113 protein-coding genes, 2 tRNA genes, 12 pseudogenes and 1 riboswitch (2 of these 128 only partly in view) are annotated in these 112,021 nt (G+C 59.4%); of the genes and pseudogenes, 50 read left to right on the forward strand and 77 right to left on the reverse strand.

The genetic code is table 11. The features are described 5' to 3' along the window. Positions 1-30, reverse strand: partial view of a phage regulatory CII family protein gene (locus P6U16_RS08505; RefSeq protein ID WP_277703371.1) — the start only. It extends 432 nt beyond the left edge of the window; the window shows 30 of its 462 coding nt (coding positions 1-30); it begins with the start codon at positions 28-30; its stop codon lies off the left edge, out of view. A gap of 1,009 nt (positions 31-1,039) precedes the next feature. On the opposite strand from P6U16_RS08505, the gene P6U16_RS08510 reads away from it, so the two are divergent. Further along, positions 1,040-1,810, forward strand: a complete 771-nt coding sequence (locus P6U16_RS08510; protein WP_277703372.1) for a S24 family peptidase — start codon at positions 1,040-1,042, stop codon at positions 1,808-1,810. Positions 1,811-1,825: 15 nt separating this feature from the next. Here P6U16_RS08510 and P6U16_RS08515 read toward each other — a convergent pair whose 3' ends face one another. Continuing rightward, on the reverse strand, positions 1,826-2,152 hold the full coding sequence (locus tag P6U16_RS08515) for a hypothetical protein (protein WP_277703373.1): 327 nt from the start codon (positions 2,150-2,152) through the stop codon (positions 1,826-1,828). 184 nt (positions 2,153-2,336) lie between these two features. Here P6U16_RS08515 and P6U16_RS08520 point away from each other — a divergent pair, with 184 nt between their 5' ends. Genes P6U16_RS08520 through dnaN form a run of 8 tightly spaced genes read left to right on the forward strand, consistent with a single transcriptional unit; the run spans position 2,337 to position 6,094 of the window. Then, entirely contained in the window at positions 2,337-2,567 is a 231-nt protein-coding gene (locus P6U16_RS08520; RefSeq protein WP_277703374.1) for a hypothetical protein, read from the forward strand. After that, complete coding sequence (locus P6U16_RS08525; RefSeq protein ID WP_277703375.1) at positions 2,567-2,776, forward strand: hypothetical protein; 210 nt, start codon at positions 2,567-2,569, stop codon at positions 2,774-2,776. The genes P6U16_RS08520 and P6U16_RS08525 overlap by 1 nt, the downstream gene beginning before the upstream one ends. Further along, complete coding sequence (locus P6U16_RS08530) at positions 2,773-3,063, forward strand: hypothetical protein (RefSeq protein ID WP_277703376.1); 291 nt, start codon at positions 2,773-2,775, stop codon at positions 3,061-3,063. The genes P6U16_RS08525 and P6U16_RS08530 overlap by 4 nt, the downstream gene beginning before the upstream one ends. Further along, entirely contained in the window at positions 3,060-3,728 is a 669-nt protein-coding gene (locus P6U16_RS08535; protein ID WP_277703377.1) for a hypothetical protein, read from the forward strand. The genes P6U16_RS08530 and P6U16_RS08535 overlap by 4 nt, the downstream gene beginning before the upstream one ends. A 2-nt stretch (positions 3,729-3,730) precedes the next feature. After that, a complete protein-coding gene (locus tag P6U16_RS08540) occupies positions 3,731-4,093 on the forward strand; it encodes a hypothetical protein (RefSeq protein WP_277703378.1) in 363 nt (120 codons plus the stop codon). After that, the gene (locus P6U16_RS08545; protein ID WP_277703379.1) at positions 4,093-4,614 is read left to right on the forward strand and encodes a single-stranded DNA-binding protein; all 522 of its coding nucleotides are present in this window, start codon (positions 4,093-4,095) and stop codon (positions 4,612-4,614) included. The genes P6U16_RS08540 and P6U16_RS08545 overlap by 1 nt, the downstream gene beginning before the upstream one ends. 3 nt (positions 4,615-4,617) lie before the next feature. After that, entirely contained in the window at positions 4,618-4,977 is a 360-nt protein-coding gene (locus P6U16_RS08550) for a hypothetical protein (RefSeq protein ID WP_277703380.1), read from the forward strand. Beyond that, on the forward strand, positions 4,964-6,094 hold the full coding sequence (gene dnaN / locus P6U16_RS08555; RefSeq protein ID WP_277703381.1) for a DNA polymerase III subunit beta: 1,131 nt from the start codon (positions 4,964-4,966) through the stop codon (positions 6,092-6,094). The genes P6U16_RS08550 and dnaN overlap by 14 nt, the downstream gene beginning before the upstream one ends. Before the next feature lie 236 nt (positions 6,095-6,330). Here dnaN and P6U16_RS08560 read toward each other — a convergent pair whose 3' ends face one another. Further along, on the reverse strand, positions 6,331-6,615 hold the full coding sequence (locus P6U16_RS08560; protein WP_277703382.1) for a hypothetical protein: 285 nt from the start codon (positions 6,613-6,615) through the stop codon (positions 6,331-6,333). 99 nt (positions 6,616-6,714) lie between these two features. Between P6U16_RS08560 and P6U16_RS08565 the strand changes: the two genes are divergently transcribed. Together P6U16_RS08565 and P6U16_RS08570 are read left to right on the forward strand one after the other, a co-directional pair. Next, positions 6,715-6,930, forward strand: coding sequence for a hypothetical protein (locus P6U16_RS08565; protein WP_277703383.1), 216 nt, complete (start codon positions 6,715-6,717; stop codon positions 6,928-6,930). Next, positions 6,920-8,065, forward strand: a complete 1,146-nt coding sequence (locus tag P6U16_RS08570) for a hypothetical protein (protein WP_277703384.1) — start codon at positions 6,920-6,922, stop codon at positions 8,063-8,065. Before P6U16_RS08565 ends, P6U16_RS08570 begins: the two co-directional genes overlap by 11 nt. A gap of 48 nt (positions 8,066-8,113) precedes the next feature. On the opposite strand, the gene P6U16_RS08575 is transcribed toward P6U16_RS08570, so the two are convergent. Beyond that, positions 8,114-8,187 (reverse strand) — tRNA-Gly (locus tag P6U16_RS08575). An 85-nt stretch (positions 8,188-8,272) separates the two neighbouring features. After that, positions 8,273-9,370, reverse strand: a complete 1,098-nt coding sequence (locus tag P6U16_RS08580; RefSeq protein ID WP_277703385.1) for a 2'-deoxycytidine 5'-triphosphate deaminase — start codon at positions 9,368-9,370, stop codon at positions 8,273-8,275. Positions 9,371-9,477: 107 nt separating this feature from the next. Next, a riboswitch (SAM riboswitch) is annotated at positions 9,478-9,556 on the forward strand. 44 nt (positions 9,557-9,600) lie between these two features. Here P6U16_RS08580 and P6U16_RS08585 point away from each other — a divergent pair. Together P6U16_RS08585 and apaG are read left to right on the forward strand one after the other, a co-directional pair. Next, positions 9,601-10,785 (forward strand): O-succinylhomoserine sulfhydrylase, encoded by a 1,185-nt coding sequence (locus tag P6U16_RS08585; protein ID WP_277703793.1) that lies wholly within the window; start codon positions 9,601-9,603, stop codon positions 10,783-10,785. 200 nt (positions 10,786-10,985) lie between these two features. After that, positions 10,986-11,378, forward strand: coding sequence for a Co2+/Mg2+ efflux protein ApaG (gene apaG / locus P6U16_RS08590; RefSeq protein ID WP_277703386.1), 393 nt, complete (start codon positions 10,986-10,988; stop codon positions 11,376-11,378). A 3-nt stretch (positions 11,379-11,381) separates the two neighbouring features. Here apaG and P6U16_RS08595 read toward each other — a convergent pair whose 3' ends face one another. The 3 genes from P6U16_RS08595 to P6U16_RS08605 all read right to left on the reverse strand — a co-directional run bounded on the left by P6U16_RS08595 (position 11,382) and on the right by P6U16_RS08605 (position 14,798). Continuing rightward, positions 11,382-12,371 carry an Hsp33 family molecular chaperone gene (locus tag P6U16_RS08595; protein ID WP_277703387.1) on the reverse strand — a complete coding sequence of 330 codons (990 nt, stop codon included), beginning with the start codon at positions 12,369-12,371 and terminating at the stop codon, positions 11,382-11,384. Between the two features lie 273 nt (positions 12,372-12,644). After that, on the reverse strand, positions 12,645-13,562 hold the full coding sequence (gene argF / locus P6U16_RS08600) for an ornithine carbamoyltransferase (protein WP_277703388.1): 918 nt from the start codon (positions 13,560-13,562) through the stop codon (positions 12,645-12,647). 36 nt (positions 13,563-13,598) lie between these two features. Then, entirely contained in the window at positions 13,599-14,798 is a 1,200-nt protein-coding gene (locus P6U16_RS08605; RefSeq protein WP_277703389.1) for an aspartate aminotransferase family protein, read from the reverse strand. Between the two features lie 430 nt (positions 14,799-15,228). Between P6U16_RS08605 and P6U16_RS08610 the strand changes: the two genes are divergently transcribed. After that, a complete protein-coding gene (locus tag P6U16_RS08610) occupies positions 15,229-15,756 on the forward strand; it encodes a GcrA family cell cycle regulator (RefSeq protein WP_277703390.1) in 528 nt (175 codons plus the stop codon). A 73-nt stretch (positions 15,757-15,829) separates the two neighbouring features. On the opposite strand, the pseudogene phoR reads toward P6U16_RS08610, so the two are convergent. Next, a pseudogene (phoR, locus tag P6U16_RS08615) lies at positions 15,830-17,046 on the reverse strand (phosphate regulon sensor histidine kinase PhoR). A 201-nt stretch (positions 17,047-17,247) separates the two neighbouring features. On the opposite strand from phoR, the gene ppk2 reads away from it, so the two are divergent. Beyond that, entirely contained in the window at positions 17,248-18,129 is an 882-nt protein-coding gene (ppk2, locus tag P6U16_RS08620) for a polyphosphate kinase 2 (protein ID WP_277703391.1), read from the forward strand. A gap of 41 nt (positions 18,130-18,170) precedes the next feature. On the opposite strand, the gene P6U16_RS08625 is transcribed toward ppk2, so the two are convergent. Next, positions 18,171-19,334 (reverse strand): biotin transporter BioY, encoded by a 1,164-nt coding sequence (locus P6U16_RS08625; protein WP_277703392.1) that lies wholly within the window; start codon positions 19,332-19,334, stop codon positions 18,171-18,173. A gap of 310 nt (positions 19,335-19,644) precedes the next feature. Between P6U16_RS08625 and P6U16_RS08630 the strand changes: the two genes are divergently transcribed. Next, on the forward strand, positions 19,645-20,604 hold the full coding sequence (locus P6U16_RS08630; RefSeq protein ID WP_277703393.1) for a nitronate monooxygenase family protein: 960 nt from the start codon (positions 19,645-19,647) through the stop codon (positions 20,602-20,604). A 176-nt stretch (positions 20,605-20,780) separates the two neighbouring features. Beyond that, positions 20,781-20,856 (forward strand) — tRNA-Thr (locus P6U16_RS08635). Positions 20,857-21,312: 456 nt separating this feature from the next. Here the strand turns inward: P6U16_RS08635 and P6U16_RS08640 are convergent. The 7 genes from P6U16_RS08640 to P6U16_RS08670 form a co-directional block, all read right to left on the reverse strand. Further along, entirely contained in the window at positions 21,313-21,750 is a 438-nt protein-coding gene (locus P6U16_RS08640) for a hypothetical protein (RefSeq protein WP_277703394.1), read from the reverse strand. Beyond that, complete coding sequence (locus P6U16_RS08645) at positions 21,689-22,324, reverse strand: Panacea domain-containing protein (protein ID WP_277703395.1); 636 nt, start codon at positions 22,322-22,324, stop codon at positions 21,689-21,691. The genes P6U16_RS08640 and P6U16_RS08645 overlap by 62 nt, the downstream gene beginning before the upstream one ends. Further along, complete coding sequence (locus P6U16_RS08650) at positions 22,296-23,339, reverse strand: type I restriction enzyme HsdR N-terminal domain-containing protein (RefSeq protein ID WP_277703396.1); 1,044 nt, start codon at positions 23,337-23,339, stop codon at positions 22,296-22,298. Before P6U16_RS08650 ends, P6U16_RS08645 begins: the two co-directional genes overlap by 29 nt. 852 nt (positions 23,340-24,191) lie before the next feature. Further along, positions 24,192-24,761, reverse strand: coding sequence for a hypothetical protein (locus P6U16_RS08655; RefSeq protein ID WP_277703397.1), 570 nt, complete (start codon positions 24,759-24,761; stop codon positions 24,192-24,194). 438 nt (positions 24,762-25,199) lie between these two features. Further along, positions 25,200-26,045 (reverse strand): hypothetical protein, encoded by an 846-nt coding sequence (locus P6U16_RS08660; RefSeq protein ID WP_277703398.1) that lies wholly within the window; start codon positions 26,043-26,045, stop codon positions 25,200-25,202. A 51-nt stretch (positions 26,046-26,096) separates the two neighbouring features. Continuing rightward, on the reverse strand, positions 26,097-26,573 hold the full coding sequence (locus tag P6U16_RS08665) for a hypothetical protein (RefSeq protein ID WP_277703399.1): 477 nt from the start codon (positions 26,571-26,573) through the stop codon (positions 26,097-26,099). Positions 26,574-26,647: 74 nt separating this feature from the next. After that, positions 26,648-26,953 carry a hypothetical protein gene (locus tag P6U16_RS08670; RefSeq protein ID WP_277703400.1) on the reverse strand — a complete coding sequence of 102 codons (306 nt, stop codon included), beginning with the start codon at positions 26,951-26,953 and terminating at the stop codon, positions 26,648-26,650. A 649-nt stretch (positions 26,954-27,602) separates the two neighbouring features. On the opposite strand from P6U16_RS08670, the gene P6U16_RS08680 reads away from it, so the two are divergent. Both P6U16_RS08680 and P6U16_RS08685 read left to right on the forward strand, forming a co-directional pair. Beyond that, the gene (locus tag P6U16_RS08680) at positions 27,603-27,785 is read left to right on the forward strand and encodes a hypothetical protein (protein WP_277703402.1); all 183 of its coding nucleotides are present in this window, start codon (positions 27,603-27,605) and stop codon (positions 27,783-27,785) included. After that, entirely contained in the window at positions 27,778-28,101 is a 324-nt protein-coding gene (locus P6U16_RS08685) for a hypothetical protein (RefSeq protein WP_277703403.1), read from the forward strand. The genes P6U16_RS08680 and P6U16_RS08685 overlap by 8 nt, the downstream gene beginning before the upstream one ends. Before the next feature lie 130 nt (positions 28,102-28,231). Here P6U16_RS08685 and P6U16_RS08690 read toward each other — a convergent pair whose 3' ends face one another. Beyond that, complete coding sequence (locus tag P6U16_RS08690) at positions 28,232-28,468, reverse strand: hypothetical protein (protein ID WP_277703404.1); 237 nt, start codon at positions 28,466-28,468, stop codon at positions 28,232-28,234. A 418-nt stretch (positions 28,469-28,886) separates the two neighbouring features. Between P6U16_RS08690 and P6U16_RS08695 the strand changes: the two genes are divergently transcribed. Beyond that, a complete protein-coding gene (locus P6U16_RS08695; RefSeq protein ID WP_277703405.1) occupies positions 28,887-29,072 on the forward strand; it encodes a hypothetical protein in 186 nt (61 codons plus the stop codon). Positions 29,073-29,244: 172 nt separating this feature from the next. Here the strand turns inward: P6U16_RS08695 and P6U16_RS08700 are convergent, their stop codons facing one another. From P6U16_RS08700 to P6U16_RS08710, 3 genes are read right to left on the reverse strand one after another with little or no spacing between them, the layout of a single operon-like run. Beyond that, positions 29,245-30,081, reverse strand: a complete 837-nt coding sequence (locus P6U16_RS08700) for a GDSL-type esterase/lipase family protein (RefSeq protein ID WP_277703406.1) — start codon at positions 30,079-30,081, stop codon at positions 29,245-29,247. Further along, a complete protein-coding gene (locus P6U16_RS08705; RefSeq protein ID WP_277703407.1) occupies positions 30,047-30,250 on the reverse strand; it encodes a hypothetical protein in 204 nt (67 codons plus the stop codon). Before P6U16_RS08705 ends, P6U16_RS08700 begins: the two co-directional genes overlap by 35 nt. Further along, a complete protein-coding gene (locus P6U16_RS08710; RefSeq protein WP_277703408.1) occupies positions 30,247-30,381 on the reverse strand; it encodes a hypothetical protein in 135 nt (44 codons plus the stop codon). Before P6U16_RS08710 ends, P6U16_RS08705 begins: the two co-directional genes overlap by 4 nt. A gap of 221 nt (positions 30,382-30,602) precedes the next feature. Between P6U16_RS08710 and P6U16_RS08715 the strand changes: the two genes are divergently transcribed. Further along, the gene (locus P6U16_RS08715; protein ID WP_277703409.1) at positions 30,603-30,803 is read left to right on the forward strand and encodes a hypothetical protein; all 201 of its coding nucleotides are present in this window, start codon (positions 30,603-30,605) and stop codon (positions 30,801-30,803) included. 1,902 nt (positions 30,804-32,705) lie between these two features. Continuing rightward, positions 32,706-33,641 (forward strand): DUF4238 domain-containing protein, encoded by a 936-nt coding sequence (locus tag P6U16_RS08720; protein ID WP_277703410.1) that lies wholly within the window; start codon positions 32,706-32,708, stop codon positions 33,639-33,641. A gap of 7 nt (positions 33,642-33,648) precedes the next feature. Here the strand turns inward: P6U16_RS08720 and P6U16_RS08725 are convergent, their stop codons facing one another. The 10 genes from P6U16_RS08725 to P6U16_RS08770 all read right to left on the reverse strand — a co-directional run bounded on the left by P6U16_RS08725 (position 33,649) and on the right by P6U16_RS08770 (position 41,929). Beyond that, complete coding sequence (locus P6U16_RS08725; protein WP_277703411.1) at positions 33,649-33,951, reverse strand: hypothetical protein; 303 nt, start codon at positions 33,949-33,951, stop codon at positions 33,649-33,651. After that, positions 33,948-34,388, reverse strand: coding sequence for a DUF5681 domain-containing protein (locus tag P6U16_RS08730; protein ID WP_277703412.1), 441 nt, complete (start codon positions 34,386-34,388; stop codon positions 33,948-33,950). Before P6U16_RS08730 ends, P6U16_RS08725 begins: the two co-directional genes overlap by 4 nt. A 43-nt stretch (positions 34,389-34,431) precedes the next feature. Beyond that, positions 34,432-35,850, reverse strand: a complete 1,419-nt coding sequence (locus P6U16_RS08735) for a cell wall hydrolase (RefSeq protein ID WP_277703413.1) — start codon at positions 35,848-35,850, stop codon at positions 34,432-34,434. A gap of 9 nt (positions 35,851-35,859) precedes the next feature. After that, a complete protein-coding gene (locus P6U16_RS08740) occupies positions 35,860-37,716 on the reverse strand; it encodes a hypothetical protein (RefSeq protein ID WP_277703414.1) in 1,857 nt (618 codons plus the stop codon). 113 nt (positions 37,717-37,829) lie between these two features. Next, positions 37,830-38,888 carry a hypothetical protein gene (locus tag P6U16_RS08745; protein WP_277703415.1) on the reverse strand — a complete coding sequence of 353 codons (1,059 nt, stop codon included), beginning with the start codon at positions 38,886-38,888 and terminating at the stop codon, positions 37,830-37,832. After that, the gene (locus P6U16_RS08750; RefSeq protein WP_277703416.1) at positions 38,888-39,934 is read right to left on the reverse strand and encodes a hypothetical protein; all 1,047 of its coding nucleotides are present in this window, start codon (positions 39,932-39,934) and stop codon (positions 38,888-38,890) included. Before P6U16_RS08750 ends, P6U16_RS08745 begins: the two co-directional genes overlap by 1 nt. Positions 39,935-39,948: 14 nt before the next feature. Beyond that, the gene (locus P6U16_RS08755; protein ID WP_277703417.1) at positions 39,949-40,161 is read right to left on the reverse strand and encodes a hypothetical protein; all 213 of its coding nucleotides are present in this window, start codon (positions 40,159-40,161) and stop codon (positions 39,949-39,951) included. A gap of 84 nt (positions 40,162-40,245) precedes the next feature. After that, positions 40,246-40,536, reverse strand: a complete 291-nt coding sequence (locus tag P6U16_RS08760; protein WP_277703418.1) for a hypothetical protein — start codon at positions 40,534-40,536, stop codon at positions 40,246-40,248. 258 nt (positions 40,537-40,794) lie between these two features. Further along, complete coding sequence (locus P6U16_RS08765) at positions 40,795-41,181, reverse strand: ribonuclease H (RefSeq protein WP_277703419.1); 387 nt, start codon at positions 41,179-41,181, stop codon at positions 40,795-40,797. A gap of 340 nt (positions 41,182-41,521) precedes the next feature. After that, on the reverse strand, positions 41,522-41,929 hold the full coding sequence (locus tag P6U16_RS08770; protein WP_277703420.1) for a hypothetical protein: 408 nt from the start codon (positions 41,927-41,929) through the stop codon (positions 41,522-41,524). A gap of 276 nt (positions 41,930-42,205) precedes the next feature. On the opposite strand from P6U16_RS08770, the gene P6U16_RS28340 reads away from it, so the two are divergent. Next, a complete protein-coding gene (locus P6U16_RS28340; RefSeq protein WP_349017681.1) occupies positions 42,206-42,361 on the forward strand; it encodes a hypothetical protein in 156 nt (51 codons plus the stop codon). An 85-nt stretch (positions 42,362-42,446) separates the two neighbouring features. On the opposite strand, the gene P6U16_RS08780 is transcribed toward P6U16_RS28340, so the two are convergent. The 7 genes and pseudogenes from P6U16_RS08780 to P6U16_RS08810 all read right to left on the reverse strand — a co-directional run bounded on the left by P6U16_RS08780 (position 42,447) and on the right by P6U16_RS08810 (position 51,559). Next, entirely contained in the window at positions 42,447-42,659 is a 213-nt protein-coding gene (locus P6U16_RS08780) for a hypothetical protein (protein WP_277703422.1), read from the reverse strand. A 9-nt stretch (positions 42,660-42,668) separates the two neighbouring features. Beyond that, entirely contained in the window at positions 42,669-42,881 is a 213-nt protein-coding gene (locus P6U16_RS08785; protein WP_277703423.1) for a DNA-binding protein, read from the reverse strand. A 1,063-nt stretch (positions 42,882-43,944) separates the two neighbouring features. Further along, positions 43,945-44,745 (reverse strand): site-specific integrase, encoded by an 801-nt coding sequence (locus P6U16_RS08790; RefSeq protein ID WP_277703424.1) that lies wholly within the window; start codon positions 44,743-44,745, stop codon positions 43,945-43,947. Continuing rightward, entirely contained in the window at positions 44,694-45,230 is a 537-nt protein-coding gene (locus P6U16_RS08795; protein ID WP_277703425.1) for an integrase arm-type DNA-binding domain-containing protein, read from the reverse strand. The genes P6U16_RS08790 and P6U16_RS08795 overlap by 52 nt, the downstream gene beginning before the upstream one ends. A gap of 615 nt (positions 45,231-45,845) precedes the next feature. Then, positions 45,846-46,854, reverse strand: a pseudogene (locus P6U16_RS08800) (mechanosensitive ion channel family protein); the annotation flags it as partial. 1,310 nt (positions 46,855-48,164) lie between these two features. Then, entirely contained in the window at positions 48,165-49,412 is a 1,248-nt protein-coding gene (locus P6U16_RS08805) for an alpha/beta hydrolase (RefSeq protein WP_277703794.1), read from the reverse strand. A 354-nt stretch (positions 49,413-49,766) separates the two neighbouring features. Then, positions 49,767-51,559, reverse strand: a pseudogene (locus P6U16_RS08810) (adenylate cyclase). A gap of 154 nt (positions 51,560-51,713) precedes the next feature. Between P6U16_RS08810 and P6U16_RS08815 the strand changes: the two are divergent. From P6U16_RS08815 to P6U16_RS08840, 6 genes are all read left to right on the forward strand, one after another. After that, positions 51,714-51,977, forward strand: a complete 264-nt coding sequence (locus P6U16_RS08815; RefSeq protein ID WP_277703426.1) for a hypothetical protein — start codon at positions 51,714-51,716, stop codon at positions 51,975-51,977. Positions 51,978-52,137: 160 nt separating this feature from the next. Next, positions 52,138-52,659 carry a transporter suffix domain-containing protein gene (locus P6U16_RS08820; RefSeq protein ID WP_277703427.1) on the forward strand — a complete coding sequence of 174 codons (522 nt, stop codon included), beginning with the start codon at positions 52,138-52,140 and terminating at the stop codon, positions 52,657-52,659. A gap of 12 nt (positions 52,660-52,671) precedes the next feature. After that, positions 52,672-53,781 (forward strand): HlyD family secretion protein, encoded by a 1,110-nt coding sequence (locus tag P6U16_RS08825; RefSeq protein ID WP_277703428.1) that lies wholly within the window; start codon positions 52,672-52,674, stop codon positions 53,779-53,781. Next, complete coding sequence (locus P6U16_RS08830) at positions 53,771-54,790, forward strand: DUF2955 domain-containing protein (protein ID WP_277703429.1); 1,020 nt, start codon at positions 53,771-53,773, stop codon at positions 54,788-54,790. Before P6U16_RS08825 ends, P6U16_RS08830 begins: the two co-directional genes overlap by 11 nt. A 19-nt stretch (positions 54,791-54,809) precedes the next feature. Continuing rightward, complete coding sequence (locus tag P6U16_RS08835; protein ID WP_277703430.1) at positions 54,810-55,307, forward strand: hypothetical protein; 498 nt, start codon at positions 54,810-54,812, stop codon at positions 55,305-55,307. Positions 55,308-55,352: 45 nt separating this feature from the next. Continuing rightward, positions 55,353-55,832 (forward strand): hypothetical protein, encoded by a 480-nt coding sequence (locus tag P6U16_RS08840; RefSeq protein ID WP_277703431.1) that lies wholly within the window; start codon positions 55,353-55,355, stop codon positions 55,830-55,832. 203 nt (positions 55,833-56,035) lie between these two features. Here the strand turns inward: P6U16_RS08840 and P6U16_RS08845 are convergent, their stop codons facing one another. Beyond that, a complete protein-coding gene (locus tag P6U16_RS08845) occupies positions 56,036-56,437 on the reverse strand; it encodes a hypothetical protein (RefSeq protein WP_277703432.1) in 402 nt (133 codons plus the stop codon). A gap of 553 nt (positions 56,438-56,990) precedes the next feature. Further along, entirely contained in the window at positions 56,991-57,644 is a 654-nt protein-coding gene (locus P6U16_RS08850; protein ID WP_277703795.1) for a glutathione S-transferase, read from the reverse strand. A 125-nt stretch (positions 57,645-57,769) separates the two neighbouring features. On the opposite strand from P6U16_RS08850, the gene phaZ reads away from it, so the two are divergent. Together phaZ and P6U16_RS08860 are read left to right on the forward strand one after the other, a co-directional pair. Beyond that, entirely contained in the window at positions 57,770-58,978 is a 1,209-nt protein-coding gene (phaZ, locus tag P6U16_RS08855) for a polyhydroxyalkanoate depolymerase (RefSeq protein ID WP_277703433.1), read from the forward strand. Between the two features lie 134 nt (positions 58,979-59,112). Then, the gene (locus P6U16_RS08860) at positions 59,113-59,274 is read left to right on the forward strand and encodes a hypothetical protein (RefSeq protein ID WP_277703434.1); all 162 of its coding nucleotides are present in this window, start codon (positions 59,113-59,115) and stop codon (positions 59,272-59,274) included. Between the two features lie 210 nt (positions 59,275-59,484). Here P6U16_RS08860 and P6U16_RS08865 read toward each other — a convergent pair whose 3' ends face one another. Next, a complete protein-coding gene (locus P6U16_RS08865) occupies positions 59,485-60,639 on the reverse strand; it encodes an AI-2E family transporter (protein WP_277703435.1) in 1,155 nt (384 codons plus the stop codon). Between the two features lie 161 nt (positions 60,640-60,800). Continuing rightward, positions 60,801-61,964: an MFS transporter gene (locus P6U16_RS08870; RefSeq protein ID WP_277703796.1), complete on the reverse strand. Its 1,164-nt coding sequence runs from the start codon at positions 61,962-61,964 to the stop codon at positions 60,801-60,803. A gap of 494 nt (positions 61,965-62,458) precedes the next feature. On the opposite strand from P6U16_RS08870, the gene P6U16_RS08875 reads away from it, so the two are divergent. Then, the gene (locus tag P6U16_RS08875; protein WP_277703436.1) at positions 62,459-64,099 is read left to right on the forward strand and encodes a long-chain fatty acid--CoA ligase; all 1,641 of its coding nucleotides are present in this window, start codon (positions 62,459-62,461) and stop codon (positions 64,097-64,099) included. 446 nt (positions 64,100-64,545) lie between these two features. Next, entirely contained in the window at positions 64,546-66,174 is a 1,629-nt protein-coding gene (pgi, locus tag P6U16_RS08880; RefSeq protein WP_277703437.1) for a glucose-6-phosphate isomerase, read from the forward strand. 122 nt (positions 66,175-66,296) lie between these two features. Here the strand turns inward: pgi and P6U16_RS08885 are convergent, their stop codons facing one another. The 4 genes and pseudogenes from P6U16_RS08885 to P6U16_RS08900 form a co-directional block, all read right to left on the reverse strand. Further along, entirely contained in the window at positions 66,297-67,118 is an 822-nt protein-coding gene (locus P6U16_RS08885; protein ID WP_277703438.1) for an alpha/beta hydrolase, read from the reverse strand. 10 nt (positions 67,119-67,128) lie between these two features. Then, positions 67,129-68,615: pseudogene (locus P6U16_RS08890) on the reverse strand (NAD-dependent succinate-semialdehyde dehydrogenase). A gap of 15 nt (positions 68,616-68,630) precedes the next feature. Then, positions 68,631-69,860 carry an iron-containing alcohol dehydrogenase gene (locus P6U16_RS08895; RefSeq protein WP_277703439.1) on the reverse strand — a complete coding sequence of 410 codons (1,230 nt, stop codon included), beginning with the start codon at positions 69,858-69,860 and terminating at the stop codon, positions 68,631-68,633. Next, entirely contained in the window at positions 69,857-70,891 is a 1,035-nt protein-coding gene (locus P6U16_RS08900) for an Ldh family oxidoreductase (protein ID WP_277703440.1), read from the reverse strand. The genes P6U16_RS08895 and P6U16_RS08900 overlap by 4 nt, the downstream gene beginning before the upstream one ends. A 96-nt stretch (positions 70,892-70,987) precedes the next feature. Here P6U16_RS08900 and P6U16_RS08905 point away from each other — a divergent pair, with 96 nt between their 5' ends. Both P6U16_RS08905 and P6U16_RS08910 read left to right on the forward strand, forming a co-directional pair. Beyond that, positions 70,988-71,680 carry a GntR family transcriptional regulator gene (locus tag P6U16_RS08905; RefSeq protein WP_277703441.1) on the forward strand — a complete coding sequence of 231 codons (693 nt, stop codon included), beginning with the start codon at positions 70,988-70,990 and terminating at the stop codon, positions 71,678-71,680. Between the two features lie 55 nt (positions 71,681-71,735). Then, positions 71,736-72,329: a DJ-1/PfpI family protein gene (locus P6U16_RS08910; protein WP_277703442.1), complete on the forward strand. Its 594-nt coding sequence runs from the start codon at positions 71,736-71,738 to the stop codon at positions 72,327-72,329. 70 nt (positions 72,330-72,399) lie between these two features. Here P6U16_RS08910 and P6U16_RS08915 read toward each other — a convergent pair whose 3' ends face one another. The 4 genes from P6U16_RS08915 to P6U16_RS08930 are packed head-to-tail and all read right to left on the reverse strand — an operon-like array spanning position 72,400 to position 76,124. Beyond that, positions 72,400-73,587: a Xaa-Pro peptidase family protein gene (locus P6U16_RS08915; protein WP_277703443.1), complete on the reverse strand. Its 1,188-nt coding sequence runs from the start codon at positions 73,585-73,587 to the stop codon at positions 72,400-72,402. 46 nt (positions 73,588-73,633) lie between these two features. Continuing rightward, positions 73,634-74,047 (reverse strand): cupin domain-containing protein, encoded by a 414-nt coding sequence (locus P6U16_RS08920; RefSeq protein WP_277703444.1) that lies wholly within the window; start codon positions 74,045-74,047, stop codon positions 73,634-73,636. Between the two features lie 25 nt (positions 74,048-74,072). Continuing rightward, a complete protein-coding gene (locus P6U16_RS08925) occupies positions 74,073-74,915 on the reverse strand; it encodes a phosphoenolpyruvate hydrolase family protein (protein WP_277703445.1) in 843 nt (280 codons plus the stop codon). A 12-nt stretch (positions 74,916-74,927) separates the two neighbouring features. Beyond that, complete coding sequence (locus tag P6U16_RS08930; protein ID WP_277703446.1) at positions 74,928-76,124, reverse strand: Tm-1-like ATP-binding domain-containing protein; 1,197 nt, start codon at positions 76,122-76,124, stop codon at positions 74,928-74,930. A 100-nt stretch (positions 76,125-76,224) separates the two neighbouring features. On the opposite strand from P6U16_RS08930, the gene P6U16_RS08935 reads away from it, so the two are divergent. The 7 genes and pseudogenes from P6U16_RS08935 (at position 76,225) to P6U16_RS08965 (ending at position 82,948) form a co-directional block, all read left to right on the forward strand. Further along, the gene (locus tag P6U16_RS08935) at positions 76,225-76,866 is read left to right on the forward strand and encodes a TetR/AcrR family transcriptional regulator (protein ID WP_277703447.1); all 642 of its coding nucleotides are present in this window, start codon (positions 76,225-76,227) and stop codon (positions 76,864-76,866) included. 366 nt (positions 76,867-77,232) lie between these two features. Beyond that, positions 77,233-78,542 (forward strand): annotated as a pseudogene (locus P6U16_RS08940) (extracellular solute-binding protein). 159 nt (positions 78,543-78,701) lie between these two features. Then, the gene (locus P6U16_RS08945) at positions 78,702-79,607 is read left to right on the forward strand and encodes a sugar ABC transporter permease (RefSeq protein WP_277703448.1); all 906 of its coding nucleotides are present in this window, start codon (positions 78,702-78,704) and stop codon (positions 79,605-79,607) included. A 1-nt stretch (position 79,608) separates the two neighbouring features. Next, positions 79,609-80,567, forward strand: a pseudogene (locus P6U16_RS08950) (carbohydrate ABC transporter permease). Continuing rightward, positions 80,564-80,767, forward strand: coding sequence for a hypothetical protein (locus tag P6U16_RS08955; RefSeq protein WP_277703449.1), 204 nt, complete (start codon positions 80,564-80,566; stop codon positions 80,765-80,767). The pseudogene P6U16_RS08950 and the gene P6U16_RS08955 overlap by 4 nt, the downstream one beginning before the upstream one ends. Then, positions 80,764-81,873: an ABC transporter ATP-binding protein gene (locus P6U16_RS08960; protein ID WP_277703450.1), complete on the forward strand. Its 1,110-nt coding sequence runs from the start codon at positions 80,764-80,766 to the stop codon at positions 81,871-81,873. The genes P6U16_RS08955 and P6U16_RS08960 overlap by 4 nt, the downstream gene beginning before the upstream one ends. Then, a pseudogene (locus tag P6U16_RS08965) lies at positions 81,873-82,948 on the forward strand (ABC transporter ATP-binding protein). Before P6U16_RS08960 ends, P6U16_RS08965 begins: the two are co-directional and overlap by 1 nt. 82 nt (positions 82,949-83,030) lie before the next feature. On the opposite strand, the gene P6U16_RS08970 reads toward P6U16_RS08965, so the two are convergent. From P6U16_RS08970 to P6U16_RS08990, 5 genes and pseudogenes are all read right to left on the reverse strand, one after another. Then, positions 83,031-83,957 carry an NAD(P)-dependent oxidoreductase gene (locus tag P6U16_RS08970; protein WP_277703451.1) on the reverse strand — a complete coding sequence of 309 codons (927 nt, stop codon included), beginning with the start codon at positions 83,955-83,957 and terminating at the stop codon, positions 83,031-83,033. A 69-nt stretch (positions 83,958-84,026) separates the two neighbouring features. Beyond that, positions 84,027-84,722, reverse strand: coding sequence for a FadR/GntR family transcriptional regulator (locus P6U16_RS08975; protein WP_277703452.1), 696 nt, complete (start codon positions 84,720-84,722; stop codon positions 84,027-84,029). A 2-nt stretch (positions 84,723-84,724) separates the two neighbouring features. After that, entirely contained in the window at positions 84,725-85,894 is a 1,170-nt protein-coding gene (locus P6U16_RS08980; RefSeq protein WP_277703453.1) for a mandelate racemase/muconate lactonizing enzyme family protein, read from the reverse strand. Between the two features lie 55 nt (positions 85,895-85,949). Further along, positions 85,950-86,836: pseudogene (locus P6U16_RS08985) on the reverse strand (sugar phosphate isomerase/epimerase). 64 nt (positions 86,837-86,900) lie between these two features. Continuing rightward, positions 86,901-87,191 carry a hypothetical protein gene (locus P6U16_RS08990; protein ID WP_277703454.1) on the reverse strand — a complete coding sequence of 97 codons (291 nt, stop codon included), beginning with the start codon at positions 87,189-87,191 and terminating at the stop codon, positions 86,901-86,903. Here P6U16_RS08990 and P6U16_RS08995 point away from each other — a divergent pair. Continuing rightward, positions 87,178-88,029 carry a sugar phosphate isomerase/epimerase gene (locus P6U16_RS08995; RefSeq protein WP_277703455.1) on the forward strand — a complete coding sequence of 284 codons (852 nt, stop codon included), beginning with the start codon at positions 87,178-87,180 and terminating at the stop codon, positions 88,027-88,029. The genes P6U16_RS08990 and P6U16_RS08995 overlap by 14 nt on opposite strands. A 121-nt stretch (positions 88,030-88,150) precedes the next feature. Here the strand turns inward: P6U16_RS08995 and P6U16_RS09000 are convergent. The 14 genes and pseudogenes from P6U16_RS09000 to P6U16_RS09065 form a co-directional block, all read right to left on the reverse strand. Next, positions 88,151-89,436, reverse strand: a pseudogene (locus tag P6U16_RS09000) (Zn-dependent hydrolase). Continuing rightward, positions 89,433-90,191 carry a BtpA/SgcQ family protein gene (locus P6U16_RS09005; protein ID WP_349017682.1) on the reverse strand — a complete coding sequence of 253 codons (759 nt, stop codon included), beginning with the start codon at positions 90,189-90,191 and terminating at the stop codon, positions 89,433-89,435. The pseudogene P6U16_RS09000 and the gene P6U16_RS09005 overlap by 4 nt, the downstream one beginning before the upstream one ends. Positions 90,192-90,282: 91 nt before the next feature. Further along, positions 90,283-90,459, reverse strand: a complete 177-nt coding sequence (locus P6U16_RS09010; protein WP_277703456.1) for a hypothetical protein — start codon at positions 90,457-90,459, stop codon at positions 90,283-90,285. Then, positions 90,417-90,725: a PfkB family carbohydrate kinase gene (locus P6U16_RS09015; RefSeq protein ID WP_277703797.1), complete on the reverse strand. Its 309-nt coding sequence runs from the start codon at positions 90,723-90,725 to the stop codon at positions 90,417-90,419. Before P6U16_RS09015 ends, P6U16_RS09010 begins: the two co-directional genes overlap by 43 nt. 116 nt (positions 90,726-90,841) lie before the next feature. Beyond that, a pseudogene (locus tag P6U16_RS09020) lies at positions 90,842-91,195 on the reverse strand (PfkB family carbohydrate kinase); the annotation flags it as partial. 3 nt (positions 91,196-91,198) lie between these two features. Then, entirely contained in the window at positions 91,199-91,969 is a 771-nt protein-coding gene (locus P6U16_RS09025) for a glutamine amidotransferase (protein ID WP_277703457.1), read from the reverse strand. Positions 91,970-91,999: 30 nt separating this feature from the next. Next, entirely contained in the window at positions 92,000-93,088 is a 1,089-nt protein-coding gene (locus P6U16_RS09030; RefSeq protein ID WP_277703458.1) for a phosphotriesterase, read from the reverse strand. A gap of 2 nt (positions 93,089-93,090) precedes the next feature. Further along, complete coding sequence (locus P6U16_RS09035; RefSeq protein WP_277703459.1) at positions 93,091-94,131, reverse strand: ABC transporter permease; 1,041 nt, start codon at positions 94,129-94,131, stop codon at positions 93,091-93,093. Continuing rightward, complete coding sequence (locus P6U16_RS09040; RefSeq protein WP_277703460.1) at positions 94,128-94,925, reverse strand: ATP-binding cassette domain-containing protein; 798 nt, start codon at positions 94,923-94,925, stop codon at positions 94,128-94,130. Before P6U16_RS09040 ends, P6U16_RS09035 begins: the two co-directional genes overlap by 4 nt. A gap of 189 nt (positions 94,926-95,114) precedes the next feature. Next, positions 95,115-96,056 carry a substrate-binding domain-containing protein gene (locus P6U16_RS09045; RefSeq protein ID WP_277703461.1) on the reverse strand — a complete coding sequence of 314 codons (942 nt, stop codon included), beginning with the start codon at positions 96,054-96,056 and terminating at the stop codon, positions 95,115-95,117. A 127-nt stretch (positions 96,057-96,183) separates the two neighbouring features. Beyond that, positions 96,184-96,342: a cupin domain-containing protein gene (locus P6U16_RS09050; protein WP_277703462.1), complete on the reverse strand. Its 159-nt coding sequence runs from the start codon at positions 96,340-96,342 to the stop codon at positions 96,184-96,186. Next, entirely contained in the window at positions 96,318-96,803 is a 486-nt protein-coding gene (locus P6U16_RS09055; RefSeq protein WP_277703463.1) for a helix-turn-helix transcriptional regulator, read from the reverse strand. The genes P6U16_RS09050 and P6U16_RS09055 overlap by 25 nt, the downstream gene beginning before the upstream one ends. Positions 96,804-97,577: 774 nt before the next feature. Continuing rightward, positions 97,578-98,504 (reverse strand): carbohydrate kinase, encoded by a 927-nt coding sequence (locus P6U16_RS09060; RefSeq protein WP_277703464.1) that lies wholly within the window; start codon positions 98,502-98,504, stop codon positions 97,578-97,580. Positions 98,505-98,590: 86 nt separating this feature from the next. Next, positions 98,591-99,289: an orotate phosphoribosyltransferase gene (locus tag P6U16_RS09065; RefSeq protein WP_277703465.1), complete on the reverse strand. Its 699-nt coding sequence runs from the start codon at positions 99,287-99,289 to the stop codon at positions 98,591-98,593. 168 nt (positions 99,290-99,457) lie between these two features. On the opposite strand from P6U16_RS09065, the gene P6U16_RS09070 reads away from it, so the two are divergent. Next, positions 99,458-99,616 (forward strand): DUF3096 domain-containing protein, encoded by a 159-nt coding sequence (locus P6U16_RS09070; RefSeq protein ID WP_277703466.1) that lies wholly within the window; start codon positions 99,458-99,460, stop codon positions 99,614-99,616. Positions 99,617-99,758: 142 nt separating this feature from the next. Here P6U16_RS09070 and P6U16_RS09075 read toward each other — a convergent pair. Beyond that, positions 99,759-100,301: pseudogene (locus P6U16_RS09075) on the reverse strand (glyoxalase superfamily protein); the annotation flags it as partial. A gap of 260 nt (positions 100,302-100,561) precedes the next feature. On the opposite strand from P6U16_RS09075, the gene P6U16_RS09080 reads away from it, so the two are divergent. After that, a complete protein-coding gene (locus tag P6U16_RS09080) occupies positions 100,562-100,963 on the forward strand; it encodes a hypothetical protein (RefSeq protein ID WP_277703467.1) in 402 nt (133 codons plus the stop codon). On the opposite strand, the gene pyrC is transcribed toward P6U16_RS09080, so the two are convergent. The 5 genes and pseudogenes from pyrC to P6U16_RS09105 all read right to left on the reverse strand — a co-directional run bounded on the left by pyrC (position 100,917) and on the right by P6U16_RS09105 (position 105,666). Continuing rightward, positions 100,917-101,969 (reverse strand): dihydroorotase, encoded by a 1,053-nt coding sequence (pyrC, locus tag P6U16_RS09085; RefSeq protein WP_277703468.1) that lies wholly within the window; start codon positions 101,967-101,969, stop codon positions 100,917-100,919. The genes P6U16_RS09080 and pyrC overlap by 47 nt on opposite strands. 111 nt (positions 101,970-102,080) lie before the next feature. After that, positions 102,081-102,708, reverse strand: a pseudogene (locus P6U16_RS09090) (nucleoside triphosphate hydrolase). Further along, positions 102,705-103,478 carry an ATP-binding cassette domain-containing protein gene (locus P6U16_RS09095; RefSeq protein WP_277703469.1) on the reverse strand — a complete coding sequence of 258 codons (774 nt, stop codon included), beginning with the start codon at positions 103,476-103,478 and terminating at the stop codon, positions 102,705-102,707. The pseudogene P6U16_RS09090 and the gene P6U16_RS09095 overlap by 4 nt, the downstream one beginning before the upstream one ends. Next, positions 103,478-104,536: an ABC transporter permease gene (locus P6U16_RS09100; protein WP_277703470.1), complete on the reverse strand. Its 1,059-nt coding sequence runs from the start codon at positions 104,534-104,536 to the stop codon at positions 103,478-103,480. Before P6U16_RS09100 ends, P6U16_RS09095 begins: the two co-directional genes overlap by 1 nt. 104 nt (positions 104,537-104,640) lie before the next feature. Then, entirely contained in the window at positions 104,641-105,666 is a 1,026-nt protein-coding gene (locus tag P6U16_RS09105; protein ID WP_277703471.1) for a sugar ABC transporter substrate-binding protein, read from the reverse strand. A gap of 304 nt (positions 105,667-105,970) precedes the next feature. Here P6U16_RS09105 and P6U16_RS09110 point away from each other — a divergent pair, with 304 nt between their 5' ends. Both P6U16_RS09110 and P6U16_RS09115 read left to right on the forward strand, forming a co-directional pair. Further along, complete coding sequence (locus tag P6U16_RS09110) at positions 105,971-107,203, forward strand: ROK family transcriptional regulator (RefSeq protein ID WP_277703472.1); 1,233 nt, start codon at positions 105,971-105,973, stop codon at positions 107,201-107,203. Next, positions 107,203-107,631, forward strand: coding sequence for an RbsD/FucU domain-containing protein (locus P6U16_RS09115; protein ID WP_277703473.1), 429 nt, complete (start codon positions 107,203-107,205; stop codon positions 107,629-107,631). The genes P6U16_RS09110 and P6U16_RS09115 overlap by 1 nt, the downstream gene beginning before the upstream one ends. A 67-nt stretch (positions 107,632-107,698) precedes the next feature. On the opposite strand, the gene P6U16_RS09120 is transcribed toward P6U16_RS09115, so the two are convergent. Then, complete coding sequence (locus P6U16_RS09120; protein WP_277703474.1) at positions 107,699-108,082, reverse strand: DoxX family protein; 384 nt, start codon at positions 108,080-108,082, stop codon at positions 107,699-107,701. A gap of 304 nt (positions 108,083-108,386) precedes the next feature. Here P6U16_RS09120 and P6U16_RS09125 point away from each other — a divergent pair, with 304 nt between their 5' ends. Then, positions 108,387-109,091, forward strand: coding sequence for a Crp/Fnr family transcriptional regulator (locus P6U16_RS09125; RefSeq protein WP_277703475.1), 705 nt, complete (start codon positions 108,387-108,389; stop codon positions 109,089-109,091). 4 nt (positions 109,092-109,095) lie between these two features. Continuing rightward, complete coding sequence (locus P6U16_RS09130) at positions 109,096-110,952, forward strand: CHASE2 domain-containing protein (RefSeq protein ID WP_277703476.1); 1,857 nt, start codon at positions 109,096-109,098, stop codon at positions 110,950-110,952. A gap of 236 nt (positions 110,953-111,188) precedes the next feature. Here P6U16_RS09130 and P6U16_RS09135 read toward each other — a convergent pair whose 3' ends face one another. Further along, complete coding sequence (locus P6U16_RS09135; protein WP_349017692.1) at positions 111,189-111,779, reverse strand: FecR family protein; 591 nt, start codon at positions 111,777-111,779, stop codon at positions 111,189-111,191. Between the two features lie 211 nt (positions 111,780-111,990). On the opposite strand from P6U16_RS09135, the gene P6U16_RS09140 reads away from it, so the two are divergent. Then, positions 111,991-112,021: the beginning of a tetratricopeptide repeat protein gene (locus tag P6U16_RS09140; protein ID WP_277703478.1), read on the forward strand. It continues 860 nt past the right edge of the window; only the first 31 of its 891 coding nucleotides appear in the window; its start codon is at positions 111,991-111,993; the stop codon falls past the right edge of the window.

Raw genomic sequence — 112,021 nt, forward strand, 5'->3', positions numbered from 1 at the left:
CTTGCCCTGTTTGTCAGAAATTGTGCGCACGTTATCCTCCCCGAAAGTCAAGGAACTTTTTGGATTAAATCTCTCAGTGATCGGCGCGATCCGCACCCGTAAGGTCAGCCCATGAGATCAAGGGGGACCACATGCCAAAATTAAAATCACTCTCGCCGCCTGAAGCTTGCGCAGTTCCCCGCCATGATGATGTATTGCCTCGCCAAAGCAGGGAGAAATCGCGTGGCAGACTGGAAATGGTGGTTCGATTTGGTGTGGCCCGTTGCGATCGGGGTCCCCGGGCTCATAGCCTTTGCATGGGCATGGACAGATCGCCGCAACAAACGACGCGCCGAGATGCCTTTCATTCTGTGCGCGATCAACCTGAGTGGCGAAACCGATGGCTGGCTGCCCTGCGAGTTCTCCCTCATGAACCGATGGGACGAAAGACTTTTGGAAGGACATTGGAGGCGCGCGGCATCAAAGGGACCATGATTACACTCTCTCACAAGCGACCGGATGGATCGAAAGGACCAGACGAGGCGATGGCCTCCGGCAAACTCGATATCGACTGGTTATTCTTGAGCGCATCGGAATCGTCGCACTTAGGCTCATCGGGCTCGACAAGCATGTATGTGCGGCCACCAAAGGAGATTGTGTCGCGTCTGCTACAATCGGGAACCGGCTTTACATCGGCCTCCCGCAAAATTCCCCAGCTCTCAATTGTGATAAAGTGTATTTCCGCGACCAATCGAAAAGTCCGATGCAGCACGACTGCTGTATGGACCACTACTGGCGCCAGGAAGCTGACAACGATGCAGAGACCAAGATCTATGTAAGGGGTCATTCTGCGGCCTCGAGCGTAACCGACAGCACTTCGACGTTTCCCGCGTCAGCCGCCGCTTCCAAGAGTTTGAGAAGTCGCAAAACAGGACCTCTCAATTTTCGACCATTTTCATAGTGAGAGACGCTCGATCTATCGACGAGCAGATACGTCGCCAGCTTGTCCTGACCCCACCCAATGCGCTCTCTCAGCGCTCGAACATCGAAATTCTCACTCATGACAGTCAATATGCATAACGCACATTATTACGTCAAGTCGAAACGCACATCTGTAATGTGCCTTTTGCACCATATGGAATTTGATGATCGACCAGACCCGGCAAAACGGCTTGAAATGGCGCGGATCGCGCGTGGCTTCAAAACGGCAAAGGATGCTGCGCGGTACTTCGGGTGGGCATATGAAACCTACATTCAGCATGAACAAGGGAAGCGAGGCCTATCGCGTACGGCCGACCGGTATGCAAAAGCATTTAGGGTACGCGAAGGTTGGCTGACAACGGGAGAAGGTGACGGACCCGACGGGGCCCCCACAACCGTGCCGATCGTCGGCTATGCAGGCGCAGGCCCAGACGGATCGGTGTTATATGCCACTGGAGACGGAAATTTTGGCGAGGTCCCCGCTCCGATAGATGCATCGAGCAAAACTGAAGCGTTGGTAGTACAGGGAGACTCTATGCGTGGATTGGCAAATGATGGGTGGATAATATTTTACGATGAGAAGGAATTTCCGAAAGAAGATCACATGGGGGAAGTGTGTGTTTGCTTTCTTGAGGACGATCGAGTGCTCATCAAGACTCCCTATGCTGGGTCACAACTAGGGCTGTTCCATTTGGAAAGCATGAACGCTTCTATGATGCTCGACGTACCAGTTCGGTATTTCGCTTTTGTTACCGACATAAAACCGCGCAGGTCAGCGAAAAAGTTCGCGCTAAGAAACCCTGATGCTCCACCTCAAGATGTTGACGGCAATGGCAGGATGTTAAGTTGACAGTTGAGTGCCATGTTACTCTATTGTGAGTTTTCCCCAACTCCACGTAGCAAGTCTTTTGTTTGTTAAATCACTCAACACATTGAATTCAGACAACGCTTTGCCAGGACCTGCAATTGCGCATTCAAAAGCTTTAGCGAACCCAAGTTTGCTATTAAATTGCATTCCCGCAAATACTATCTCATCCACCACGACATTAATCTGACCTCCATCAGAATTCATCGCCTTGATGAAACCTATCGCGAGCGCTTTATCGATATCCGTTTCGCATTTCTCTTTTCCGAACGACTGAGAGCCCCCACACAGCGCGACGATCAACCCAAGTGTTGCAGCAGCCTTCATTTTGCCCTCCAAAAGCAACCCTTTCAATGTGGTGCGTAAGAAAGTTTTAGTCAATCAAGGCAAAATGCGCATCGAAAACGCGAACATTTCCGCTTTTCAGTGAAAATATGCATTACGCACATTACGACTTGACGGAAAAATGTGCGTAATGCATGTTGTGGCTTCTTGTTTCAGGAGCCGCGCCATGATCCGTTACCGAACCTCCCTTACCGCCGTCATCAAAGCTACACCTCCACGCTGCATCCGGCCGCTCGTCGAGCGCATGGCCGATGACATGCGCGAAATGGCCTGCGCCGGCCAGAATGTCAGCATCGAAACGCTGATCGAACGCGGCTGGACCGCGCGCACAATCGAGCGGCTTTCCCCTGACGCCATCAGCATCGCCCGTCGTCAGTCAATCCGGCAGGTAGCGTGATGCAGGACCACTTCACCCCGTTTGGCGCACGCGCGACCCCTCCCGTCATCGTGCTGCCCCGCCGCCCCAGCAGGCTCTATCGCGCCCTGGCTGTGATCAGCCCCCTGCTGTGGGCGGCGGCAATCATCATCGTCCTGCATCTCGCTGTTGCGACAGGCTCGGCTCTGGCCCTGATGGAGCATCAGCTGGCCATGGATGCGCGCGTATGATGGACACGATTGCGAAGATGGAACTGTCGTCGTTGATCCTTGCTCTTGCCGGCCAGTTCTGCGTTGCCGTCCTCATCGCCTTTCTCGCCTACCGCTCGGTCATGAAGCGCAGGATTTTCAACGCCCGTGCCGAACGACGGGCATTGATCGACTATGCAACCGAGCTGCATGCCGGCCGCCTGTTTCGCTTTCTGGCTCTGCAGCAGGAAGATGACCAGGTCACCATCGACGAAGAATTCCCCGACTGGCCCAATTACCGCAACGCCTATCTCTGGGGTGACGCATGACGATCATTCCGCGCCTGACACAGGATCCTGTGCTGACCGTCTGGAATGGCGGGTCGGTGATCGACATGGCCCAGCCCGATGCGGCCGTCGTCTGTTTCCACGAGATCGCCAACACGCTCTCGAAGATTGCCCGCTTCAACGGACGCAACGATGGCCCTGCCTTTTCCGTAGCGCAGCATTGCACCATGGGCGCACAGGCGTTGGAAAACGAACGCCACGGCACGCTGCCCGCCCGCCTCTTCCTGCTGCACGATGCACATGAATGGATCCTCGGCGATCTCATCACGCCTGCGGCCCAGCTTTACGCAAAGCGCGCCGGCTCGCCGCAGCTGCTCGACGTGATCGCCGAATGCAAGGCCGGCTGGGACGAAGCCATCTATGAGGCCGCCGATCTGCCCGGCCCGTCGCGCTGGACCAACCAGCAGCGCCAGCTCGTCAAGGGCATGGATGGCCGCATGCTGGTGGCAGAAGCCGTCGCACTCTTCGGCCCCGGCGCGCGCGCCAAATTTCCGAAGTGGAGCAAGCCGCTCACGACAGGCGAAATCAAGCCCTGGAAGGCCGACCGTGCCGAACGCGAATTCAAGAAACTGGCCTACCGCCTGATCGGCGAGGACCGCATCCTTCACCAGGCATCGGTCTCAGCCGTTGCCAGAGCCCTGAGGTAAACATGAAGCCCGTCGAAATCCCCACGAAGTTTTTGGCCAACATCCGCGGCGGACGCGAGATTGTCACGACCGTCAGCGGAGGCGTTCTGGCCAATGGCGTTGCCAAGAATGGCAGCCCCTTGATCGAAACCTATCCCGCCGGCGCCATGATCTTGTCCGATGAGCATGGCCGTCTGATCGTCGGGCCGATCGATATCGACGCGGCCATCGATCTGGCCGAGCGGATCGCCATGGGCAACGCCCGTGCGCTCACCGAACCGCAGGCAGGCCTTGTGCTGGCAACAGCCCTCCTCGGCGTCTTCGCGTTGCTGCCGGAGCCTCCAGCGGAAGGCAAGGCGACCAAGCTTCCGGAAAGGGCCGCCTGATGTCCGGCTCCGTCAACAAGGTCACATTGATCGGCAACCTTGGCGCCGATCCTGAAATTCGCCGCACTCAGGACGGTCGCCCGATCGCCAATTTGAACATTGCCACGTCCGAGACATGGCGCGACAAGGCGAGCGGCGAGAAGCGTGAAAAGACCGAGTGGCACCGTGTCGTCATTTTCAACGAAGGGCTCTGCAAGGTCGCCGAGCAATATCTCGAGAAGGGCGCCAAGGTCTACATCGAGGGCCAGCTCGCCACCCGCAAATGGCAGGACAAGGATGGCCAGGATCGATATTCGACTGAAGTCGTCCTGCAGGGTTTTAATTCGACGCTGGTCATGCTGAGCCGCAAGGATGGCTCCGGCTACAAGCCCGGCGGCGATGGCCCCGGCGACTATGGCTATGACGGCGACCGCGCGGCGGGTGCTTCGTCCGCACCCGCATCACGATCCTCCGGCTCAACCGGTGGCAGCTTCGCACGCGACATGGATGACGACATCCCATTCGCGCCGGAATGGAGGTGATCCATGGCTGTCTTCACAAAGACCGTCACCATCGATTTCGCCAACCCACGCCAGAAATCCATCCGCGACTGGCTGGAAGCGACCGGCCTGAAAGCCGAAAGCCTGCCTTCGTTCAACATCGATGTTTCGATCAATGCTGACATCAAGGAATTCGACCCTGACGAGATCGCCGATCGCTATGAAGATTTGTTCCCGATCGGCGATGAAGACACGCAGCTGATCGAGCGCGCGTATCGCTACCTGGCGGAAGGCGACGTCCCAGCCGCGATGGAAGAACTGGCCGCCGGGTTTGGCCTTGCCCCCCAGCACGCTCTCGCGCTGGCCAACCTGCTCACCGGAGGCTCCAATAATGTTCAAGGCTGAAAAGTCTGCCCTCGCCTCCGCGGTCGAAACCGTCAAGCCGGCGATCAACAATCGCAACACGATCCCGATCCTCGCCAATGTGTTGATCGAGCGAGACGGCGACGATCTGCTGGTCACCGGTACCAATCTCGACCTGCAGCTGTCGGTCCGTTGCGCCGCGACGATTGGCGGCGACTTCGTCCCCTTCACCCTGCCGCACGCGCTAATGCAGAGCGCGGTCAAGTCCATGCCGGACGGGCCGATCAGCGTCAGCAATGCCACGCCCGGCCCGCGCCTTGATGCCGTTGCCCTGAAATCCGGACGCGCCCGCATCAAGATCCCGATCCTTCCGGCAGGGGATTTTCCGAAACTCAAGGGCGGTTCCATGACCCATTCCATCGGTTGCGGTTCCAAGAGCCTGCGCCAGTGCCTTGAAGGTGTCAGCTTTGCCATTTCGACAGAAGAAACGCGCATCTATCTGAATGGCATCTTCGTCGAGGCGCAGCCCGAGGGGCTGATCTTCGTCGCGACCGACGGTCACCGCATGGCGCGCAGATTGCTGCCGCACACGGACCTGGACGATGACGTCGCCGAACTGCCACACATCATCATCCCGCGCAACACTGTGGGCGCTATTCTGTCCAGCCTGCCGAAGGACGACAATGTCACCCTGAAGCTGTCGGAAGAACGCATGGAGATGGAAAGCGGCGCGATCACCCTGATCTCGAAATTTGTCGAGGGCACCTTCCCTGACTACAAGCGCATCATTCCGGCGAACAACGACACGAAGATCCGGATCAACACCAAAGCCCTGACGTCCGCCATCGAACGCGTTTTGACCGTCAGCACCGATAAGGGCAACGGCGTCTCCTTTGCCTTCCAGGGCGACACGTTGACGCTGACATCGCGGCCGGGCAGCCATGGCGAGGCCGAGGATGCGGTTTCGACCGTCGGCGATGCGGATCTGTCGATCGGCTTCAACGGCAAATATCTGCAAGAGATCATCGGCGCCATCGGCACGGATGAGGTGGAGCTTGCGCTCAACCGCATGGACAGTCCCGCCATCATCCGCAAACCCGGCGAGACGGTCTCCCTGTCGATCCTGATGCCAATGAGAATTGAGTCTCAGCATGAATGACACAGAAACCGCAGAACGCATTCTTGAAGTGCTTCGCCAGCATGACCGATGCCCCACGGAAGCCAGAGACGCCGTTCGCCGCGTCCAAACCACACGCCTCATCCTGCAGGCAATTCAATCACCCCCGCCCGTTGATCATGTGGCAGGAGGTAACGCCGCTCTTACCGCAGCGTCGGAGGGATTGAGCGATGTCTGAACGCAGGAACCCCATCCCTCAGCGAGCGCCTAGTTATCGTCTAGCTCAACCAAGGAGACAAGGCAGCAAGGCAAAGCAGAACGGATGCAGTCCATTGGATATACTGAAGCGCTTTGAGCCAGCGGGTAGATGGTCCGCGAACTGCAAAAACGATACCTCCAGCAAGCATCACCACCGCGAGCGGCAAACCAAAGATCAAGTAAACCAACTCCGGATAAGATTCATTTGGCCGTCCCATTTCATGCCATGCAAGCGGTGTGAACGAAAGAACTGCCATTGCCAACACACAAACCGCACCGAAAAACAGTCCAACATAACGCGACATTACAAAGTTCCAATCGCAGGCGGGGCCAGATTTTCTGCGTGCGTAACAACGCTGGATTATAACGTCAATTCCTCCCCTCGCCCTTACAGAGGGGGCAACATGAGTCGCGTCGCTTTCACCCAGGCAGACATTGCGCGCGTGCTGAAAGCCGCCGGAAAGGCCGGAGCCGTCGTCCAGATGGACATGAAAACGCTCATCGCTACGATCATTCCGGCCGGCGATAAGAAATTGCTTGACGGAGAAGGCAATCCGCTTGGCATCCTGCCATCGGGCAACTTTGCCCCCGATGGAAAGGAAAACTGGGATGAGGACTGACAGACCCGGCTACCAGAGCCGAACAAGAAAGGACGGCACGCCCGTCCACTACTGGAACCCGCAACGGGCCGTGAAAGGCGCATCAAAAAGCCTTTCGCTGATCCGCTTGCCGGATGACGCGAGCGACGCGCATATCGCCGCAGAATGCGAGCGCCTTACACAGGAACTTCGCGCCGAAGTCCGCAAGGCGGGCGCCGAGCCGACATTCGACGGAACGATCAAATCACTGATCACCCGCTATCGTCATGACAAGACCAGCTCCTGGCACAGCGTGAAGCACTCGACGCGCATCCGCGACTATGAGCCAAGCCTGCGCGTCCTCGAAAAGAATGTCGGCGACCGTGACATCAACGCCTTGCGCGGATCAGATTTCAGTCGCTGGTTCAGCCAATGGAAGAAGAAGGGACATCGCAGGGCGAGCGGCGCCATGAAGTTACTGCGCATCGTCCTTTCCTATGGCGCCGGCGAGCGTCTTCGCGGATGCAGGCAAGCACGGGACATTTTGGCCGACATGCGTTTCGAGCTTCCCGCGGGTCGCGACGTCGCGATGACATATGAACAGTGCCTGGCGATCGTTAGGGCCAGCGCGAAGTTGGAATGCCCGTCTATCGGTTTCGTCGAGGCGTTGAAGTTTGAGTCCGCACTGCGGCGCATCGATGTCATAGGCGAATGGGCGCCGGCCGAAGGTGGCGGCGCGTTCCGTTGGCGCGGGCTCACCCGGCAGAACCTATCGAAGGATCTGATCCTCAAGATCAAGACGAGCAAGACCAGCGCGGAGGTCGCACGCGATCTCAATGCAATGCCGCTCGTCGTCGAGGCCTTGAAGGCCTACACGATCCCTGAGGTTGGACCCGTCGTCATCGACGAGGATCACGGAAAGCCATATTGGGAAAACCGCTATGCCGAGAAATACCGCAAGGTGCGGGATGAAGCCGGCGTGCCATCGTATATCTGGTCGATGGATTCTCGTGCTGGCGCTGTCTCAGAGACGGTCGAGGCAACGGGGTCTTTGGAAATGGCCAGCAATCTCGCGACCCATTCAACGACCAAAATGACAAAAAAATACAGCCGTGGCGACGGTCTCGAAACGAGCCGCAGGATCGCAGAAGCACGGACCAAGAACCGTTCGGTGTAACGGCAGTGAAACAGTGAAACGGGATTTCTTGTAGAGTATTGAAGTTGCTGGAGCGGGTGAAGGGAATCGAACCCTCGTATTCAGCTTGGGAAGCTGCTGCTCTACCATTGAGCTACACCCGCGACTGAGCGGACATTTCCATCAAGCGGTCGCCGCTGTCAAGGCTCAGCCTTCGTCGTCATATCGACGCGGAGGCCATAAGCGGCCTTACTCTGCGCGAAAATGCTTCGACAGCTTCAGGCCCTGCGCCTGGTAATTCGATCCGAGGCCAGAACCGTAGAGCCCCTGCGGGTGCTCCATCATGTGCTCGTAGATCAGCCGGCCGACGATCTGGCCGTGTTCGAGGATGAACGGCACCTCGTGGCTGCGCACTTCCAGCACCGCGCGGCTACCGGTGCCGCCAGCCGATGCATGACCGAAGCCCGGATCGAAGAAGCCGGCATAATGCACGCGGAATTCGCCGACCAGCGGATCGAAGGGCGTCATCTCCGCGGCGTAGAGCGGCGGCACGTGTACGGCTTCGCGCGAGACGAGAATGTAGAATTCGTCCGGATCGAGGATCAGGTCGTCATGGCCGCGGCTGTAGAGCGGCTCCCAGAAATCGAAGATGCCGTGTTCGGCCTTCTTGTCGACATCGACGACGGCGGTGTGGTGCTTGCCGCGATAGCCGATCAGGCCGTCGGCGCCGGTGCCCTTGAGATCGATCGACAGCGCAATGCCGGCACCGGACACATTCGGCCGATCGCTGGCGACCAAGACGTCGCTCTCGTGCAGCGCGAGCACTTCGGTCTCGGTGAGAAGCGCCTGGCCGATGCGGAAGCGGATCTGCGACAGGCGCGACCCGCGCCGCACGATGATCGGGAAGGTGCGCGGGCTGATTTCGAGGTAGAGCGGGCCGGAATAGCCTGATGGTATCTTGTCGAATTCCTGGGCATAGTCGGTGATGACGCGGGTGAAGATATCTAGACGGCCGGTCGAGCTTTTCGGATTGGCAGAGGCCGACATGTCGTTCAGCAGGTCGAGGCTTTCCATCAGCGGCACGATGTAGACACAGCCGGTTTCAAGAACCGCCCCGTCGCTGAGGTCGATGACGTGCAGTTTCAGCCGGTCGAGCTTGTCGGCGACGCGATGATTGGGGCCGGGCATGAAGCTGGCGCGCACGCGGAATGCGCGGGAACCGAGACGCAGGTCGAGGCTCGCTGGCTGGATCTGGTCGCCGTCCAGCGGCGCTTCGCTGATCAGACGGCCGGTTTCAAACAGCGCTGCGATCGCGCGATCGGCCAGAATGCCCGTTGCCCTCGTCATGTCCGTCTTCCTTTTTGCCGCAAACGGCAAGCCATAACCCAAATTGTCCCCATGACATATCTTCTCGTTCGGGGAATTGACGCAAGCGTGCTTGCGCAGTATTTGGAGAATTATCCCGTGGTGATTTGGCCGGTCGGCTTGCAGCCACGTTAAACAAATAGCTAAAAAGGCCGGGTCTTTGAACCGGCTTGCTTTTCGCGGCCGGTTTTTTTGTTTTGAAAGTGACGATGATGAGCAAGAATTGGCGCCCGGCAACGCAGCTCGTTCATGGTGGCACGACCCGCTCTGCCCATGGAGAGACCTCCGAAGCAATCTTTCTGACCCAGGGTTTTGTCTATGACAGTTCGGAAGCGGCCGAAGCCCGCTTCAAAGGCGAGACCGAAGGTTTCATCTATGCCCGCTACGGCAGCCCGACCAACGACATGTTTGAAAAGCGCATGTGCATGCTGGAAGGCGCCGAGGATGCGCGCGCCACGGCATCCGGCATGGCGGCCGTCGCCGCGGCGATCCTCTGCCAACTCAGGGCCGGTGACCACATCGTTGCGGCCCGCGCCCTGTTCGGCTCCTGCCGCTGGGTCGTCGAAACGCTGGCGCCGAAATACGGCATCGAGTTCACGCTGATCGACGGTCGCTTCCTTGAAAACTGGGAAAAGGCCGTCAAGCCGAACACCAAGGTGTTTTTCCTCGAAAGCCCGACCAACCCGACGCTGGAAGTTGTCGACATCGAGGGCGTCGCCAGGATCGCCAATGCCGTCGGCGCCAAGGTCATCGTCGACAACGTCTTTGCAACGCCGCTGCTGCAGAAGCCGCTGGAACTGGGCGCCCATATCGTCGTGTACTCGGCAACCAAGCACATCGACGGCCAGGGCCGCTGCCTCGGCGGCGTTATTCTTTCCGACAAGGAATGGATTGCCGAACATCTGCACGACTATTTCCGCCACACCGGCCCAGCGCTCTCGCCTTTCAATGCGTGGACGCTGTTGAAGGGGATCGAAACGCTGCCGCTACGCGTGCGCCAGCAGAGCGAGAATGCGGCGACAATCGCCGATTTCCTCGCTGAGCAGGACAAGGTCGCCAAGGTCATCTATCCCGGCCGCAAGGACCATCCGCAGGCCGATATCATCGCGCGGCAGATGAAGGGCGGCTCGACGCTCGTCTGCTTCGAGATGAAGGGTGGCAAGGAGGCGGCGTTCGCGCTGCAGAACGCGTTGGAGATCATCAAGATCTCCAACAATCTCGGCGACTCGAAGAGCCTGATCACCCATCCGGCGACCACGACCCACAAGAACCTCTCCGACGAGGCCCGCGCCGAGCTCGGCATTTCGCCCGGCACGGTGCGTCTCTCGGCCGGCATCGAGGACAGCCAGGATCTGGTCGATGATTTCGCCCGCGCGCTCAAGGCGGTTACGGCCTGATACAAACCTGAACTGGAAGAAACAGAGCCGCCTGAAACACGTTTTCAGGCGGTTTTCTTTTGTCCGGACGGTTCTTCCCTCGAAGCATAATCCAGCCTGTCGCAGATCGGCACGGAATGTGCCCCGTCGCCGCCGCCGTTATTCTTGACGAAACCATATTGGTGTAGAATAGGTTCTGCGATTTTAAAAAGGTATTGCATATGTATCGCGCGCTGACCCGCGACATTGAGGTGACTGTCGAGCCCTATTATCTGGAGGAGCAATCCGATCCCGACGACAGCCGCTATGTATGGGGCTACAGGATCGTGATCTCCAACCATTCCGATATTTCCGTGCGGCTGGTCACCCGCTACTGGAACATTACCGACGAAACCGGACAGGTGGACGAAGTCAACGGCCCTGGTGTCATCGGTGAACAACCGGTGCTCAATCCAGGCGATACTTACGAATATTCATCAGGCTGCCCGCTCGACACACCATCCGGCGTCATGTTCGGCCACTACGGCATGGAGGCCGAAAGCGGGGAAATGTTCGACGTCAACATCCCCGCCTTCTCGCTCGATGCACCAGGGCTCAGCCGCGTGCTGAACTGAAGCCTATTGCGGGCGCACTTCCGTCGCTTCGAACTTGTAGCTCGTGGAGCAGAACTCGCAATTGACCGTAACGACACCGTCAACCACCGTGTGGTCGATGTCGTCCTGGCTCAGGCTCGCCAGAACATCGCGGATCTTCTCGCGTGAACAGTTGCAACGGTCATAGACTGCCTGCGGAGGATAGACCCGCACGCCGCGCTCGTGAAACAGACGATACAGCAGCCGCTCGGGACCAACCATCGGATCGGTGAGTTCGTCGGCGGCAATCGTTTCCACCATCACCTTCGCCTCGCCCCAGAGATCGTCAGTCTCGACACTCTCGTCCCTGATATCACCGTCGCCGCCGTGCAGGTCCGGCTGGCGCATACGCTCCAGCGTTTCCGGCAGGAACTGCGCAACCACGCCGCCGGCCCGCCAGCGATGGCGCGGCTTGCCGGCATCGTCCCGGTCCAGAAGTTCGGCGACGCTGAGGCGCACCTTGGTCGGAATCTGTTCCGACTGGCGGAAATAGACGCCGGCGATCTCTTCCAGGGTGCCGCCATCAAGCGGCACGATGCCCTGATAGCGCTGCATGTCCGCGCCCTGATCGATGGTGAAGGCGAGGATGCCCTCGCCGAGCAACTGGTGCGGCTCTGCCATGCCATTTTCCTGGGCGATCGCCAGCGCTTCGCTGTTGTAGCGGGCATAGGCGCGCACCCTGTCCGGCGTCGAGAAATCAGCAACGACGAGATCGACCGGGCCATTGCTCTGCGTCTGCACGATCAGCTTGCCTTCGAATTTCAGCGACGTGCCAAGCAGCACGGTCAGAACGACCGTTTCGGCAACGAGGCGGGCAACCGGCAGCGGATAATTATGGCGCTCGAGAATGGCGTCGAGCATCGGGCCAAGCTGCACGGCACGACCGCGCACGTCGAGCCCCTCCACCTGAAAAGGCACGACATGATCATCGCCCGCAAAATCAAACTGGCCAAGGCCCTCTACTGCTTCCACCATCACTCTGCTCCTTGCATCGGACATGCGGAACGCGGCGAGCGTCCAAAGACGCCCGAAGGGCGAAACCCGATGTCCATATTGATCCCTGCGTCGGCCCGTTTGTCCAGATCGGTGGCCGAAAAACAGGCCGATCGCCGACGGTTGGGCAAGCCGCCCTGCCGATGATTGAAATCGCTCGCGCTCTGGATAAAACCCTGTCCGGCTGCGCGATCATCCGCAGTCGCTTAGATCGTGCGCCCACCCTTTAATTTCAATGGCCGGCAGGCAATGGGCTCAAAGCGCGCCGAGGCACCAGGCGAGGACCGATTTCTGTGCGTGCAGACGATTTTCCGCCTCGTCGAAGACGACGGACTGCGGACCATCGATCACCTCGTCGGTGACTTCCTCACCGCGATGCGCCGGCAGGCAGTGCATGAACAGGGCGTCCTTGGCCGCCTTTTCCATCAGGCCCGCATTGACCTGATAGGGCTGGAAGACATTGTGGCCACGCGCCCGGTGCTCCTGGTTCATGGAAATCCAGGTGTCGGTCACGACGCAATGCGCTCCCGCCACCGCCTGATCGGCGTCGTGATAGAGCTTGATCTCGCCGCCATTGTTGCGCGCCCAGTTGAGGATCTTGTCATCCGGCTCGGAACCGAGCGGTACCGCCATGTTCATGCGGTAGCCGAAGCGCGCCGAGCCCTCGATGAAGGAATGCAGCACATTGTTGCCGTCACCGGTCCAGGCGATCGTCTTGTCCTTCACCGGGCCGCTATGCTCCTCGAAGGTCATGATATCGGCCATGATCTGGCAGGGATGGGTCGTGTCCGTCAGCCCGTTGATGACAGGCACGGTCGCATGTTCGGCCAGTTCGAGCAGGCGCGTGTGATCGGTGGTGCGGATCATGATGGCGTCGACATAACGCGACAGCACCTTGGCTGTATCGCCGATCGTCTCGGCGCGACCGAGCTGCATTTCCGTGCCAGACAGGAACAGGGTTTCACCGCCGAGCTGGCGCATACCGACGTCGAATGAGACGCGGGTGCGGGTGGACGGCTTCTCGAAGATCATGGCCAGCATCTTGCCGGCCAGCGGCTTTTCAGCCGTGCCAGCCTTGGTCGCCGTCTTGCGCGTCTTGGCGTCGTCGATGATTGCGCGCAGATCTCCCGCGGTCATCGCGGAGAGATCGAGAAAGTGTCTTGTACCGGCCATGTTCTATTCCTGTTGTGCCTGCTTGACGCTCTACGCTCAGGCCGACGCCTTGTGTTTTACGGACGTCAGCTGTTCTGCAGCACGCTCGATGCGAGCAAGCCCCTCGCGTGCTTCTGCCGCAGTGGTGATCAGCGGCGGAAGAAGGCGGATGACGTTTTCACCGGCGGGAACCGCCAGAAGTTTTTCCGCACGGATCGCCTTCAGAAGATCCGCCGACGGAACCTTTGCCTTGATGCCCAGCATCAGACCCTCGCCGCGCACCTCTTCGATGACATCGGGGAACCGGTCCTGCAGCGAGGCAAGGCCTTGGCGGAAGACCAGTGAGACATCGCTTACGTGTTCGAGGAAGCCCTCTTCGAGAACCACGTCGAGCACCGCATTGCCGACTGCCATTGCAAGCGGATTGCCGCCATAGGTCGAGCCGTGAGTGCCCGCGACCATGCCGGCCGCAGCCTCTGCCGTGGCAAGGCAAGCGCCGAGCGGAAAACCACCGCCGATCCCCTTGGCGACAGCCATGATATCTGGCGCGATGCCCGTCGCTTCATAGGCAAAGAGTTTTCCCGTCCGGCCGATACCGCACTGGACCTCGTCAAAGATCAAAAGCAGGCCGTACTCGTCGCACAGCGCGCGCAGTTCCTGCAGGAATTCCTTGGACGCCACGCGGATGCCGCCCTCGCCCTGGATCGGCTCGATCAGGATCGCTGCCGTTTCTTCGCTGATCGCTTCCTTCAGCGCGGCGATATCGGCGAAAGGCACCTGGTAGAAACCGGGCGCCTTCGGGCCAAAACCCTCGAGATACTTCGCCTGGCCGCCGGCGGCGATGGTTGCCAGCGTGCGGCCGTGGAAGGCACCCTCGAAGGTGATGATGTGGAATTTTTCCGGCTGCCCCTTGGCAAAGTGATAGCGCCGCGCCGTCTTGATGGCGCATTCCAGCGCCTCGGCGCCAGAGTTCGTAAAAAACACCTTGTCGGCAAATGTCGCTTCGGTCATCCGGGCGGCAAGCTTTTCCTGGCCGGGAACCTCATAGAGGTTGGAAAGATGCCAGACCTTGTCGGCTTGATCTTTTAAGGCCGAAACAAGATGCGGATGGGCATGGCCCAGCGAATTGACCGCGACACCAGCTGCAAAATCCAGATAGCGCGTGCCGTCTTCGGCAATCAGCCAGACACCTTCGCCGCGTTCGAAGCGAAGCGGTGCGCGCGCGTAGGTATCAAAAAGCGGCGTGGCTTCGGCCATGGCGAAAGTCTCCTAGATCAAGGCGGCATAGACACCGCATGACGGTATTTTTCGGCCGATCTCCGGCCCCTGAAAATCAAAAATGCCGCCTTGCGGCGGCGGAGGCACTATCTTCATTCCGCACTGCAATGTCAACAAAAGCCCTGCGTTTGCGGTAATTCGCACAGCATACAGGCGTTTGTATTTTTTGTGCGGCGGGCTTGCAAAAATGCCACGCCATCGAAGCAAGTTGGGGAAAACCCAGAAATCGATTCGCCTCGATTCGAGGGACTCTTGTCACGGAGTCACCCGTTCACTAGGTTAATAATCAATTACTAGACGCATGCGGCGGACCTAGTCACCAAAAGTGTTATCGCGTTGCAGTTCCGGATTGCTCCGGGGCGCGGTGAGGGATTCCATCATCATCAACGCCGGGAACGGAGACAATATCATGAACTGGACTGACGAGCGGGTGGAGAAACTCAAGAAGCTGTGGTCCGAGGGGTTGAGCGCGAGCCAGATCGCCGCACAACTGGGCGGCGTCAGCCGCAACGCCGTCATCGGCAAGGTCCACCGGCTGTGCCTGCCGGGGCGCGCCAAGGCAGGCGGAACTGCCGCCGCTTCGCGCACAAAGCGCCCGACGTCGGCACCGCGCGCGCCGAACTACGCCTCCCGCGTCACCGCGACCACCCGCACCATCACTACACGCCCCGTAGGCGCCGCCGTGATGAAGGAAGAGGAGGAGATGGAATACGTGACCGGCCAGGAGCTGGAGCCGGTCAGCAATGTCGTCGTGCCGATGTCGCGTCGCCTTGTCCTCACCCAGCTTACAGACCGCACCTGCAAGTGGCCGATCGGCGACCCCATGAAGGAAGAATTTCACTTCTGCGGCAATGACAGCCCGGAAGCGGCTCCTTATTGCAGCTTTCATGCCAAGCTTGCCTACCAGCCCTCAGGCGAACGTCGCCGGGCGCGCTGATCACAATTGGGGATCAATGGTGGCGGCACAGTCCGCCATCATCCAATGACCTTGCTTCTCCCTGGAGCGCCGATCAAAACCGCACGGTAAACAGCGTTCCTTTTCCGACTTCGGACTGAACGATCATCCGGGCCCGATGCCGGGTCAGGATGTGCTTGACGATGGCGAGCCCCAGACCCGTGCCCTTTTTCGACCGGCTGGCCTCGACATTCACCCGATAGAAGCGCTCGGTGATACGCGGCACGTGTTCGGCCGGAATGCCCGGGCCGAAATCACGCACAGTCACCTCGACCGGCTTGCCGTCTCCCCCTGAAAGGCCGACCTCGACCTTCTTGCCCTCCTGCCCGTATTTGCAGGCGTTCTCGATCAGGTTTTCGAAAACCTCAGTCAGTTCGTCGCGGTCGCCATGAACGAAAACCGGCGCGTCGGGAATGTCCAGCGCAATCGAGACATCGACATCCCGCGCCAGCGGCGTGAGGGAATCGATGACATGGCCGAGCAGCGGCGCGAGATCGATTTTTGCGTCGGGTGCGATGTGGGATTTCAGCTCAAGCCTTGACAGCGACAGGAGATCATCGACCAGACGGCTCATGCGCGTTGCCTGCTCGTGCATGATGCCGAGGAATTTCTCATGCGCCTTGACGTCGTTGCGCGCCGGACCTTGCAGCGTTTCGATGAAGCCGCGCAGGGAGGCAAGCGGGGTCCTAAGTTCATGGCTGGCATTGGCGACGAAATCCGACCGCATCCTGTCGATGCGCCGGGCCTGCGAAATATCGCGGTATGACAGAATATAAAGCCGTTCGCCGCCGTTTATGGCAATGTCGGCCGGCGCGACACGCACAATATAAAACGCCTCTGAGGGCAGCCGTTCGGAATGTTCGATCTGATTGACCTTGCCGGTGGAGATGGTTTCGCGCACCATGTCGAGAATGCCGGGGAGCGCACCCGCGCCGCCAGATAGATATTCTGCGGGATGGTTCCGAACGCTTTTTCGGCGGCGAGATTTTGCAAAAGCACGGTTTCATCGGCGGCGACGACGAGAACCGGCATGTCGAGCGCGTTCAGAACGATGACCAGTGTATCGAGCGGATTGCCGGTGGCGACATTGCTCTGGATGACCGGCGCGATCGGTGGAGCAACCGTCTCGGAGCGGCTGAGGAGAGCAACTGCAAGGACCATCCAGAACAGGCAGACCGCGAGAAGGTGCAGCCCGGAAACGACCAGCACGAGGGTGATCAGAACGGACAGAAGCAGGGTCCATTTTTCCGCGGCGATTCTTGCCCCCAGCATCCGCCAGAATCTGTCTTCCTGTTCCAAGTTCCGTCCTTTTCCCGCGAAGGTCGCCGATCGCAACCTCGCCGCATCCGCCAGTGATAGAGCGTCTTCATGACATGATTTTCACGGCATGCTTGAATTCGCAATGCAATTATGGCCTGCTCGCGGGAAATCAGTGGGCGGCGGTGACAAGGTCGCACTCATCGGGAGAACACCATGGCAGACAAGACGACCAGCCGCGCAGTGGAGTTGAAGATCGACGGCAAGAAGCGGGTGTTCGATATCGACAATCCGGAATTGCCTGATTGGATCGACAGTGAAGCCTTCGCATCCGATGACTTTCCCTATGACAAGAAACTGGACCGCGACGAATACGACGCAACGCTGGAGAAGCTGCAGATCGAACTGGTCAAGGTGCAGTTCTGGCTGCAGGCAACCGGCAAGCGGGTCATCAGCGTGTTCGAGGGTCGGGATGCCGCCGGAAAGGGCGGAGCAATTCATGACACGATGGCCTATATGAACCCGCGGTCGGCGCGCATCGTGGCGCTGACCAAGCCGACGGAAACCGAACGGGGCCAGTGGTACTACCAGCGCTATGTCGCGACCTTCCCGACTGCGGGCGAATTCGTGCTCTTCGATCGTTCCTGGTACAACCGGGCCGGCGTCGAGCCGGTGATGGGCTTCTGCGAGCCGGCGCAATACCAGCACTTCCTCAAGCAGACACCGCGCTTTGAAAAGCTGATCGTTGATGACGGCATCCATCTGTTCAAGTTCTGGCTGAACATAGGCCGAGAAATGCAGCTGAAGCGTTTTCATGATCGTCGGCATGATCCGCTCAAGGTGTGGAAGCTATCGTCGATGGATATCGCAGCCCTCACCAAGTGGGACGATTATTCCGAAAAGCGCGACCGGATGCTCAATGAGACCCACACCACACATGCGCCATGGACAGTGATCCGCGCCAACGACAAGCGCCGCCTGCGGATCAACCTCATCCGCCACATCCTGCTCAGCCTGAATTACGACGGTCGGGACAAGGATGCGATTGGCGAAATCGACCGGAAAATCCTGGGTTTCGGGCCCGGCTTCGTCAAATAGCCCCCAATATTCCGCCTGCCCGCGCCGGTCTTTGTCAGAGATTATTGGCCGGGCAGGATACGGATCGCAAACAGATTGAGGCTCTGGCCGCCTCCGGCCACATCGCTGTTGATGAGGATACGGCCCGGCTCGCTCGGCGCGAGACTGCGGTCGAAGGTGATCTTGAACAGCATGTCGACCTTCTCATCGTTGACGGTAAAACGATGACGACCACAGTCGCCCAGTGAGGCGAACGCGCATTCGACGGAAAACTGGGTCGGCTTGTCGGCGCCGGAACGCACGGTCAGCGCGACGGTCGATGTCTTGCCCGACAGTTGCTCCAATACGGCCACCGGAACTTCAATCAGGACATCGCCTTCGGCGTCGGTGGAAGAAGACGTGATGCGCAGCCGTGGTCCAGCCTCGTCGCTGACAGGTTCCGCCTTTGCGCGGCTGCGCGGTGTGATCGCCGCGGCTTTCGCCGGATCGAACACCTCGATCCAGTCGCCCGTGAAGCCGGACTGCGAACCGAGCGTGGTCAGCCCCTGCGAACCGTCGAAATCCTCGGACTGCACGGTTTCCGGGGGATTGGCGACGCTGGTGTCCCGCTCCGCTGCCGATTTCAGGAGGCCGCTGGTTTCCGCCCACCAGAGCGCGGCACCGAAAGCGGCACCCAGTGTAACGATGACCATGACGAAGGACAGAAACCGCCCGCGACGGCGACGGGGCTTTGCTGACGCCGCGGAAACCGGCAGGGGACGCTCCTTACCGCGTTTGCCGGCCACGGCCTCCACAGGCACCGCGGTTGCCGTGCCAGCCGGCGCGGCGTCATCGAGGCGTTCCGGCCGCAGACTGTCGAGGCTGTCGTCACCGGTGCGGGAAACGGCTTCGCCCGGCTCACGATGGGCGGATAACGGCGCATCTTCGCGGACAGGGGCTTGGCGACGATCATCGGATGCAACCGCATCATCCAGCCGAACCGGCGGCGGCACGACGATGGCGGCCTCGGCTTTCAGGGCGGCGCGCTCCTGTGTTTCGATCGCATGAATGATCACTTCCAGGCGATGCCGCTGCTGGGCGATAACCTCGGGGTCATGCACATCCTGCTTGCGCAAGCCGGCCTCCAAGGCGTTGCGCGCGGACTGGTAAATCCGGGCCCGCGTCTCGGCACTCGTCCTGTCCGAGCGGTCGAGCGCATGTCTTATAGCCGTTTCCAGTCCGCTCACATCATGTCCTTCTTGACCGGAGGACAGGCTATTCTGCGCCCATCTTTCCCTCGACAAACCGGGGATCAGGCCAGGCCTTGCCCCGCACTGGCGGCACCCCGTTGGATTTGTTAACAATTGGGTAACGGCAGATTTGGCAATTCGCAAGCCTGCAGGCTAAAACTGGCTAGTTCCGCCAAGGGAAACGCACGGGTTTCACGACGGGCGATGCACCCTTGCAATAGAACCATCTTTTCAAGACGGCATTTCGCTGCTAGATATTTTTGACGTTTACGCAAACGTCAATATTTTCAGGTGGAGGAGAAACACCATGGCGCTGCCGCCGATCTTGACGGGAACCACAAGGCTGCCCGTCGTTGCCGCCCCGCTCTTCATCATTTCGCATCCGGCGCTGACGCTGGCACAGTGCAAGGCGGGCGTGGTCGGGTCCTTTCCGGCGCTGAACGCCCGTCCGGAAGCCCAGCTCGACGAATGGCTGGCGCAGATTACCGAAGAACTGGCAGATCACGACCGGCACAACCCGGACAGGCCCGCTGCCCCCTTCGCCGTCAACCAGATCGTCCACAAGTCCAACAAGCGGCTCGAGCACGACCTGATGCTCTGCGTCAAATACAAGGTGCCGATCGTCATTTCCTCACTCGGGGCCGTTCCCGAGGTCAACGCCGCGATCCATTCCTATGGCGGCATCGTGCTGCATGACGTGATCAACAACCGCCATGCCAGTTCGGCGATCCGCAAGGGGGCCGATGGCCTGATCGCGGTGGCAACCGGCGCCGGCGGCCATGCCGGAACCCTGTCGCCCTTCGCGCTTGTCCAGGAAATCCGCAGCTGGTTTGACGGCCCGCTGCTGCTATCAGGCGCCATCGCCACCGGCGGTGCGGTGCTGGCGGCCCAGGCCATGGGTGCCGACATGGCCTATATCGGCTCGCCCTTCATCGCCACGAACGAGGCCCGCGCCAGCGACGCCTACAAGCAGTCGATCGTCGACAGCACCGCCGCCGACATCGTCTATTCCAACTATTTTACCGGCATCCACGGCAACTATCTCAAACCCTCGATCGCCGCGGCCGGCATGGATCCTGACAAACTGCCGGAGGCGGACCCGTCGAAGATGGATTTCGAGGCAGCGACCACAGGCGCCAAGGCCTGGAAAGACATCTGGGGCTGTGGCCAGGGGATCGGCGCGGTGACCGAAATCACCTCCGTCGAAGGGCTGGTCTCCCGGCTGGACAACGAATACAAGACCGCCCGAAAGAGGCTTTCGCTCTGAACACAACCACACACAGGGATCGATGATCGGATTCCACGGCCTTATCCATCGATCATTGCTGTTGGGCGCTGATCCCGCGATTTTTTACCAATCGAAGATCTGACGGCTTGAAATCCCGTCGCTTTGCAGGTATCAGCGCCTCACACATCGCTTCGCCGATTGCGAAACGCATGCTGGCCGCTTTAGCTCAGGTGGTAGAGCACATCATTCGTAATGATGGGGTCAGAGGTTCGAGTCCTCTAAGCGGCACCATTTAACTTCTTGATAAAAATAGACTTAATGCTTTAGGCCAGATCGCGAAAGCATTTCCGTTCAAGCTGGGTCGCCACCGGGTCGCCACAGAGCGGAATTCTTTGGGTGAATTAGGCCCTTTTGACTGTTAGCCGCCAATTAAATTGCCTTAACTCGCTGAAAAATCGCACTCCTCAATTTCTTAATAAATTCTTCCCGCGAGCGGCGCTCCTTTGTGTGCTTTTAGGGCCTGACATAATTCATGAGGTTAGCGCTTATCGCGCGCGCACGCGTATCTGTTGCGGAATGGGTCCACTGAGGTCGCCAAGCACTGGATAAAGAAAGCGATTGATAGGCGTCGGTTTAGGTTTTCTGAGGTTTGGGGATCTGCTGTGAGGGAAGGCAGCAAATCTCACTACTTTGCTGTTTTCTAGTATGCAGCACTTCGGCTTGAACCCACCTCTAGACCTCGACGGACTAAGCCTCGTCGCTCCCCTTCAGAAGTGATCGAAGATTTTCGGCGATCAAAGCCGCATGCCGGGGCGGCAGCACATCAAGCCCTGCCTCGATACGGCCAACGATGTCCTTACACAAAGCCTTAGAGATTTGAGCGAATTCTTTCGCATTCTTCATCTCCCAATCAGGATGAGAGAACATCTTCGAAAGGTCTAGGCTGCTGTCATGTGTCACCAATTCGTGACAGCCGTTTTGCAGGAGCAACTGGTCACGGCCGTGCGGAGCAGGCTTAGTGTTAATCCAGACGAAGTAATCAGGCGCCACACAAACGCACAGCGCATATTTCTCTTTCGGAGGCTTCGAAAGGACGGTATTGACGATGTAGATGTGCCCGAGCTTACAAGACGCCATAGGAAGCAAATTGCTCCGCTTCCTCAAAGATTTCAGGCGATACCCCATCAAGCATATCCTCAAAGCGCATTGGCGCATTAAGGGCAGCCTTTTTCCAGGCTAGATGCTCGTGCGTCTCGTCAGAAATCTGGCCGAACGAACGCCCCCTGCAATATTCGAAAGCTCGATCAAGGCATTCCAAATCTGTCTTGCTGAAGTAGCTTAGATCAGGGGAGCGATGAGCCTTGTAGGTAGGGTGCTTTTCGCTATCGCCATGGGATAGGGCCCCCACAACTACTTCCCGTTCCGGCTCCGGAAGCTCCTCTTTGACCGCGTTATAGGCGTAAGAGGGTACCGGTCCGTTCTCCATAGCGATATATCGATCGCCGGTGATCGGCCGCCCGAAAGTGCGCAGGTGGTCGAGATCAGCGTAGTATAGCGTCTTTAGGGCGTGGAAACGCCCAACCTCTCCGTACCGGGACACGATATAGAGCAGGGCCTCGATTGTTTTCTCTTTGTCGACACTAAATCTCATGGACTTCATATAAGCCTGAGTTTCGTTAAAGAAAAGATTTATAGCATGGTGGGTGCTATCCGCCGACCTGTTTTGGTTGTTAACGCACCAGTAAGTCGAAATGGCCAAGACCTCGCATTCGCGCTTTGGCTGGTAGTGGCAGTGGCAAGCCGTGAGTGTCGATTGTATATTGGTAGTCCACCGAAAAAGTGCCCTGGAAGCGCTCACCGTGGACGAATCCGACAGCTTCAGTATAGCAAATGCACTTGAACGAAACAGGAAGGACCATAGCCGGGCGGCCGAAGCCTGCCGGTATTGACATCCCCTGCGGTGCATTGACTTCAACAATGTTGGTAAACAGCGTTGGCACTTCGACGTCTGTTGAAACGAATTCGTCGCTTGTCTTAAATACGAAAGTGCCGAGCCCAACCGCTTGGTTGATGGCGTCAAAAGTGCTGTGAGCCGATTTCAACAGCACTTGCGCCATGATAAGCCCGTCGCCTGTCCGTTCCACACCGATGCCAGAGACGGTTTGCCGCATACCATCCATAGTGGATAGATCCCCAGGCAAATCTTCAGAAATGTGTTCGTCATAGACGATATCGCCCCCTATGATTTCCAGCTTTGAGCGCAAGCCCTCTGCTATGGGCTTTCCGAGGTCGATTGGGGACGAAAACTTCTTTTGAAGCGCGGTAGGGCTAAGGAAAGACTTCAGTATTGGCAGCACGTCTCCTGTCTCGGCTATTGCCCATTCAAAGAGCGGCTTGTCAGGATGGCTGATCTGAAACACCTGTCCCTGGCGCCCATTTATCAGCATATAATAAAAAGCCCCAACGTCTGGATGTGCTGAGTAACTGTGCGCCTGCTGGGCATCATCGATGCTCAACGGCTGGGACGGCGGTTTTGCTTCGACAGTCCAGCGAGCATAAGGGGTGTATTCGCAAATATAATCGGCCCGACCTTGTAGTTCAGCGTCCGTCGCCTTTTTCCGACCAAGGAACATCTTGCTGTAACGCAGTGTCCTCTCGGTTAAAATATTTGCTTGCGTTCCCTGCCTGAACCCGAGCGCGTGCAGTAGCGGACGAATTATAATCTCCCGAACGTCCGTTTCATTCATGGAGATGAGATCAAAATGGCCAAACATCTATTTCACACCTGAGCGCTTTGAAACTACTTAAACTGGTGCGATTCGGATCTTTGGTGCAAGCTATAATAGAGCTTGTGTGCTTGGAGCCCTGTCCTTCAATCCGGAAAGTTCATTACATCCCACTCAAGGTCGGTCAACACGCTTGTCTCTAGGGTTACCAGTTCATCAAACAGGTGCAAATTTTAGCCAGCAGCCATCTCGGAGCCCAGCCCGCCACCCCGCGAAAGCCGGCAACAAGAAGTAACGGTCTGGGAAGCGAAACGAGGCTTCCAAATCGTGGATCAACGGACCTTAATCGGTCAGTCGATAATAAGGGTCTTCTCGATAGGTTGTGCCGACGTAGCAGTTTGTCCCAAAGCATCTTGGGCTTCTGCGGTCCCTCGCTAGATAAAAGACGTGCTGTGGCGCTTTCCGATGGTACCCGGCCCTCGGTGCAACATAATAATCGCGGCGCTCTCCAACGATCTGCTCTCGATAAGCCGTAGCTGGGGCGACGTCATAGTATCTGTATCCGTCATCGTAGACGCAGCCACTTAACGTTGCCACGGACGATCCAAGCACACTCAGAACGATGCACATCTTACGGCTCATGCTTGCCTCCAGATTGGATATAATGGCGCGATGTTGAAACAATGCAAGCCCTGGTCGGCTCAGAGAACCACCAGTGATTAGGCCAGGGAAGTCTCAAAATAGGCGAGAGCCGCCCGCTACGCTGGTGGGTCGCGCGTGCGCGCGCGTATCTGTCCGATAATGCCGGCGGGGCAACTTGCTGCAGGCTTATGATGCACGAAAAACCTTCGCGGGATGGCTACCGCAAAAAGCGGCACCGTTCACTGGCTTCGATCTGATCTAAGTTGCCAGAGGCAATTTATCGAACGGCAGAGCAGGGGCACCACCGTGGAACTCAAAGCCACCGTCGCGCCTGACTTTGCGCGATGATGCTTCAACCTGCCCCAGAAGGCGCATAACGCGCCATTCCGAGCCGTCAGAATTGGTCGCTTGCCTCACTTCCAGGTCTGTGACGGGCCGCCATGTGTTGTTCGTGTATGTGCGAACATCAATCGCCTTTGCCAAGCTGACCGGGAGGTCGCTTGCGCGGCACAACCATCCTCTGATGTCTTGAGGCTGTGCTGCTCGCTCCAAGGCGGCAACGTGTTGGCTCGTCCACTCCGGATATCGGCCCTGAACCTCAGCCCACGGGAAAAACTCGGTTTCCTCAAATGTGAGCCGGACGAGCTTCACTATGCCCAAGCGGTAGCCGTCCCGAACCGTCGCTGTGATATCTCCTCGGGGCGAGGTCGTGGCCCAGACGAAATCAGGCGACGGAAAATCGGCGATACGCTGTTGAGATTGCACTAGCGCGCCACTGGCGAGTATCCAAGGCAGATGCCATGAAGATGTGTAATGGTAAGCGGGCATGGCATTCTCCAGTGTCAATGGCGGCGCGATATATCCTCGAATGGCGCGGGAAGATATGCAAGCCGCCAACTAGAACGGGGTAGGTAACTTCGCTTTTTCCATCTGATCCCATGCGAGAACGGAACAGACTGCGCGTCCCACTGCTCCCACGCCAGCCTATGCGCATCGATAGCATCGACCAAATCGCTATTCTTCGCTGGCAATCCGGGAATAGTGAATAGCATGTGCAGGCCGTACGCGTTGATGACCATTCGATAGATGTTCAAATCTGGATTGGCCCTGATGATCTGGGCCATTCTTGACCAAGGGCAAAGAGGCGGTCAAATGCTGTCGGAATAGGTGCCCTCAAATCTGAGGAGAGCTATTCCGAGGTTTTCCATTTCTGTTTCCGTTATCGAAAGGTGCAGCGACGGGGCTGAACGCTCAACGCATACGCACTCAGGATAAATCCCCCGCAGTAAAATTCAGAACTCCATCAATGAAGTGAGAAATTTCAGCGAATATGTTGTCCTCGCTGAGAATAGCGGCGTAGAAGCCGGACGTAGCTATTGCGAGAGCTTTCATTCGCAGGCCTTCCGCAGTATGTGCTGTGACCCTTGAAACCTGCCTACGGGCTTCATTGGCGGCGATTTTGGCGGCTGAAACCCGCTGCTTCGCCTTCTCGACGCCGGCTTGTTCCCTTAGCCGCGATGTTTCGGCCTCGTACCGCCGCGCCAGGGCCAATGCCTGCTCGTATTCCTTTGTGAATTTTTCTCGGTAGGCAATGTTCTGCGCCAATGCCTTGGCCGTCCTGCCCTTTGGCACCTTGGCCTTCCAGTACGAGAGACGATCCTCTGCCTCGTTCGGCGTCATCACCGCGAAGCACAGCCGTTCGTTGGTTCTACGTTTGAACCGTTTGGTGAAATCGACCGTATCCCGGATGATGAACCGGCCAATAATGTCGCGTTCAGCATCCTCGGATACATGGTACGTGTTCGCATTGGCACAGCCGAGAAGCTCCTCCGGCGCGAGCGGCCACAGATGACGCCATTCGTCTGCAATCCACCCTAGCGCCTCTTCTGCGGCAGTCAGCTCGCGTTCTGCCTCTTTGAAGCGTTCATATGCGGCGATGAGGTCAGGATTTTCACCAATGTCTTTCACTGGTAGCTCAGTTGGCGTCGGAATGACGATCGGCGCGGCCACTGCGGCGATCGGCGCGGCCAGTGCGGCCATACCGCTCAGGATAGCGCGGCGGGTGATTTTCGGCATGGCTTCGGCAGCGGCCGGAACGACGCTATTCGGCATTGGATTAACTCCCAGGTTATGAAAGATTTTGCTTGGTGACTATACGGTCGGTCAGGTCGAATGCAGTCCTCTGTCCGAACGGACGAGATGCAAGGGCTTGAAAGAACCAGAATTTTTCAATTCGCCGGCGTTCTGCTTACCAGAGCGTTTCGGTAAACGGCGAGAACAGTGTTTCGCCACGAAAGCCTCGTCATCGACGATACAAGCTTCGAACCTATTGATTCCGACTGGCTGGAAGTCCGCCCGGCATTGAGCAAAGAGCTGCTTTTTCCATTCGAGTGTTTCGACTGAGTACGCTGGTGCGCTGAGCGCTTCATTGCGCCGGCACATCCAACGGAGGTTCTGGACTTTCACTTCTTCAAGTCTGCACCGGTTCGTTTCGCCGTTCCATTGCCCGTTTTCATCGTATCCCAGCAATGCTTTGGCGTACTCCCAGCACGCGGCCGAGACATTGAGATCGGCGCGGGCCCTATCGAATAGGAAGCGTCGATCGAGTATTAGGCTTGCAACGTACTCCTCATCGGTCATGCCGGCCGGCGTTTCCCTGCTACGGAAGGAAAGGATTTTGTCTTCCGTCTTTGGCTCTAGTGTTCGTTGCGGCATTATGCGTACTCCCGCTCTATGGCTCGTAGTTCTGCAGACAGGGCGCTACGCTCGCGTGCGATGCTGTAGCGGAAGGATTTGTAATCGAGTGTCTGAATGGTGCTTCGAAGGGCGGCCACCCGTGCGGCGATGGCTGCGGGCAGCTGAGCTTTTACAAGGGCTTCTTTCGCCCGACGCCATTCAACCTTCAGGCAGTCGCCGAACCGTACAACGGTGCCAGCGAGAAAGGGGTTGCCTGCGACATAAGCCTGAGCCTTGCGGAAGTGCGTCCAAGCGCCTTTCATGATTTCCGAGCGATTGAACATTTCATTTGCATCCTCAGGACGTTTAAATTATTCCTAGAGAATAAATTTCAAGTCTTGGGGTGTCAATACCCTAGAGATATTTTTTTATCCCTGAGGAATAATATGCTGAGTGCAGAGCAGATACGGGCAGCCAGAGCAATCCTCCGCATGGAGCAGAAAGAGCTTGCTGAGCGGTCGGGCGTGTCGCTTCCATCCATCAAACGACTTGAACAAATGTCGGGCGACTTGACCGCTACACGAGTGAGCACCGTTGAGGCCATAAGGGTGACGTTAGAGGCGGCTGGGGTTCAGTTCATACCCGAAAACGGCGGTGGCGCTGGCGTGAGATTAGCTAAGCCGAAAGCGCAATCATAACGATGAATTCGGTCGCTCGGTGGAGGAGTCGATGGCAGAGAAAGTGAAATCCGATAGGCTTCTGAAGCTCAAGGACGTTAAAGACCGGACCGCTTTGGGGAGTTCTTCTATTTACCGCCGTATAGCGGCTGGGACATTTCCCAGGCCTCGCCAACTGAGTCCAGCGTGCGTCCGATGGATGGAATCGGAAATCGACTACTGGATAACAACGCTGCCACCGACTGGTGCGCCAGAGCCCCTGCCTTGACTCCCACGTGCATCCTGTCACGTTGCACGGATGGCGATGGGAGGATGAATGTCAGCTTTTATTTTAATCCTTGGTATTTTGCAGATGCTCGGAGTCATTGCTGTAGCGCTTGGGGCCAAGTCGGCAATTCATGAGATCCTTGCTTGTGCATTCGGGCTAGGTGCGATCACTTTCGCGCTGGCGATCATCACTGCGAAGGTCGACGATGCACTGAAAGCAAGAAATGCGTGAGGGAGCAGAATTGGAGGATTATGCGCAGAAACTTCGTTTTTCGATCAAGGCCGCTTATGAATATCTGGAAGCTGCCTTAGATGTCGACGAAGACATCATCTGCACATTTTATGCGTCAGGCAGTGAGTTTAGCCTGTATCTCGGGGCCGTTGGTTCCTCATCCGCTGGATACCTTCAGGTCACTGGTAGGAGTATCGAGAGCTACGCCCACGTGATTTTTATTGTCCCCGCAGATCACACAACATTCAAATTCGAGGTTACCCCACTTAAACACTCTTCAAGGTTGGGTTTTTCTGGTGGCCCTGACGGCTCCTAATCCGCCTTCCCGAACCACCCGTCGAATATCTCGGGCGAGACGTTCACAGATGTGCCACCGGCTCCACCATCTCCGGCGGTGACGATCGACAACATGTGGCGCTTCAAACCATTTTTCAGCCGCAGACTGATCAATGCCGGGAGAAAGATTTGGCTTCGTTGCGGGCGTGCCAGATGGCCTCCGTATGATTGACAACATCACAGAAGAGCACCTTCCGTGGCGAGGTAGCGAGGTAAAACTCTCTCGACTTGGAGCCGCGCCGCTTCAAGAGGCTGGCAAAAAGATTGCCTGGTAGGGACAACCATTCCATCTCCAACAGCTGCCCAAACCTGCTTATCGCAAAGACCGGGGAGCCCAGCGTTTCCATGAACTAAGCCTCCACCGCGCACGCAGCAATCGACCATTTTGGCACTTTGCAGATAGTTTGGCGCGATATTGAAAGCGAGCGAAGTTTCACTCACCTAAGATCATCTGGCTTCCGAACTTCGAAAGAGGAAGCAGGCCGTCGTCTCCGAATTTGGAAGCAGGAGGCGGCGGCCCCCTCGGAGCGCCTCGTTAGCCCGCCCCAGATGCGTAAACATCAATCGGGCAGACCGCATGTTATCTCTGCTCCCGCTGTACCGACTGTAATCGATGGTCCCGTTCTGCAAGGAACTTGGACGCGGGGTGTCCCGTTACTGGTGCAAGGAACATCTGCCGTCCGATTACTGGGAAGGAACAGACCGTGGCGCACATCGCGTGGAAAATTAGATATCCCGGACGACAGAACATTCAGAAGGTGACAAATGATCGCCGAGATGGTCGACGTATTACGCATCTTGGATCTTGAAGGCGTAGCGCCGGCCGAGTTTGTCACAATCGAAGTCGAAGTGTCGGAGCATGGCACGTATATCCACAATCAGGGCGGGGATGATGAGTGGTCGTTGACGTGGACCAAGGTCGATGACGCTTCGGCAGACGCGGAACATTAGCCGCGGCTTCATAATTCTCCCGCAAAGGAAAGCCCTATGAACTTTGAGGCCCAAAACATCCAGTTGGCGACCCGACCCAGCCCCGGCAGCCGAAAGGATGGCGGGATTTCTTGTTTCAGGAAATCGACATCAACCCACTATCTGTGGACGATAATTTCGCCCTGCCGAGTTATCAGTTCTTCTGGGTGAGTGCCGGATTTAAACGATCCTTATCAAACAGCTCGATGCTCGTCTGCCGAAGAGCTTGCCGCAGTATCCCATATCCGTCTGCCTGAAGGTGAAGTAGATCAGGCCGGAACATTGAGCAGTTGCGAGAATTCCAAGAGCAGCTAATTTTGCCCTCGTCGACTTCAACGAAAGCGGCGGTCCCGCTGCCTGCGAAACGCTTGGCAAGATAGTTGTTCACTTCCCGTCTTTCCTGGCTTCGGAATTCAAAATGCTCCCCTCGAGGCAGTAGCTGCACTACGAAAGTAAAAGCCTCGGGCCATTGGTACCCGATTTCCTCGACTACAGCCTCGATGCCTCCACTAACCCCGCATGGCGTCGCGGATTTGTCAGCAAGATTATTGGTGCCGATAAGGACCACGATCTCGCGTGGCGAAACCTTGGGCTTCATATTTCTCAATCGCCAGAGTACCTCCTGAGTTTTATCGCCGCCAACTCCGAAGTTGTGTACCGCCCTTCCGGGGAAGTCTCTGCTGACATGCGGTTGCCACTGTTGAACAAGAGAATCCCCAACCAGTAGCAGGTCCGGGTTCGGGCCCTGCACTTTACGAACGTCTATTGCTCGCTTTAGTCGCCCAGGCGATTGCTCGATGACTGGCGTTGTTGAAACCCGTATCTGGACCGGGTCGCATTCTCCCTCAGCCGCGGCAAGCGTGTTCAATAGGCACATCAGCACTACTGAATAACAAAGAGCTTTCCGCATTTCCGTTCCTAAAAAAATCGCAAGACGGCTAAATGGAGAGACGGTTTTAAGCGCCCGGTCCGCCAAACCCTTCCAAGCCATCAAGCCGGTTAACCGCAACCCCGAGGGTCCTGACGGCCTCCATCGTTATCGCAAGGCTTTCCATGACAAGCCAAAGATCACGGTCCTGATCCGGATGGTTCAATGCTGGGGCTCGATTGTACAAGAGTTCACTGTGAGTTTTCAGCTGCGCAATGATATCTTCGTTCATTCAAAACTCCCTGGGTTGTTATGCCGGTCCTGAAAAACGCCCGGCACGAGAAGTTCGCTTAGGCGCTCGCCAAAGGCAACGCAGCCAGCGAGAATAATCATTATCGCTGCTTTGTCGGCCTGCTTTTTCACCTGGCTTGATCGGCTCCTGCGGGTTCTTGTTCTCGATGTGCCCCGGCTAGCGCCGGCCGAGTTTGTCATCATGGAGGTCGAGGCATCCGAGTATTGCAAACACGTCTACAACGAATGCGGCGCCGATGAATGGTCGCTGACCTGGACGAAGGTTGATGAGCCGATCAGCGGAGCGGAACATTAGGCCCAGAAGCGCAGTTCTCCGGCAAAGGAGAAATCTGATGGATATTGCAACTCCTAAGCGCTCGATTGACGACGATCACTACAATGCGGGTCTGCAGGAAGCGCTGGACTATCCCGTCCTCGATTTGCTCGACCAGGTCAGCGCGGCCGGGTGGAGCAAGCGGGAAGCGTTCAAGGCTCTTGCGGAGGTGATCCACAACCAGCCGTTGGCGCCGATCGCCTCGTCGAGGCTTTCATAGACGGACGCGATGTTGGGCCGCAGCCTCAGCCCACACGCTACCTATTCGCAAGCATGGCACAACAGGGCCCACGAAAAATAAAAGCGAAGATACACTTAGCGTAACTACGCGCTGGCTCCCTGCCGATTTAACCCGAATCCCCGGACTAACGCTACACTAATACACTCCGTATCGAACAATTGTATCCAGTCAAAGATAAGTCGGAGATTGGCGAAAATATTAGCGTACAGATCTCGCTTTCAGAGCCCTAGCGATCTGCTGCACGCTCTCTTGGGTTACTACGCTGCGCGCTTTGTCCTTGCCGTCCTTATCTTGCGCAACCGACATGAAAGAAAGTTTAGTCCCGTTCGGAACGGGTATAATGTCGGACACCTTTGAGGCGTCTACCAGGATCTGTTCACCTCTGGTATTGGTTAAGAATAGCCACATACTCAAAACTCCACTTTGGGCCAGTAATAGATTTATTATTACGTGCACTCTGCTTTGCGTCAACACTTTCTCAACTATGTGGTTAAAGTGCGTAGCGAGTGTCACAACCAAAAACAAAAAAGCCCCGCTCGCCGGTGAGGCAAGCGGGGCTTGGGTAGGCGAGTGTGGGTGGTTACAGTTGATCAAGGGGCGTGGGGGTGTCACGCTGATGTCACGCTCTGGGATTCGCAACTTTAAAAAACCCGTGCTAATTCAGAGGTGTTTAGAGGCGATCCCTTTTTCAGGTGCCCGCCCCGCAGGCGATATTTCATTACGATAGCCCCGATCTGTCTGACCGCAGATCGGGGCTTTTTATAATGAAAGGGCGGTGGGCCGGCTAAACAAGCCCGATGACCACGATGGCCACACTCGCATCAGCAATGTTGCCGCGATCGAGACTTCGGAGAACCCAGCCGATCGCTTGGTCGCGGCTTTTGTCGACGGACGCGACGTAGGCCCATAACCAAAAAGGAAAGAGGGCTCCGCATCTCTCACAACCCGAAGCCCTCGATACCGAGCGGTCTGATGGTTAGTCCGGGCTCGAAACAAAGATTTCATCACATGGCTGGCCAAGGGTCAATCGGGTGTAGCTACCGCCTTTTGATTGTGGGCGCGCTAGCAAGCGCCAAAATTGGACCTATCGCGGACATTCACCGAACTTACAGAGAACACACCAAACGCACGGGACGAAAATGCCCCGCTCGCCAGTTAAGGCAAGCGAGGCATTGTCAGGTTCGTCGCGGTGGCGGAAGAGCCTGATTCGCGGGAAAAGCCCCATACACTTGATCTAGGGGTGGGTTCACAGACTGGTAACCTTAGTCTCTGAATCTACAATTCGGCGTTGCAAACTCTCTGAAATCACCAGATCAATCGCCCGCGATCAGGGATATTCAGATGATCATTTTTAAAACCATTAATTTTGAATACAAAATTGAAATCCGCCAGACATGGTTCGGTAAATGGACGTACGTGATACACCTCGATGAATTCCGCAGCAGAACGAGCCGGAACTTCCCAACACGGGAGTGTGCCTTAGCTGATGCCGAGCGGCTGCTCCACCTCATGTCCTAGACGAGATTGATCAAGGGCGATGAGATCAGCGGGGGCGTGACCGGCCCCACCCGCCGCTAGGGCGGCACTGCCGAGGGAAAAGAAAACAGGGGAGGTTCACTGTCACTGAGTAATCAGCATTGAGTGAGCGAAAAACTACCACAAGCACCACAAGTGCCACGGCCGTTGAAATCGCTGTATTTTTTGATGGCATTAAGTTGCGTGATGGCAGTTGCGGCAAGGTGGGCTACAGGGGTTTGAAACACGGCCAAGGCCGATAGTGAGCAGAGATATGGCACGAAAGCGACGCAACCACTTTATTCCGCGAATGCTTCTGAAGAGATTTGCATCAAGGGTTTCGGCTAATGGAGAAAAACAGTTCATTTGGCGATACGAATTAGACAAGCCCCGATTGAGCTTTCGACCAAGGATGCTGCTGTAGCCAAGGACTTCTATGGCGAAAACGATGATGTGCTGGAGAACAGCTTTATATCATTGGAAGGCGCGCATTCTTCGGCCCTCCGGGAGATCGAAAACGGCACCTTTAACTTCACCAATCGTCACGCTCTCCTGGCAGACATGGTGTGGCTATTCGCGTTAAGGACCGAGGCGAACAGATCCATGCTGGAAGTTACGATTAAATCGGCCCTGAGTGAAACATCACGGCAGATTAAGGCGGGGAAAGCCAAGACCTATTTAAAGAGGAATATGGAAACTGCGTGGGAACAGCGCCTTAGCGAGCTTCCCGAGCACCAGAGATATTTGTTGTCACTGCCTCAGATGCAACCACACCTGAGAGCACAGAAGAAAGAGTTCCTTCAGGGAGCGGGTGAAATATTTGGCTCGTTGGTAAACCATCTCTTGCATGATCCGGGAATGCCGAAACTGTTCAAGGACTCGCAGAACGAAGGATTGAGTGGCCACATTGCCGCTGGCGCAAAATGCCCCGCGTCAAAAGTGCCTTTGTCGTGGACAGTCGTCAAAAGTGAGAATTTGGAATTCCTTCTCGGCGATACCTGCGTGTTCGGTTTGGACCAAAAAGGTCGACCGACGCCGCTTGTCGGGGGTGAGAAACTCACCCAAGTCTACTTTCCGATTAGTCCATACACCGCTTTGGTCGGCTTCTATGGTGAAGTGCTACCAGCCCTAAGCGTGGAAATGATCAGGCAATATTCCATTGCTTTCTCGACGAGATACGTTTTTTCAAGACAAAGCACCGCTGAGATGACCACGATGGCCGGAAAGCTTATCGGATCTCAGGCAACTATAATAAAAGCAGGCGACGAAAAAACCATCGTAAGCGAGATGTGGCGTCGGTAGATCATGCTCACTTTGACCTTGTCTTGCCATCGACTGCGGCTAGGAGGGCAGCTACATGCTCCCGCTCGATCGCAGCCATTTCCGGATCCCGCCTCGGCGTCGTCTTCGCTCCATCCGGGCGGCAGATCAGCCTAATGATGAGAAGGTCCTTGCTGTCAGGACTGGTATCCAGTCCCATCTCAGCCGCCTGACGATAGATCTCCTCCTCTTCCCCCTGGTTTCCCACGATCCGAACTATTCGCGGGTTTGCCTTCGCTGGAGCAACACTCGCTTCCAGCTTCGTCAGACGTGTGTGCAGGAGATTGGTCATTTCGTTGACATCCTTTCCTCAAGCGCTGCGATGCGGGCCGCCAAGTCGTGCGTTTCGATAGCCTTTCGGTGAGCCTCAACCAAGGTGACCACGGCTGCGCCTTCATCCGGCGAGAGTTCCCCATCGGCCACCTGTCTGGTTATGGCAGCAACGGCGCCCGGCAGATCATCGGCCGTCGTGACCGTCGGAAGATCGAACGGAACGCGCGCGCCCTTTCGAATGGGCCAGACACGATCGAGGATTGTCCTGGCTGCTGTGCTGTCGCCTTCCTTGGCCTTCTCAACCATTGCCAGAACAATCGCCTCCGCTTCCCCTTCGCCCAGAACGTCGAGAGCTAGAAGCACCTTTGATCGTGAGCCAGCGGTTCGACCGTTGGGGTTCCCGGATTGGCCGGGCTTGAAACGCGTATCCCGCGGCGTTTCTTTTTCAGTCGTCATATCCTGCTTTTCCCCTGCATTGGCAGGCGCTTGCGCATCTAACTTAGTACAAACCCACGCTTCCGGTTCTTACGGCCTTGTCGTATTGACGAGAGGACTCACGCACCGACCGGCCATAGTCGTTCTCCTTGCCGTCTCCCTGCGATTTAGAGTTGGGAGCCTGCGGATAGCCTGTAAGTTGCGTATTCAGCTTGCCGTTCATCAGCGATTTACCGAGGGCAGCGCCAAGAAGACCGCCGATAGGACCGCCCACGAGGCTACCGAGAAGCCCGCCACCAACGCCGCCAAGAGCGCCCTTTGCGAAGTTTCCGAGGCGTGGGCCTATGTTGCGGTTGAATGGCTGCTGAGACAGGGAAGCCCGCTGCGCATCCACCATCTGCTGTTCCTGGGCAGAGAGAAGGCCGCCGACGCCGGCCGGACCCGCCACGGAAGCGGTCTGTTCATAGCTTGGCTGCATCTCTTGCGGCTGCGCCTGAGGCTGCTGGACGGGCTGTTGCGATGGCTGCTGGTATGCGGGCCTGTCGGCCATTGGGTTTACCCCGGCGGCAAGTTGCTTTTTCTGCGCGTTGAGGCCATCGATCAGGCCTTGGTGGGCAACATCCTGGGAGAGCAGACCCGCTGGGGTTTCCTGCTGTGGAAGTCTGCCTGTCTTTTGGAGGACGCCACCGCCCGTCATTTGCTGTTTCTGCGCATTGAGAGAGTCAATCATGCGCTGATGGGCAACGTCCTGAGACAGCAAGCCGGATGCTGAGGGCTGCGTAAAGTTGGCAACCGCCGTTCCATTCGCAGCCGCCGGGCGCATTGCGTTCATACTGCCAAGCAATCCCATCTGTTGCGCGGGCTCTTGCTGACGAAGGGTATCGAGGGAGACTTGCGGCTCGGGGCGATAATAGGAGGTTGTCTTAACGGACCGCGTTGGAACGCTGAATTGGGGCGCTGGCTGCTCTTCCTGAACGGGGGAACAGGCTTCTAATAACCCCATGCGCTGGCTGACCGTAGCTGGCTGTTCGCTTGGGGAAAGAAGACCTGCGATGGCTTGCGTAGCGGTCTCAGCCTGCCGAGGCTGGCGGTACCCAAGAGACGTGCCGATTGCCCGATTTTGGGGATCGGAATAGTAGATGTGGCCTGTGGTCGCCGTTTCCCGCTTCAACCCTCTAGGCAGGTTCCCAGACGCTGACGGGGTGGCATAAAAGGTGCCGTTGTGGATCGGGCCATTTGCCGCAACGTCATCGAGGGCCCGTTGGGCCATGCTGCGGTATGCGCCGACCCCTGCAGGCAGTCTTTTGCCGTAGGCGTTGAACTCTCGTCTATTTGAAACAACCTGTTCCGGCGTGACACCCAATGACCGTGCCCGGTTGGCGATGACTGAGGCGATAGCCTTCATGTCGGCGTAGCGTTTGGTCGGAGACCCGGACACGGCCTCTCCGAGGATAACATCAACTAGCGTGAGAGCCTTGGACATGGTCGCTCCTTATCTCGCCGGGACCGGCACGGTGATTTCAAGGGGCCGTTTCGTGTCGCCGTTACTGGAACCCTGGCTCACTGCGACCGAGGGGACTATCGAGCGGCGATAGACCCTCGCCAGCATGTCCCCGACCGACTTTGCTGTACGCGGCTGGTACTTCGACAAGAGCAGTCGTGCGCGGCCTGGGTTCAACATCGCATCGGCAACGAGGTCGTTGACGCTTTCAATGCCGAACTCACGCAGTGCGCCGGCCGTCTTGGCTCCCAAAACACCCACGATGCCGCCACCGATGCCACCCGATGCAAAGCCGCCCGTCGCTGCGGTCGCCATGAGGATGCGGCCAAGTATCGTCGTTGGAGCGTCGCCCTCTCTGACCTTCTGCCAGTCCTGCGCCGTGTTCGAGCCACCGGGCAGTTTGACGGCTGTAAGCGACCGATTGGCGCGCTGAATATCACTGGCGACCGAGGTCATGAGTTTGATCTCATCATCCGAGAAACCAGCCAGACGAAGCGCAGGTTTGTTTTCTTTCATGAAGGTCTGGAACTGGTCCGCCTTGATCGTAGCCTGTCCTGTCGTGGCAGCTTCCGTGTTGCCGACGAAACGGCTAATGACGTGATCGACCACGGCTTTCCGAAGACCCTGTTTAGCCTCCGGGTCACCGGCGACGACAGACGCAAGCCGTCCCATCTGGTTGTTGCGGTCCTGAAGCTGGAAGATGCTGCCGATAGCCCGTGTGACGTCGCCGGGGTCGGACAGGTTCATCATTTGCCCCAAGCGGGAGCGGCGGGCCTGATCAACAACAGCTTTCTGCTGGGATGCGACTTCCGCCATGGTGCGTCCAGCCGTCGTGGCGTCCGCCAGGCGTCGGTCGAGTTGGGGGAGGGCTTTGAGCGCATCGGAATGGGCACGACGCCAGCTTTCCAGCTTTGCGGGGTCTAGCGTGCCGTCATCACGCAAGGCAGCCTTACGCACCCTATCAACGGCGAATTCTTCAATCTGCCGCATAGCATCGCGGTCACCAACGGCAGCGCGGAATTTACCGATAGCCTCGGCGCTGCCGGCACGCGAGGAGAAGATACGCTGCGGAACTGACGCTGACGCCATGTCATAGGGTGACACAGTGGAAGGGCGGCGGCGGATAGGCGAGAGAGTCTTGTTGTCGAAGGCTTCAAGGCGGCTGCGGGTAGCAAGCTGGGCAGCCGTCAGGCGCTCGGCAGCTCCGGCGTCGAAGTTTGCTTCAGGAAGTGCTGTCTGTACTCCCGAACGGCCCGCAGGACGTCCAGCTTGCCTTCCTGTCTGGCCTGCTGTTCTGCCTTGGCTAGGAACGGCAAAATCTCCACCTTGTCCAAACGGGACAGAGCGTGTTCCATCGTTCGCAAGCGCTGTGCTTCCTTGTCGTTCATCTACCCAGCCGTCAACCATCCGCTGCATATTGGCAAGGAGGGTCTGCTCGAAATCCATGTCGCCACGCGCAACGGCTTCCACCTGCTGCTGAATTTTGCCGGAAACAGCGGCCTCAATATCAGCGTAGAGGGCGGAGTTGAGTTGCGAAAGGCGACGATAGGCGGCGCTCTCGCCATTGGCAAGACGCTCTGTCCGCAGCTCCGTTTTGACGCGGCTCTGCAGGGCGGTGATTTCGGAGAAAGGCGCGACATCGCCAAGCTGACCCGAGACCTGATAGATCGCGGCCTCTTCACCAGTGGGCGGCTTGGCCGTCTTCGGCATGTCTGCAAGGATATCGGCAACCTGCTTACGCGCGTTGGCTGCAGGGAGGGCAAGGGAGCCGTCCGGATCAACCGCGCTCCACAACTGGCGCTCGGTCTCCTTTGCCGCCTTGCGGGCTTCCTCAAGGCTGGTGCGCATGTCGTCACCAACCACTTCGGGTGATGCGCCACGACCGACTGCCTCGGTGCTCTGCCGGGCTCTGGAAGTGGCAGCCTCGAATGCCTGTTCGGCGCGCTGCTCGACGGCCTGGATTACGGCACGGGCGGACTGCGCAACTTTTCCGGTGCGCCTTCAGCCTGGACGCCACCAAGAGCCGATACACGGGCGTTGTTCTGATCAGCGCGACGCTGATTGAAGATTTCCGGCCTGCGAGTTTGGGCTCCTCTTTCAAGGCCGCCCAAGCCCATATCGCCCGTGAGCTGGAACGTGGTTGGCGATGAACCGCTAACGAGGTCGGCGGGCAGGTCTTCCAAGGCCATGCGCACGGCTTGCGGATCGGTCGCATTGTCGCGAATTTGGGCGGCGGCAAGGCTTTCGCGTCCGGACTTGGTCAAAGGGGCAGCAAACTCGCCCACAGCCCGTCCAGCAGCGCGAGCGAACTGCGGAGTGGTCGCAGCAAGTGCGCCTGCGAAACCGCCACCCATGCCGCCCGCAATGCCCGCAATTGGCTTCCATTCTTCTGGTACAGCTTCCATCGCAGCGGAGGCACCAATGCCAGATGCGCCCCCGACGACAGCGTTCCCAGCAACTTGCCCAACGCTTGCACCAGTCCCAAACAGACGCCCGCCAATCTCAGCAAACCGGGGAGACATCGCCCCCGCACGGGCCAGACCCGAAAATGCGGCTTCCGGCGCGACAGCGTAGCCGACGCCTTCACCCATTCCACGCGCGATCCGCTCGCCAGTCGTTGCGGCCATGATATCTTTCGGCTCCGGAACGCCAACGGCTCCGAACATTCCGGAGATCGACTCCGAACCGCCGAAACTATCGGACGGGATGGGCGAAATGTCGGTGCCTGCCACGGCGTTGATGCCGCGTGCACCGAGATTAATCGCTCCGCGTGCCAGATCGACGGGCGCACCAAGTGTGGAGTAGATCGCGTTGTTCAAGCCAGCAGTAGCGTTGAGAGCGAGGCCATCGCCTCCGGGTACCTGTTCGGTCCCATTTCCGGATCGAAGCCCGATTTTGGAGCGAAACTCGTCTTCCGGCATGTCGGAGTAGAACTTGGCATGCAGTGCCCCCGCAAGAGCTTCATCGCTCATGTCTTCGTATTGCGGGTACTGCTGACGGATTTCTGCGAGAGAGGCCATTAGCGAATTCCCAGAGGATCAGCCCCGGAGGGCGCTGCGCGGTTGCCGCCTGCCTGTGCCTGTAGTTTAGCAGCGCCTGCTTGGACGGCATCATTGAACTCTCTAAGCGCTTCCTTAAAATCGGTTTCATTCTGTGCCTCGTTCATGCGGACGATTGCCGCTTCGGCCTTCTTGCCTTCAAAGTCGGTGATAGCACCGCCACCCTTGAGCATCTGCCGGGCCTCCAAAAATGCATCGCCTTTAAGCTGATCAATTTTGCTTTGCACACGAGCGCCATCAGCCGAATAAGTCGGAATACGAGAATCAAAAGGCCCGATCATCCTATCGAGATATGGATCTTCGATCAGGCTGGTAACCTTTTTGGCAATACTTGCCGCCGACGCCTTCGCCCCCGGCAGTGCCGTGGTTGCCTCTGCCTGCGATGCGCCCATGTCAGTCTGAAATTTCGCCCCGGCCAGATCTTTCGGAATTTGCCCGATAGGCTGACGTGTAATTGGGTCGAGAAGAACAAAATGCGTCCCTGCATCAAACTTGATCGGCTCCTTCGAAAGAGTAATTCCGTCAGGAAGCGCCGTCTGCTTCGATGTGCCGCCCTTGCTCAATTGCAGGATGACCGGGTTTCCCTGGGCATCGACACCGTATTGAGGATTGAGACCGTATTCCGAATCGTTCCCAGCGCCGGCAGGTTTCGCCGCCTGGCCGAGAGGGTTGAACGTGCCCGCATTGTTGTCGGCAAAACCATAAGTGCCGTCCGGGAGTGTCTGGAAGGATCGGTTCGGCTTTGCTGGCTTCTGTGCCTCCAAGTGCGTTTTGTAGGCCTCAAGGGGAGATAGAGCACCAGCCTCGACAGCCTGCGCCAGCTCGGGGTTCATCTGTTTCAAGAAGTTGAGGGTCCTGTTTTTGCTCCGACCCTGGGCAAACCCCTGCAACCCCATCGCTGCCTGTTCGCTGGCATTCCTCCCGCCGATAAGCCCGATGCCAGTCTGAAGCAACGTGTCGGAATTGTTTTGCAGGAAGCCGCCAAACTTGCCGTCGAAAAGTCCCATCACCATATCCCTCGTTATCGTGCCGCGTTCACGTCGCCAGGACTAAACAGCCCGGAAAAATGTCGGCCCGACGCCTGAAGCTTTTCAGCGGCAGCACGTAAGACAAACTCGTGGGTGGATATGCCGGAGCGGTTCGCCGCATCATCGAGAGCGTCACGAAATGTTGTTGTCACCCGGCTTGTGCCCAGGGCCAATGTCGCGGGCCGATCTGCTGTTTTCTGAAGCATGGAAATATCTCCTTTCTGCCAGGAATCTGACACGTTTCCAGTGGCTTGGGTATTGTGCAAACCTAAGCAAACTTGTGGTTCTGTTTAGAAATCGGTCGGTTTTTTTATGCCCATGACGCGATAGGCGTTGACGACGCGGGGGTGCTCGTAATCTCCTGCCCGTATTGCCTCTAGCGCCTCGGGATCACCATTTTTGGCGAAGAAGAGCGCAACCTTGTTCATGAAGATTTTTGCACCGGCATTTGACCGGATGAATATCCGATATTGAGCATCGAGGCGCTTCAGGGTATCGCGGGAAATCCCATGGGTCGATATGGCGCCGGGGATATCGATCGCTTCCGCTGCTGAGAAGATTGGGACGGGAACCAATGTCATTGGCATCCCCCTTACCGGTGAGGTCTATGACAGGGAGGCCGTATGCCTGGCCGATTTCCCGTGCCTCGTGGAGCGCCTTGATCATATCTTCACCGTCCCAGATACTCTGGCGGTTGCCGACGTTATCTACGACCTCCACTAAGACTCTAGCCCTTTCTTTGTAGATTGGCACAAGATCATATTTCCCGGTTTTGTCGGTTCGAAAGATGGCGTCCATGATGCCGATCAGGACCTCAACGCGGTCGAAAGAATGAGCGCTCATGAGCTGATACCTCGCTGCTCATAGATAGCAACTGATGCAAGACGATCGGCACGCTCGTTGCCTGTGATGCCGGAATGACCGCGTATCCAGTTCAAACGAATAGGGTAGGCTGTTAAAGCCTCGTCCAGGCTCTTCCACAGATCGGCGTTTGGGATTTCCGTCGCGCCTTTACGCCAACCCTTCGCCTTCCATCCCTTTCGCCATTCGTTGCAGCCATTGACGGCGTAGGAGCTATCAGAGTGCAGGTTGGCGCGTGACAGGTCGGGGCGAGAGACCAGCCAACCGAGTGCGGCGAGAACCGCGCCCAGCTCCATGCGGTTATTCGTGGTACGCCGGTGAAAACCAGTCTCAGAGTAGACCTCGTGGCCTTCGACATAGACCACGAACGACCACCCGCCGGGCCCAGGGTTCGGATAACATGCGCCATCGGTGAAGACGTGAATGCCATTTGCGAATTGCTTGTCGAGCGAAGATTGCCGCTTTCCCTGCTGTGGAGGGGTTCTCGGGTTTTCCGATTTCTCCCTCTCAAAAGCCCATCGGACTTTACCGCTCGGCAAAGAGTTTCGGTTCTTCGCACGATCACTTTTTCGGCTTTCGAAAAGAGGGCTCTCAGGTTTTGTCTCTGTCTGGTTTTGGTCTCGGTCTCCTCTCCGGTCTGGTCTCCTGTCTCGGTCTCCTGTCTCTTGTATATCGATAGGGTCTCGATACGGTCTCGATACGGTATCATTGGCCTCTCCTATTCAGGTAAGAGGATTCAGCTAGCCGGCTGCCTACAGCGTGCAACTGCGGCTTCTCCGGCTTGGGAGGGCGAGATGCTCTGATCTCCTCAGATTTGAGGAAATCCTCTTCGGCCACCTCTCGGATAACATCGCTTTCGAGTGCAGAAATTCGCCGCTCCACGGCCTGAGCGTGCTTCGGGTTCATCGCAGGATTGGTTTCAAACCAGCCGGTTATGAAAATCTCGCTCGTCTCGATATCGAAGACGATCAGCCCGGCATCGACCACAGCAGCGCGGGCCTTCTCGTATCGGCCGGCATCCCAACCAAGATCCGAAGCGGCATAGCCATCGGGCAAACGATAGCAACCCGCGCTGTTCTGGTGCTCGCAAGTGACGAAATAGAGCATCGCCAATTTTGCGTCCGACGATTCAAGCCGGCAGAACCGCCTATCACGCCAGAAAAGGGGGAGACCTTTGAGAAGTCTCTCATGGGCCGGCCCTCCGTTGATCACGCAGATGTTGGGCCAAGGCGCACGCGTCACAGGCTTCCTTTATGGAAAGAGTAAACATGCGCTGCAGGGTCGGAACCACCCTAGCGGGTGGCTCCTGCTGACCAGCGAGCCATTCAGCGGCTTGCTGGATTGTTTTGGTCGTTGCGGGGGCATTTGGGATCATTCGGCGCCCCCGTCGTGCAACTTCAGGCCGCGATGCTCTTCCTTGTGATGCGGGCGGCAAAGCCAGCGAACGTCCATGGGACGGTCATAGTCGTCGTGATGCGCCTCGCTGTGCTCGCAGCCGCAACGTTCGCACGGCTGCTTCTCGACAAGGCCGCGCCGCAAAGCTGACCGCAGGGCCATATGAGCCCAGCGGGCTTGTGGGTTGGCTTTCCCCACTTCTCTTGCCGGGTGATCTTCTTTTCGGGTTCAGCAATCATACCGAACCGCCAATCCCTGCGAGATTGCAGATGGTTATCGCGTGATAATACGAAACGCGGAAGCGGCGCATGATAGTGCGAGCTGCCAGTTTTTCCGATTGAAGTTCAGGGTGGATTTCGATAAGCTTCTGAGTATCGACGGACCTGCCAAGATCATCGATTTTCAGAGCCCTGCCGCTACCTGCGGCGGGGTTTTTCATTTGGGTCATGTTCGCACCTCACGCTGCTACAGAGGTGGAGCGGCGGCGCTTGGACGAGAGCCAAGCATCGAGGTCGGCCGGATCGTAGACGACTGTCTTGCCCAACTTGATGTAGGCGGGGCCACCACCAGTCAGGCGAAGTTTGTTCAGCGTCGAAGCGGAAGCTCCGGTGTAAATGGCGGCGGCGGCGGTCCGCATTTTTGGGCGTTCGGCAGTAAGATTGGTGGTCATATGATTTCCTCATAGTGAACCCGGAACGTCGCTCCGGTGAGAGGAAACATGAGACAATACGTGTTGCTAGCCTATCCAGATATGCCCATGACGCAAAGGGTTTTGGCTTGCAAATTAAGGGGTTGACCCATCACTTAACCAATTGAAATTTATTGCTTTATATGGGTCATCCCCATTAGCTTTGGCGGCTCTTCCTTTCTGGCTTTCTGCGGTCCGACAAATGGTGGCCATACGCTCAGCTTGCGTCTCGGAGAAAGGCAACGCCGGATAGAGACGCTGCCAATCCGACTTAATTTCCACGATCATGGCTTCTTTTTGGGAAGGTTAGCGGCTTCCAGATTCAGGCGCTGAAGTGTTGAAAGAAGGACGTGTAAATATTCGGAAATTAGCAGCGTTGTGCCCCCTCGGTTGCCTTTGGCGTGGGTGCGGTAGCCGGCTCTTGCAACTTTGCGAGAAACTTATTGAACGAAGCTTGTACAAGATAAATGCGATGGTCACCTGTTGGATCAAAGCCACCCCGCCCGCCTCTCATTCCAACAGTTTTCCGAAGCGGATCGGTAAGATTCATCCGGCAAAGCGCAAATCGAAAGTCTGCGCTGTCTACGTTCCAATCACTAGCCTTTGGCCCCCGAAACCGAGAATTTTGGGGGCTGTGTTGTTGGACGAAATCTCCGCCATCCAACTTTACAAGCGCGAATTCTAGTTCTTCGTCCGCGATGGCGTCTCGAAATGCGTCGATCACCTTTTTCCATCGACCCCACGCTTCCGAGGCCTTGTGTTCGGGTTTAGGAGAGAAGAGCCCTAATACAATTGGATCGCTGTCACTCCAATCCTCGACAATATAGGGTGCCGCTTCTAGTACGGCGCGAGCCAGGAAAATGTAGCCTTTTGCGTTCCGAGGCCAATTTCTACTGCTGTTCCAAAACCTTCCGCGTTCATTCAAGTCGTCGTTGCTTATTTCCATTGTGCAGCACCTTGCGTGGTGCACCTGTTTGGCCGCAGGGAAACCGGGGGTGCTGCCCAGCTTGTCGGATGGCCGTCCTATCCCTGCGGATTTGAAATTCTAAACGTTGCCCTTTTTGATCAGGACAACGTTTTCCTTTTTCTCAATGCGCCCGCCCATGGCGTCCATTATCCGAGAGCCGATAGCGTTTGATGCAAATCTCACCGGATCAGCGTCGAGATGGGCGTACCGTTGCGTCGTAGATGCTTGAGTGTGACCAAGAAGCTTTCCGATGATAGGCAGCCCCATCCCGCCGCCGGCACCAAAGCTTGCAAAGTTATGCCGAAGGTCGTGCAAACGCACGTCAGTCAGGTTGGCGTGCCGGCGAACAGCCTCCCAAGGGCGCTTCAGGTCGGCGCGCGGCTTTTCCTCATCTGTTCCGGCACTATCGCTGGCGATAACAAATTTGCCGATCCGGGTAAGATTCGCCAGCAACTCCATTGCGGGAGCATTGAGAACGATGGTCTTCTTTCCTGTCTTGGATTTGGGCAGCAGTAGCAGCCCGCGCTCCAGGTCAACATGCGACCATTCAAGATGAAGGATTTCACGCAGTCGGGCGCCCGTGAATATGAGGAGGCGAAGTGCTGCAGCGGCGTGTTCCCCAATGACGGTCTCGCGGTTCTCCTTGGGAACGTGTTTTGCTTTCTTGTTTGGATCGATATGCCACGGCAGGCCCGTGGTTTCTGCCAACCGGATCGATGTGCCAAGCCTCTCAAGTTCAGCAGTCGAAAGATAGCGCTCGACGCCCTCCTCATCGTACTTCTCAATGTCAGTGGTCGGCCCCTGCCCTCTAGGAATTAGGCCCATTTTCATGCCGAAACTGAACATCGAGCTGATGATTGCCGTTGTCTTGTTCGCCATGGAGGGGTGGCCCGCATATCATAATGGAGCTTGGCAACGTTCGCGGCCTTCACGTCCACGGCTTTCATCTTTCCCAATCGCGGTATGATGTGACGCGTGATGATTTCCTCGTATGCTGAAGCTGTGTTTGCTGAGCGTTTGGCCTTGACGTGATGTTTGATGAAATCTTTTGAAAGCTCTTCAACAGTGAGCGCCTCTCGCGCTCTGGCTTTATCTGCTTGCGGGTCTTCGCCAACCTTCACCCTCGAACGCAGAGTATCTGCTCGCTTGCGCGCCTCGTCAGGGGTGAACTCAGTGGCGCTGCCGATCGTCACGCGCTTCTTGGCTTCAGAACGCCCACCGGCTCCAGGCCTGTATTCGAAGACATAGGTCTTTTGCCCGGTTGGATAGACGCGAAGGCCGAAGCCCTTCACGTCAGTATCGAACAAGGTGTAACGCGCAGCTCGTGGCTCTGCCCCGTCAACCGTTCGTTTTGTGATTTTCAAGCCTACCATCTCAGTCCTAAAGCCAGGTCGCCACCGGGTCGCCACCTAAAATTCCAACATACGGAAACGCAGGGAACGATAATAGTGCCAGAAACGCTTATTTTGCGGACTTTATGATACTGCCGGAATGATAGGGATACAAGCGGAAACTAGCGCCTTGTCATTCGTAATGATGGGGTCAGAGGTTCGAGTCCTCTAAGCGGCACCAATCTTTTCAACAAGTTACAATCTTGTTTTCATGCCGCATTAGCCGGCCGGCCGGCCCGGGGTAACAAACGGCGCTATATTCGATGTTCAGGGCTCGGTGAGACCGAGATCGCGCTTCACACCGGGTGCGAGGCGCAGCATCCCATTGACTCTCGCAAATTTTTTCGCACGCGGGAGGTCATCTCCGGCATAATAGAACATGAGATTCTGCCATAGCCAGCCTTTGACGCCTCGTTCGACAGGCGGGCCGCCGTTCTATAACCCAATGGAGGCCGTCCGCGCTTATGAACTTGTTATGGAAACTGGTCTTCAGCTTGGCTGCCTCCTTGCCGCCGCACACCTCGGCATGGATGAGCATAGGGTGTTTTGCCCTGCCCGTCGTCAGCAAGGCAACCAAGTGGTCTCCAATCATCCGTTTGCGTTGAGCGTTTCTTTGTGCTTTGCCAACGCCTGCTGGGCTGCGGCCGCGATGTTGCCATTGCTTTCCCCCTGCGACCTGCACCGTCGGGAACGCAGGCTTGATGTTGTTGTCGTGAAACGCCTGGTTGATCCGCATCAGGGCGCGTCGCTTGAGCGTGAATTGTTCACCGGGAATCGTGGTGAATTTCATCCGGAGGATCAGGCCTGAATCGCCCATGCTGTCGATGCCCTGCATCTTAAGCGGTTCGATGGTGATCGGCGCAAGCTCCGGATCGGCGAGCAGTTCCTGCCCGATTTTCTTGATGATCTTGCGCGCCTTGTCGACGTCGGTATCGTAGCCGACCGTTACCGTCAGCTTCTCGACCACCCAGTCGCGGCTGAGATTCTGGACGGCGCCGAGCTCGCTGAACGGAACGATGTAGATCGCGCCGCGATGATGGCGAAGCTTCACCGATCTCAGGCTGAACGATTCGACAGTGCCCTTGTAGGACCCGCTCGATATATATTCGCCGACCCGGAAGGCGTCGTCGAGCAGGTAGAACATGCCGCTGATGATGTCCTTGACGACCGTCTGCGCGCCAAAACCGATGGCGACGCCGACCACGCCGGCGCCTGCGATAAGAGGCGCGATCTCGACGCCCAGCGCTGACAAAGCCATCATGATGGCGACTGCCACGAACAAAATCATCAGCACATTCTTGAGAATGGGTAGAAGCGTCCGGATGCGGGCACGCCGTCGTTCGCGTTCGCTGCCATGCGCATGCGCGAGTTCGGTTTCGCCAAGCTTCCGGTCGATCAGCACTTTCACGATATTCCAGACAAGGTCGATCACCAGCAGAATAATGCCGGCGCTCAAGGCCCCGCGCATCAATCGTCGCGCCGCCGAATCCTGCTCGGTAATTCCGGTCAGATTGATCTCGAGCACGTCAGCCAGGAAAAGGATTGCCCCGACGATGAGCGCAGCGCGTATGCCGCGTTCGACCATGACCGAGATGACGCCCGGTTTGCTCTGGACCACGACGACGGCTTCAGTATCGGGATTGGCGATGACAGATCCATCCGGCAGAGTATCTGAGCCGGGCTGAACCTCAATTGCTGTAGGGAGGGCGGTGTCGGGTTGAGTACCGACATTGTAAGGTGAGTCTGGGTCGGCACCGGTTTCGACAATATTGTTTCTGAGAAGATTGTCGACAGAAGCCCGTGTCAGGGCGATTGCGCCGGGGAGCGCTGCCGCGACAACGGCAATCCAGAACGGCTTCATCATTCCGACAACCCAGAGAAGCCAGAGCGAAACGAAGTAGACCGACCAAAGCCAGTTGCGTGCACGCATGCCGATACGGCCAAAGCGGGTCGCCTCACCAACGGATGGCATGGCTTCCGGCCGATTCCAGATCGCTTCGATACCGAGAATGAGAAGAACGATCCCAAGCGCATAGGCCGCGACGTGCAGGGACGGTTCGGCAAAGCCAAGCGCCCGGAGAAGGTAAACGGTGATTGACCCGAATGCGTACCAGCCAACGATATAGCCAAGTCGTTTAGTCCAATGGGCGGCCGACTGATCGCTGACGGGGACAACGCGGAAGCGTTCCGCATGGGCAAAACCACCCGATCCGGGCGGTGCAAGGAGAAAATCGAAAGAGGCCCTTGCGAGCCGGAAGATCACCACCGCGAAAAGGTAGCCGACGATGATCTCGCGGATCAGCGGTGGCCATTCGAATGCCAGGAAAAAGCCGATACTGCCAAGCGCGAAGGCCAATATGGAGCAGATTGCCCAAAGCAGTCTGACGGAAATCGCGATGAGCTTCTCGCGCACGGTCAATACCCGCAGGGAGGCAATCCAGGCGCGCCAGCCCGCGCTCAACCACCAGAAGCACCATTGGGCAGCCAGACCGGCAGCGACGAATGCGATCACGAAGTAGACTGGGCGTATCCCGATGCTGGTGTCGATTTCGTTTTGCAGGACCGCCGCGGCTTTGCCGAATTCTGCCGGGAATGCCTGCATGCCTTCAACAAGGAGCGCGACATGTGCCCGAAAGGTTGTCGCGAAACTCGCATAGGAGACCGGTTTGTCCACCACGACTGGGGGTGTTGTCGTTTCCTTGGCCGATTTCGCATTCAGCAGCCATGCACGAACTTGCGGGTCTTCGACCAATTCCAGGAAGCGCTGTACCTTTTCCTCCAGGGCAGGATCAGTGGCCGTGGTCTGGGCCGACGCCGGTGATGAATAGACATGAAGTCCAAACGCCAGAACGAGCCCGCAAAGAACTATACGAATGGCGGCGGATAGCCGGATCGAAAGCGACATCTTCATTGTTTCCTGCAGTTTACAGACGAGGCGGCCTGGCATTTTGGCAGTGGTTTTGACCGGGACATGCCGGCTGGCCCTAGCGCGTCGAGCTGGCTCGAGAAATTGTCACGGGTATTCGCATCGACGATGGCGACCGGGGCCGCGAGTAACAGCCCTGCAGCGTTTCCTGCCGCCGCCGCAGTGCCGGTTGTCGCCGCGAGTATGGTGTCCCCAAGCCCGATACGGTTGTCAGTGAGGGTCTGGCCGTCCGAGATCCGCGCGCCAATGAGACGAACGATCTCCGGCGATTCGGCAAATTTTCCATGATTGAGCCTGTCGCCCGCCTTCACTTTGGTCAGATCGATGACCTTGATGTCGGCATCCGCCAGTTCCTGCTTGTAGGGCGCCTGTTCGGGGTCGATGGAACCGAGACGGGCTACATCGCCCCAGACGCGGCGAGAGACCGCCAGCGCCCGATCGTCGCGCGAGACGAAAAGCGTGAACTGCGGGTGCGGTGTGCCCATATCAACGATCTGCGAACGGAAGACGTCGACATCGACATCGGGAGCCGCCAGCATCACGTTCTTGAATTTGGCCGGCAGCCCACCATTGCGGATCGCCATCTGCCGCAGCGCTTCCAGCGTCAGCCAGTTGCCCATTGAATGAGCGAGGATCGAGACTTCCTTCACCTCCGCGTCCTTGGCCAGGTACTGGAACAGGTTTTCCAGCGCATTGCGGGTGTAATTGGTGCTCTCGCGGTCATAACCATAGGCAAGCAGGCTGCCGCGCGATGGCCATGTCACGAGGATCGGTGCGCTGCGGACACCGGAGTCCTGCACGATTTGGGCAAAACGGTAGACGCTGTCCTCAAACCTGGTGTTAAACCCGTGGATGAAAACGAGCGCGCTACCATCGGGCGTCTTTCTGACAGACGTGTTAAGCCAGGCCTTGGCCGCATCTATGTCGATCATGTCGGCCTTGAGGGTCGCAAAATCCGTGGCCGGGTTTGGCGGAAGTTTCTTCGGCCAGGATACTTCGCCCACCTTGCGTGCGCCGTCCGGCGGCACAGAGACCGTGATGTCGGCGAAATTCGGCGCCCGCGCCCGCTCGCCCGTAAACATCTCGCCGCGACTCACCGATGGGCTTCGTGTCGTTGCGATCAGCATTTCGACCCTGTGCGATTGCGGTGCCGTATCGGCAACGGGTGTCAAAACACCCTTGGGATGTCCGCCGCAGCCGGAAAGCAATAGGCCGGAAACAACAAGGATCGCGCAGAAAAGCCCCCGGTTGAGGACTTTTTCGGGTCTCTGGTACGCCCTTTGATTGTTCACGTGCACTGTCCTGTCGCCGCGGTTTTCCGAGGACGGAATTTCGAAACTCCGCTCCCGTGACTATTGGAGGCATACGACCCGGAAGCCGGTCGTGCGCGCGCTGTTGATGCAATACCAGTCGGACCTGATCTGCGGTCGCCGAGCACAAGCCGCGCCAGCACGACGCTGCTGTTGACCAGAGACAATCCGGACGTCATGGCTTTCCTATCGTTCCATTCACACAGTCGTCCGCACTATGCAGGTGGCGCCGGAGAACGGGAGTATCTTACTGTAACCTACGGGCTTGATCGTTTATGGAAGTTCGGTGGCATCCGCGAAGGCACGCTCATCGACCCGGATTGTCATTCCGGCTTTGCGCAGACCCGCAACGAGGCGATTGAGGTCCGTGATACGCATATTCCGCGATGTCATCTCCGAAATGAAGTTTGGCAGAAAATCCGGTCTCATTGTTTCGAACACCGCAGCAGCCCGGCGTGCATCCGCCATCATTCCCGCGTCGGCGTAGATGATCGCGGCGACGGCATGAAACAGCGGAAACTTCTGCATGTCTGACCGCTTGATCTGCAACACCGCATTCTCCGTATCGCCCAGCATGTAGGATGCCAGCCCACGCGTGCCGCGGTAGAATCCGCCACCGCCGGGGTTAAGGATGATGGCCTGGTCCAGCAGTTCGGCGCCACGCTGCCATTGTCCGGCGATGGCGATCCTGGTCCCGAACTCGCCCATCAGTTCGGTATCGTTGGGGTTCATGGCCAGCGCCTGCTCGCCGACATGAATGGCTTCGGCCAGTTGCTTGTCGAAGAACAGTGCCGTCATCAGCGCCTGCTGTGCACGCGTGTTGCCGGGTTCCACCTGGACCGCCCGGCGCGCCGCCTGAAGTGCCCGCTCTATCGGCGGCGGACCTTCGGTCTTCGGGTTGAATTTGTACCGCTCCTCGTCGAGGTAAATCATCGATAGCATGGCGCGCGCGGTCGCATAGGCCGGATAGCGCTCAACGGCCTTTTCCAGGCAGCCTCTCACGACCGCATGTGCTCCAACACTCAGCTGCATGCGGTAATCGTAGAAATCCAGCGTGCATTGATATGCGCCCAGATCGTCCGGGGCGCGCGCGCGACATCCGCCTGCGCAATAATGCCATAGGGCTGCGCCACCGATGCTGCGACCCGGTTCGCCACATCGGTCTGGATGGTGAACAGGTCGCCTGAACGAAGATCGTGGTCATAGTTCTGCGACCAGAGGATGGCGCCGTCCCGGGTGTCCACGAGCCTTACGCTGGCACGCATCCTATCGCCAGCAACCCGGACACCGCCCGCCAGAAGGTACCCTGCGCCAAACCGTTCGCGAACGTCTGCGACATCGACCTCGGGCAGCAGAGTTCTCGACGTTTCGCGGCCGAAAACCTTGATCTCCTTGAAGCGCGGCAACGTCGTCAGCAATTCTTCGGTGAGGCCGATCGTATAAAGATGGGCTTGCGGGCCGTCGCCAAGGTTTGCGAACGGCGCGATGAGCAACGTTGGTTTATCCGGCTGCAGCTTGCTGGTCTGATTGACCCCTGTCACCGCGTCGTAAGGCAAGGTCCAGTAGGTGGCAAACGTGACAAAGACCGCCAGTCCGGCAAGGACTGCCAGTCTGGGCGCCTTCCTCGACCACCAGGACACTTTCGTCGGAGATCCGGACGGGGAAATCGGGGCCTTGTCGGAGGTTTCGCGATGGACCGCCCCTGGACAATGCCATGTGAACACGGGGACGTAGCCGCCCTTCGGAATGTCGATGCGGATCGGGTCGGTCTGGCCGGCGACCAGGTAATATCGTTCGATCGCACGTCTCAGCCGTCCCGCTTCGATCCGGACAACCGGATCATCCTGACTAAAATGTTCGTCCCGCCGAAAGATCTCCAGTGCGATGGAATATCCCTTGAGCCGACTTGCGCGGCCGGCAAGAGCTTCCTCCACTATATATGTCAGAAAAGCGGCCCCGCGGCCGACGGTCGGAAACTCGGGACTGGTGACGATACGCTCGAGCTGCGCACGAATTTCGTCCGCGTTGGGCGGCTGTCGTGTTCCGACGGCGTTCAGATCCTGCACGGTCTTCCCCTCCCCGACGAGCCACCGCACCTACCACCCGTATGTTACCGTAATATACTCAACAAACGTCCCGCCTTACTTGAAACTTCTTTCTTGAAGCGCACGCGGCAGTGGTGAATTTTTGTATTCCTTGAACAGAAAGAAATCAAGAAAGATGGATGAGGACGCCCTTGCGGCCTGCCGCCGTTTTCCGACCCGCGCCGGGGCGATTATCGAGCTTTCGGCCCGGGATGAAGGGTTTCGGGATCTCTGCGCGGACTTTGCCATAGCCGAAACCGAACTGCACAAGTGGCGTGGCTCACACCACGTGCTGCGCGATCAAAGAATTTCGGAATATGCGGTTCTCGTCGAGGCGCTTGCCGGAGAAATCGTATCGACGCTGGAGAACGCATCCGTCGTGCCATTTCCGCGGCGCTGATCCGCTCTGGAGTGTTGCTCGGGACGCGTATGTTACCGTTGCCTACATTGCGCCGGATCGTTCGACAGTTGACAAAAAGCCTTGGGCAGATGGGCCGATCCGGCCGCCGTCTCCATCCACACCGCCCCCGATGAGGTCGGTCCAACGAACGGGAGTGATCATGTCTGTCAACACCGAGAACACCATCGAGCCGGTAGCGGCCACCTGGCGCTTCAAGCTGGGGATTGCCCTTGTATGCCTTGCTATCGGCATGTGGCTCTGCGTGCCGCTTGCGGCCTGGGCCGGCGTTCCGAGCACACGGATCGCCGCAATCACCGGCGTCATCTTCATCGTCAACAAGATCCTTCTGCTTCTCGTGATAGCCGTAATGGGCAAATCCGGATTCCAGCAGCTCAAGGGGAAAATCTTCGGTGTCTTCAAGTTGGCACCCGATACCAGCGTCGGCAGTGCGCGTTACAAGCTCGGTCTCGTCATGTTCTGCCTGCCGTTGATCACGAGCTGGCTTGAACCATATATCGATGCTGTTGCTCCGGGCCTGCGACCCAACATCTGGCAGCTGCAGCTGCTGGGCGACGTGATGTTCCTGGCGAGCTTTTTCGTGCTCGGCGGTAATTTCTGGGAAAAGATACGGTCCCTGTTCATCCGCACGAGCCGCGTCATCTATACGCCAACGGCAGAGTGAAGGAGTGCAGTTGTGGCTTCCGATGAAACTCTGGCTGGACCGACGCCCCAGGAGACTGCCCCCAGCGCCAATCCGCTGCGAAGGGTCGCATTGATTGTCGTCCTGCTGGGGCTGATACTCTTTGTCCTTTCCGTCTTCATGGAACGACGGACGCCTTCGTCGTCGCAGGCCCAGGTCCAGGCCTATGTCGTCGGCATCGCGCCGGAGGTGACGGGGCGGGTCGTTGAGGTGAACGTGACCGACAACGCGGCAGTCGAACCGGATCAGGTTCTCTTTCGCATCGACCCGGCCCGCTACCAGATCGCTGTTACGGAAGCCGAAGCGGCTCTTGCTCGTGTCGGCCAGTCGATCGGGGCTTCGACGGCACAGGTCGATGCCGTTCAGGCAAGGCTCGTTCAAGCGCAAGCCAGCCGCGACAATGCCGGAGAACAACTGGGCCGCGCGACCGAGCTGACCAAACGCGGCGTTTACGCCAATACAAAACTGGACGAAGCACAGCTGGCATTCGATCAGGCCCAGGCGGCTGTCACCGCGGCCGAAGCCGACCTTGTCAGTGCGCAGGCCGATCTTGGCCCGGCGGGGAACGACAATCCGGAGCTCAAGCAGGCCCTTGCTACCCTGGAACGTGCCCAGCTCGATCTGCTGCGAACAACGGCGCGCGCGCCTTCGATAGGCGTCGTTACCAATCTGCAACTTTCCATCGGCAAGGTGGTCAGTGCCGGACAATCCGCCATGACCTTCATTGACGTCGGAACGGTGTGGATCGCGGCTGCTTTCAAGGAGAACAGTCTCGAAAGGGTTGCGATCGGCAATCGTGCAGAGGTCCTGTTCGATGCGCTTCCGGGGCAGATTTTCGGAGCGACGGTCGAAAGCGTCGGCCTCGGCGTATCGCAGGGAAGCACGGATCCGAGCACCGGCCTTCCGACGATCCGAAACGATAGTGGCTGGGTGCAGGAAGCGCAGCGCTTTCCGGTCCGGCTCGTCATGGATGACGGAAGACCAAAGGGCGTCCGTTACGGTTCGCAGGCGACAGTGGTGATCTACACCGGAGACCACCCGGTCACCAACGCCTGGGGATCGCTCTGGATCCGGATCATGTCTGTGCTGACCTATGTCAATTGACAGCGCCCTAGCCGCGCAACGACGCAAGGGACTGCGGGTGGCGCTCGCGGTTTCCCTCGGCTTCACCGCCTCGGTTGCATCGGGCGCGCTCGTTCCGTTTCTGGGACCGCTGTTTGCGGCGCAATTCCTTTTGTCGAGTACCGCGCCAATGCCTTTTGCCAAAACCCTCGGCATGGCGATCCTCATCTTCGTGGTCGGCACGGTCATGTCTATCCTGACATCGTGGTTCGGCGAACACCCGGCCAGCTTTCTACTTCTGCTTGGCCTGTTCTACTTCTCCTGCTTTGTCGCCCAGTCGAGCGGCAAGGGCGGTGCCGCTATCTCCCTTGTGCTGATCGTGGGCGTCATCGTGCCGCTGCTCGGTATTCTCAACAAGGAACTAGCCGCCTCTATCCTGTCGATCCTGCTCCTGGGCGTGATCAGCGGTGCGGTGCTGATGTGGCTTGCCCACGCGGTCTTTCCTGAACCCGCCATCGTCGATGAGCCAGAGCAGCAGGCCGTTATCTGTCCTCCCGATTACGGGCGGGCGCTGGCGAATACCGGAATCCTGCTCGCCATTATGGCGATCTGCCTGACCAGCGATAACCTGACATCCGCGGCCGTCATTCCGATAACGGTGATAACACTTCTGACGCAGCTTGATGCTGCTGCCACCGGAAGGGCAGCGTTCGGCCTTGCCATCGTGAACCTCTTCGGCGGGATTATTGCCTCCGTCGCCTATGAGGCGCTCAATCTTCGACCCAACCTGCTCTCCCTGTTTCTCATTACGCTTGTCGTCTGCCTTTTCATTGGCGGACGGGCGGCGGCACGGTCACCGGACGCACGGGTGTATGCGGGCGCACTGACGATATTCCTGATCCTGTTCGGGCTCGGCGTCTCGCCTTTGCCCGGGAGCGCTGCGGAATCGTTTTCGACGCGCATCCTCTATGTCGGTGCGGCAATCCTCTACACGCTTTTGGCAACCGCACTGCTCTGGCGGCCGCGTGTTGCCAAAGTTGAAGTGGCGTAACAGGCAGACAGGAGTTTCCATGCGTTGGAGAACAGGTGGCATTGTCTACGCGCTCCTTCTTGCCGGGCAGACGATTGCTGCGTCAGCATTGTTTTGGATCGTGTTTCCGGTTTTCCACGAGATCGTCACGAATCTGGGCGAGCGGCAGGAGTTACCGCCGTCGCAACAGCTTTCAGCACTTGGCAGCGCAGCGTTCCTGCACCTGTGCTACTGGACTAGGTTGACGTGGGTTCCTGTCGTCGCTCCGTTCCACAGCGTGTTCCTTGGACATGTTTGCGCTTTCGCGAGCCGCGTCAGTTTCTTCTTCGGCGGGGCGCTGTTCTCGGTCCTCTTTTTCCGTCACCTGCCCGCGCTGGACGTCATGCCCCCTTGTCGCGGACGGCTTTCTCGACTGTCGAGGTCGTCGCCGTACTGTTTGGTCTCTACTGCTATTCGCGTGAACTCGATCGGTTGGCGATGGCGATCGAGGAGCCAATTCCTTGCACAACGGCCAAGCAATGACCGCTCCGTTCGATAAATCTCGAATACCCTCGTATGAGGTAAAGGCTTTATCCTTCAAAATATGCACAGAAATATCAGCAAGACCCTCGCAGCCTGGACGCCACCAAAGCTCGTGCAGTCCGGCGTCGGGTGCGAAGCAAAGATGGGACGTCCGCCGATCGGCTGTGGGCTACAAATGGGAAGCATGGCGATGATAGAAGGGTTGTATCAGGCGATGTTTTACGCCGATCGTCAGCATAATGGCTTACCTGAAGAATGGTTTGGGCGCGGCGTCATGCACATTCGAGATGGAAAAATAATCGGAGGTGACAGCGACTTCTACTATATCGGTCATTATATTCTTGATGGCACCCGGTTCGACGCTTCATTAAAAGTGACCCCGCACACCAAGCAGCCACGTTCTGGATCACCCTTCGGTTCAAAGGGTTCCGACCTTTTCGTCAGGGGCACCGCCGATACCGTCGAAATTCGGTGCGGCGGAACCATCTGCGACTCGCCCGGCGGCCGTATTCACATAGGGCTCACCTGGCTTGCACAGTAGCGCAACGCAACTACAGCTCGAGTCCAGGCTGAGAAGGGTGAGCAGTTTGGTGCTGCATTTATCCTCTTGATGCGCTTCTAAGCAATCTCGACGCCAATCTAAGCAGCGGCAATAGTCATCACCCAGAACTCAGCAAGCTTTATCGCTCCGGATGAACTCCGCATAGATAGTCCGAGGGCAATGACGGAATCGGTTTGGATTTTTCATCGAGCCATCCTCCGCTTCGCCTTGTGTTCGACGACGACAGGTTTGCGCGCTTTGCCGACGGCCGGCGTCACCGTTCTCCATCCCGGTTCTTCGGGATGGCTCCTCTGGATGCTCACCGGCAGGGTGAGGGAAGCCCGGAACCTTGCGTTCCAATCGCCGTATTCGAGGATTTGCGCGGTGCCGATGTCTCCGGCGACGTAGGCCAGTTTTCGCTGGACCTCGGCGTTCGTGTTGCACCGGAAGAGGATGAACCGGTGCCGTTTCTCGTTGTAAACATCCAAGAGCGGACCTTCGAAGCAGAAATCACCGTCAGGCCTGTAGGCATTCCAAGCAGCCCCGGCCATCACGTATTCGGTGATGACGGCTTCCAGGTCGCGGGTGCACTCCTTCGGCGGCAAGGGGTCCACCTTTTTCCAGCGAGCGGGCCTCCTCAAGCAGATCCTCCGAAAGACTGAATCCGCCGCGGCCCCGTGACGCCTGCAACAGTAGTTTGAGAGCGAACTCTTCCGCAGTGCGCGCAGGGAAGCCGGCGATGCGATCTGCAAGCAATGCTGCGATATCAGCATGTGATTTCCAGAGGTCGAAAAGATCGCGAATGGAGGAAGGTGATATAGCGCCACTGCCGGCGGTCGGAATCTGGTTTTCCATTGTTTGGCCGTGATTGAGAGGGTTGTTCGGTGTTGCCGCTCAGTGATGCCGTTCGGAATACCGGCGTCTTCATGCAGATGCTGCAAATCAGCTGTGGCTTTAACGGAGCGCGCGATACAGGTCTTTCCGGCGCCTTCCATGCCGACAACAAAATGCTATATTTTTCAATGGAGACAAGGCATTAAACGGAGAAAAATGATTGGCGGTGATATGTCGAGTTGAGAGGAAGCACATACTTCGTAATGATGGGGTCAGAGGTTCGAGTCCTCTAACCGGCACCACTTACCCACACAATTCAGCCCGTCAAAACTCCACCTCAAGCTCGACGATCTCGTCCGGTTCGGCAATGGCGCCTTCTGTCCATTCGACCATGAGCGGCCAGGAGAGGACGTGCTCGGCATAGGCGGCGAGCTTTGGTTCAAGATCCACGGAATAGGTGCGAAAGCGGGTGCAGATCGGGGCGTACATGGCGTCGGCAACGGTGGGTGATTCGCCGAACAGCCAGGGGCCGCCGCTCATTTCAAGGCATTCGGTCCAGATCGCCTTGACGCGCTCGACATCCGGCCGCGCGCCGGAAAAGATCTTGAATTTTTCATGCCGCGCCTTGAGGTTCATCGGCAAAGCAGAGCGGAGATTGTGGAAGCCGGAATGCATTTCGCCGGAGACGGAGCGACAGCGGGCGCGGGCTGCCAGATCCTTGGGCCAAAGCCCTGATTTCGGCGTGACCTCGTGCAGATATTCGGCAATTGCAAGCGTATCCCAGACCGTCACATCCTTGTAGGTCAGTCGCGGCACGAGAACCGAAGGGGAGAGCAGCAGAAGCTCCTGGCGGGCCGCATCGTTGAGTTCCACCAGCACTTCGGTGAAGTCCAGACCTGCCATACGGCAGAGCAGCCAGCCGCGCAGCGACCAGGAGGAGTAGTTCTTCGAGGAAATCGTCAGCGTCGCCTGTGCCATCGCGTCCCGTTCCTTGGCCGTAGAATGTTTCATGAACCCGTCACAATCTTCTCGCATGGCGCACGATATTGCACTAGCATTTTTTGCACTGCCGAATTTCTGCGGCGCTGCGGGAGATATTGCCGATGCTCTATCAGGCCTACCAGCTTCAGGATGACGCCATCGCCCCTTTGCGCGATTGGGCGCGACGCTTGCAGACCTTCCCGGCGGTGTCGTTCTGGGGCGCCGACGCGCCCCGCTATTTTGCAGCGGCGATGGAAATGATCTCCCGCTACAGGATCACCCATGAACGCCCGGATTTCGGCATCAGCTCGGTAATGATCGGCAACCGCGATGTGCCGATAACGCTTGAGACCGTCCTCGAAATGCCGTTTGGCACGCTTTTGCGCTTTGCGGCTGACGTCGACATCCGGCGACCCCGCGTGCTCGTCGTCGCGCCGCTCTCGGGGCATTTCGCCACCCTGCTGACCGGCACCGTGCGCACACTGCTGCGCGATCACGATGTCTATATCACCGACTGGGTCAATGCCCGCGACGTGCCGCTATCGGCCGGGCGCTTCGGCATGGACGAATATGTCGATTACGTCATCCGCTTCCTGGAGGAAATCGGGCCCGGAAGCCATCTTCTGGCCGTCTGCCAGCCTTGCGTCCAGGCGCTTGCGGCGGTCGCCGTGATGTCGGAGGACCAGAACCCGGCAACGCCGCGCACCATGACGCTGATGGCAGGCCCGATCGACACGCGCGAGAGCCCGACGGCGGTCAACAAGCTTGCGGTGTCAAAGCCGCTGTCCTGGTTTAAATCCTCGCTGATCAGCAGCGTGCCAAAGCGATTTGCCGGCGGCGGACGCCGCGTCTATCCGGGCTTTCTGCAACTCACGGCCTTCATGGCGATGAACAAGAAGCGGCATGAAGATACCCACAAGAAGCTCTTCAACCACCTGGCCAGGGGCGAAACGGCGGAGGCCGAGAAGATCAAGGATTTTTACGACGAATACTTCGCCGTGCTCGACATGACCGAAGAATTCTACATCGAGACCATCGATCGCGTGTTCCAGAAGGCCGACCTTGCCGCTGGCAATCTGACCTATCATGGCCGCAAGGTCGATCCGGGCCAGATCCGCAAGACCGCCCTTCTGACGGTCGAGGGCGGACGCGACGACATCTGCGCCCTTGGCCAGACATCCTCCGCCCATGATCTCTGCCGATCGCTGCGCCCACATTTGAAGCGGCATCATCTCCAGGCGAATGTAGGACACTACGGCGTGTTCAACGGCCGCCGTTGGGAGGCCGAAATCTACCCTGTCGTCCGCAACATGATACTCGCCATGGAGTAATACCAGCCGGACTCAATACCGTCCGGTTGTCGTGTTATCCAAACCCCGCTCGCGGCTTCAAGCCCGGCGCAAGCAACGCGCTCTAGCGTGTATGCAACCGTCGGCATGATGCCTGGCGCAGAGGAGGCAATGATATGTCCAACGAGATCGAATACGCCGCACGCTCGCAGGATGCGGCTTTTGCGTTTCTGTTCAATCCGGACAATATGGATGAACTGACGGACATCCTTGTCGATGCGCTGGAAGACGCATTCCGGATTCTTGGCGAGGAAATTTCCGCCGAAACTCTAAACTGACATCACGGTCACACGCAGATTGGCAGGAAAAGTCCTTAGTGTGATCGCATCCGGGCAATTTGCGATGCGTAAACCGGCGTCATTTCCTAGGCTGGTTCGCAGAGGCGCTGGCAGGTTTCACGAGAATTTCGGCGTGCATGGGACAATCTGAACCAGACATAGGGGCGGTCATCGCGCCGGCTTCTCTTCAGGTCGGCGACGCCATAATCGTTACGTGATGATTTTTCCGCTCTGCCCCGCGGGCGCGGTGACTTCGCGCAGCCACTCGCGCCAGATTGCCACCAGAAGCGCCATCAAGACCGGCCCGACAAACAGGCCGAGGAAACCCATCGTCTTGACGCCGCCTATCAGGCCGAAGAAGGTCGGCAAGAACGGCAGTTTGATCGGCCCGCCGACAAGCCGCGGCCGCAGCGTCTTATCGACGACGAAGAGCTCCGATGTTCCCCAGGCAAAAAGCAGGAGGCCGGCCATGGGAGAGCCGCTGGAGACGAGATAGATCGACACCAGCGTGAACGACAAGGGCGCCCCACCAGGAATGAGCGCCATAATGCCCGTCAGAATGCCGAGGGTAACGGGCGAAGGCACGCCAGCCAACCAGTAGGCGATGCCGAGCACGATACCCTCGCCAATAGCGATGACGCCCATGCCAGTCACTGTCGAGCTGATCGTCAGCGGAACGATGCGGGATATACGCTCCCAGCGCATCGGAAAGATGCGCTCGCCGAGCTTGTCGATCTGGGCCACGAACCGCTCGCCGTCGCGATAGACGAAGAACAGCGAGATCAGCATGAAAAGCAGCGTCAGGAAGGAATGAAAGGCCGAAGCGCCGACGACAAGCACACCGCGGTAGATATTGCCGATGTTAGAGCCGCTGACCAGTTGCACAATCTCGCCAAGCCCACCTGGATGGCCGATATACCGCGCCCATTGCTCACCCAGCCATACGCCTATGCCGGGAATGCCGGGCACCCAGGCGGGAACCGGGGCTCCGCTGACATTGGCCTCGATCGCCCAGAGAACGACGGTTCGGACTTCATCAATCGCATAGACGGCAGCGATTGAGATCGGGACGACAATGAAAGACACGACAAAGGTAATCGCGATCGTGGCCGCAATTGTGCGGCGCCCACCTGTGGCCACAAGCAGCCGCCGATAGATAGGCCAGCTTGCGAAGCCAATGACCAGAGCAGCCAGCACCGGCACCAGGAAACCGTGGAAGAAGTACACGCCGGCCAGGAGAATGAAAACCAGAAGCCAGCGCGCCGCGGAAATTGGGCCTAGCAATGCCGAGCGCGCATGCGCGGGCTGCCCGAAAAGGCGTGGTTCGGCCGGCAGATTGTCGCGCTCACGATTACTCAGTTGCAAAAGCTCCACTCCATGTCACCCAACCTTACAACAAACCCAGTCGCTTGCCAGCGCGTTTGTGTATGGCGTGGTTTTGTGTCGCGCCTAGATATCGCCTGAGGGACCGTAATCACAAGACATGACAGGAAGATTTTGGAAGCAGCGAAATCCTGTTTCTACCGTCAGGATCTGGCGTTGCGACGAGCCGGTGTGCCTTCGAGAAAAACCGACGTGAAGAAGATGCCGAACCCAGCGACGGCCAGAATGGCGCCCACAAGCCCGGTGGAGGTCCAGCCATAGCCAGCTGCGATCGCTGCGCCGCCGAGCCATGCACCGAGAGCATTGGCAATATTGAAGGCCGAATGACTTAGAGCCGCGGCCAGCGTTTGGGCCTCGCCTGCCACATCCATCAGTCGCGTCTGGATGCCGGGAACCACGGCGAAACCGCCGCCGATCAGGAAGATGTTGATCGCCGCCATCACCGGATTTCCCATGGTGAAATAAAACAGGACATAGGCAAACAGGTTGAAGCCAAGCGCCAGGCCGATCGCCGGCAGCAGCGACCAGTCTGCAAGCCGCGAGCCGACGATATTTCCAAGAATCATGCCGGCTCCGAAAACCGACAGCATGATCGGCACGGCAGCGAGGGAGACGCCTGCGACTTCTGTCAGTGCGGGCGTGATATAGGTAAAGACGGTAAACATGCCGCCGCAACCGACGGCGCAGATACCGAGCGTCAGCCAGACCTGGACCTTGCCAAGCGCGCCCAGTTCCTTCAGCGGCGTTGCCGCAGCGTTGGCTTTGTCATGGGGGACGTAAACCCATGTCAGCAAGACGGTCAGAAGGCTGATGGCTCCGACGATGCCGAAGGCTGCACGCCAGCCGAGCGCCTGGCCGAACCAGGCGGCCAGCGGTGTCCCGAGAAGCGTTGCGACCGTCAGGCCCATCATCACACGGCCGATGGCGCGGGCGCGCTGGTTTGGCGCAGCCATCCCAGCCGCGACAAGGGCCGCAACACCGAAATAGGCGCCGTGCGGCAGGCCAGCCAGGAACCGCGCCAGGATGAGAAGACCGAAACTATCGGCAACGGCGCTTGCCAGGTTTCCGAGCGCAAACAGGGCCATCAGGGCGAGGAGCACGTCTCGCCGCGAGAACCGCGCGGCCAACACGGCAATTAAAGGCGCACCCACAACCACACCGATCGCATAGGCGCTGATGACACTGCCAGAGCTTGGGACTGATACGGAAAAGTCATCCGCCACCTGCGGCAGAAGGCCCATGATGGCAAACTCCCCGGTTCCGATTCCGAAACCGCCGGCGGCCAGCGCAAACTCGGCCAGCGACATTCCTCCGCCCTGACGAACAACCGGGATAGGCGAAAGAACGTCATCGGACATCAAAAAGACCTGTCTGGCCCGGCGGCCAATAAATCTGTGAAATAAAACGTGGCGGATGCAGCTTCGCTAAGGGCGTCATAAAGACATCCGACGCAATATGAATATTGCGCTGCAATATCGCGTTTTGGGCCTGTGAGCAAAGGCTTTGGCGATGCCGTCCGTGGCGAAATCTGGCCATACCGCATTTCATGCCGCAACTGTTTTCATCCGTCCTCTGCAATATTGACGTTTACGTCAAGGTTATATAATCCGGAATGGGCTTGAAGGTGCAGCGTAAAAACAGCATCTTTGATGTAGCGGTAAAACCTGGAGGGGTTCTATCGCTCAAGAAGCACCGGGGAACAGACCGGAAGGTATAAAGGGAGAGAGAGCATGCCGGATACCGTGATGAATGCACCGGGACCAGCCGCAGAAAAATCTGGCTGAAATCCTACCCGCCCGGCATGCCTGCCGAAATTGCACCCCTGCCCTATCGCTCGATCGGCGACCTGTTTAATCTCGCCTGCGGAAAACATGCGGCACGTCCGGCCTTTACCTGCATGGGCAAATCGCTGACGTTCAGCGACCTTGACCGGTTGTCCGCCCATGTCGGCGCCTGGCTGCAGTCGATCGGTCTCGTCAAGGGCGACCGTGTCGCCGTGATGATGCCGAATATCCTGCAGAACCCGGTCATTATCTTCGGCATTCTGCGCGCCGGCTTTACCGTCGTGAACGTCAATCCGCTCTACACGCCGCGCGAACTCGAACACCAGTTGAAGGATGCCGGCGCCAAGGCCATCTTCGTGCTCGAGAACTTCGCCCATACCGTGGAACAGGTGGTCGCCAAAACCGCCGTCAAACATGTGGTCGTGACCACAATGGGCGATCTTCTCGGTCTGAAGGGCGTAATCGTCAATCTCGTCGTGCGCCGCGTGAAGAAGCTCGTACCCGCCTGGTCGCTTGCCGGACACCTGTCCTTCAAGGCCGTTCTATCCGCGGGCGCCAAGAAGACGCTGGTGAAAACCAATGTTGCGCCGTCCGATATCGCCTTCCTGCAATATACCGGCGGCACAACCGGTGTTTCAAAAGGGGCGGCGCTCACCCATTCCAATCTTCTGTCGAACATGGCGCAGATCGAGCTCTGGCTGGAAACCGCCTTTGTGCGGCGTCCGCGTCCTGACGATCTGGTGTTCGTCTGCGCACTGCCGCTCTACCATATCTTTGCATTGACGATTAATGCGCTGATGGGTCTGAGCACGGGCGGACAGAATATCCTGATCCCCAACCCGCGCGACATCCCGGCCTTCGTCAAGGAGCTTGGCAAGTACAAGTTCAATATCTTCCCGGGCCTGAACACGCTGTTCAATGCCCTCATGAACAATGCCGATTTCCAGAAGCTCGATTTCTCCTCGCTGCTGCTCACGCTTGGCGGCGGTATGGCCGTGCAGCGTCCGGTGGCGGAGCGCTGGCAGAAGATGACCGGCTGCCCGATTGCCGAAGGCTACGGCCTGTCCGAAACCTCCCCGGTCGCCACGGCGAACCGCTTCGACACGACCGAATTTTCCGGCACGATCGGCATGCCGCTGCCGTCCACCGACATCGAGATCCGCGACGATGACGGCAACACCTTGCCGGTTGGCGAGATCGGCGAAATCTGCATTCGCGGCCCGCAGGTGATGGCCGGTTACTGGCAGCGCCCCGACGAGACCCTGAAGGCAATTTCCGCAGATGGTTTCTTCCGCTCCGGCGATATCGGCTTTATGAATGCCGAAGGCTATACCAAGATCGTCGACCGCAAGAAGGACATGATCCTCGTTTCCGGCTTCAACGTCTTCCCCAACGAGATCGAGGAAGTCGCGATGACGCTTGCGGGCGTTCTCGAATGCGCCGCCATCGGCGTGGCCGACGAGCATTCCGGCGAATCGGTAAAACTCTTCGTCGTCAAGAAGGACCAGGCGCTGACGGAGGCGGACGTGAAGGCTCACTGCGCGGCCAACCTCACCAACTACAAGCGCCCGAAATTCGTCGAGTTCCGCGCCGATCTGCCGAAAACCAACGTCGGCAAGATCCTGCGCAAGGACCTGCGTGATAAGCCGGTGACATAGACCGGCTTATCACGCTCGGCTTGTCAAAACAGCATGAACACAGTATTTTGGCGGAGTGGTGACTGGAGCGGGAACTCCAGCCACCGTTTGCTTAGTTTAAGAATTGAACCCGCACGGTGATTGACCAGCTCGTGCGGGTTTTTCTTAACGTCAGCGTGACACTAAATGGTCGAAACCACATAGTTCACCTCCACATCCAGGGACGAGGCTGTCGTCCTGCTACAGTCCGGGAAGCCCATCCGCCCGGATGCGCCAGCTGGCTTGGCGCTGCTGCTTCCGCCCTGAATGTTGCAAGCCTATTGCAAACAATGGAATTTGCAACCATAGCGGGTCGTGCAATTGCGGCAAATGTTCCGGTTTTTTACATCGAAGCCGCCGCGGACTTGATTTGCGATAGCCAAACCGACTAGCTATCGCAGCCATCACGCATTGCCGGGAGCCCCACGATGAAAGCGCTTGTCGAACAGCTGAAATCCACCGTCGCCGAGACCAAGGCCACCGATATCCGGGCTGCTTTCGCCGCTGATCCGAAACGCTTTTCAAGCTTCAGCACGACCTTCGAGGACATGCTGTTCGACTATTCGAAATGCGCGGTCAACGACAAGGTTCTGGCCGGCTTTGAAGCCATCGCAGAGGCCGGCAAGGTCGCGGAGAAACGCGACGCCATGTTTGCGGGCGAGGCGATCAACATCACCGAGGACCGCGCCGTGCTGCACACGGCCTTGCGCAACCGCTCCAACACGCCTGTTATCGTCGACGGCAAGGACGTCATGCCTGACGTGAACGCCGTACTCGATGCCATGGGCAAATTTTCCGACGGCATCCGCTCGGGCGTGCTGAAGGGTGCAACCGGCAAGGCGATCACTGATGTCGTCAATATCGGCATCGGCGGATCGGATCTCGGCCCGGTCATGGCGACCTTGGCGCTGGCACCGGAGCATGACGGCCCGCGCCTGCACTTCGTCTCCAACATCGATGCCGCCCATATCGCCGATACGTTGAAGCTTGTGGATGCCGAGACAACGCTGTTCATCGTGGCGTCCAAGACCTTCACGACCATCGAGACCATGACCAATGCAGCCACCGCCCGCGCCTTCATCGCCGGCAAGCTTGGCGAGGATGCGGTCAAACATCATTTCTGCGCGGTTTCGACGGCGCTCGACAAGGTCGCCGCCTTCGGTATCGAGAGCGACCGGATCTTCGGGTTTTGGGATTGGGTCGGCGGCCGCTATTCGATCTGGTCGGCGATCGGCCTGCCGCTGATGATCGCCATCGGCAAGGACAATTTCGCCCAGTTCCTCGCCGGCGCGCATGCCATGGACCGTCACTTCCAGACGGCGCCGCTACGCGAAAACATCCCGATGCTGCTCGGCCTTCTCGGCTTCTATCATCGCAACGTGCTCGGCTACGCAACTCGGGCGATCCTGCCCTATGACCAACGCCTGTCGCGTTTTCCAGCCTATCTGCAGCAGCTCGACATGGAATCAAACGGCAAGGGCGTGACGCTGGACGGTACGCCGGTCGAGGGCCAGTCCGGCCCGGTTGTCTGGGGCGAGCCCGGCACCAATGGCCAGCACGCCTTCTACCAGCTGATCCACCAGGGCACGAGCGTGATCCCGGCCGAATTCATGATCGCCGCCAACGGCCATGAGCCGGAGCTGCGTCCACTCCACCAACTCCTGATGGCCAATTGCCTGGCGCAATCGGAAGCGCTGATGAAAGGCCGCACGCTAGACGAGGCCAAGGCGCAGATGGCCGCCAAGGGGCTTGCTCCTGACTTCATCGAAAAGATCGCGCCGCATCGCGTGTTCGAAGGCAACCGCCCGTCGCTGACCATCGTCTACGACAAGATGACGCCGCATGCCTTCGGTCGGCTGATCGCACTTTACGAACATCGTGTCTTTGTCGAGGGCGCCCTCTTCAATATCAATTCCTTCGACCAGTGGGGCGTCGAACTCGGCAAGGAACTGGCATCCGGCCTCCTGCCTGTTATCGAGGGCAAGCAGAGCGCTGACGGGCATGACAGCTCCACTGCCGGGCTGGTTGCAGCGCTTCTGGCGAAGGCGGCGAATTAAACTTCGCCATGCTCTTCGTGGCGCTCCGCCCCTCCGGCTTTGCGGCAGGTCGCCACGATAGCCTTCGAACCTCAGACGGTTTCCCGTCAGGTCGGATCGTCAGTTCGACCGCGACGACGGGATCAACCGGCATCGGCGATCGAAGCCCGCAATGCGGTGGCTGCCGGGGTGCCGGAAACGGCAAGATCCCGGACCGTGCTCATGTGATCACCACCAGCGACCTGCGATGCGCTGGCCGCAAGACCCTGAGCAATCAGCCGCTCCGTGAAGGCTTTTGCCTGTTGCCCGAAAGGGCTGGTTTCCCGTTCACCGGTCATGATCGAGATGCGCGTTGCGGGATCGTGCTTGTGATTCATCGGCGTAAATCGCTGCACCTCCTCGTCCGTCAAGGCGATCTCGTCGCGTAGGAAAGACGTCTGCAAGGGTTTGAGATCGTAGAGCCCGCCGAGCAGGAAGGCAGAAACGATGCCGGAGGGCTCGTTCGACCGATGGAAGAGAAAGGTCGCCAAATGCGCGCCGGCGGAGTGGCCGCTGACCGAAAGCCTATCAGGTGCTGCGCCAAAATGACGTGCATGTGCGAGCAGGAAACTCTTGGCTTTCCGCACCTGGGCGATCAGAACGTCCATTCGCACTTTGGGCATCAGTGAATAATCGACGATGGCAGCGACTGCCCCGGAGCGGGTGATGGTCTCGGCGACACAGGAATAGTCCTCCTTGGAAAACATCCGCCAATAGCCGCCATGGATGAACATGTGGATCGGCATGCCCGGCTTAGCGTCAACTGGCAGGAAGATGTCGAGGGTCTCGTCCGGTTCGCCGCCGTAGGCGACGTTGGCCTCCATGGCGACGCTTTCGCGCGTGGCGAGGCTGAGGGCGCGGATATCGCCGACAATATCATCGAAATTGGCGACATGGTCGCGAATGCGGAACGGATCGGCAGCCACAATGTCTCCTCTAGAAACTTGTCGCAATATACTTTGCTTCCATGAATTCCGCGATGCCGTGATGCTGCCCGCCTTCGCGTCCAAGGCCGCTCTGCTTCACGCCGCCAAAGGGGGCGGCGGGATCGGAGACGAGTCCGCGATTGAGCGCGATCATGCCTGCCTCGACCTTCGAGGCGACGCGCATGCCACGGCCGATGTCGCTTGTATAGATGTAAGCCGCGAGACCATATTCCGTATCGTTGGCAGCAGCGATAACTTCGGCCTCGCTTTCGAAGCGATAGAGGGTGCCACGGGGCCGAAAATCTCTTCGCGGCCCATGTCCGCGGCGGGCGGAACATCGGCCAGCACCGTCGGCGGGTAGAAGAAACCGTTGCCTGCGGGTATCTGCCCGCCACAAAGGACACGTGCGCCGCGCGCAACGGCGTCGTCGACGAGCCGGCCGATCTTCTCCACCGCCTTGCTCGTGATCATTGGACCGCATTCCGTATCGGGGTCAACACCCGCACCGATCTTCAGGGCGGCCATACGCCGGGTGAATTTTTCGGCGAAAGCGTCGTGGATGCCTGATTGAACGTAGATGCGGTTTGCCGCCGTACAAGCCTCGCCGGCATTGCGCAGTTTCGCCACCATCAACCCCTCGATCGCCGCATCGATATCCGCATCGTCGAACACGATGAACGGCGCGTTGCCGCCGAGCTCCATGGAACAGGAGACGACCGTGTTTGCCGCTTCGGCGAGAAGCGCACGGCCAACGCCCGTCGAGCCCGTGAAGGACAGTTTTCGCACACGCGGATCGGCCAGCATGGCGGCAGTGACAGGGCCGGGTTTTGTCGTCGTTAGCACATTGACGACGCCCGGCGGCACGCCCGCCGCCTCGTACAGTGCGGCCAAGGCATAGGCCGTCAGCGGAGTCTCGCTCGCCGGCTTCAGGATGACGGTGCAGCCGGCGGCAAGAGCCGGCGCGATCTTGCGCGTCGCCATGGCGGCGGGGAAGTTCCATGGCGTGATCAGCACGCAGATTCCGATCGGCTGGTAATCGACGATGATCCGGTTTGTGCCGGAGGGCGCAATGCCGAACTCGCCGGAGATACGCACGGCTTCCTCGGCGTTCCAACGGAAGAATTCCGCCGCATAGGCCACCTCGCCGCGCGCATCGCGCAGGGCCTTGCCGTTTTCGAGTGAAATGAGTGCTGCGAGCGTTTCGGCCCGTTCCACCATGAGTTCGAAGCAGCGACGCAGGATCTCGGACCGTTTTCGCGGCGGCGTCTCGCGCCAGCCTTCCGCCGCACTTGCAGCAGCCTCCACGGCCGCAGCCGCATCCACGACGGTCGCATCGGGCACTGTGGTAATGACTGCCTCGGTCGAAGGATCGACAACCTGAATCCGACCATCACCTGTAGCAGGCCGCCAGGCACCGCCGATATAGAGGCCGTGCGAAAACGAACCCAACCCAAAGCGGTCGCGGTCTTGTTGCGAAGATTGCTTGATGACGTTCATGATATCTTCCCGATGTCAGAGGGCGGAAGCGGCCAGGTCGCCGTCGAACGCGGCGCGCACGAGGCCGCCCATAGAGGCTGAATCCAGCGAACGCGGGTTGTTCTTGATCAGCCGGCCGATGCCCAGCGCCTGTTCGGCGGTCCAGTCGAGCCGGTCTTCCGGCAGGCCAAGCGCAGCAAGCGTCGGCGAGATGCCGATCGCGGCAAAGAGGCGGCTGACCTCGCTGATCGCCGCATCGGCAAGCGTTTCATCATCTGCGCCCCCTTCAGGGTCAAGGCCGAGCGCCCTGCCGACCACGGCGATTTCTGCGCTGGCGACGCGGCGATTATAGGTCATTACATAGGGCAACATGGTCGCGACCCCGAGCCCATGCGCGGTATGGGTCGCGGCACCGACCGGATACTGCACTGCATGGGCGGCGGCTGTGCCCGCGGTGCCGAAAGCGCAGCCGGCCGCAAGCGCGCCCATCATCACGTCCGCGCGCGCCTCTATGTCGGAGCCATCGGCGAAGGCTTTTTCGAGACTCCGGCCGAGAAGCCGGATGGCATGCAGGGCGAACTGGTCGGAAAGATCGCTCTTGCCAATGAAGACATGCTGCTGCGCGAGTTCCGGATCGCCGGGCCGGCGCATGGCTGTGAAGGCCTCGATCGCATGGGTCAGCGCATCCGCGCCGGCAACGGCGGTCAGGCCCTTGGGGCAGGACAGCGTCAGTTCCGGGTCGCAGATCGCCGCCGCGGCAATCAGATAGGGGCTCGAAATGCCGACCTTCAAGGTGCGGTCAGGATCGGAGATGACAGCAACGGGCGTAACTTCGGAGCCCGTGCCCGCCGTCGTCGGCACGGCGATGACCGGCAGGACTGGTCCCGGCACCTTGAACTCGCCGTAATAGTCCCCGAGCCCGCCGCCATGGGTGAGGAGCAGTGACGCGCACTTGGCCATATCGAGGCAACTGCCGCCGCCGATGCCGATCACCATGTCGGGCGCGAAGCCGCGCGCGGCCTCGACGCAAACCCCGACGGTGTCTCGCGGCACGTCCGGCAACGTCTGGTCATAGACAAGCACGGCGATACCAGCGGATTCAAGTGACGTCATCATCTCCGCAAAAACTGGTGTTGCGGCGAACCGCGCATCGGTGCAGACAAGGGCGCGTCTGCCGGTTCGGCCTGCGACGCTGACAAGCGCATGGCGCTGGCCAGCGCCGAAAAGGATTTCCCGCGGCAGTCTCAGGACGGCGAACAGGCTCATGATCTTTGTCCCTCGAAGGCCAGAACGCGGGAGCGGGAAAGCGCGTTCAGCTCCTCCCAGAGACGCTGGTCGATATCGAAGCCGTCTCGGCTCGCCGCAGCCTTCCGTTTCCGGGCCCGATCGCCAGGAACAAGCACCGGTTCGCCGGCTTCGGCGGGTGGCGATGCGCGCACTGCATCGAGATAGGCTAACAGTCGGGCGGGAAGTCCCGGTGCCAGGCTGGGTTCGATCAGGATGAAGACGTCGCCCTTGTTGCAGGGCGACCGGCTGTCAAGCGTGCCGCGCACATCCGGCGCCAGCGCCGAGCCCGCAAGCGCTGCCACCAGCAATTCCATGGCGATGCCGAGGCCGTAGCCCTTCGCGTCACCGAAGGGCGCGATGGCGCCGGCTTTGGCGCGGGCTGCATCGGCCGTCGGGTGACCGTCCGCATCGCGGGCCCATCCTTCGGGAATGGGCCTGCCGCTCGCCGCATGCTGATGGATCCGGCCCATCGGAACGAGGCTGGTGGCAAGATCAAGCACCAGCGGCTCGCCTGCGGTCGGCACCGCAATCGCCACAGGATTGGTGCCGAGCATGGCCCGCGTACCACCGTAGGGATGGACCAGCGCCTCGCTCGACGAGAGCGCAATTCCGACGAAACCGAGACCGGCGATGGCCTCGACATAGTGAGCGAGCATTCCGAGATGATTTGCATTGCGAACCGCAACGAGACCGATGCCTAGATCGGGAATGTGGGATGCCAGCCGCTCAATCGCAGCCATCGCGACGACAGGGCCGAACCCGGAGGAACCCTCGACATCCAGGATGGCATCAGCCCGCCAGCGCTGCGTGCCCTTCGTCTCCGGGTCCATGACGCCACGCTTGATCCGCTCAATCAGTCGGGGAAGCCGCTGCAGCCCGTGCGACGGGTGACCCTTCATCTCGGCTGTGACCAGGACGCGTGCCTGCAGCACCGCATGGTCTCGCGGTGCGCCGTGTTCTTCCAAAAGACGCGTGGCAAGCGCTAGGCCTGCCGTCTCGGTAATTCGCATGATTTTTCCTCCCTATATTAAATCGTATAGGATATAGGATTGTGTTGACCGCAGCATCGTGCTAGCGATTGAACCTGTCAAGAGGCAAGGCAGCAGATGATTTCGACGAGACCAAAAGAACCATCAACGAGCCAGATACCGCGCGCCAACAGCCTGGCCGGCGATGTCTATGATGCGATCTTCAACCAGCTCATGTCGCTGAAGATCGCGCCCGGCGCGCGCATCACGGTCGATAATCTGGTCAAGGAGTTCAACGTCTCCCACACGCCAATCCGCGAAGCGCTGGGCCGGCTGGAAGGCGAAGGCCTTGTCGTCAAGCAGCATCTCGTCGGCTATCGTGCATCGCCCCAGATCACGCGCCACCGCTTCGACGAGCTCTATGAGCTGCGCCTGCTGCTCGAACCTGCCGGTGCTGCCAAGGCCGCCAAGGCCATGAACGAGGAGAGGCTAGCGATCCTTACGGAAGCCGCCGGCGTCATGACGCGCAGGGACAATGGGGACGAACGTGCGAACTATTCCGCCTTTGCCCGCCAGGATGCGATTTTCCACGATCGCATCATGGAATTTGCCGGCAACGAGCTGATCCGCGAGATGCTGACATTCCAGCACACCCATTTTCACATCTTCCGCCTGATGTTCCATCGCCGCGTGACCGAGGAGGCACTCGGCGAACACCAGACGCTGCTCGATGCCTTTGCGGTGCACGACGCCAGCGCTGCGGAGAAGGCGATGCGCATTCACATCGAACATTCGCGCGACCGGCTGCTGCCGGCTTTCGACGAGATCTGAGAAATCCGGCAGGCGAGGAGACGCCTGCCCGACCTGACAACGAGGAGGAGAACCCATGCCAGGCAAGAAAATCCTGATGCTCACCGGTGATTTCACCGAGGAGTACGAAATCTTCGTCTACCAGCAGGCGATGGAGGCTGTCGGCCATACCGTGCACATCGTCTGCCCGGACAAGAGCGCCGGAGACATCCTTAGAACATCGCTGCACGATTTCGAGGGCGACCAGACCTACACCGAAAAACTCGGGCACAACGTCACTATCAACAAGACGTTTTCCGAAGCGGAGAAACAGCTCGACCAGTACCATGCCGTCTACTGCGCCGGCGGGCGCGGACCGGAATACATCCGCACCGACAAGCGGATACAGGCGATGGTGCGCCATTTCCACGAGGAGAAGAAGCCGATCTTCACCATCTGCCACGGGGTGCAGATTCTGATCGCCGTCGATGGCGTCGTTCGCGGCAAGAAGGTAGGTGCCTTGGGCGCCTGCGAACCCGAAGTCACCCTGGCTGGCGGCACCTATATCGATCTTTCGCCGACCGAAGCCTATGTCGATGGCACGATGGTTTCCGCCAAGGGCTGGACGGCGCTCGCGGCCTTCATCCGGGAGTGCCTGAAGGTGCTGGGTACGGAAATCCGCCACACCTGAGGCAGAGGACCAGATGACACAAGGCCCGGCAGGAGACATCCGCCGGGCCTTCTGTGTTGTTAGGTTTCACTTACCCTTCGACACGGTTCCAGCCGCGGCCGCGATCACCGAACATTTCGTAGCCGCCCGTGGTGATGGCAAGCGTGTCTTCCAACTTGATGAAGCCGCGCTTGGGGTGAAGCATCGTCGTCTCAACCGAGATCACCATGCCTGCTTCCAGCGGCCTGTCGGCATCGATCCCCTCATAGGCGACCGGGTGATTGGTCATCAGGAACGGCGCCTCGTGGCTGATAAGGCCCATGCCGTGGCAGAAGAAGTCGGTGAAGGCTGCCGATGGCGAAGCCTTTAGCAGAGCTTCCGCCGCCGCGATCATCTCGCTGCCCGCTGCCCCTGCCCTGACCTTTGCAAAGGCCGCCTGCTGGATCGCCTCAACCTCGGCCAGAAGATCCTTCAGCTCCGAATCCGGCTCCCCGAGAATGCCCATGCGGCAGAGGTCGCCGATATAGCCGTGATAGTTGCCGCCGGAATCGATCGACAGCACTTCCCCTTTCGCCCAGGCCTGCGGCGAGGCGGCGCGGTTGTGGCTGGAGCCGAGCGTCAGAAGGCAATATTCGAAGTGCAGGCCACGGTTGGTTTCCTCGCGCCGCAACTGCTCGATAATCTGCGTCTTCGTCGAGCCCGCGCCGGCCGCAGCAATCGTTGCCAGCATCGAATCTGTAATCAGTTCAGAGGCGCGTTTCAGCTTGGCCAATTCATCCGGCGACTTTATAGCCCTCAACCGTTCCAGCGCATGCGTGGCATCGACGAACCGTGCGCCCTTTATCCGCGAGGCGAGGAGATCGCGGGCGTCTGATGGCAGGAAGCCCGGCTCGATGCCGATGCGCGCACCAGCTTTTCCAATCTTCTTCAGGTGCTCGACGGCGAGCGTTGCCGCATCCAGCGTGCCCCAGCTCGCCGTATGCACGGCGGGTGTCCAGAACGGATTGTTGTGATGTTCCCCACCCTCCATGCGGTTGCCGACATAGGCCGAATGATCGGGCGCACCTTTCTCGTAGATGACCATCGGCAGGTATCGGCTATGGCCGATGGCATCCATGGCGGCAAAGAAGATGAACTTGTAGCCACCCATCAGATATTGCGTGTTGTGTTTCGAGGTGGCGACGATGACGTCGATACCGGCCTCCTCCATCAGCCGGTCTAGCTTGGCCGTATCGAACGGCGGCACGGCGGGCCTTGTTTCCGCTGCATTGATGTTCACCGCTTTTCCTCCCAGAAAGTGTGTGGCTATTCGTAAGCTTCAGGCTTCAGGCGCCTGGTGGCAGCAGCCGGAAGTCCGGCAACTCGCGAAGCCCAAGCTCCGGCCCTGCTGGCGAATAGACGACAAAAAGCTGCATGGGGCCGGCGCCGGTGTTCTTCGTGGAGTGGAAGCGGCTTTCCGGCACATAGACTGTACAGCCGGGGCCGACCTTCTGCGTGATCGGATTGCCGCCCTCATCCTCGACCATCTGTTCGCCCTCGCCTGAAATCACGAAGATGATTTCCTCCGCACCCGGATGATTGTGGCGGGCATGGCCCTCGCCGCTCGGCAGATCGACGACGCCGCCGGAAAAGCGGCTGGCGCCGTTGACCTCGGGCGCCACGGTCAGTGACAGCCTGCCCCAGTCGAAACCGAATGCACTGACGTCCTTCGGATAGATGAAATACCTGTTGTCTGCCATAAATGGCCTCCTCCCTTTTGTTTCCTCAGACGATCGCGCCGATCGAGAGCGCCTTGAAATCTTCCGTCTGCTTGCGGATCGCGGCCTCTGCCGGCAGCCGCTCCATCGAGCTTGCACCGTAAAAGCCGTTGCAACCGGGGCAGCGCTCCAGGATGTAGCGCGCATCATCCGGCATGGAGATGGGCCCGCCGTGGCAGAGCACGATGACATCGTCGCGCACGGAACGCGCAGCCTTGGCGATTGCGGCAATCTCATCGACGCAGTCATCGAGCGACTTGCCGGATGTGGCGCCGATCGTGCCGCCGGTGGTCACTCCCATATGGGCCACGACAATGTCGGCGCCGGCCACCGTCATGTCGATCGCCTCGCGCTCGTTGAAGACATAGGGCGTCGTCAGAAGGTCAAGCCCGTGCGCGGTGGCGATCATCTCGACCTCCAGACCGTAGCCCATGCCGGTTTCCTCGAAGCTTTGGCGCATCCGGCCATCGAAAAGGCCGATCGTGGGGAAGTTCTGCACGCCGGAAAAGCCCATGGCCTTGAGGTCGGCAAGGAAGCGCGGCATCAGCACGAAAGGATCCGTGCCGTTGACACCCGCGAGCACCGGCGTCTTCTTGACGACGGGCAAGACCTCGACCGCCATCTCCTTGACGATCTCGTTGGCGTTGCCATAGGCGAGCAGGCCCGCGGCCGAGCCGCGGCCTGCCATGCGGTAGCGCCCTGAGTTGTAGATGATGATGAGGTCGATGCCACCGGCCTCCTCGGCCTTTGCGGAAAGCCCCGTACCGGCACCACCGCCGACGATCGGTACGCCGGCTGCAATCATGCCGTGGAATTTTTCAAGGATGGACTTGCGAGGAATGGCTGGCATCGATTTTGTCTCTCAGGGGTTGGCGATGTCACGGTAGGCCGCCACAGCGGCTTCTGCGAATTGCGGATCATTGATATGGAGCGGCAGGCGGAAAATACGCCGCGAAGCCGTCGGCTTGATTGTGGCTTCCAGCGCATCAAAGAGCGCGGCATCGGCCAACGGGTCGAAGAATGCCCCGCCTTCGATGTCAAGGGCCGAGATCCCCTTTTCGGGAAAGAGAAAGCGTACGGGGCCGGGGCAGAGATTGAGCCTCTCGCCGATCCAGCGACCGATCTCAGCACACTCGGCCGGCGTCGTGCGCATCAGGGTGACGTTTGGGTTGTGGCGGTAGAACAGCCGGCCGGCATAACGCTCCGGCACCGTCTCCGGCGCCCAGAAATTCACCATGTCCAGCGCGCCGACGGAACCGACATATGGCAGGCCCGTGCGGGCAATCGCGCCAAAGCGGTCTGCCGTCGCCGGCAGGACGCCACCGAGAAGCAGGTCGCAGACTTCGGTTGTCGTGATATCGAGCACACCGGAGATAAGCCCGCTATCGGCCAGCTTCTCCATCGTGCGCCCGCCTGTGCCGGTGGCGTGGAAGACCAGGCAATCATAGTTGGCCTTGAGGTGCTCAACCATGGCCGTCACCGCAGGCGTCGTCACCCCGAACATGGTCAGCCCGAGTGCCGGCTTCGATGCCGCCACCTCGGCCGGCCGCGCGACCATGGCCGTGATCGCCTGGGCCGCATTGTGCAGGATGACCCGGCTCAAGCGGTTCAGGCCCGCCATGTCGGTGACCGAGGGCATCATCACGATGTCGGAGACATCGACATAGGGAGCCACATCGCCGGAGGCGAGCGTCGAGACCATGATCTTCGGCAGGCCAAGCCGCAACTCCCGCATGCCTGCAGTGATGATCGAAGTACCCCCGCCTCCGCCGATACCGATGATACCTGCAATGTCCTCACGCCCGGCAAGGAAGTGCTGGAAGGCAACGCCCATCGCCTCGACCGCCTGGCCGCGATCATCACCGCCAAGAACAGTCCCGGCGCCGTCCGGATGGCATGCGGCAACCGTTGCGGCGCTGATATCGAGGCTTGTCGCCGGCATGCGCGTGCCAACATCGACGCGCACCACCACGCCGCCCGCCGCTTCGATGCAGGTGGCGAGATAGGCAAGCTCCTCACCCTTCGTATCGGCGGTGCCGACCACGTAGATATGCCTCATTTCCCCTCCGCGACAGGTGGGCCAGCCACCCTGTCATGTCTCCCATTCAAGCCAGTCGAACGGCTCTTGCAAATTTATGAGACGTGCGTATCATAAAGATATGCATGTCTCACGTCAACAGAACGAAGCCGATGGAAGCGCCGAGCGAGGCCCCCGTGCCCGCACGCGAAAACTGATGCTCGTCACCGCGACCCGGCTCATGCAGTCGGGCATCACGCCGTCTGTAAGTGAAGTCGCCGAGGCCGCCGAAGTGTCGCGGGCAACGGCCTACCGGTATTTTCCAAGCCAGGCAGCACTCGTGCATGCCGTCGTGGACGAAGCCCTAGGGCCTATTCTCGACTGGTCGTCCGAAAGCACGGATGCAGGCACCCGCGTGACCGAGTTGCTGGCGACGGCGATGCCCCGCATCGACGAGTTCGAGGCCACCTTCAAGGCGGCGCTCAAGCTTTCGCTCGATCAGTGGGCGCAGCGACAGGCCGGTACGCTCGGGAACGAGCCGCTGTTCACGCGTGGCCACCGCATCGATCTGTTGCAGCACGTGACTGTCCCGCTGAACGGCACCGTGCCGGCGGAAGCGCGGGACCGCTTGGCGCAGGCGCTCTCGCTGGTCTTTGGCGTCGAGGTGCTGATCGTATTGAAGGATATCTGGGGGCTGACGTCGGAAAGCGCCCAATCTGTTGCGGAATGGGCTGCCAAGGCGCTGGTGGACGCCGCGATCAGAGAGGCAGGGACCGAAACGTGACATTGGAACCCTTCGACGGGAAGTGAAAACTGGTTCGACCAGTTTAAATAATATTCTTTGAGTGTGGATGTCCAGACTCATCGCAAAATACAGACAATAGATGGCGATGCCGTCTGCAATGCCCAATAAATTGCCACATAAGGCGCGTCTTGGGACTCAACTGCACAGATAGACTGCTCAAAGTGGCTCTTGACGATACTTGATTTTGGTACTACCAGATTATGGTTATAGCATTCAGGCTTGAGATCTGAATTGGGGCGAAGGGTCGAGGAGGACCCTGAGCACGAACACCACCCAAGGGGATCGGAAGCCGGATCGGGAGGCCCGCGATTAAGCGGGAAGCGTGCATAAATGGGAGGAAACGTTATGCGCAAAATGATGACCGGTTTATTGGCCGGTGTCGGAATGATGTGGGCCTGCGGAACATCCGCGCAAGCCCAGGAACTGACGATCTTCTGGGCCGAGTGGGATCCGGCGAACTATCTCCAGGAGCTCGTGAACGAGTACGAGGCCCAAACCGGCGTAAAAGTCACAGTTGAGACCACGCCCTGGGCCGACTTCCAGACGAAGGCTTTCACGGAGTTCAACGCCAAAGGCTCAGCCTATGACATGGTCGTCGGCGACAGCCAGTGGATTGGTGCCGCATCCGAAGCCGGCCACTACGTCGACCTCACCGAGTTTTTCAACAAGCACAAGCTGAACGAGGTGATGGCTCCGGCAACAGTGAAATACTATGCCGAGTATCCGTCCAACTCGAAAAAGTACTGGTCGATCCCGGCTGAAGGCGATGCTGTCGGCTGGTCCTATCGCAAGGACTGGTTCGAGGACCCAAAGGAAATGGAGGCCTTCAAGGCGAAGTACAACTACGATCTCGCTCCACCGAAGACCTGGGCCGAAATGCGCGACATAGCCGAGTTTTTCCATCGTCCGGACGAGAAACGTTACGGCATCGCGATCTATACCGACAACTCCTATGACGGTCTCGTCATGGGCGTCGAGAACGCGATCTTCTCCTATGGTGGCGAACTTGGGGACTACCAGAGCTACAAGGTCGACGGGATCATCAATTCGGAGAAAAACGTCAAGGCGCTCGAGATGTATCGCGAGCTCTACGGCTTCACGCCTCCAGGCTGGGCCAAGACCTTCTTCGTCGAAAACAACCAGGCGATCACCGAAAACCTGGCGGCGATGAGCATGAACTACTTCGCCTTCTTCCCGGCTCTGGTGAACGAGGCGTCCAACCCGAATGCCAAGGTTACCGGCTTCTTTGCCAATCCGGCAGGCCCTGATGGCGAGCAGTTCGCAGCGCTCGGCGGCCAGGGCATCTCGGTCATCTCCTACTCGGAGAACCAGGAAGAGGCGATGAAATTCCTCGAATGGTTCATCAAGGACGACACCCAGAAGCGCTGGGCTGAACTCGGCGGCTATACGGCAAGCGCGAAGGTGCTTGAATCACCCGAGTTCCAGAATGCGACACCCTACAACAAGGCCTTCTACGAGACCATGTTCAAGGTGAAAGACTTCTGGGCGACGCCGGAATATGCCGAACTGCTGATCCAGATGAACCAGCGCGTCTACCCTTACATCACCGCTGGTCAGGGCACAGCGAAGGAAGTGCTGGATTCCTGGCAACGGACTGGAAGACGACCTTCGACAAATACGGCCGCAACAAGTAGCAGGCGGACCTCGCGGAGGGGGCACTGCCCCCTCCCTTTTCATCTTGCATCTCCGCACCGATAGGCGCGGTTCGCGCGGGCGCGGCGCCCGGCATCAACTTCGCGCATCGTGATGCCCTATCCGGTATCCGGCGCCGAACTCTCGGGAGGAGGAGAGTATTGGCCACCGCAGTCATGACATCGCTGGACACGAAATCGCGTGCCGCATCCCGCGGCATGAGCGACATCAGCATCCGCAATCTCTTCATCATCCCGACGATCCTGTTCCTGATCGTCTTCAACATCTTTCCGCTGATCTATTCGCTCGGCTATTCCTTTACCGACTTCCGCGCTTCGTCGAGCGCGCCGGCCAATTTCGTCGGCCTGCAGAACTATCGCGAACTGCTGAACGACCCCTTCATCTGGTCGAACTTTGCCATCACTGCAAAATATGTGATCGTCTCCGTGACGGGACAGGTGATCGTCGGCTTCGGCACCGCGATGCTGCTCAACCGCGACATTCCGCTGAAAGGCCTGCTCACGACACTCCTGCTGTTGCCGATGATGCTGTCAATGGCAGTGGTCGGTCTCTTCTGGAAACTGCTCTACGATCCGTCCTTCGGCATCATCAACTACGCCTTCGGCCTCGGCTCGTTCGAGTGGCTGTCCAACCCGGACATGGCGCTCTATGCGGTGGCAATCACCGATATCTGGATGTGGTCGCCCTTCGTGATGCTGCTGTCGCTCGCCGGGCTTTCGGCCGTGCCCAAGCATCTCTACGAGGCAGCGGCGATCGACCGGGCGGGGCCGTTCTACACCTTCTTCCGCATCACGCTGCCGCTGGTCGCTCCGATCCTGATGATCGCGATCATCTTCCGCACCATGGAGGCCTTCAAGACCTTCGATCTCGCCTACATCCTGACCAGCCAGCCGACGACCGAGGTGATCTCGATCCGGCTCTACAAGATGGCCTTCCAGGAATGGCAGACAGGACGTTCCTGCGCACTCGCCTACATCGTGCTCGTCATGGTGCTTGCTATCACTAATATCTACGTCAAGTACCTCAACAAGGTGAAGGAGCGCTGAGATGGCTGCCGTCCAAACCCGCTCCGAACGCGCGCTGAACCGGGTGGCGATCACCGCCGTGCTGATCATCACGCTGATCTTCCTGGCGCCGATCTACTGGATCACCTCGACGGCCTTCAAGCCGCGTAACCTCGCCACCACCATTCCGCCGACGGTGCTGTTCGAGCCGGAAATCTCCCTTTCGTCAAGCTCTTCACCAAGCGCTCGCAGCTGCGCGAAGCGCCGACGCCGGAAGAATACGCCGCCGCCCCCTGGTGGGAGCGCATGGTATTCGACGGCGGTGAGAAGATCGTCCGATCCGGCCGCGGCGAGGTCCAGCCATCAGGCTATCCGAACCGCTTCATGAACTCGCTGATCGTCGCCATTACGTCCACGGTGCTCGCCGTCGGCATGGGAACCTTCACGGCCTACGGCTTCTCGCGCTTCAGGGTGAAAGGGGAAGCGGACCTCCTCTTCTTCATCCTGTCGACGCGCATGTTGCCGCCCGTCGTGGTGGCGATCCCGATGTTCCTCATGTATCGCGTTGTCGGCCTCAACGACACGCATTGGGGCCTCATCATCCTCTACACCGCCTTCAACCTGTCCTTCTCCGTCTGGCTGATGAAAGGCTTCATCGACGAGATCCCCAAGGAATATGAGGAGGCCGCCCTCGTCGACGGCTACACGCGGATGGAGGCCTTCTTCAAGATCGTTATCCCCGAAGCTGCGACGGGCATAGCCGCCACCGCCGTCTTCTGCTTCATCACGGCCTGGAACGAATATGCCTTTGCGCTGATCATGACGAACCGGCGGGCGCAGACCGCACCGCCCTTCATTCCAAGCCAGGTCGGATCCGGCCTGCCGGACTGGACGGTGATTGCTGCCGGCACATTCCTGTTCCTTTTGCCAGTCGCCATCTTCACCTTCCTGCTCAGGAACCATCTCCTGCGCGGCATGAGCTTCGGAGCGATCCGCAAATGACCTTCCGCGCCCTGAACCAGAAATATCTCGAACCGGGTGCACAGTACCTGATGATCTTCGGCATCATCGCACTCTGCCAGCCCTGGAACCTGTTTCTTCACCGCTACGGCATGACGATGACGCTCGTCGGGCTGATCGCCTTCATGGTGACGACCAAGATCCCACGGGACGAGCAACCAGACGAAGGCAACCTTTCATGACGCAGATCGAACTTCGCGGCATCCAGAAGTATTTCGGCGCCGTCCAGGTCATCAAGGACCTGAACCTCGCTATCGCCGATAACGAATTCATCGTGCTGCTCGGACAATCCGGCTGCGGCAAGACAACGACATTACGTGCGGTCGCGGGCCTCGAGACCATTGATGAAGGGGATATTCTGATCGACGGTCAGCCCGTGCAGCATATCAAGGCATCCGACCGGGACATCGCCATGGTGTTTCAGTCCTTCTCGCTCTATCCGCATATGACGGTCTACGAGAACATCGCCTTTCCGCTTCGCGCCACCCGGATGAGCCGGAACGATGTCGATACGTCGGTGCGCGAGATCGCCGGCGTGCTGCGCATCACCGGCCTGCTGAGCCGCAAACCGTCGGCACTGTCCGGCGGCGATATGCAGCGCGTGGCGATCGGCCGGGCGCTGGTGCGGCGCCCGAAAGCCATGCTGATGGACGAACCGATCGGGGCGCTGGACGCGAAACTGCGCGAGGAGATGCGGGCGGAAATCAAGCGCCTGCATATCAAGCAGGGCTCGACCACGATCTACGTCACCCACGACCAGGTGGAGGCCATGTCGCTCGCCGACCGCATCGTCATTATGCACGAGGGCATCCTGCAGCAGGTCGGCACGCCGGACGAGGTGTACTCTCAGCCCGCCAATATGTTCGTCGCCCAGTTCGTCGGAAGCCCGGTCATGAACATGGCGCCGGCGACCGTCCGCGAAACGGGTGGCCATTCCAGCGTGCAAGTCGGCGACGGGGTAAAGGGCTTCGAGTTCCCGGCCGCCCTTGCCAACCGCCTCTCGGACGCAAAGGCCGAGAACGGCAAACTGACGCTTGGCGTCCGGCCGGAGGGCGTGCTGATTTCACACGAGGCTCGCGAAGGTTTCATGCCTGTTGAGGCGCATATCATCGAGCCGCTCGGCTCGCATGACATCGTCGATCTGAGGGTCGGCGACCAGATGATCAGGGCCCGCACCAAGAGCGGCTTCGTACCTGGTCCGGGTCAGGCGGTCTGGGCGCGTATCGACCCCGCCCAGGCCCATTTCTTCAACACGACGACCGGCTCGTCGCTCGGGATCAGACTCTGATGGCGCATATCGAACTCAAGGGCATCACAAAGACCTTCGGCAATCAGACGGCGCTGAAAAACCTCAACATCGACATCGCCGACGGCGAGTTCTTCGTGCTGCTTGGCCAGACCGGAGCCGGCAAGACAACCACGCTGCGCCTGATCGCCGGTCTCGAAAAGCCGACGGCAGGTCAGGTCTTCATCGACGGGCAGGACGTGGCCGACTGGGGTGCTGCCGAACGCGACGTTGCCCTGGTGCTCCAGCAATACTCGCTCTATCCGCGGTACACGGTGCGGGAGAACCTGGAATTTCCGCTAAAATCCCGCATCCGCCGCGTCGAACCGGCAGAAATCAAGGAACGCGTCGACCGGGTGGCGAAGACCCTGCGCATCGAGCATCTGCTCGACCGCAAGACGGACCGCCTGTCGGGCGGCGAGATGCAGCGCGTCTCGATCGGGCGTGCCATCGTGCGCAAGCCGCGCGTCTTCCTGATGGACGAACCGCTATCGGCGCTCGACGCGAAACTGCGCGAAGCGCTGCGCACGGAGCTTAAAAACCTGCAGATGAACCTTGGCGCGACCTTCCTCTTCGTCACCCACGACCAGATCGAGGCAATGTCGATGGGCGACAAAATTGGGGTGCTCAACAACGGCCAACTGGTGCAGACGGGTACGCCGCAGGAAATCTACCAGAACCCCGTCAACACCTTCGTCGCGCGCGCGGTCGGCTCGCCGCCGATGAACCTGATCGCCGGCACGCTTGCCGGTGGCGAGGCATTGGCCAGCGAGGGTTACCGGCTGCCGCTCGGCAATGGGCACGGGATTGCGACGGACGGTCGCCCGCTCACCTTCGGCATCCGCCCCGAGGATCTTTTCCTCGAAAGCGGAGCGCCGGGGAAGCGCGCGTGCACGACGTGGAGAACCATGGCGTGGAAAAGATCGTGACGCTGCGCACCGGCGAGAAATTCATCCATGCGACCGTGCCGGCGCAGACGGTGCTTCGGATCGAGGATACGGTTCGCTTCTCCTGGAATCCGGAAAAGGTCGTGCTGTTCGACAGCGGCAGCGGCGTCAGCCTGCGCCATGCGGGCTGACCGTGAGAGATTGGAAGCTGCCAACGACCTTCGTGCCACCGGGGGCCGTTGGCCTTTGGGCTTATCGCAAGAAGGCTTGGCGCTATGCCGGGAAGCGCCGGCGATAGTGTTCGATCACCTCGGGATTGCGCAGATTGACGGGCAGTTCGCCGTTCATGACGCGCAGGGCTTCACTCGCAGCCCCCGTTCCCATGCGCATCATGCTCTCTTCGGTCAGGCCGGCCAGATGCGGCGTGACGATGACATTGTCGAAGCTGAAATAGGGATGATCGAGCGGAAGCGGCTGGGTTGAAAAGACGTCGAGCGCTGCTCCGCGGATGCGGCCTTCACGCAGCGCCTCGATCAGGGCAGCGTCATCGATGACAGGTCCACGCGAAACATTGACCAGAATGGCATCGGGTTTCATCCGGCGGATGCGTGCGGCATCGAGCAGTCCGGTTGTCTCCGGCGTCAGCGGGCAGCAGAGTATGACGATGTCGGCGGTTGCGACAAGCTCGTCGACCGCCAGGAAACGCGCACCTTCGGGCAGGCTTTCCGGGGACCGGCTGTTGGCAACCACCTCAAGACCGAAGCCGAACCTGGCGACCCGGAAGATCGCCTTGCCGACATTGCCCATGCCGATAACGCCGACGGTGCGACCACCGAGATCGTTCGCCCCATCCGCCTGGCTACGGCCTGCAGCCCAGCCGCTCTGCCGCAGATCCCGGTCCATGCTGCGGAAACGCCGAAGCAATGCCAGCACCATGAGAAAAACATGCTCGGCGACCGTCGGTGCGTTGACGCCCGGCACGTTGGCGACAAGCACGCCGGCACTGGTCGCCGTATCCACCGGGATCATATCAAGCCCGGCGCCGTGGCGGATCGCGGCACGAAGCAGAGGCGCATCTTCGAAAAAGGCAGGCGGGATCGGCGCGCGCACGATGACGATCCCGGCGCCCCGCCCTTCCCGCAGCAGCGTTTCGGGATCGGGGGCGGAGGCGACGCGCAGATCGCCCGCAATCTCCAGCATTGTCGAAGCTGCGGGATGCAGGGTATGTGTGGAAAAATGAAACTCATCGGTCCTCCGAACCAGCTGCGCCTATCCGGCCGCGACGGCTGCCGGCCCGCCAAGAAGGCCCTTCCAGTAGCTTTCCGCCCCCTGAAGATGCGCGTTCATCAGCGCCTGGGCGAGATTGCCGTCGCGGGCAACAAGCGCTTCGTAGATGCGAATATGTTCCTCATGCGAGCGCTTGCTGCGGGCAACATCGCCGAAATAGATCGGCAGGCGCTGCTCGCCCATCATGTAATAGACACTGCAGACGCGATAGAAGACGCTGTTCTTTGTAGCGCGAACGATCTCCAGATGGAAATCCCGGTCTTCGCGCGCCAGCCCCTCGCCCGCAGCAAGTTTCGCTTCTGATGCTGCGAGGATATCGCGCAGGCGCTGGTAATTTTCCTCCGTCGCCCGCATGCAGGCGAGTTCCGCCGCCTTGATCTCGTGGATCTTGCGAAGTTCGACGGTCTCGTAAATCAGGATCGGATCGAGCGGCACACCGGCGCGGGCAAAGAGTGCCATGGCCTCGACGCTCGCCTCCGTGGTCGTGAGATAGATGCCCGACTTGGCGCGGCGCTCGACGATACGCATCGCTTCCAAGATCGCCAGCGCCTCGCGGATCTGGCCGCGGCTGACGGCGAAATGTTCTGCAAGCTCCCGCTCCGAAGGCGTGCGGCCTTTGCCGCTCGAATTCGAGAAGAGATAAGCCGCAAGATCGGAGAGTAGGGAATTTTCTTTCATTATCACAGTCTTTGCGCGTGAGCCTCCAGGACCCGCTGATTGATCGTGAAGCCCAGGCCGGGTTTATCAGGAATCTCTATCATGCCGTCCTTCACCGACACAGTATCCTCGACGAGATCATGAATCATCGGGTTCGCGCCGAGCGAATATTCGATGACGAAACTTGCCGGAGAAGCCGCGCACAGGTGCAGGCCCGAGAAGAAACAGGGCGCACCGGCCCAAAGATGCGGGGCGAAACGGAGGTTGAAGGCGCTGGCGAGCGAACTGATCCGCATCGCCTCCGTAATGCCGCCGCAGAAAGCCGGATCGGGCTGGAATATATCGGCGGCCCGCAACATGGCAAGGTCGCGGAAGGCAAAACGTGTCGCCTCGCTCTCACCCGCCGCAATGGGCACATTGCCCGCGGCGCGAACCTCCGCCATGCCCGGCTTGTCGTCGGCGATGACAGGCTCCTCGAACCAGGCGAGATCGCAGTCGGCCACCATCTGAATGAAACGCTTCGCCTCGGCGACCGTATAGGTGCCGTGGGCATCGACCATCAGGTCGACATCAGGCCCGATCGCCGCGCGGGCCGCCCGCACGCGCGATGCCGAAACATGCGGCGCACGGTCCATCGCGCCGACGCGCATCTTGACCGACCTGAAACCACCGGCCGCGATGTAGGATTGGAGCTGTTCGCCGATTCGGTCAGCGCTCTCCCAGCCACCCGAGGCATAGGCCGGCAACCGGTCCGCCTTGCGGCCGCCCAGAAGTTTCCAGACGGGGACGCCGAGCGACTTGCCGAGAATGTCCCAGAGCGCAATATCGACCGCGCTGATCGCCGCGACCGACAGGCCGCGCCGTGCGATCTCCGGCATGGCGTGGCCCGACAGCGCCGCCGTCTCGTGGCGCACGCCATTGTAGAGCATTTCCCATAGGGCGGAGATGTTGCGGGGGTCGCGGCCGATGAGTTTCGGCCCCACCTCGTGGTTCAGCATATGCACCAGCGTGCCATAGGTGCCGGCACTTCCGGCCGCATTCTTGCCTTCGCCCCAGCCGACAATGCCGTCATTCGTCTCGATCCGCAGGATCGCGGCGTCGAAGGTTGTCAGCTTGCCGAAATCACTGCGGTGCTGGCGGCTCGCCTCGATAGGAATCTTCACCCACCAGGCCTCTACGGTCTTGATACGCATGTGTTGCCCCCGCCCTTGCGACCCGCGGGCCGCAGGGTCTTGTGCCTTCCGTTCGTTACCTGATCAGCGGCAGGATCGTTTCGGCGGTGATCCGCATCTGATCGTCGTAGAATTTTTCCGTGAGAAGGCTCGATCCGTGATCCTGGATGAACTTCAGCTGTTCGGGCGGGATATCGACGGGGTTGCGCTCCACCATATCAGGGTACTTGGCAGCCGGCGTACGATCGACAGGAGCGACGAACTCGTTGGTCACAGCCCCGTCATAGCCGATCTCCTTGAGCGTGCCGATGATCCGCGGCCAGTCGAGTTGGCCAAGGCCGGCGGCGAAGCGGTTGTTGTCGGCAACGTGGAAATCGAACAGACGCTTTCCGGCAAGCCGGATCGCGTCATACATATCCTCCTCCTCGATATTCAGGTGGAAGGCATCGAGGCAGACACCACATTCGGGGCTGACGGCATCGGCAAGCGCCAGGGCCTGGGCCGCACGGTTGAAGAAATAGGTTTCGAAACGGTTGAGCGGCTCGACGGCGATGCGCACGCCCTTTTTTGGGCATGGACAAAACACTCCTTGGTAGCCTCCACCACCCACCCCCACTCTTCCTCCTCAGTCCCGTCCGGCACGACCTTGCCGACTGTTGCCGGCACCAGTGTGATGATCTCGCCCTCAAGTTCGCTGACCATGGTGATGACGCTCTTGACGTAGTCCACCGACCGTGCACGCTGACCTTCATCCTTGGCTGCGAGATTGCGCTCGCCGAGCGTCAGCGTGACGGCACCCCAGCAGCGAATGCCGTGTTCGTTGAGCAAGGCGCGCGTCTCCTTGACGTCATATTGCGCCGGCTCGCCTGAAATCTCGATGCTCTCATAGCCGTATTTCTTGATGCGTTTCAGAGTGACGGCGAGCGGCTCCGCCCGCATCCAATTGTGTGTCGAAAGATGCATGAGGTCCTCCCAGACGGTTGTAGCCCACCCGACCGCAAATAAACGACGAGCAATCACCTTATTGTCAGCCCAGCTTGCTGCCTTCGGCAATCTGGTTGGGCCAATTTTCATTGACTAAAGCTCTAGCGCAATTTTTCACCCTCTGCAAGATGCGGGGGAAGATGGCGATATATCCTGCAATGTCGATGTTTAAAAGAAAAATTCCTGTTTCCATCGCGCCTTTCAGGCGAGCGCTCCTGTAAACTGGCTTGACCAGATTTCCATCTTTGGTATGACCAGATGCCACGTTGGGATTGGCCGGGAAACGCCACGCAGTGCCCAAAGGGGCAAAAGGAGGAGCCATGAAGATCGGCATGTGTATGTTTCTCTGGACGACGACTGTCGGGCGGAAGCACGAGAAACTGTTGCGCGACATCAAGAACACGGGGTTTGATGGCGTCGAGATCCCGATCTTTTCGGGCACGGCGGACGACTATCGTCGGCTTGGCGCCCTGCTCGACCGGATCGGCCTGGAGCGGACCGCGGTTTCCGCCATGGGTGATCCCGCGATGAACCTGATCTCCCCCGATGCTGCGGCCCGCCGACGCGGCATCGACTACATGAAATGGGCAATCGACTGCAGCGAAGCGCTCGGCGCAGCGACGCTGAGCGGGCCGCTGCATTCGACACTCGGCCAGTTCTCCGGACGTGGCCCGACCGTTGCGGAATTCAAGCGTTCGGTCTCCTCGCAGCGGGCGATCGGCGATCATGCCGCAAGGCGCGGCGTCACGATCGGGCTCGAGGCGCTGAACCGTTTCGAATGCTACCTGCTCAACACGATGGACGCTCTTGCCGCGCATATCGACGCGGTCGGGCATCCTAACATCCGCGCCATGTACGACACGTTCCACAGCAATATCGAGGAGGCAGATCCCATCGGCGCCTTCACGCGAAACAGGGATCGCATCGTCCATGTCCACATTTCGGAGAACGACCGCGGCGTGCCGGGGCGTGGCAACATCCCCTGGGCGGAAACGTTCAAGGCGCTGCAGGCGAGCGGCTATGACGGATGGCTGACGATCGAGGCCTTCGGCCGCGCGCTCAAGGAACTTGCCGCCGCAACAAAGGTCTGGCGAGACTTTTCCGAGACCCCGGAAGCGGTCTATCGCGAAGGCTATCGCCATATCCGCGATGGATGGGACGCGGCAGGATGAACGCTATCTGCCCGTTTTGCCTTCATCCTACAAACGATAGCCATCCAGACTTTATAGACCTCGGCGCCCATAACCTCCCTTGACCCGCAGATCGGGGGTTCGGACCTTTTATCCGCCTTCGTCATCGCCCTTCGGTATTGGGTCGATTTGGCTTGTTCATGGCCAAGATAGCCAGAACTGCCAAAGTGGATTGAAACAACATCTGCGCTCCAGCGACGCTGTGTCCGGGCTCGACATGTTCCGCTTCATTGTGGCTGAGGCCACCCCTGCAAGGCACGAAAATCATCGCGGCCGGCGCCACCCGCGCAATGTAGAGTGCGTCGTGAAATGCGCCTGACACCATCGGCTTGAAGCGCAGCCCAAGCTCACGTGCCGCCTGTTCGATGCTGTCAACGACGATGCCTGAAAACGAGGCAGGGGGCATATCGAATGTGCGGCGAAGATCGACCTCGCACCCCTGCACGGAAACTGACGCCTGAAATGCGGACAGGACCGTGGCTTCCATGGCATTCAGGTGATCGGTCTGGGGATGACGCAGATCGATCGTCAGGTTGACGGAACCCGGAATGGCATTGATCGAGCCGGGATAGGCCGCAATCCGTCCCACCGTGAGGCGCGCGTTTTCATCCCCCGGCATGATTGTATTGTAAAGCGTATGCAGAGCCGAGGTGACGGCCACCATGGGATCCCGACGAAAGGCCAGCTGGGTGGTGCCGGCATGCGCCGCCTGCCCCGTCACCGTGACCTCAAGCCAGCGCGTCCCCTGTACACCGGTCACGATGCCGATCGGGATATTTTCCTTTTCGAGCGCTGGGCCCTGTTCGATGTGCAGTTCGAGATAGCCCAGGATCGGAAAGCCGAGCGTCCGCCGCTCCGCAACAGGTAGTGCCGCCAGCGTGGCCGCCAGCGCATCCTTAAACGCCATACCATCTGTCGCGCGCAGCCCCAGCCACTCGTCCGGAGTGCTTCCGAGCGAAAACGCCATGGAGCCCATGGTTCCCGGCGCAAACCGGCTGCCTTCCTCATTGGTCCAGGCAACCACTTCGATCGGGGCATCCGTCTCGATGCCTGCGTCTTCCAACGTTTCCAGAACCTCGAAGGCGGCCAGCGTTCCCAGAGCACCGTCGTATCGTCCACCCGTCGGCTGACTGTCGAGATGGCTGCCGATCAGGAAGGGCGGGCTGTCCGCGTTTTCCCCTGGCGCCGGATAAACAAGTTGGCCATCTCATCCTGAAACACGGCAAAGCCACGTTCGATCGCGAGGTCGGCCAGAAGTGCACGGGCATTGCGGTCCTCGGTCGACAGAGCCTGCCTGTTGACACCACCCGCCAGCGTGGCACCGATCGCCGCGAAATCGTCGAGCCGCTTCAGGAGCCGTTCGCCGTTGACCTTTGCGCGTGGCGTCATGCTCTAAGCCCGGCGATAAAGGCCGTGACGCGTGCCTTTTCAACCTTGTTCCACCAGACACCGTCATACTTCAACGAACTAGCAACGATGACGCCGTCAACGATGTCGAGAATATCGCGCGCATTGTCCGGCGTGACGCCGCTGCCGACCAGCGTCGGAAGGCCAGCCGCTTCCTTGATCATGCGGATGTAGCCGAGATCGGCGGCATGGCCGGTGCGCTGCCCGGTGGCGATGATCGCATCGGCATCGAAGAAGACGAGATCCTTGACCTGCTCCTCGACCGGACGGTCGGCAACGATTGCATGCGCCCCGTGCTTCACATGGGCGTCCGCGAAAATCTTGATGCCGTTGGCCCGCAGTTTCGCACGGTAGCGCATGGCACGGGCCGCCTCGCCCTCGATGAAGCCTTCATTGGCGACATAGGCATTTGCCCACTGGTTGACGCGCACGAAGCCGGCGCCTGCGGCACTGGCAATGGCAAGGGCGGGGATGGCGGCATTGGCGAGCACGTTGATGCCGATCGGGCGGCCGAGTTCGCGGCGGATGCGGTCGGAGACGACGGACATATAGGCAGCCGTTTCAGGGCCGATATCGTCAGGCTTAGAGAACGGGATGTCACCATGGTTCTCGATGATCACACCATCGCAACCGCCTTCGAGATAGGCACGGGCATCATCCAGTCCCTGTTGGTAGACATCCTCGACAGCCTCTCCGTTGTAGCGCGGGGCGCCGGGCAGAGGGGCCAGATGCACCACGCCGATAACAGCCTTGCTGCGGCCGAAGAGGAGGTGATCGCATCGCCGGCAGCATCGACGGCATTGGGACCAATCGGTTTCGAGGACTGTGTCATGCGCGTTCCGTTTCTGAATGTTTGATGAGACTTGATATGTCTTCGACCGTAGGACACGAGGCGAGCGTGCCCATCCTTGTGACCGCCAGCGCCGATGCCACGACTGCAACGCGGAGCGCCGCCTCCGGCATCATTCCCTGGGCAAAGCATCCGGCAAAGACGCCGCACAACACATCACCCGCCCCGCTGGTATCGACGGCGGCAACGTGCGGTGCCGGGATATACTGGGTTCGGCACAGCCGCTGCCAAGAAGCAGGCAGCCGCGCGGCCCCAGTGTGACGATCACGCAGCCTGCGCCAAGATCCCTGACCCTCGCGGCGGCGTCTGCCGGCTGCCGCGTGCCGGAGATGGCCTGCGCCTCGCCTTCATTGACGATGACGAAGTCCACATTGTTGAGTTGCGGCTGAACACCCGAAGCCAAAGGGCTGGCGTTGAAAATGGTCGTGACACCTTTTTCCCGCGCGACGCGTAGGCAGGCGTCGGTTGCCGCAGATGCAAGGTTTCCTGCATCACCAGCACGTCGCCCGGCTGGATCGTGTCAGCGAGATCAGTCTGCGCCAGCGGATCGAAGGCCAAGGCGCAGGAGACGCCGCTGAGGATGATGTTCTCGCCCGTCGCATCGACAGCAACAGTCGATCGGTCGGTCGGCAGATCGAACATCGTCAATCGGACGGTATCGATTTCGCCGGCCAGGGCATCACGGATCCAGTCGCCATTGGCGTCCCGGCCGATGGCCGTCCAGAGGGCAACAGGCACCCCCGTTCGGCTCGCCGCGACCGCCTGATTGGCGCCCTTGCCGCCCAGGCCGTCGGCATGGCTCATCGCATTCCGCGTTTCGCCCGCTTGCGGCAGGCGGTCGAGACAGAAGGTGGTATCGATGCAGACATTGCCGACGATATGGACGCGCATGGCTCAGGCTTTCACGGTCGCCCAGGCAAGCATCTGTTCGAACAGCGTTTTGTAACCCGGCCACGCGATGAAGCTCGACGGCAGCCAATGGGGACCGACATCGGACGTCCAGGCGACCGTGCGGCCCTTGCCATAGGTTCCGGTCACCAGCAGCGGCTGCGACCCATACTCCGTCGAGACCGTCGCCAGAACCTCCGAGCCGTCCTTGACCGTTACCTCGTTGTAGCCGAGCAGGATCGGCCAGTCGGTGCCGAGCCCCTTGAGGATCGGATGGCTCGCATCGCCGGTGACGACGGGCGCGAAGCCTTCCGGCACTTCGACACGGTCATCATAGGCAAGGCAGGAGACAGGCAGGACCTCTTCGACCGGCGTCTTGCGATAGCGCGCACCGCCATTGATGCCCTGGAAGCTGTAGTAGCCACCAAACATCAAGAGCGCGCCACCATTCTGAACATACTCGCGCAACAGCCGAAGGCGGTTCGGCGTCGTCTTGGAGTGGATCCAGGTATCGGGATGCAGCAGCAGCGTGTTTGCGCCGATATCCGACAGGATGATCGCGTCATAGGCCGACAGGGCTTCCAGCGATTGCGGAAAATCGCGCTGCGCCTCGTGCGCCGGCATGAACTGCACGTCGAAGGGGCTGTCCTTCAGCGCGGCGAGAAGCTCGTCGGCACCGGTGTGGTAGGTGACCGTCGGGAACTGGTCGAAGCCTTTGATATGGGTGGCCGTAGATACCCAGGATTCGCCGGCGAGAAGAACTTTGGACTTGGACATGGAAACTCCTTGGACGTGTAGGTCAGCGTTTCAGATCACGCTGGAGAAAACGGTTTTCGGATTGTCGATCAACATCCGGTCGATCGCCACCTGGTCGACGCCGTGACGCTTCAGGCGCGGCAGGAAATGCTTCAGGATGAAGCCATAGCCGAAGCCGCCGTAGCGGGTCAGCATGATTTTCAGGAACACGTCCTGCGACAGCAGGATACGGTCGGCAAAGCCCATGTCGATCAGCGAGCGGATGGCGCGGGCATTCTGCTCGTCGGAGGGCGACTGCGCATCCTGATCGGCATAATAGAAATCCATGCCGATCATGTCGTATTCGAGGAAAGCGCCACGCTTTGCCAGCGCCTTCTGGTAGGGCAGATCGTCATGGCTGGGGTTCATGTGGCAAAGCACGGTATGGCGGAGATCAGCGCCCTCCTCTTCCACGATGTCGAGCACATCGTGCGCCAGCCGTTCCCAGCCGGGCAGATGGATGGAGAGCGGCACGCCGGTGATCTTCGAGGCCCGTGCGGCACCCCGTAGCGACTTGCGTTCTTCTGACGTGAAATCCTTGCTGACGCCGATCTCGCCGATGATGCCGGCCATGACCTCGGGCTGGGTCGCGCCGCCGCCGACATCGTTGACGATGAACTGCGTGACGGCATCCACATCCATCGCCTTCAGCCAGTCCGGATGGCTGAATTCGAGATAGAAGCCGGTGCCCATGACGATCTTCAGGCCCGACATCTTGGCAATGCGGGCGAGCTTGGCCGGTTCGCGGCCGATGCCGATATTGGTCGTGTCGACAACCGTATGGCCACCCAGCGCCTGAAACCGCTTCAGTTCCGAGAGCGCCAGATCGCTGTCGTCGAGCGAAACGTTGTCGCGGTTCATATAGGGGTTCATCCGCAATTCGCCGATGATCTCCATGCTGACCTTCTGCTCGCCGATCGCCTGCGCCTCCGGGTGGCACGGGCAGCGCCAGGATTTGGCGCCATCGAGCAGGATATGCTCGTGCATCAGCGTGATGCCCATATCGGCGACCGGCACGGGACCGAGAACCGTCATCACCGTTCCCGATGTGACGCCGATCTCCGCCCGCTCTCTCGGCGGTTTATCGAACAGATGATCCATACCTACTTGCCCCTAACCGCGCCACGGAACAGGCGGAAGTTGAGCCAGACGGCAATCAGGATGATCGTGCCGGTGACGATCGGGGTAAGGAACGGCGACATATGGGCGAGGATCAGGCCGTTGGCGATGACGGCAACGGTGAGCGCACCGAGCACAGTGCCAACGATGGTGCCACGCCCGCCAAAGAGGCTGGTGCCGCCAAGCACGACGGCGGCGATGACTTCAAGCTCGAAGCCCTGGCCGGCATTGGACGAGCCGGAACCCAGACGGGCGGTGACGATGATGCCGGCAAGGGCCGCCGCGGTGCTGGAGAGGATATAGACGAACATCGTCGTGAAGCGCGTGTCGATGCCGGCACGGCGCACGGCCTCGGCATTGGCGCCAATGCCGGTGACATAGCGGCCGAAGGGCGTTTCATTGAAGACGACATAGGCGATCAACAGCACGGAAAGCGCGATCCAGGCAGGCACCGGAACGCCCAGGAACCAGGATCGGCCGATGACGGTAAAGACACTCGCGGGATCGACGGGGATCGAGTAGCCACCGGTGATCAACAGCGCCAGCCCGCGGATGACCGAGAGGCCGGCCAGCGTGACGATGAAGGCCGGAATGCGCTCATAGGCGATGAAGAAGCCGTGGATCGCGCCGATGATGGCGCCCAGAAGCAGCATCACCAGAATGACCAGCGGCCATGCGAGCCCGGCCTGCAGTGCCGTTGCCGACAAGGTTGCAACCAGCGCCAGCACCGAGCCGACGGACAGATCGATGCCACCGGTGGTGATGACGAAGGTCATGGCGGCAGCAACGATCAGAAGCGGCGCCGACTGGCGGATGATGTTGAGCAGGTTGGGCGCCGTCAGGAAGGCATCGGTGATGACCGAGAACACGACGCAGACGACGATGAAGAACAGGGCGATGGAGACGACGCTGCCATTGGCCAAAAGCTTGTCCCACAGCGTTGCCTTGCGCAGGCGGGACGGCGAGACGTGCGATCCGGCATGTCCGGTCTGGGTTGCTCCGGTTTGGGGAGGAGACAGGCTCATGCGGACACTCCGGTTTCATTGCCGTGCCGGGCAGAGCGGGCGGAAAACTTGCGCCCGACGATGAGATTGACGACTTCCTCGATACTGGTTTCGCCGATCAGCCGTTCGGCGACATTGCGCCCTTCATACATGACCTGGATTCGATCGCAGACGAGGAACAGATCCTGCAGGCGGTGAGTGATGAGAATGACGCTGACGCCGCGGGCGCTGACAGTGCGGATGAGTTCCAGCACGGCCTCGACCTCGGCCACGGCAAGCGCGGCGGTGGGCTCGTCCATGATGAGCACCTTGGGCTCGAAGGAGGCGGCGCGACCAATGGCGATCGACTGGCGCTGGCCGCCCGACAGGTTTTCGACCTTGAGCCGCGTATCGGCAATGACGATGCCGAGGCGATCGAGCATGTCGCGCGTCAGGCCGTGCATCTTCTTCTTGTCGAGAAAAGGCACGCCCAGAACATGGCGGCGCGGTTCGCGGCCGAGAAACAGATTGCCGGCGACATCCACTGTGTCGCAGAGCGAAAGGTCCTGATAGACCATCTCGACATGGGCGGCGCGGGCATCGGCGGGCGAGGAAAAGGAAACGGCTTTGCCATCGATTTCGATGGTGCCGCTGTCGGGAATGACGGCGCCGGACAATACCTTGCTTAGCGTCGATTTGCCGGCGCCATTATCTCCGACCAGCCCCAGCACTTCGCCGGGCTTGAGGGTCAGCGAGACATTGTCCAGCGTCTGGATGGGATTGTAGCGTTTCGAAATACCGGTCATCCGGACACGGTATGTTTCGCCGTCGGTCATGGTGGCTTTCCTGTTCGTGCATGTTCAAAAGCTGCCGCATGTTTTGCGGCCCGACAGTCCCTCACTCTAACTCTGTCAACACGGAGAGGGAATGACGGAGCGTGCCGCGAAATCCTTCTCCCCGCGCCGCACGCGGGGAGAAGGTGGCCGATAGCAAGAGGGAGGGGGCCTCGGCCGAAAACGCGTGCCTTACTTGAACATGTCCTTGAACTCGGCAACATTGTCCTTGGTGACGATCGTCACGGGAACGTTGATGATCGGCTCGATGGTTTCGCCCTTCTTCAGCTTGACCAGCGCTTCGACGGCAGCCTTGCCTTCGCCAGCCGGATCCTGCTGGACGACGGCGGTGACCCAGCCCTCTTCGATGCCCTTGACGGCCTGCGCCGTCAGGTCCCAGCCGAAGATCTTGACGTCCTTCTGGCGGCCCTGGCTTTCGACGGCCGAGACGGCGCCGATCAGCTGCGGTTCGCCGGTGGCGTAGATCGTCGTCATATCAGGGTTGGCAGTCATCAGGTTCTCGGCGGCACCGAGCGCGATGTCCTGCTGGTTTTGGCCATCGACCGTGTCGAGGAAGGTGACAGCTTGGCCGCCTTCAGTCACGGCCTTCTTGAAGCCGTCAAGCCGCTGGTTCTGGATGAAGGAATTGAGCGCGCCGACAATGCCCGTCTTGGCTGTGCCGCCCATGTCTGATTTCACGTAGTCGGAAAAGAACTTGCCGATGTCTTCGCCGGCCTTGGCGTTGTCGACGCCGATGAAGGCGATATTGTCGCCTTCCGGGATCTGCGCATCGATGGCGATGACCGGGATGCCGGCTGTCTTGGCCGCCGTGATCGCCGGCTTCACGCCGTTGACATCGATGGCGACCAGAATGATGCCGTCGACCTTCTGGGTGATGTAGTTTTCGATCGCGTCGTTCTGCGCAGCAGGCACGTTGTTGGCGTTGAAGATCACCAGCTTGGCACCGGCAGCGTCCGCCGCCTTCTGGGCTCCGTCATTGATCTGGTTGAAGAACAGAGCCTGCTGGTTGATGGTGACGAGCGCAAATGTGTCTGCGCTGGCGGATGCGACACTGACAGCCAGCGTCATGACGACGGCTGCGGTGCTGCGGATCAGAAGTCTGGAAAGGCGCATTCGGGTTCCCCTTGTTTTCGGAAAGGCCCGTAGCCGGGCTCATCAAGCGCGTGAGCGCCCGATCATAATTCAAGAGACTTGAATTTTTGTCAAGTCTCTTGAATTAAACTTTCCGAGGGAATTTGGTTCAGAAGGTTGCCGGCGTGTTGACCCAGAAAATGCTGGCGCGCTCTTGGCCCACGTTGCGATAATGATGCGGGAGTTCGGAATTGAAAACGAAGGCGTCGCCTGCCGAAAGCGTAAAGCTTTTCGTATCGACAATCAGCTCGATCTCGCCGGCCAGCACATAACCGACCTCTTCCCCGGCATGCTGGATCGGACCGGCACTTTCGCCCTTTTCCTCGATATGATGGATATTGCACTGGAGCAGGTGGCCGGCCGAATAGGGGATGATCCGCTCCAGCGAAATTCCTCGCCACGCCGCAAGGGATCAAGCGCAATCAGCGGCCGCGTTCCAGCCCGGAAAATGATGCCTTCTTCCCCATCGGATTCCTCGAACATCCAGCCGATATTCGTATCGAGCGCGCCGACCAGGCGGTGCAGCATGGGCAAAGACGGTGACGCCTTGCCGTTTTCGATTTTCGACAACAGGCTTTCGGAGCAATGGGCGGCATCGGCAAGCGCCTTCAGGGTCATGCCCCGCGTCTGGCGCGCCAGCCGCAGGCGTATGCCGAGCCGAGCAGGATTGGCCGCCTGCCCATCATCGTCTTCGGGAATTGCGATCTTCAAACCTAACCCGTTATTCATTCGGTTCTTGTCTTCTATTGTGTGGAGCGAGGCGCTCGGATGTTTTGCACGACAGCAGTCCGCTTATTTGGCCAACCGTGTTCAATTCACAACTACCACCGACCTTTCACCCGGATCAAGTCACTTGAATTTCACCGCCGCAGATTTAACCGTGCCGGGACTGTTGCCTTTCATACACCCCAACGCCCGACAGCCACGCCCGGAAAACTCCGCCGTGGGTTTGGTCCTTGCAAACTCGGCCGGGGCGCTTCGAAGTGCCGGGACAAAGTATAAGTAAATGACGCTTCGCAGCGCCCCGTTCGGTGTGCGTCGGCGGACAACTCCGATTTCTCTGCGGGGATGGCGGCACCTTTTTTCGGTACAGGGCGACGCTGACGACATTCGCCGCGCCGCGAAAGACGTGCCTTTCGACACATCAGTCGCCGCTCCTCATGTGTGCCTCACAGGCACGCCCCGCCCTGTTTCAGGCGAGAGGGAAACCATTTTCTGTTCGCCCACCGGGCAAGGGCTTACGTCTGTCCCAAACCCGGCACCGGCCCCACCTCGCCACGACGCCTCGTGGTGTATCCGATGGCGGAACGGGAGCATGATGGCACAGGTGCAAGGGGCGGGGATAAAGGGGATGGATTTTTGTGTTTGCTGGCAGTTTCAAGCTCGGCTGCTTTGCGAGACCAGACAATCCTTGGGCGCCATGAGCCATGACCGGCATAACGAGGGAGGCTGCCCTCAAGCAACCCCGACCTGTCCCGTTTGATCCGAATCCTCTCTCACCCCTTACAACCCGATCTCATACCCCCAGGGTGGGTTCGCGCCTGCGCGCGACACCGTCACCGCCGCAGCTTTTGCGCCAAGCGTCAGCGCATCACGCACCGCGTCTTCGCTGAGCGTTGCGACCTGCGCCTTGGTCAAGAGGTTGTTCATCTTCAGCGAGGCGAGGATGCCGGCGTCGAAGGTGTCGCCGGCGCCGACGGTATCGACGACGGTGACTTTTTCACCTGATACTGAGACCTTGCCGCGGGTCGTATAGCCATCGGCTCCATCCGCACCCTTGGTGATGACGACGAGTTTGGGGCCGCGGGTCAGCCATTTGGCGACCAGTTCCTCATGGCTGCCTTCCTCGCCGAACCAGTCGAGATCCTCGTCGGAGAACTTGACGATATCGGACATGGCGGCCATGCGCAGCATGCGGGCCTTGTGGGCGCCGGCATCCTTGATGAAGCCGGGGCGGATGTTTGGATCGAAGGAAATTACGCGCTTTTCATGTTCGCGGGTCATCAGTGCTTCGTAAGTGGAGCCGCACGGTTCGGGGATCAGGCTGATGGCGCCGAAATGCAGCGCCTCACAGAAATCGCCGAGTGCCGGCAGGTCTGCCTGCGTAATCATCCGGCCCGCCGTGTTCTCGTCGAAGAAGGCATAGGTCGCCGAGCCGTTGACCAGCTTGACGAAGGCGAGCGTGGTGTGGAGCGACAGCGTCGCGCAGGGGGCGAAATCGACATTGCTGGATTTCAGCGTTTCGCGCAGCACATCGCCGAACATGTCGTCGGAGAGGCCGGTGAAGAAGCCCGTGGGTATGCCGAGCCGTCCGAGCGCGATGGCGGTATTGAAGATGGCGCCACCGGCATAGGGGGCAAAGGCCGTTTCTCCTGATGTCGTCTGGCGCGGCAGCATGTCGATCAGGGCTTCCCCACAGCAGATGATCATGATGGCTCTCTCCCCTTCAAAGACTTTATTTCAATCGATTTAAACAACTTTCGACGGAATTTCCAGCAGCGTTTTCAGGCGGGCCTTCAGGAACTGGCGAGAACGCTGACGCCGCCATTGCGGCCGGACCATTCGAGCGGTGCATTGAGGAAGGCCTCGACCTCGAACAGCGTTTTTTCGTCGAACAGTTTCTGCTCTTTTGCCACCGCCAGAACATCGCGCCAGGTGGCGATATTCAGGAGCGTCACGCCCTTGTCCTTCATCTGGCCGCGCGCTTCCGGGAAGATGTCGTAATAGAAAAGCGCGATGCCGTGATCGACCACGCCGCCGGCGGCGCGGATCGCATCGATGAATTTGAACATCGAGCCGCCGGCCGTCGTCAGATCCTCGATGACGAGAACACGCGCGCCATCTGCCATATGACCTTCGATCTGGGCGTTGCGGCCGTGGCCCTTCGGCGCCTTGCGCACATAGATCATCGGCAGGGCCAGCCGCTCGGCCAGCATGGCGGCAAAGGGAATGCCCGCCGTCTCGCCGCCGGCAATCACGTCGAACTGCTCGAAGCCAGCTTCGCGAAGAACCGTGGCGGCGGCAAAATCCATGACCGCGGAGCGGATACGCGGATAGGAAATCAGCTTGCGGCAATCGATATAGACCGGGCTCGCCATGCCCGAGGCCAGCTTGTAGGGCTTGTCCGCACTGAAATGCACCGCCTTGATTTCCCAGAGCATCTTGGCTGTCAATTCGGCCATGACTGCAGGTTCTGTAAAAGGTGTCTGGATCATTTCGGCTCCTGTCGGGTTACGGCATCCGAGAGCCGCCAATAGCAGCAAGAGGGTCGGCTGGCCAGCGTGGCAGACACAAATTCTGAAGGAGCATGCGACTGGCGAAAGTGGACAAGATTTAACCGGGCACTATCTTCAAACGATCATTGAGAAGTAAAAGGAACGTCAATGCCGACGATTATCGCCATACAGCCGCTCGTCGCCCTCATTGCCGGGATTCTGATCCTGGTCATGCCGCGGCTGCTCAATTACGTCATCGCCATCTATCTGATCTTTATCGGCGTGACTGGCCTGTGGCCGCAGCTTCTGAGCGGCGTGGCACCTTAGAGCGTCGTTCGTCTGCGGTTAGACCACGTCCCAGACCAGCAGGAACATCGAACTTGCCGGAGGACACCTTATCTGCCCGGCGGCCATCTTCTCCCCGATGGGGAGAAGATGGCTTCGCGTCAATCCGCCTGATTCTCCCCTGCTGCTGGCAAAACGTGATGCGGTTGCTGAAGGGGTCGGTGACGGCGACCTCCAGGCCCCAGGGCGCCTTGTTCACGCCGGGCTTCATGTAGCGATAGTCCTTGGCCGCCAGTTCGGCCTGCAGCGCAACTGCATCGGCGATCCGCACGAAGGCGCGGGCGCCGGGGCTGGCGTCGCCGGCATGTTCGCTCAGATGCAGGATCATGTCTTCGCGCGAGACCTGGCAATAGAGCGGGAAATTATCGCCGAAGCGGTGTTCCCAATCGAGCGTGAAGCCGAGAAAGCCGCAATAGAACTCCATGGCCTTGTCGACATCGAAGATGCGGAAGATCGGGATGGATGGCTGTATGCCGACGGCACCTTCCGGCTTTTCGGGCGCCTTTTCCGCGCCATCAATACGCGCCGAGAGAATATTCCATTGTTCGCAGCCGAACTGGTCGGCGACGATTTCCAGGGCTTCACTGTGGGAAAGTGGCGTGTTGCGGTCGGCAAAGGCCTGTTTCAGGACTTTTGCCATAAGCTTGGCATCGCGAAAATCGCGCATTCTTCATCCTCCGGATGGCGACGAACAGGACGATCAGTGCCCGCTTTGCTGACCCGTTCGTCCCCGCCGCCAAATGGCCAAGGATGAGACTGGTTTATCGAGGATGTATTCACCATGGGCGCCTTCGCGCTGCGGGACGGCTGGCCACATCCGGCCACGCCGAGAAATAGACCAAGGTTGTATCGCAATCAAGCTCACTTATTTCAGAGATCAGTCCCGAAGCAGCACCTTGCATCCTCGTTCGGCAAGGATATTCTGAGATGATGACAATCTCTCCGTGCCCGGTCTATGTATTCAGAAGCGAAGGCTTCGCGCCGGCCGGAGATACGGTCGTCAGTGTCGCGCCGCTGGATTTTGTTTCTTCCGTTTACGGAAGGAACGGTCTTGCCGGCGAAGAGGGCCTCGCAGCTGTTTTTGGCGGCGGCGCGGTTTTTAAGAACCACGCATCGGGTGAAAGGTTTGTCGGCGTCTGGGGCGCCCGTAACGCTTCCCGTTTTCGCAGCACGCTGCGGGTCTATTTTCAGATCACCATCCACAAGCATCCACCGGACGCCCGGCTTTCAGTTTGGTCGACGAAGAGGGAACGTCCAAAAGGGACAAACGCGTCTGACGACCTCAGACAACATCCCAATGCAGCGGGAACATCGGATCGAAAACCGTAACCGGACCGGCATCGGTTTCGATCTTGTCCGGGAAGGTCACAGGCTCAGCCGCTTTCCGCAATGTGATCGTCTCCTCATTCACCGGCAGGCCATACCAGGCGGGACCGTTGAGCGAAGTAAAGGCCTCCAGCCTGTCGAGCGCATTTTCCTGCTCGAACACATGGGCAAGGCAACTCATCGTGTTGATCGAGGTGTAGATGCCGGCGCAGCCGCAGGCACATTCCTTCAAGGGATCGACATGCGGGGCTGAATCGGTGCCGAGGAAGAACCTCTTGTCGCCGGAGGTGGCGGCGGCGCGCAGCGCCAGACGGTGCAGCTCGCGCTTGGCGACCGGCAGGCAATAATAATGCGGCTTGATGCCGCCGACGAGGATGGCGTTGCGGTTGATGATCAGGTGATGGGTGGTGATCGAGCCGGCGAGATTGGCCTTCGACGCCTTGATATAGTCGATGCCGTCCTTCGTCGTGACGTGCTCCATCGTTACCTTCAGCTCCGGCAGACGTTTGCGCAACGGATCGAGCACGGTTTCGATGAACACGGCCTCGCGGTCGAAAATATCGACCTCCGGCGTCGTGACCTCGCCATGCACGCAGAGCGGCAGGCCGATCTTCGCCATGCGCTCCAGCACAGGCATGGCATTTTCGAAATTGCGCACGCCGCCATGGGAATTGGTGGTGGCGCCGGCCGGATAGAGTTTCACCGCCTTGATCAGCCCGCTGGCATGACCTTCCTCAACATCGTCGGGATTGGTGCCTTCGGTCAGATAGAGCGTCATCAGCGGTTCGAAACGGTCCCCGGCCGCAAGGGCGGCCAGGATGCGCGCGCGATAGGCCGTCGCATCGGCGGTCGTTACAACAGGCGGTACGAGGTTTGGCATGATGATTGCGCGGGCGAAGTGGCGGCTGGTATCGCCGATCACGCCTTTCAGCATCTCGCCATCGCGCAGGTGCAGATGCCAGTCGTCTGGGCGGCGGATCTTAAATTCGGTGACCGGCTGTGGGCTCATGCTGATGTCTCCAGACGCAAGCGTTATGCGCATGGTTGAAGCCTGCGCTGACCGGAGGTTCCGATAGCATCAATCGGCCAGCGGAAACAATGGAGGATCGGCTAATTGCGGTTATTCAAAGATCTCGAGCGAGATGTCGGCCGGCCGCGAGCCGTCGATGATGCGCTTTCCGTTCGGCAGGTCGTTGCCGTAAAGCTTCCATTCGATACCGGCCTCGTCGAGGCCGTAATGGATCCAGCGCTGGCGCAATCTTTCTTCGAGCACGGCATAGGACGGGCCGACGAAGATGGTCAGGTCAAACAGGGGGTGAGCCGCGACCAGGGGCTTCGTCGAGCAGCAGGTAATTGCCTTCCGCCAGGATGATACGGGTATCGGGCGCGATCGGGCGCGCCGAGGCAATGGCGATTTCGCGCGAGCGGTCAAAGACCGGCACCAGCACTTCCTCGTCACCGCGGCGCACGGCTGTGACGATATCGAGGAAACCGCGGACGTCGAAGGTTTCCGGCGCACCCTTGCGCTGCAAAAGGCCACGCTCTTCAAGGATGCCATTGTCCATGTGGAAGCCGTCCATCGGCAGGACCACCGATGTCTCACCCTGGCGAGCGAATTCTTCGTGCAGCGCGTCCGCCAGCGTGGACTTGCCGGCCCCGGGAGGGCCGGCAATCGCAACGATGAAGCGGTGGGACCCAGCCGCCTTTTCGAGAATGCCGTCGACGATGGCGGCAAGCGTCATCGTCATGCGGCAGCGGCCTCCGGAGGCACTTTGGCGCCCGTCATGAAGGCGACGGCGTCCGACATCGTGTAATCCTTCGGGTTGATGACGCAGAGGCGTTTTCCAAGCCGGTGGATATGGATGCGGTCGGCGACCTCGAAGACATGCGGCATGTTGTGCGAGATCAGCACGATGGGCATGCCGCGCTTGCGCACGTCGAGGATCAGCTCCAGCACCTTGCGGCTTTCCTTGACGCCAAGCGCCGCAGTCGGTTCATCAAGAATGATCACCTTGGAGCCGAAGGCCGCTGCCCGCGCCACCGCGACACCCTGGCGCTGACCGCCGGAGAGCGTCTCGACCGCCTGGTTGATGTTCTGGATCGTCATCAGGCCGAGTTCCGACAGCTTGTCGCGGGCGATCTTGGCCATTTTCGGCCGGTCAAGCATGCGGAAGACCGAGCCCATCGGGCCGGGTTTGCGGATTTCGCGGCCGAGGAACATGTTGTCGGCGATCGACAGCGCCGGCGACAAAGCGAGGTTCTGGTAGACGGTCTCGATGCCGGCCTCGCGCGCCTGTAGTGGCGAGCGGAAGCTGACGACCTTGCCCTCGAGCCGGATTTCGCCCTCGTCCGGATGGACGGCTCCCGAGATCGCCTTGATCAGCGAGGACTTACCCGCGCCGTTGTCGCCGATCACGGCGAGAATTTCGCCGGGGTAGAGATCGAAGTCGGAGTGATCGAGCGCGGTAACGCGGCCATAGCGTTTGACGATACCGCGCGCGGTGAGAAGAGGTTCCATCAGCCTGCTACCTTTCTGATCCACTGGTCGATACCGACCGCCGAGATGATGAGGACACCTGTCAGGAGCACTTTCCATTGCGGGTCGGCACCGAGCATGTTGAGCCCCATGGAGACCACACCGACGATCAGCGCGCCGAACAGCGTACCGAGGATCGAGCCACGTCCACCGAACAGCGAGATGCCGCCGATGACCGCTGCCGTGATGGCCTGGAGATTGTAGTCGGTCACGGCCCAGGAGGGCGAAATCGAGCCGTTGCGGCCGATCGAGACCCAGGCGGCGAGTGCCGCGATGGCACCGGCAAGACCATAGACGCCGAGCAAGACCTTGTTGACCCGGATACCGGACAGTTCGGCCGCTTCCGGATCGTCGCCGACGGCATAGACGTGGCGTCCCCAGGCCGTGTGGTTGAGTGCATACCAGAGTGCGATGACCGTCAGGACCATCATGATGACGCCGAGCGTGATCACCGCGGAACCAAGCTTGAGGCTGGTGCCGAAGAAGCCGAGCAGAGGCGCTGCGGTCTCGATATCGGCACGGCGGATCGTCGCATTGGCGGAATAGATAAAATTCACGGCCATGACGATGTTCCAGGTGCCGAGCGTCACGATGAACGGCGGCAGTTTCATCCTGGAAACGAGAAAACCGTTCAAAAGGCCGCAGACGGTTCCGGTGACGAAGCCGGCGGCCACGGCCAGCGGCGCCGGCATGCCGTAGGTCACGGCGCAATTGCCCATGACCACCGCCGAAAGCACCATGATGACGCCGATCGACAGATCGATGCCGGCCGTCAGGATGACCAGCGTCTGGGCAGCACCAAGGATGCCGACGACGGCGATCTGCTGCAGGATCAGGGTCAGCGTGCCAGCGGTAAAGAAGCGCTCACCCTTCAGAATGCCGAACACGATGATGGAAAATATGAGCACGATCGCCGGAATGGCCGCTGGCGTCGAATGCAGAAAATGCTGGATGCGTCGCAGAAACGACTGATCCTCGAATGCGGCGACGGACTTGTCGCTCTGATCCAGTGTTTTTTCGAATTCCTGGATGCTTGACATCACAAAACCCCTCCCAAGAGCACCGGCTTGCAGTGCCGGCTGTTGAAAAGGGCGGCTCAAGAACCGCCCTTTCGTCGTCATTGTGTGGCTAAAGGGTCAGGGTATCAACCCCAGCACTTGTCCGTGCCGGTCTTTACGTCGATCGATTCGACGCCAGCTGCCGGCTTGTCGGTAACCAGGGCAACGCCCGTGTCGAAGAAGTCCTTGCCTTCGGTCGGCTTCGGCTTCGTGCCGTCCTTGGCATACTGGGCAATCGCTTCGATGCCGAGCGAGGCCATCAGCAGCGGATACTGCTGCGAGGTGGCGCCGATGACGCCTTCGGCGACCGACTTCACACCCGGGCAACCGCCGTCAACCGAAACGATCAGAACGTCTTTTTCCTTGCCGACGGCCTTCAGCGCTTCATAGGCGCCGACAGCAGCCGGTTCGTTGATCGTGTGGATGACGTTGATGTCCGGATCCTTCTGGAGAAGGTTTTCCATGGCGGTACGGCCACCTTCTTCATTGCCGTTGGTCACGTCGTGACCGACAATGCGTGCATCGTCTTCGTCGCCGATCTTGCTCGGATCCTTCGGATCGATGCCGAAGCCGATCATGAAGCCCTGGTCACGCAGAACGTCGACGGTCGGCTGCGACGGAACGAGGTCGAGGAAGCCGATCTTGGCATCCTTGGCCTTGTCGCCGAGCGTTGCAGCAGCCCAGGCGCCGATCAGCTTGCCGGCCTGCAGGTTGTCGGTCGCGAAGGTTGCGTCGGCCGCGGTTGCCGGGTCAAGCGGGGTGTCGAGTGCGATGACCAGCAGGCCGGCATCCTGTGCCTTCTTGACCTGGTCAACGATGGCCTTCGTGTCGGAAGCGGCGATCAGGATACCCTTGGCGCCATCGGCGATGCAGGATTCGATTGCAGCAACCTGACTGTCATGGTCGCCATCGACCTTGCCGGCATAGGCCTTCAGCTCGACGCCGAGTTCGGCTGCCTTCGCCTGGGCGCCTTCCTTCATCTTGACGAAGAAGGGGTTGGTGTCTGTCTTGGTGATCAGGCAGGCGGATACGCCCTGAGCCTGCGCAGGAGCTGCAAATACAACGCCGAGCGCCAGCGCGCCGAGAGCGGCGGAAATGATAGTCTTCTTCATGAAATCCTCCCAAGGATTGAAAATCGCACCGGCGAACCGGCACATCAGGCACCGCCACAAACAGCATTCTCCTCTGCAGTCGATGGCGCTTCCGGGGACAAAACAAACATCAAAATGAAATGCTGTCAATAAATAAATCAAATTGAATTATTATTATTATATGCCATTCTTTGCCCAGACAATGTGCATGCAGCATGAATTGGTGCAGTGCACACATAAGAAACGGACTTGAAGACGCGATCAACACACCGGCTCGGACATACCCACTCCGAGACCCAGATCGCGCCGGTGGAGGAACAGGGGCATGACTTCACAAGCCGATGCCGCTGGCGCATCGACCGTGCCGGACGTCATCGATCCCGGCGGCGGCGCGAACTTGACGCGCGTTCGCGCCTACAATGAACGTCTGGTGATGTCGCTGGTGCGCCGCCACGGCAGCCTCTCCAAGGCGGATATCGCCCGCCGGTCCGGGCTTTCCGCCCAGACGGTGACCGTCATCATGCGCGTGCTTGAAAAGGACGACCTCCTGATGCGCGGGGAACCCGTGCGCGGCAAGGTTGGCCAACCGTCGATCCCCATGCGCCTTAACCCGGACGCTGTCTATTCCTACGGCGTCAAGATCGGCCGGCGCAGCTGCGACCTAGTGCTGATGGACTTCGTCGGCAATATCCGCCTGCAATTGCACCGGATTCATGCCTACCCCATGCCGGACGAAATCCTGACCTTCATCACAGAGGGCATACCGAAACTCGAAAAGATGCTGACCGAAGAGCAGAAAAGCCGGATCGCCGGCGTCGGCATCGCAACGCCGTTCCAGCTCTGGAGCTGGGCCGGGGAAACCGGGGCGCCAGCGGAAAAAATGGCGGCCTGGCGTGGCTTCGACCTGCGCGACGAGGTTGCCGCACGCACGCACCATCCGGTGCTGATGCAGAACGATGCGACCAGCGCCTGCGCGGCGGAACTGATCTTCGGCGTGGGCGCCAACTATCCGGATTTCATCTATTTCTACATCGGGTCCTTTATCGGCGGCGGCATTGTGCTGAATTCCTCGCTGTTTTCCGGCCGGACGGGAACGGCGGGCGCAGTCGGCCCGTTGCAGGTCTCGGACCGGAATGGCAAGCCGCAGCAGCTTCTGAAGATTGCCTCGATCTTCGTGCTTGAAAATCTCCTGCGCGACAAGGGGATCGACCCGAAACCGCTGTGGTACTCGGCCGACGAATGGATCGATTTCGGCGAGCCGCTGGAGACATGGATCCAGCTGACCGCCGATGCGCTTGCCCAGGCCGTGGTCTCCTCCGCTTCGATCATCGACTTCAACGCCGCCGTCGTCGATGGCGGGTTTCCCGCCTGGGTGCGCGGGCGCATCGTTGCGGCAACGCGCGAGGCGGTTGGCAAGCTCGATCTCGAAGGCGTGGTCATGCCTGAGATCATCGAAGGCACGGTCGGCGCCCAGGCACGCGCCATCGGCGGGGCAAGCCTGCCGCTGTTTTCCCGCTATCTCATAGACACGAACGTCCTCTTCAAGGAGACTGCCTGATGCTGAAAGGTCTGAACCCGCTCCTGAGCCCGGAATTGCTGGCGACGCTGCGGGCCATGGGGCACGGCGACGAAATCGCCCTGGTGGATGGCAATTACCCAGGCCTCGAACATGGCCGGCGGCTGATCCGGATGGATGGTCACGGCCTGATCCCGGTTCTCGACGCCATCCTCAGCGTCATGCCGATCGATGATTTCGTGCCACAGGCGATTTTCCGGGCGACCGTGAAGCAGGACCGCGATGCGCTCGATCCCGTGCACGGGGATATCATCGCCTGCTGCGCCAGATATGAGCCGGATCGCGCGGTCGTCCCGCTGCTGGGGCCGGACTTTTATCCGCGGGTGCGCGCTGCCCATACCGTCGTCCAGACCAGCGAGCCCCGGCTTTACGGCAATGTCATCCTGCGCAAGGGTGTGATTTACCCATGAGCAAACGTTAAAATACAAAAGCCCACCGGATTACACCGGTGGGCTTTTGTGCATTAAACAAGCTCTATCAGGCGCGGCGGGCGTCGACCGAGAGCGAGCCGGGGCCGAAGGCTGCAAGCACGAGGAAGCCGCCAGCGATGGCGAGGTTCTTCATGAAGTGGATATCGTTGCCGGCAACCGAGAAATCGCCATGACCGATGAATGCGGTGGCCACGGTAAAGAGCGCCAGGACATAGGCGGCCGGACGCGTGAAGAAGCCGGCGAGGATGGCGAGGCCGCCGAGCAGTTCGACAACGACGACGAGGGCGGTCGTCACAGTCGGAATCGGAAGGCCGATGCTGGCGAAATAGCCGACCGTGCCGCCAAAGCCGGTCAGCTTGCCGTAGCCGGCAACGATGAAGAGGATGGAAAGAAGAATACGTCCGATCAGGACGACGACATTCTGTTGCATGGAGGGTGGTTCCTGTTTGGGTTCGTTATGGCGTCGAGGTTTATCAGCTATTTCAAAATCAGCCAGCCGGCCCTGCGGAAACAGATCGTTCACAAAAAATGAACGAACCATCATAACCGTCAAATTCGCCAGAGCCGTAAGACTTGGTCTCCTCTCTCCCCACGCACCTAACCGTCTGCTTAATTATGGCTTGAGACGGTCTGGATGCCTCTTTTTGTTGCAACGCCGGGAAGACTGCGAGAAGAATTTGAGGCGGCGGCCAGAACGGGCCGCGAGCGTCGACCGGGGGCGGGCGGAACATCTTATGAGCGAAATCAACAAGAGTCCTGCTTTCTGGCGATCCTTTCCGATTTTCGAGGAATTCGACAAGGAGACGATCAGCGCGCTGGCGGCGCTTGCAACCTACCGCAAATGGACGGCGGGAACGGTGATCTTCCAGCGCGGCGACGAAGGCACTCATATGATTGCCGTGGTTTCGGGCCGCATCAAACTCTCGCTGATCACGCCGCAGGGCCGTGAGCTTTTGCTACGCCATATCGAGGCGGGCGCCCTTTTCGGCGAGATGGCAATCCTCGACGACCAGCCGCGCTCTGCGGATGCGACGGCGATTACGGCGACCGAGGGCTACCTGATCAGCAAGAAGTCGTTCCTCGACTTCATCACCCATACGCCTGACGCGGCGGAATCGATCATCCGCTATCTCTGCTCGCAATTGCGCGACACGACGGACCGACTGGAAACCATCGCGCTTTACGATCTGAATGCGCGCGTCGCCCGGTTTTTCCTGGCAACTCTGAAACAGATCCACGGAAACGAACTGCCGGATAGCGCCAATCTGCGCCTGACGCTCAGCCAGTCCGACATTGCCGGTATTCTCGGCGCCAGCCGGCCGAAGGTCAACCGCGCCATTCTGGCGCTGGAGGAAGCCTCGGCGATCAAGCGGGCAGACGGCGTGATCAGTTGCCATATCGGCCGATTGCAGAAACTGGCCGATCCGGAAGAGGATTAGCGGTTTGAAAAACCTCCGGCTGTCTCGCGTCCGGCCGCTTCCCGCAGGCATCCTGACAAGCCTTGTCTGCGCGCTTCTGCTTTACGCCTATGCCGAGGTGGCTTTCGAGACTCAGCGCGAACAGTTTTTCGATGCCTTGACGCAATGGGTGCCGGCCCCGCAATCCAGCGAGATCGTCGTGGTCGATATCGATCGCAAATCCTTTACATCAGCGCCTGACAGGAACTGGGACCGCGCCCAGACGGCCGATCTCGTTTCCCGACTGGCCTCGGCGGGTGCCAAGGCGATTGCCGTCGATTTCATCTTCAGCACGGCATGCGATGCCACCGAACCCTCGAATACGGCGCTGGCAAAGGCGATCACCGGCGCACCCGTAGCGCTGGGTTTCCTGATCGCCGATACGGTTGCGGACCGTCCCCTGCCGGTTCCGCCACTTGCCCTGCGCAAGCCGGTCGCCATTCCCGATCTCTGGTTCATCGAGGGCGCCGAGACCTCCTGCTCATTCCTGATGCAGGCGTCGCGGTCGGCCGCCGCCGCCTTCCTCGTCGGCGACGAGGATTCGCGGATCCGCCGGGTGCAGGCGTTTTCGATCATCGGCAACGATGCCTATCCAGCACTCGGGGTCGAGGCCGCCCGCCTTGCCGACGGCGGCCGGACGCCAATCCTCGGCGGCGAACCCGCCTGGCTGCGGCTCGACCGGCGGATCATCGAACTCGACGAGGACGGCAGCCTTCGTTTTGCGGCAAGCCCGGCGACGGCGATTGCGGAACGCACCGTTTCGGCGGGCGATGTGGTGAGCGGCGCGGTTGCGGCAGACCGTTTTGCCGGCAAGGTCGTATTCATCGGCAGCAGCCTGCCCAATCTCGGGGGCTTGCGGGCAACCGCATCCATGCCGCTCGAGCCATCCGTGCAGATCCATGCCGATATCGCCAATGCCATCCTCACGGATTTCATCCCGCGCCGGGATGGACGGCTACCGCTGTTCGAAGCCCTCTTCATGCTGGCCGGCGGGATTCTGACCGCCTTTGTCGCCACCCGATTGCGCCCGGTGACATCTGCGGCCCTCGGCGTTCTGGCCATCGGCCTGACGACGGCAACGGCAGCGGGCGTCTATGCTACCACTGCCTGGTTACTGGATGCCGTCAGCATCAGCCTCATGCTGCTGGTGGTGCTCACGGCAACCAGCACGCTGCAGTTTGCCCGCATCAAAAGAACGGAATCGGCGGCGCGCAGCAAGTTTTCGCAATACCTGCCGCAATCGGTGGTGGCGCGCTACCTCGACGACCCCGATGCCGACCGGGCTGCGGGAGAAGAACGGCCGGTGACGGCGCTGTTTACCGATATCGAGAGCTTCTCATCGCTCTCCCAGCGTTTGCCGCCGCGCGAACTGGTGACCCTGCTCGACATCTACTACGAGGAGGTGAACGGCCTTGTCGCCAAACATGGCGGCATGGTGGACAAGGTGGTGGGCGACGCGGTGCACGCCTTCTTCAATGCACCTGAGGACCTCCACGACCATGTCAACAAGGCGATCGATTGCGCGGAAGAGATCCGCAGTCTGACGGAAGAAATGCGGACACGGCCGCTGTTTGCCCAGAACAATTTCGGCCGCACGCGGATCGGCATCGAGACGGGCATGGCCGTTCTGGGCGAAGTCGGCGCCGGCGGCAAGCTGGACTATACCGCCCATGGCGATGCCATCAACCTCGCAGCCCGGCTTCAGGAGGCAAACAAGTTCCTGGGAACCTCGATCTGCATCGGCCCCGAAGCCGCCAACCAGAGCGGCCGGCCGCTGCGCTCCCTCGACATGCAGGAAATCCGCGGCTTCGGCACGATGGAACTGTTCACCATAGACGCCTGACATCCTCTCTTCTCCCCAGCGGGGAGAAGGTGGCCTGAAAGGCCGGATGAGGGGGCCCGAAGGCCACATCTATCTGGCTCCGGCTTCGCCGGCCCCTCATCGCCTCGCATCCGCTCGGCACTTCTCCCCGCTGGGGAGAAGAGGAGATCGTTGCACGATCTCGTATTCCGTACGGGATAGGCCTAGTCCCGACGGGGTTAGGGTGAGGGGCTGCCAAAGCCAAACTGTTTAATCCACTAAGGCCTGACGCCGACACTGGCATAGGCTTCGGCGATACGGGCCTTGCCCCAGACGACAGGTTCGTTCGGCGCATCACCCGGCTTGGCGATTTCGACGCCTTCGCCGGCACCGACCATTTTCGTCACGCCGCCGCCGTCGACCGAGACCAGACCGTGTTCGACGAAGACCGCGAAGACGCCGCGGTTGGGGCCGCAGAAGAATTTCGTGCCGCGCACGCCGATCATCCCGAAGGTGGTGCGCAGCGCCAGATCGATCTTCGGCAGGCCCTCCGGCCGGTCGAACACCATCTGGCCGAGGCCAAGCTCCAGCGTGCCGCCCTGACCGGCGATGAAACTATCGACCAGCAGCTCCGTGTCGCTGCCGAGCAGGATGCGCGTATCGCCGCCGAGCTGCAGATCCGCGAAGCTATCCGCGCCGGTGAGCACATAGTCATTGTCGAGGATCGAGCCGCCGGCGGTGAGCCCCTCCTGCAACTCGGCCTGTTTGCGGTGGACCTTGCCACGAATGTCGTTTGCCTTGCCGATCACCGTATTGGCGCGCGTCGAAACGCTGGCGAGGCCGATGGCTGCAAAGGTGCAGCCTGCCATGAACAGTCGCCGGCCAATCAGTCCGCGCCGTGCCGGCATCACTTCGAGACTCATGTCTTTACTCCTTTTTGAACACCCGGCGACCGGCCACGAAGGCCACCCGTCGGCGCACCTTCTAATTGCCTTGAAAATAGTCGCGACCACTGTTTCCGGCGGAACAGGCAGTTGCAAGAGCGGAACGTATGGTCGGGACAAATTAAAGGAGAGCATCATGAAAAACGCAACAAGTAACCGCATGTCGA

Origin of the sequence: Rhizobium sp. 32-5/1 (assembly GCF_029537235.1) — a bacterium.
Classification (GTDB): Bacteria; Pseudomonadota; Alphaproteobacteria; order Rhizobiales; family Rhizobiaceae; genus Pararhizobium.

Coding starts and splice junctions, on each gene's coding strand:
- P6U16_RS08510 (WP_277703372.1), top strand. CDS start 1,040: ATGACAGTCAATATGCATAACGCACATTATTACGTCAAGTCGAAACGC.
- P6U16_RS08515 (WP_277703373.1), bottom strand. CDS start 2,152: ATGAAGGCTGCTGCAACACTTGGGTTGATCGTCGCGCTGTGTGGGGGC.
- P6U16_RS08520 (WP_277703374.1), top strand. CDS start 2,337: ATGATCCGTTACCGAACCTCCCTTACCGCCGTCATCAAAGCTACACCT.
- P6U16_RS08525 (WP_277703375.1), top strand. CDS start 2,567: ATGCAGGACCACTTCACCCCGTTTGGCGCACGCGCGACCCCTCCCGTC.
- P6U16_RS08530 (WP_277703376.1), top strand. CDS start 2,773: ATGATGGACACGATTGCGAAGATGGAACTGTCGTCGTTGATCCTTGCT.
- P6U16_RS08535 (WP_277703377.1), top strand. CDS start 3,060: ATGACGATCATTCCGCGCCTGACACAGGATCCTGTGCTGACCGTCTGG.
- P6U16_RS08540 (WP_277703378.1), top strand. CDS start 3,731: ATGAAGCCCGTCGAAATCCCCACGAAGTTTTTGGCCAACATCCGCGGC.
- P6U16_RS08545 (WP_277703379.1), top strand. CDS start 4,093: ATGTCCGGCTCCGTCAACAAGGTCACATTGATCGGCAACCTTGGCGCC.
- P6U16_RS08550 (WP_277703380.1), top strand. CDS start 4,618: ATGGCTGTCTTCACAAAGACCGTCACCATCGATTTCGCCAACCCACGC.
- dnaN (WP_277703381.1), top strand. CDS start 4,964: ATGTTCAAGGCTGAAAAGTCTGCCCTCGCCTCCGCGGTCGAAACCGTC.
- P6U16_RS08560 (WP_277703382.1), bottom strand. CDS start 6,615: ATGTCGCGTTATGTTGGACTGTTTTTCGGTGCGGTTTGTGTGTTGGCA.
- P6U16_RS08565 (WP_277703383.1), top strand. CDS start 6,715: ATGAGTCGCGTCGCTTTCACCCAGGCAGACATTGCGCGCGTGCTGAAA.
- P6U16_RS08570 (WP_277703384.1), top strand. CDS start 6,920: ATGAGGACTGACAGACCCGGCTACCAGAGCCGAACAAGAAAGGACGGC.
- P6U16_RS08580 (WP_277703385.1), bottom strand. CDS start 9,370: ATGACGAGGGCAACGGGCATTCTGGCCGATCGCGCGATCGCAGCGCTG.
- P6U16_RS08585 (WP_277703793.1), top strand. CDS start 9,601: ATGAGCAAGAATTGGCGCCCGGCAACGCAGCTCGTTCATGGTGGCACG.
- apaG (WP_277703386.1), top strand. CDS start 10,986: ATGTATCGCGCGCTGACCCGCGACATTGAGGTGACTGTCGAGCCCTAT.
- P6U16_RS08595 (WP_277703387.1), bottom strand. CDS start 12,371: ATGGTGGAAGCAGTAGAGGGCCTTGGCCAGTTTGATTTTGCGGGCGAT.
- argF (WP_277703388.1), bottom strand. CDS start 13,562: ATGGCCGGTACAAGACACTTTCTCGATCTCTCCGCGATGACCGCGGGA.
- P6U16_RS08605 (WP_277703389.1), bottom strand. CDS start 14,798: ATGGCCGAAGCCACGCCGCTTTTTGATACCTACGCGCGCGCACCGCTT.
- P6U16_RS08610 (WP_277703390.1), top strand. CDS start 15,229: ATGAACTGGACTGACGAGCGGGTGGAGAAACTCAAGAAGCTGTGGTCC.
- ppk2 (WP_277703391.1), top strand. CDS start 17,248: ATGGCAGACAAGACGACCAGCCGCGCAGTGGAGTTGAAGATCGACGGC.
- P6U16_RS08630 (WP_277703393.1), top strand. CDS start 19,645: ATGGCGCTGCCGCCGATCTTGACGGGAACCACAAGGCTGCCCGTCGTT.
- P6U16_RS08640 (WP_277703394.1), bottom strand. CDS start 21,750: ATGGGGTATCGCCTGAAATCTTTGAGGAAGCGGAGCAATTTGCTTCCT.
- P6U16_RS08650 (WP_277703396.1), bottom strand. CDS start 23,339: ATGTTTGGCCATTTTGATCTCATCTCCATGAATGAAACGGACGTTCGG.
- P6U16_RS08655 (WP_277703397.1), bottom strand. CDS start 24,761: ATGCCCGCTTACCATTACACATCTTCATGGCATCTGCCTTGGATACTC.
- P6U16_RS08660 (WP_277703398.1), bottom strand. CDS start 26,045: ATGCCGAATAGCGTCGTTCCGGCCGCTGCCGAAGCCATGCCGAAAATC.
- P6U16_RS08665 (WP_277703399.1), bottom strand. CDS start 26,573: ATGACCGATGAGGAGTACGTTGCAAGCCTAATACTCGATCGACGCTTC.
- P6U16_RS08670 (WP_277703400.1), bottom strand. CDS start 26,953: ATGTTCAATCGCTCGGAAATCATGAAAGGCGCTTGGACGCACTTCCGC.
- P6U16_RS08680 (WP_277703402.1), top strand. CDS start 27,603: ATGTCAGCTTTTATTTTAATCCTTGGTATTTTGCAGATGCTCGGAGTC.
- P6U16_RS08685 (WP_277703403.1), top strand. CDS start 27,778: ATGCGTGAGGGAGCAGAATTGGAGGATTATGCGCAGAAACTTCGTTTT.
- P6U16_RS08690 (WP_277703404.1), bottom strand. CDS start 28,468: ATGGAAACGCTGGGCTCCCCGGTCTTTGCGATAAGCAGGTTTGGGCAG.
- P6U16_RS08695 (WP_277703405.1), top strand. CDS start 28,887: ATGATCGCCGAGATGGTCGACGTATTACGCATCTTGGATCTTGAAGGC.
- P6U16_RS08700 (WP_277703406.1), bottom strand. CDS start 30,081: ATGGCTTGGAAGGGTTTGGCGGACCGGGCGCTTAAAACCGTCTCTCCA.
- P6U16_RS08705 (WP_277703407.1), bottom strand. CDS start 30,250: ATGAACGAAGATATCATTGCGCAGCTGAAAACTCACAGTGAACTCTTG.
- P6U16_RS08715 (WP_277703409.1), top strand. CDS start 30,603: ATGGATATTGCAACTCCTAAGCGCTCGATTGACGACGATCACTACAAT.
- P6U16_RS08725 (WP_277703411.1), bottom strand. CDS start 33,951: ATGACCAATCTCCTGCACACACGTCTGACGAAGCTGGAAGCGAGTGTT.
- P6U16_RS08730 (WP_277703412.1), bottom strand. CDS start 34,388: ATGACGACTGAAAAAGAAACGCCGCGGGATACGCGTTTCAAGCCCGGC.
- P6U16_RS08735 (WP_277703413.1), bottom strand. CDS start 35,850: ATGTCCAAGGCTCTCACGCTAGTTGATGTTATCCTCGGAGAGGCCGTG.
- P6U16_RS08740 (WP_277703414.1), bottom strand. CDS start 37,716: ATGCGCACCAGCCTTGAGGAAGCCCGCAAGGCGGCAAAGGAGACCGAG.
- P6U16_RS08745 (WP_277703415.1), bottom strand. CDS start 38,888: ATGGCCTCTCTCGCAGAAATCCGTCAGCAGTACCCGCAATACGAAGAC.
- P6U16_RS08750 (WP_277703416.1), bottom strand. CDS start 39,934: ATGGGACTTTTCGACGGCAAGTTTGGCGGCTTCCTGCAAAACAATTCC.
- P6U16_RS08755 (WP_277703417.1), bottom strand. CDS start 40,161: ATGCTTCAGAAAACAGCAGATCGGCCCGCGACATTGGCCCTGGGCACA.
- P6U16_RS08760 (WP_277703418.1), bottom strand. CDS start 40,536: ATGACATTGGTTCCCGTCCCAATCTTCTCAGCAGCGGAAGCGATCGAT.
- P6U16_RS08780 (WP_277703422.1), bottom strand. CDS start 42,659: ATGACCCAAATGAAAAACCCCGCCGCAGGTAGCGGCAGGGCTCTGAAA.
- P6U16_RS08785 (WP_277703423.1), bottom strand. CDS start 42,881: ATGACCACCAATCTTACTGCCGAACGCCCAAAAATGCGGACCGCCGCC.
- P6U16_RS08790 (WP_277703424.1), bottom strand. CDS start 44,745: ATGGCGAACAAGACAACGGCAATCATCAGCTCGATGTTCAGTTTCGGC.
- P6U16_RS08815 (WP_277703426.1), top strand. CDS start 51,714: ATGGATGAGGACGCCCTTGCGGCCTGCCGCCGTTTTCCGACCCGCGCC.
- P6U16_RS08820 (WP_277703427.1), top strand. CDS start 52,138: ATGTCTGTCAACACCGAGAACACCATCGAGCCGGTAGCGGCCACCTGG.
- P6U16_RS08830 (WP_277703429.1), top strand. CDS start 53,771: ATGTCAATTGACAGCGCCCTAGCCGCGCAACGACGCAAGGGACTGCGG.
- P6U16_RS08835 (WP_277703430.1), top strand. CDS start 54,810: ATGCGTTGGAGAACAGGTGGCATTGTCTACGCGCTCCTTCTTGCCGGG.
- P6U16_RS08840 (WP_277703431.1), top strand. CDS start 55,353: ATGCACAGAAATATCAGCAAGACCCTCGCAGCCTGGACGCCACCAAAG.
- P6U16_RS08850 (WP_277703795.1), bottom strand. CDS start 57,644: ATGGCACAGGCGACGCTGACGATTTCCTCGAAGAACTACTCCTCCTGG.
- phaZ (WP_277703433.1), top strand. CDS start 57,770: ATGCTCTATCAGGCCTACCAGCTTCAGGATGACGCCATCGCCCCTTTG.
- P6U16_RS08860 (WP_277703434.1), top strand. CDS start 59,113: ATGTCCAACGAGATCGAATACGCCGCACGCTCGCAGGATGCGGCTTTT.
- P6U16_RS08870 (WP_277703796.1), bottom strand. CDS start 61,964: ATGTCGCTGGCCGAGTTTGCGCTGGCCGCCGGCGGTTTCGGAATCGGA.
- P6U16_RS08875 (WP_277703436.1), top strand. CDS start 62,459: ATGCCTGCCGAAATTGCACCCCTGCCCTATCGCTCGATCGGCGACCTG.
- pgi (WP_277703437.1), top strand. CDS start 64,546: ATGAAAGCGCTTGTCGAACAGCTGAAATCCACCGTCGCCGAGACCAAG.
- P6U16_RS08895 (WP_277703439.1), bottom strand. CDS start 69,860: ATGAGCCTGTTCGCCGTCCTGAGACTGCCGCGGGAAATCCTTTTCGGC.
- P6U16_RS08900 (WP_277703440.1), bottom strand. CDS start 70,891: ATGCGAATTACCGAGACGGCAGGCCTAGCGCTTGCCACGCGTCTTTTG.
- P6U16_RS08905 (WP_277703441.1), top strand. CDS start 70,988: ATGATTTCGACGAGACCAAAAGAACCATCAACGAGCCAGATACCGCGC.
- P6U16_RS08910 (WP_277703442.1), top strand. CDS start 71,736: ATGCCAGGCAAGAAAATCCTGATGCTCACCGGTGATTTCACCGAGGAG.
- P6U16_RS08920 (WP_277703444.1), bottom strand. CDS start 74,047: ATGGCAGACAACAGGTATTTCATCTATCCGAAGGACGTCAGTGCATTC.
- P6U16_RS08925 (WP_277703445.1), bottom strand. CDS start 74,915: ATGCCAGCCATTCCTCGCAAGTCCATCCTTGAAAAATTCCACGGCATG.
- P6U16_RS08930 (WP_277703446.1), bottom strand. CDS start 76,124: ATGAGGCATATCTACGTGGTCGGCACCGCCGATACGAAGGGTGAGGAG.
- P6U16_RS08935 (WP_277703447.1), top strand. CDS start 76,225: ATGCATGTCTCACGTCAACAGAACGAAGCCGATGGAAGCGCCGAGCGA.
- P6U16_RS08955 (WP_277703449.1), top strand. CDS start 80,564: ATGACCTTCCGCGCCCTGAACCAGAAATATCTCGAACCGGGTGCACAG.
- P6U16_RS08960 (WP_277703450.1), top strand. CDS start 80,764: ATGACGCAGATCGAACTTCGCGGCATCCAGAAGTATTTCGGCGCCGTC.
- P6U16_RS08970 (WP_277703451.1), bottom strand. CDS start 83,957: ATGCTGGAGATTGCGGGCGATCTGCGCGTCGCCTCCGCCCCCGATCCC.
- P6U16_RS08975 (WP_277703452.1), bottom strand. CDS start 84,722: ATGAAAGAAAATTCCCTACTCTCCGATCTTGCGGCTTATCTCTTCTCG.
- P6U16_RS08980 (WP_277703453.1), bottom strand. CDS start 85,894: ATGCGTATCAAGACCGTAGAGGCCTGGTGGGTGAAGATTCCTATCGAG.
- P6U16_RS08995 (WP_277703455.1), top strand. CDS start 87,178: ATGAAGATCGGCATGTGTATGTTTCTCTGGACGACGACTGTCGGGCGG.
- P6U16_RS08990 (WP_277703454.1), bottom strand. CDS start 87,191: ATGCCGATCTTCATGGCTCCTCCTTTTGCCCCTTTGGGCACTGCGTGG.
- P6U16_RS09025 (WP_277703457.1), bottom strand. CDS start 91,969: ATGTCCAAGTCCAAAGTTCTTCTCGCCGGCGAATCCTGGGTATCTACG.
- P6U16_RS09030 (WP_277703458.1), bottom strand. CDS start 93,088: ATGGATCATCTGTTCGATAAACCGCCGAGAGAGCGGGCGGAGATCGGC.
- P6U16_RS09035 (WP_277703459.1), bottom strand. CDS start 94,131: ATGAGCCTGTCTCCTCCCCAAACCGGAGCAACCCAGACCGGACATGCC.
- P6U16_RS09040 (WP_277703460.1), bottom strand. CDS start 94,925: ATGACCGACGGCGAAACATACCGTGTCCGGATGACCGGTATTTCGAAA.
- P6U16_RS09045 (WP_277703461.1), bottom strand. CDS start 96,056: ATGCGCCTTTCCAGACTTCTGATCCGCAGCACCGCAGCCGTCGTCATG.
- P6U16_RS09055 (WP_277703463.1), bottom strand. CDS start 96,803: ATGAATAACGGGTTAGGTTTGAAGATCGCAATTCCCGAAGACGATGAT.
- P6U16_RS09060 (WP_277703464.1), bottom strand. CDS start 98,504: ATGATCATCTGCTGTGGGGAAGCCCTGATCGACATGCTGCCGCGCCAG.
- P6U16_RS09065 (WP_277703465.1), bottom strand. CDS start 99,289: ATGATCCAGACACCTTTTACAGAACCTGCAGTCATGGCCGAATTGACA.
- P6U16_RS09070 (WP_277703466.1), top strand. CDS start 99,458: ATGCCGACGATTATCGCCATACAGCCGCTCGTCGCCCTCATTGCCGGG.
- P6U16_RS09080 (WP_277703467.1), top strand. CDS start 100,562: ATGATGACAATCTCTCCGTGCCCGGTCTATGTATTCAGAAGCGAAGGC.
- pyrC (WP_277703468.1), bottom strand. CDS start 101,969: ATGAGCCCACAGCCGGTCACCGAATTTAAGATCCGCCGCCCAGACGAC.
- P6U16_RS09095 (WP_277703469.1), bottom strand. CDS start 103,478: ATGGAACCTCTTCTCACCGCGCGCGGTATCGTCAAACGCTATGGCCGC.
- P6U16_RS09100 (WP_277703470.1), bottom strand. CDS start 104,536: ATGTCAAGCATCCAGGAATTCGAAAAAACACTGGATCAGAGCGACAAG.
- P6U16_RS09105 (WP_277703471.1), bottom strand. CDS start 105,666: ATGAAGAAGACTATCATTTCCGCCGCTCTCGGCGCGCTGGCGCTCGGC.
- P6U16_RS09110 (WP_277703472.1), top strand. CDS start 105,971: ATGACTTCACAAGCCGATGCCGCTGGCGCATCGACCGTGCCGGACGTC.
- P6U16_RS09115 (WP_277703473.1), top strand. CDS start 107,203: ATGCTGAAAGGTCTGAACCCGCTCCTGAGCCCGGAATTGCTGGCGACG.
- P6U16_RS09120 (WP_277703474.1), bottom strand. CDS start 108,082: ATGCAACAGAATGTCGTCGTCCTGATCGGACGTATTCTTCTTTCCATC.
- P6U16_RS09125 (WP_277703475.1), top strand. CDS start 108,387: ATGAGCGAAATCAACAAGAGTCCTGCTTTCTGGCGATCCTTTCCGATT.
- P6U16_RS09135 (WP_349017692.1), bottom strand. CDS start 111,779: ATGGCAGGCTGCACCTTTGCAGCCATCGGCCTCGCCAGCGTTTCGACG.